Annotated in this window: 115 protein-coding genes (1 of these 115 running past the window's edge); 62 read left to right on the forward strand and 53 right to left on the reverse strand. The window is 57.7% G+C overall.

Annotated elements, in window-relative coordinates; all coding sequences use genetic code 11:
- Positions 1-411: 411 nt before the first annotated feature.
- Positions 412-996: a LytTR family DNA-binding domain-containing protein gene (locus tag AC2FJF_RS14140; protein WP_496725971.1), complete on the forward strand. Its 585-nt coding sequence runs from the start codon at positions 412-414 to the stop codon at positions 994-996.
- A gap of 2 nt (positions 997-998) precedes the next feature.
- Here AC2FJF_RS14140 and pdeM read toward each other — a convergent pair whose 3' ends face one another.
- The 15 genes from pdeM to AC2FJF_RS14215 form a co-directional block, all read right to left on the reverse strand.
- Complete coding sequence (pdeM, locus tag AC2FJF_RS14145) at positions 999-1,661, reverse strand: ligase-associated DNA damage response endonuclease PdeM (RefSeq protein WP_496725972.1); 663 nt, start codon at positions 1,659-1,661, stop codon at positions 999-1,001.
- A gap of 41 nt (positions 1,662-1,702) precedes the next feature.
- Entirely contained in the window at positions 1,703-4,114 is a 2,412-nt protein-coding gene (locus AC2FJF_RS14150) for a ligase-associated DNA damage response DEXH box helicase (protein ID WP_496725973.1), read from the reverse strand.
- A 40-nt stretch (positions 4,115-4,154) separates the two neighbouring features.
- Positions 4,155-5,462, reverse strand: a complete 1,308-nt coding sequence (locus tag AC2FJF_RS14155; protein WP_496725974.1) for a DUF8689 domain-containing protein — start codon at positions 5,460-5,462, stop codon at positions 4,155-4,157.
- Positions 5,463-5,578: 116 nt separating this feature from the next.
- Positions 5,579-6,124 carry a prepilin peptidase gene (locus AC2FJF_RS14160; protein ID WP_496725975.1) on the reverse strand — a complete coding sequence of 182 codons (546 nt, stop codon included), beginning with the start codon at positions 6,122-6,124 and terminating at the stop codon, positions 5,579-5,581.
- 3 nt (positions 6,125-6,127) lie between these two features.
- A complete protein-coding gene (locus tag AC2FJF_RS14165) occupies positions 6,128-6,979 on the reverse strand; it encodes a tetratricopeptide repeat protein (RefSeq protein ID WP_496725976.1) in 852 nt (283 codons plus the stop codon).
- 30 nt (positions 6,980-7,009) lie between these two features.
- Positions 7,010-7,591 (reverse strand): tetratricopeptide repeat protein, encoded by a 582-nt coding sequence (locus tag AC2FJF_RS14170; protein WP_496725977.1) that lies wholly within the window; start codon positions 7,589-7,591, stop codon positions 7,010-7,012.
- Between the two features lie 7 nt (positions 7,592-7,598).
- Positions 7,599-8,588 carry a type II secretion system F family protein gene (locus AC2FJF_RS14175; RefSeq protein ID WP_496725978.1) on the reverse strand — a complete coding sequence of 330 codons (990 nt, stop codon included), beginning with the start codon at positions 8,586-8,588 and terminating at the stop codon, positions 7,599-7,601.
- Between the two features lie 10 nt (positions 8,589-8,598).
- A complete protein-coding gene (locus AC2FJF_RS14180) occupies positions 8,599-9,567 on the reverse strand; it encodes a type II secretion system F family protein (RefSeq protein WP_496725979.1) in 969 nt (322 codons plus the stop codon).
- Between the two features lie 12 nt (positions 9,568-9,579).
- Positions 9,580-11,025: a TadA family conjugal transfer-associated ATPase gene (locus tag AC2FJF_RS14185; RefSeq protein WP_496725980.1), complete on the reverse strand. Its 1,446-nt coding sequence runs from the start codon at positions 11,023-11,025 to the stop codon at positions 9,580-9,582.
- Between the two features lie 24 nt (positions 11,026-11,049).
- Positions 11,050-12,285, reverse strand: a complete 1,236-nt coding sequence (locus tag AC2FJF_RS14190; RefSeq protein ID WP_496725981.1) for a CpaE/TadZ family protein — start codon at positions 12,283-12,285, stop codon at positions 11,050-11,052.
- 199 nt (positions 12,286-12,484) lie between these two features.
- A complete protein-coding gene (locus AC2FJF_RS14195; protein ID WP_496725982.1) occupies positions 12,485-13,108 on the reverse strand; it encodes an OmpA family protein in 624 nt (207 codons plus the stop codon).
- Between the two features lie 17 nt (positions 13,109-13,125).
- The gene (locus AC2FJF_RS14200) at positions 13,126-14,532 is read right to left on the reverse strand and encodes a type II and III secretion system protein family protein (RefSeq protein WP_496725983.1); all 1,407 of its coding nucleotides are present in this window, start codon (positions 14,530-14,532) and stop codon (positions 13,126-13,128) included.
- 191 nt (positions 14,533-14,723) lie between these two features.
- The gene (cpaB, locus tag AC2FJF_RS14205) at positions 14,724-15,599 is read right to left on the reverse strand and encodes a Flp pilus assembly protein CpaB (protein ID WP_496725984.1); all 876 of its coding nucleotides are present in this window, start codon (positions 15,597-15,599) and stop codon (positions 14,724-14,726) included.
- A 156-nt stretch (positions 15,600-15,755) separates the two neighbouring features.
- On the reverse strand, positions 15,756-15,971 hold the full coding sequence (locus AC2FJF_RS14210) for a hypothetical protein (protein WP_496725985.1): 216 nt from the start codon (positions 15,969-15,971) through the stop codon (positions 15,756-15,758).
- 91 nt (positions 15,972-16,062) lie between these two features.
- Positions 16,063-16,281, reverse strand: a complete 219-nt coding sequence (locus tag AC2FJF_RS14215; RefSeq protein ID WP_496725986.1) for a Flp family type IVb pilin — start codon at positions 16,279-16,281, stop codon at positions 16,063-16,065.
- 353 nt (positions 16,282-16,634) lie between these two features.
- On the opposite strand from AC2FJF_RS14215, the gene AC2FJF_RS14220 reads away from it, so the two are divergent.
- Positions 16,635-17,495: a lytic transglycosylase domain-containing protein gene (locus tag AC2FJF_RS14220; protein WP_496725987.1), complete on the forward strand. Its 861-nt coding sequence runs from the start codon at positions 16,635-16,637 to the stop codon at positions 17,493-17,495.
- Between the two features lie 42 nt (positions 17,496-17,537).
- Here the strand turns inward: AC2FJF_RS14220 and AC2FJF_RS14225 are convergent, their stop codons facing one another.
- The 5 genes from AC2FJF_RS14225 to tldD form a co-directional block, all read right to left on the reverse strand.
- On the reverse strand, positions 17,538-18,164 hold the full coding sequence (locus tag AC2FJF_RS14225) for a CoA transferase subunit B (RefSeq protein WP_058276937.1): 627 nt from the start codon (positions 18,162-18,164) through the stop codon (positions 17,538-17,540).
- Positions 18,164-18,868, reverse strand: coding sequence for a CoA transferase subunit A (locus AC2FJF_RS14230; protein WP_108861806.1), 705 nt, complete (start codon positions 18,866-18,868; stop codon positions 18,164-18,166). Before AC2FJF_RS14230 ends, AC2FJF_RS14225 begins: the two co-directional genes overlap by 1 nt.
- A 103-nt stretch (positions 18,869-18,971) precedes the next feature.
- Positions 18,972-21,599, reverse strand: coding sequence for a type I DNA topoisomerase (gene topA, locus AC2FJF_RS14235; protein ID WP_496725988.1), 2,628 nt, complete (start codon positions 21,597-21,599; stop codon positions 18,972-18,974).
- Positions 21,600-21,773: 174 nt separating this feature from the next.
- A complete protein-coding gene (gene dprA / locus AC2FJF_RS14240) occupies positions 21,774-22,907 on the reverse strand; it encodes a DNA-processing protein DprA (protein WP_496725989.1) in 1,134 nt (377 codons plus the stop codon).
- Between the two features lie 240 nt (positions 22,908-23,147).
- A complete protein-coding gene (tldD, locus tag AC2FJF_RS14245) occupies positions 23,148-24,569 on the reverse strand; it encodes a metalloprotease TldD (protein WP_496725990.1) in 1,422 nt (473 codons plus the stop codon).
- A gap of 176 nt (positions 24,570-24,745) precedes the next feature.
- Here tldD and coxB point away from each other — a divergent pair, with 176 nt between their 5' ends.
- The 12 genes from coxB (at position 24,746) to AC2FJF_RS14305 (ending at position 35,325) form a co-directional block, all read left to right on the forward strand.
- A complete protein-coding gene (gene coxB, locus AC2FJF_RS14250; protein ID WP_109313444.1) occupies positions 24,746-25,657 on the forward strand; it encodes a cytochrome c oxidase subunit II in 912 nt (303 codons plus the stop codon).
- Between the two features lie 84 nt (positions 25,658-25,741).
- Complete coding sequence (cyoE, locus tag AC2FJF_RS14255) at positions 25,742-26,698, forward strand: heme o synthase (protein ID WP_058272269.1); 957 nt, start codon at positions 25,742-25,744, stop codon at positions 26,696-26,698.
- Entirely contained in the window at positions 26,695-26,856 is a 162-nt protein-coding gene (locus AC2FJF_RS14260; RefSeq protein WP_170561014.1) for a cytochrome c oxidase system small membrane protein, read from the forward strand. Before cyoE ends, AC2FJF_RS14260 begins: the two co-directional genes overlap by 4 nt.
- The gene (locus AC2FJF_RS14265) at positions 26,856-27,431 is read left to right on the forward strand and encodes a cytochrome c oxidase assembly protein (protein WP_496725991.1); all 576 of its coding nucleotides are present in this window, start codon (positions 26,856-26,858) and stop codon (positions 27,429-27,431) included. Before AC2FJF_RS14260 ends, AC2FJF_RS14265 begins: the two co-directional genes overlap by 1 nt.
- Before the next feature lie 22 nt (positions 27,432-27,453).
- Complete coding sequence (locus AC2FJF_RS14270; protein WP_058272267.1) at positions 27,454-28,269, forward strand: cytochrome c oxidase subunit 3; 816 nt, start codon at positions 27,454-27,456, stop codon at positions 28,267-28,269.
- Between the two features lie 158 nt (positions 28,270-28,427).
- The gene (locus AC2FJF_RS14275) at positions 28,428-29,105 is read left to right on the forward strand and encodes an SURF1 family protein (RefSeq protein ID WP_496725992.1); all 678 of its coding nucleotides are present in this window, start codon (positions 28,428-28,430) and stop codon (positions 29,103-29,105) included.
- Complete coding sequence (gene thrC, locus AC2FJF_RS14280) at positions 29,102-30,490, forward strand: threonine synthase (RefSeq protein WP_496725993.1); 1,389 nt, start codon at positions 29,102-29,104, stop codon at positions 30,488-30,490. The genes AC2FJF_RS14275 and thrC overlap by 4 nt, the downstream gene beginning before the upstream one ends.
- The gene (locus AC2FJF_RS14285) at positions 30,487-31,749 is read left to right on the forward strand and encodes a M16 family metallopeptidase (RefSeq protein WP_496725994.1); all 1,263 of its coding nucleotides are present in this window, start codon (positions 30,487-30,489) and stop codon (positions 31,747-31,749) included. Before thrC ends, AC2FJF_RS14285 begins: the two co-directional genes overlap by 4 nt.
- Positions 31,749-32,333 (forward strand): GNAT family N-acetyltransferase, encoded by a 585-nt coding sequence (locus tag AC2FJF_RS14290; RefSeq protein ID WP_496725995.1) that lies wholly within the window; start codon positions 31,749-31,751, stop codon positions 32,331-32,333. Before AC2FJF_RS14285 ends, AC2FJF_RS14290 begins: the two co-directional genes overlap by 1 nt.
- 25 nt (positions 32,334-32,358) lie before the next feature.
- Complete coding sequence (locus tag AC2FJF_RS14295) at positions 32,359-32,964, forward strand: hypothetical protein (RefSeq protein ID WP_496725996.1); 606 nt, start codon at positions 32,359-32,361, stop codon at positions 32,962-32,964.
- Between the two features lie 88 nt (positions 32,965-33,052).
- Positions 33,053-33,871 (forward strand): MBL fold metallo-hydrolase, encoded by an 819-nt coding sequence (locus tag AC2FJF_RS14300; RefSeq protein WP_496725997.1) that lies wholly within the window; start codon positions 33,053-33,055, stop codon positions 33,869-33,871.
- A gap of 38 nt (positions 33,872-33,909) precedes the next feature.
- Positions 33,910-35,325, forward strand: coding sequence for an FAD-binding oxidoreductase (locus tag AC2FJF_RS14305; protein ID WP_496725998.1), 1,416 nt, complete (start codon positions 33,910-33,912; stop codon positions 35,323-35,325).
- 34 nt (positions 35,326-35,359) lie between these two features.
- Here AC2FJF_RS14305 and AC2FJF_RS14310 read toward each other — a convergent pair whose 3' ends face one another.
- Positions 35,360-35,842 carry a fasciclin domain-containing protein gene (locus AC2FJF_RS14310; RefSeq protein ID WP_496725999.1) on the reverse strand — a complete coding sequence of 161 codons (483 nt, stop codon included), beginning with the start codon at positions 35,840-35,842 and terminating at the stop codon, positions 35,360-35,362.
- 169 nt (positions 35,843-36,011) lie between these two features.
- Complete coding sequence (locus AC2FJF_RS14315) at positions 36,012-36,551, reverse strand: adenine phosphoribosyltransferase (protein ID WP_109313474.1); 540 nt, start codon at positions 36,549-36,551, stop codon at positions 36,012-36,014.
- 276 nt (positions 36,552-36,827) lie between these two features.
- On the opposite strand from AC2FJF_RS14315, the gene AC2FJF_RS14320 reads away from it, so the two are divergent.
- On the forward strand, positions 36,828-37,031 hold the full coding sequence (locus tag AC2FJF_RS14320; RefSeq protein WP_496726000.1) for a hypothetical protein: 204 nt from the start codon (positions 36,828-36,830) through the stop codon (positions 37,029-37,031).
- A 4-nt stretch (positions 37,032-37,035) separates the two neighbouring features.
- Here AC2FJF_RS14320 and AC2FJF_RS14325 read toward each other — a convergent pair whose 3' ends face one another.
- Together AC2FJF_RS14325 and AC2FJF_RS14330 are read right to left on the reverse strand one after the other, a co-directional pair.
- Positions 37,036-37,665, reverse strand: a complete 630-nt coding sequence (locus tag AC2FJF_RS14325; RefSeq protein WP_496726001.1) for a LysE family translocator — start codon at positions 37,663-37,665, stop codon at positions 37,036-37,038.
- Between the two features lie 52 nt (positions 37,666-37,717).
- On the reverse strand, positions 37,718-38,734 hold the full coding sequence (locus tag AC2FJF_RS14330) for a DUF418 domain-containing protein (protein WP_496726002.1): 1,017 nt from the start codon (positions 38,732-38,734) through the stop codon (positions 37,718-37,720).
- 212 nt (positions 38,735-38,946) lie between these two features.
- Between AC2FJF_RS14330 and AC2FJF_RS14335 the strand changes: the two genes are divergently transcribed.
- Positions 38,947-39,813 (forward strand): alpha/beta hydrolase, encoded by an 867-nt coding sequence (locus AC2FJF_RS14335; RefSeq protein WP_496726003.1) that lies wholly within the window; start codon positions 38,947-38,949, stop codon positions 39,811-39,813.
- 9 nt (positions 39,814-39,822) lie between these two features.
- On the opposite strand, the gene AC2FJF_RS14340 is transcribed toward AC2FJF_RS14335, so the two are convergent.
- On the reverse strand, positions 39,823-40,695 hold the full coding sequence (locus AC2FJF_RS14340) for an S-methyl-5'-thioadenosine phosphorylase (RefSeq protein ID WP_496726004.1): 873 nt from the start codon (positions 40,693-40,695) through the stop codon (positions 39,823-39,825).
- A 200-nt stretch (positions 40,696-40,895) separates the two neighbouring features.
- On the opposite strand from AC2FJF_RS14340, the gene AC2FJF_RS14345 reads away from it, so the two are divergent.
- A complete protein-coding gene (locus AC2FJF_RS14345) occupies positions 40,896-42,530 on the forward strand; it encodes a SulP family inorganic anion transporter (RefSeq protein WP_496726005.1) in 1,635 nt (544 codons plus the stop codon).
- A 29-nt stretch (positions 42,531-42,559) separates the two neighbouring features.
- On the opposite strand, the gene AC2FJF_RS14350 is transcribed toward AC2FJF_RS14345, so the two are convergent.
- Entirely contained in the window at positions 42,560-43,201 is a 642-nt protein-coding gene (locus tag AC2FJF_RS14350) for a CatB-related O-acetyltransferase (protein ID WP_496726006.1), read from the reverse strand.
- Positions 43,201-43,806, reverse strand: coding sequence for a flavin reductase family protein (locus AC2FJF_RS14355; RefSeq protein WP_496726007.1), 606 nt, complete (start codon positions 43,804-43,806; stop codon positions 43,201-43,203). The genes AC2FJF_RS14350 and AC2FJF_RS14355 overlap by 1 nt, the downstream gene beginning before the upstream one ends.
- Before the next feature lie 71 nt (positions 43,807-43,877).
- On the opposite strand from AC2FJF_RS14355, the gene AC2FJF_RS14360 reads away from it, so the two are divergent.
- The 5 genes from AC2FJF_RS14360 to AC2FJF_RS14380 all read left to right on the forward strand — a co-directional run bounded on the left by AC2FJF_RS14360 (position 43,878) and on the right by AC2FJF_RS14380 (position 46,914).
- On the forward strand, positions 43,878-44,372 hold the full coding sequence (locus AC2FJF_RS14360; protein WP_496726009.1) for a GNAT family N-acetyltransferase: 495 nt from the start codon (positions 43,878-43,880) through the stop codon (positions 44,370-44,372).
- A gap of 52 nt (positions 44,373-44,424) precedes the next feature.
- A complete protein-coding gene (locus tag AC2FJF_RS14365; RefSeq protein ID WP_496726010.1) occupies positions 44,425-45,168 on the forward strand; it encodes an EcsC family protein in 744 nt (247 codons plus the stop codon).
- A 124-nt stretch (positions 45,169-45,292) separates the two neighbouring features.
- Entirely contained in the window at positions 45,293-45,757 is a 465-nt protein-coding gene (locus tag AC2FJF_RS14370) for an NUDIX hydrolase (protein ID WP_496726011.1), read from the forward strand.
- 71 nt (positions 45,758-45,828) lie between these two features.
- Entirely contained in the window at positions 45,829-46,272 is a 444-nt protein-coding gene (locus AC2FJF_RS14375; protein ID WP_282120015.1) for a DUF1178 family protein, read from the forward strand.
- A gap of 3 nt (positions 46,273-46,275) precedes the next feature.
- Positions 46,276-46,914: an SDR family NAD(P)-dependent oxidoreductase gene (locus tag AC2FJF_RS14380; protein WP_496726012.1), complete on the forward strand. Its 639-nt coding sequence runs from the start codon at positions 46,276-46,278 to the stop codon at positions 46,912-46,914.
- Here the strand turns inward: AC2FJF_RS14380 and AC2FJF_RS14385 are convergent.
- Entirely contained in the window at positions 46,908-47,261 is a 354-nt protein-coding gene (locus AC2FJF_RS14385; protein ID WP_496726013.1) for a hypothetical protein, read from the reverse strand. The genes AC2FJF_RS14380 and AC2FJF_RS14385 overlap by 7 nt on opposite strands.
- A gap of 165 nt (positions 47,262-47,426) precedes the next feature.
- Here AC2FJF_RS14385 and AC2FJF_RS14390 point away from each other — a divergent pair, with 165 nt between their 5' ends.
- The 6 genes from AC2FJF_RS14390 to AC2FJF_RS14415 all read left to right on the forward strand — a co-directional run bounded on the left by AC2FJF_RS14390 (position 47,427) and on the right by AC2FJF_RS14415 (position 56,210).
- Positions 47,427-48,665: an aspartate kinase gene (locus AC2FJF_RS14390; protein WP_496726014.1), complete on the forward strand. Its 1,239-nt coding sequence runs from the start codon at positions 47,427-47,429 to the stop codon at positions 48,663-48,665.
- 46 nt (positions 48,666-48,711) lie between these two features.
- Entirely contained in the window at positions 48,712-50,955 is a 2,244-nt protein-coding gene (ptsP, locus tag AC2FJF_RS14395) for a phosphoenolpyruvate--protein phosphotransferase (RefSeq protein WP_496726015.1), read from the forward strand.
- Positions 50,956-51,072: 117 nt separating this feature from the next.
- A complete protein-coding gene (zwf, locus tag AC2FJF_RS14400; protein ID WP_496726016.1) occupies positions 51,073-52,518 on the forward strand; it encodes a glucose-6-phosphate dehydrogenase in 1,446 nt (481 codons plus the stop codon).
- A 2-nt stretch (positions 52,519-52,520) separates the two neighbouring features.
- Positions 52,521-54,326 (forward strand): phosphogluconate dehydratase, encoded by a 1,806-nt coding sequence (edd, locus tag AC2FJF_RS14405; protein WP_496726017.1) that lies wholly within the window; start codon positions 52,521-52,523, stop codon positions 54,324-54,326.
- Between the two features lie 3 nt (positions 54,327-54,329).
- Entirely contained in the window at positions 54,330-54,962 is a 633-nt protein-coding gene (eda, locus tag AC2FJF_RS14410) for a bifunctional 4-hydroxy-2-oxoglutarate aldolase/2-dehydro-3-deoxy-phosphogluconate aldolase (protein ID WP_496726018.1), read from the forward strand.
- Positions 54,963-55,013: 51 nt separating this feature from the next.
- The gene (locus AC2FJF_RS14415; protein ID WP_496726019.1) at positions 55,014-56,210 is read left to right on the forward strand and encodes a pyridoxal-phosphate-dependent aminotransferase family protein; all 1,197 of its coding nucleotides are present in this window, start codon (positions 55,014-55,016) and stop codon (positions 56,208-56,210) included.
- Here AC2FJF_RS14415 and AC2FJF_RS14420 read toward each other — a convergent pair.
- Complete coding sequence (locus tag AC2FJF_RS14420; RefSeq protein WP_496726020.1) at positions 56,207-57,307, reverse strand: pyridoxal phosphate-dependent aminotransferase; 1,101 nt, start codon at positions 57,305-57,307, stop codon at positions 56,207-56,209. The genes AC2FJF_RS14415 and AC2FJF_RS14420 overlap by 4 nt on opposite strands.
- A gap of 95 nt (positions 57,308-57,402) precedes the next feature.
- On the opposite strand from AC2FJF_RS14420, the gene AC2FJF_RS14425 reads away from it, so the two are divergent.
- The 3 genes from AC2FJF_RS14425 to AC2FJF_RS14435 all read left to right on the forward strand — a co-directional run bounded on the left by AC2FJF_RS14425 (position 57,403) and on the right by AC2FJF_RS14435 (position 59,689).
- The gene (locus AC2FJF_RS14425) at positions 57,403-58,473 is read left to right on the forward strand and encodes an SMP-30/gluconolactonase/LRE family protein (protein ID WP_496726021.1); all 1,071 of its coding nucleotides are present in this window, start codon (positions 57,403-57,405) and stop codon (positions 58,471-58,473) included.
- Positions 58,474-58,538: 65 nt separating this feature from the next.
- Complete coding sequence (locus AC2FJF_RS14430; RefSeq protein ID WP_496726022.1) at positions 58,539-59,321, forward strand: crotonase/enoyl-CoA hydratase family protein; 783 nt, start codon at positions 58,539-58,541, stop codon at positions 59,319-59,321.
- On the forward strand, positions 59,318-59,689 hold the full coding sequence (locus AC2FJF_RS14435) for a VOC family protein (RefSeq protein WP_496726023.1): 372 nt from the start codon (positions 59,318-59,320) through the stop codon (positions 59,687-59,689). Before AC2FJF_RS14430 ends, AC2FJF_RS14435 begins: the two co-directional genes overlap by 4 nt.
- Here the strand turns inward: AC2FJF_RS14435 and AC2FJF_RS14440 are convergent.
- From AC2FJF_RS14440 to AC2FJF_RS14455, 4 genes are all read right to left on the reverse strand, one after another.
- Positions 59,686-60,018 (reverse strand): DnaJ family domain-containing protein, encoded by a 333-nt coding sequence (locus AC2FJF_RS14440; protein ID WP_496726024.1) that lies wholly within the window; start codon positions 60,016-60,018, stop codon positions 59,686-59,688. The genes AC2FJF_RS14435 and AC2FJF_RS14440 overlap by 4 nt on opposite strands.
- A 39-nt stretch (positions 60,019-60,057) precedes the next feature.
- Entirely contained in the window at positions 60,058-61,221 is a 1,164-nt protein-coding gene (locus AC2FJF_RS14445; protein ID WP_496726025.1) for a benzoate/H(+) symporter BenE family transporter, read from the reverse strand.
- 139 nt (positions 61,222-61,360) lie between these two features.
- Positions 61,361-64,471: a valine--tRNA ligase gene (locus AC2FJF_RS14450; RefSeq protein WP_496726026.1), complete on the reverse strand. Its 3,111-nt coding sequence runs from the start codon at positions 64,469-64,471 to the stop codon at positions 61,361-61,363.
- Between the two features lie 77 nt (positions 64,472-64,548).
- Positions 64,549-64,737: a hypothetical protein gene (locus AC2FJF_RS14455; RefSeq protein ID WP_496726027.1), complete on the reverse strand. Its 189-nt coding sequence runs from the start codon at positions 64,735-64,737 to the stop codon at positions 64,549-64,551.
- 236 nt (positions 64,738-64,973) lie between these two features.
- Between AC2FJF_RS14455 and AC2FJF_RS14460 the strand changes: the two genes are divergently transcribed.
- Positions 64,974-67,265 (forward strand): xanthine dehydrogenase family protein molybdopterin-binding subunit, encoded by a 2,292-nt coding sequence (locus AC2FJF_RS14460; protein ID WP_496726028.1) that lies wholly within the window; start codon positions 64,974-64,976, stop codon positions 67,263-67,265.
- Positions 67,243-68,319 (forward strand): T6SS phospholipase effector Tle1-like catalytic domain-containing protein, encoded by a 1,077-nt coding sequence (locus AC2FJF_RS14465; RefSeq protein ID WP_496726029.1) that lies wholly within the window; start codon positions 67,243-67,245, stop codon positions 68,317-68,319. Before AC2FJF_RS14460 ends, AC2FJF_RS14465 begins: the two co-directional genes overlap by 23 nt.
- A gap of 3 nt (positions 68,320-68,322) precedes the next feature.
- Here the strand turns inward: AC2FJF_RS14465 and AC2FJF_RS14470 are convergent, their stop codons facing one another.
- Together AC2FJF_RS14470 and AC2FJF_RS14475 are read right to left on the reverse strand one after the other, a co-directional pair.
- Positions 68,323-69,033, reverse strand: coding sequence for a hypothetical protein (locus AC2FJF_RS14470; RefSeq protein WP_496726030.1), 711 nt, complete (start codon positions 69,031-69,033; stop codon positions 68,323-68,325).
- A gap of 158 nt (positions 69,034-69,191) precedes the next feature.
- On the reverse strand, positions 69,192-69,767 hold the full coding sequence (locus AC2FJF_RS14475; protein WP_058272305.1) for a GcrA family cell cycle regulator: 576 nt from the start codon (positions 69,765-69,767) through the stop codon (positions 69,192-69,194).
- Between the two features lie 126 nt (positions 69,768-69,893).
- Between AC2FJF_RS14475 and AC2FJF_RS14480 the strand changes: the two genes are divergently transcribed.
- On the forward strand, positions 69,894-70,697 hold the full coding sequence (locus AC2FJF_RS14480; protein WP_496726031.1) for an ABC transporter permease: 804 nt from the start codon (positions 69,894-69,896) through the stop codon (positions 70,695-70,697).
- On the opposite strand, the gene AC2FJF_RS14485 is transcribed toward AC2FJF_RS14480, so the two are convergent.
- Both AC2FJF_RS14485 and AC2FJF_RS14490 read right to left on the reverse strand, forming a co-directional pair.
- Positions 70,694-71,929 (reverse strand): MFS transporter, encoded by a 1,236-nt coding sequence (locus AC2FJF_RS14485; RefSeq protein ID WP_496726032.1) that lies wholly within the window; start codon positions 71,927-71,929, stop codon positions 70,694-70,696. The genes AC2FJF_RS14480 and AC2FJF_RS14485 overlap by 4 nt on opposite strands.
- 112 nt (positions 71,930-72,041) lie before the next feature.
- The gene (locus tag AC2FJF_RS14490; RefSeq protein ID WP_496726033.1) at positions 72,042-72,926 is read right to left on the reverse strand and encodes a DMT family transporter; all 885 of its coding nucleotides are present in this window, start codon (positions 72,924-72,926) and stop codon (positions 72,042-72,044) included.
- 292 nt (positions 72,927-73,218) lie between these two features.
- On the opposite strand from AC2FJF_RS14490, the gene AC2FJF_RS14495 reads away from it, so the two are divergent.
- The 3 genes from AC2FJF_RS14495 to AC2FJF_RS14505 are packed head-to-tail and all read left to right on the forward strand — an operon-like array spanning position 73,219 to position 75,721.
- Positions 73,219-74,406 (forward strand): aspartate aminotransferase family protein, encoded by a 1,188-nt coding sequence (locus AC2FJF_RS14495; RefSeq protein ID WP_496726034.1) that lies wholly within the window; start codon positions 73,219-73,221, stop codon positions 74,404-74,406.
- 28 nt (positions 74,407-74,434) lie between these two features.
- Positions 74,435-75,361, forward strand: coding sequence for an ornithine carbamoyltransferase (argF, locus tag AC2FJF_RS14500; RefSeq protein WP_058272227.1), 927 nt, complete (start codon positions 74,435-74,437; stop codon positions 75,359-75,361).
- A 12-nt stretch (positions 75,362-75,373) separates the two neighbouring features.
- A complete protein-coding gene (locus AC2FJF_RS14505) occupies positions 75,374-75,721 on the forward strand; it encodes a 5-carboxymethyl-2-hydroxymuconate Delta-isomerase (RefSeq protein WP_496726035.1) in 348 nt (115 codons plus the stop codon).
- Between the two features lie 31 nt (positions 75,722-75,752).
- On the opposite strand, the gene AC2FJF_RS14510 is transcribed toward AC2FJF_RS14505, so the two are convergent.
- Both AC2FJF_RS14510 and AC2FJF_RS14515 read right to left on the reverse strand, forming a co-directional pair.
- Entirely contained in the window at positions 75,753-76,310 is a 558-nt protein-coding gene (locus tag AC2FJF_RS14510) for a ferric reductase-like transmembrane domain-containing protein (protein ID WP_496726036.1), read from the reverse strand.
- A gap of 47 nt (positions 76,311-76,357) precedes the next feature.
- Positions 76,358-76,846, reverse strand: coding sequence for a twin-arginine translocation pathway signal (locus tag AC2FJF_RS14515; RefSeq protein ID WP_496726037.1), 489 nt, complete (start codon positions 76,844-76,846; stop codon positions 76,358-76,360).
- 187 nt (positions 76,847-77,033) lie between these two features.
- Here AC2FJF_RS14515 and AC2FJF_RS14520 point away from each other — a divergent pair, with 187 nt between their 5' ends.
- The 3 genes from AC2FJF_RS14520 to AC2FJF_RS14530 all read left to right on the forward strand — a co-directional run bounded on the left by AC2FJF_RS14520 (position 77,034) and on the right by AC2FJF_RS14530 (position 79,977).
- Positions 77,034-77,873, forward strand: a complete 840-nt coding sequence (locus AC2FJF_RS14520; protein ID WP_496726038.1) for a phytanoyl-CoA dioxygenase family protein — start codon at positions 77,034-77,036, stop codon at positions 77,871-77,873.
- A gap of 111 nt (positions 77,874-77,984) precedes the next feature.
- A complete protein-coding gene (locus AC2FJF_RS14525) occupies positions 77,985-78,935 on the forward strand; it encodes a pirin family protein (protein WP_496726039.1) in 951 nt (316 codons plus the stop codon).
- A 67-nt stretch (positions 78,936-79,002) separates the two neighbouring features.
- Positions 79,003-79,977: a 2-dehydropantoate 2-reductase gene (locus AC2FJF_RS14530; protein WP_496726040.1), complete on the forward strand. Its 975-nt coding sequence runs from the start codon at positions 79,003-79,005 to the stop codon at positions 79,975-79,977.
- Positions 79,978-79,988: 11 nt separating this feature from the next.
- Here AC2FJF_RS14530 and AC2FJF_RS14535 read toward each other — a convergent pair whose 3' ends face one another.
- The 3 genes from AC2FJF_RS14535 to hrpB all read right to left on the reverse strand — a co-directional run bounded on the left by AC2FJF_RS14535 (position 79,989) and on the right by hrpB (position 84,564).
- Positions 79,989-81,467: an inorganic phosphate transporter gene (locus AC2FJF_RS14535; protein WP_496726041.1), complete on the reverse strand. Its 1,479-nt coding sequence runs from the start codon at positions 81,465-81,467 to the stop codon at positions 79,989-79,991.
- Positions 81,468-81,559: 92 nt separating this feature from the next.
- Complete coding sequence (locus AC2FJF_RS14540) at positions 81,560-82,018, reverse strand: NUDIX hydrolase (RefSeq protein WP_108861772.1); 459 nt, start codon at positions 82,016-82,018, stop codon at positions 81,560-81,562.
- Between the two features lie 110 nt (positions 82,019-82,128).
- Complete coding sequence (gene hrpB / locus AC2FJF_RS14545) at positions 82,129-84,564, reverse strand: ATP-dependent helicase HrpB (protein ID WP_496726042.1); 2,436 nt, start codon at positions 84,562-84,564, stop codon at positions 82,129-82,131.
- A gap of 225 nt (positions 84,565-84,789) precedes the next feature.
- On the opposite strand from hrpB, the gene meaB reads away from it, so the two are divergent.
- The 6 genes from meaB to AC2FJF_RS14575 all read left to right on the forward strand — a co-directional run bounded on the left by meaB (position 84,790) and on the right by AC2FJF_RS14575 (position 89,683).
- The gene (meaB, locus tag AC2FJF_RS14550; RefSeq protein WP_282153571.1) at positions 84,790-85,767 is read left to right on the forward strand and encodes a methylmalonyl Co-A mutase-associated GTPase MeaB; all 978 of its coding nucleotides are present in this window, start codon (positions 84,790-84,792) and stop codon (positions 85,765-85,767) included.
- Between the two features lie 146 nt (positions 85,768-85,913).
- Positions 85,914-87,056, forward strand: coding sequence for a Hint domain-containing protein (locus AC2FJF_RS14555; protein ID WP_496726043.1), 1,143 nt, complete (start codon positions 85,914-85,916; stop codon positions 87,054-87,056).
- Between the two features lie 373 nt (positions 87,057-87,429).
- Complete coding sequence (locus AC2FJF_RS14560; protein WP_496726044.1) at positions 87,430-87,978, forward strand: hypothetical protein; 549 nt, start codon at positions 87,430-87,432, stop codon at positions 87,976-87,978.
- A gap of 139 nt (positions 87,979-88,117) precedes the next feature.
- Positions 88,118-88,405, forward strand: coding sequence for a 50S ribosomal protein L28 (gene rpmB / locus AC2FJF_RS14565; RefSeq protein ID WP_058272217.1), 288 nt, complete (start codon positions 88,118-88,120; stop codon positions 88,403-88,405).
- A gap of 408 nt (positions 88,406-88,813) precedes the next feature.
- Positions 88,814-89,164, forward strand: coding sequence for a hypothetical protein (locus AC2FJF_RS14570; protein WP_496726045.1), 351 nt, complete (start codon positions 88,814-88,816; stop codon positions 89,162-89,164).
- 45 nt (positions 89,165-89,209) lie between these two features.
- Positions 89,210-89,683, forward strand: a complete 474-nt coding sequence (locus AC2FJF_RS14575) for a copper chaperone PCu(A)C (RefSeq protein ID WP_496726046.1) — start codon at positions 89,210-89,212, stop codon at positions 89,681-89,683.
- 87 nt (positions 89,684-89,770) lie between these two features.
- On the opposite strand, the gene AC2FJF_RS14580 is transcribed toward AC2FJF_RS14575, so the two are convergent.
- Both AC2FJF_RS14580 and AC2FJF_RS14585 read right to left on the reverse strand, forming a co-directional pair.
- A complete protein-coding gene (locus AC2FJF_RS14580) occupies positions 89,771-90,379 on the reverse strand; it encodes an HdeD family acid-resistance protein (RefSeq protein WP_496726047.1) in 609 nt (202 codons plus the stop codon).
- A gap of 68 nt (positions 90,380-90,447) precedes the next feature.
- The gene (locus AC2FJF_RS14585) at positions 90,448-91,143 is read right to left on the reverse strand and encodes an NAD-dependent deacylase (protein ID WP_496726048.1); all 696 of its coding nucleotides are present in this window, start codon (positions 91,141-91,143) and stop codon (positions 90,448-90,450) included.
- A 28-nt stretch (positions 91,144-91,171) separates the two neighbouring features.
- On the opposite strand from AC2FJF_RS14585, the gene AC2FJF_RS14590 reads away from it, so the two are divergent.
- Positions 91,172-91,615, forward strand: coding sequence for a low molecular weight protein-tyrosine-phosphatase (locus AC2FJF_RS14590; RefSeq protein ID WP_496726154.1), 444 nt, complete (start codon positions 91,172-91,174; stop codon positions 91,613-91,615).
- Here the strand turns inward: AC2FJF_RS14590 and AC2FJF_RS14595 are convergent.
- Positions 91,612-92,553: a LysR family transcriptional regulator gene (locus AC2FJF_RS14595; protein WP_282119981.1), complete on the reverse strand. Its 942-nt coding sequence runs from the start codon at positions 92,551-92,553 to the stop codon at positions 91,612-91,614. The two genes, AC2FJF_RS14590 and AC2FJF_RS14595, sit on opposite strands and share 4 nt — an antisense overlap.
- 63 nt (positions 92,554-92,616) lie before the next feature.
- Positions 92,617-92,925 carry a hypothetical protein gene (locus tag AC2FJF_RS14600; protein ID WP_496726049.1) on the reverse strand — a complete coding sequence of 103 codons (309 nt, stop codon included), beginning with the start codon at positions 92,923-92,925 and terminating at the stop codon, positions 92,617-92,619.
- Between the two features lie 244 nt (positions 92,926-93,169).
- Here AC2FJF_RS14600 and AC2FJF_RS14605 point away from each other — a divergent pair, with 244 nt between their 5' ends.
- Positions 93,170-93,724 (forward strand): RNA ligase family protein, encoded by a 555-nt coding sequence (locus AC2FJF_RS14605; RefSeq protein ID WP_496726050.1) that lies wholly within the window; start codon positions 93,170-93,172, stop codon positions 93,722-93,724.
- A gap of 86 nt (positions 93,725-93,810) precedes the next feature.
- On the forward strand, positions 93,811-95,610 hold the full coding sequence (gene lepA / locus AC2FJF_RS14610) for a translation elongation factor 4 (protein WP_496726051.1): 1,800 nt from the start codon (positions 93,811-93,813) through the stop codon (positions 95,608-95,610).
- A 100-nt stretch (positions 95,611-95,710) separates the two neighbouring features.
- On the opposite strand, the gene AC2FJF_RS14615 is transcribed toward lepA, so the two are convergent.
- Complete coding sequence (locus AC2FJF_RS14615; protein ID WP_480840553.1) at positions 95,711-95,884, reverse strand: hypothetical protein; 174 nt, start codon at positions 95,882-95,884, stop codon at positions 95,711-95,713.
- A 926-nt stretch (positions 95,885-96,810) separates the two neighbouring features.
- Between AC2FJF_RS14615 and AC2FJF_RS14620 the strand changes: the two genes are divergently transcribed.
- The 3 genes from AC2FJF_RS14620 to AC2FJF_RS14630 all read left to right on the forward strand — a co-directional run bounded on the left by AC2FJF_RS14620 (position 96,811) and on the right by AC2FJF_RS14630 (position 98,131).
- Entirely contained in the window at positions 96,811-97,164 is a 354-nt protein-coding gene (locus AC2FJF_RS14620; RefSeq protein ID WP_496726052.1) for a hypothetical protein, read from the forward strand.
- An 83-nt stretch (positions 97,165-97,247) separates the two neighbouring features.
- Positions 97,248-97,568 carry a hypothetical protein gene (locus tag AC2FJF_RS14625; RefSeq protein ID WP_058272206.1) on the forward strand — a complete coding sequence of 107 codons (321 nt, stop codon included), beginning with the start codon at positions 97,248-97,250 and terminating at the stop codon, positions 97,566-97,568.
- Between the two features lie 110 nt (positions 97,569-97,678).
- Positions 97,679-98,131: a hypothetical protein gene (locus tag AC2FJF_RS14630; protein WP_496726053.1), complete on the forward strand. Its 453-nt coding sequence runs from the start codon at positions 97,679-97,681 to the stop codon at positions 98,129-98,131.
- Positions 98,132-99,223: 1,092 nt separating this feature from the next.
- Here AC2FJF_RS14630 and AC2FJF_RS14635 read toward each other — a convergent pair.
- Positions 99,224-99,445 carry an entericidin A/B family lipoprotein gene (locus tag AC2FJF_RS14635; protein WP_496726055.1) on the reverse strand — a complete coding sequence of 74 codons (222 nt, stop codon included), beginning with the start codon at positions 99,443-99,445 and terminating at the stop codon, positions 99,224-99,226.
- Positions 99,446-99,575: 130 nt separating this feature from the next.
- On the reverse strand, positions 99,576-99,917 hold the full coding sequence (locus AC2FJF_RS14640) for an ArsR/SmtB family transcription factor (RefSeq protein WP_108861784.1): 342 nt from the start codon (positions 99,915-99,917) through the stop codon (positions 99,576-99,578).
- Between the two features lie 328 nt (positions 99,918-100,245).
- Between AC2FJF_RS14640 and AC2FJF_RS14645 the strand changes: the two genes are divergently transcribed.
- From AC2FJF_RS14645 to AC2FJF_RS14670, 6 genes are all read left to right on the forward strand, one after another.
- Positions 100,246-100,878 (forward strand): ATP-dependent Clp protease proteolytic subunit, encoded by a 633-nt coding sequence (locus AC2FJF_RS14645; RefSeq protein ID WP_108861785.1) that lies wholly within the window; start codon positions 100,246-100,248, stop codon positions 100,876-100,878.
- A gap of 134 nt (positions 100,879-101,012) precedes the next feature.
- Positions 101,013-102,278, forward strand: a complete 1,266-nt coding sequence (gene clpX, locus AC2FJF_RS14650) for an ATP-dependent Clp protease ATP-binding subunit ClpX (RefSeq protein ID WP_058272201.1) — start codon at positions 101,013-101,015, stop codon at positions 102,276-102,278.
- Between the two features lie 63 nt (positions 102,279-102,341).
- Positions 102,342-102,716, forward strand: coding sequence for a RidA family protein (locus AC2FJF_RS14655; RefSeq protein WP_496726056.1), 375 nt, complete (start codon positions 102,342-102,344; stop codon positions 102,714-102,716).
- 79 nt (positions 102,717-102,795) lie between these two features.
- Positions 102,796-103,179 (forward strand): NADH:ubiquinone oxidoreductase subunit NDUFA12, encoded by a 384-nt coding sequence (locus AC2FJF_RS14660; RefSeq protein ID WP_058272199.1) that lies wholly within the window; start codon positions 102,796-102,798, stop codon positions 103,177-103,179.
- A 13-nt stretch (positions 103,180-103,192) separates the two neighbouring features.
- Positions 103,193-103,645 (forward strand): outer membrane lipid asymmetry maintenance protein MlaD, encoded by a 453-nt coding sequence (gene mlaD, locus AC2FJF_RS14665; RefSeq protein ID WP_496726057.1) that lies wholly within the window; start codon positions 103,193-103,195, stop codon positions 103,643-103,645.
- Complete coding sequence (locus tag AC2FJF_RS14670; protein ID WP_058277011.1) at positions 103,642-104,010, forward strand: DUF2155 domain-containing protein; 369 nt, start codon at positions 103,642-103,644, stop codon at positions 104,008-104,010. The genes mlaD and AC2FJF_RS14670 overlap by 4 nt, the downstream gene beginning before the upstream one ends.
- On the opposite strand, the gene aat is transcribed toward AC2FJF_RS14670, so the two are convergent.
- The 4 genes from aat to AC2FJF_RS14690 all read right to left on the reverse strand — a co-directional run bounded on the left by aat (position 103,965) and on the right by AC2FJF_RS14690 (position 107,201).
- Positions 103,965-104,597, reverse strand: coding sequence for a leucyl/phenylalanyl-tRNA--protein transferase (aat, locus tag AC2FJF_RS14675; RefSeq protein ID WP_496726058.1), 633 nt, complete (start codon positions 104,595-104,597; stop codon positions 103,965-103,967). The genes AC2FJF_RS14670 and aat overlap by 46 nt on opposite strands.
- A gap of 48 nt (positions 104,598-104,645) precedes the next feature.
- Positions 104,646-105,995 carry an acetyl-CoA carboxylase biotin carboxylase subunit gene (gene accC, locus AC2FJF_RS14680; RefSeq protein WP_282153492.1) on the reverse strand — a complete coding sequence of 450 codons (1,350 nt, stop codon included), beginning with the start codon at positions 105,993-105,995 and terminating at the stop codon, positions 104,646-104,648.
- A 9-nt stretch (positions 105,996-106,004) separates the two neighbouring features.
- Positions 106,005-106,514, reverse strand: a complete 510-nt coding sequence (accB, locus tag AC2FJF_RS14685) for an acetyl-CoA carboxylase biotin carboxyl carrier protein (protein WP_496726060.1) — start codon at positions 106,512-106,514, stop codon at positions 106,005-106,007.
- Positions 106,515-106,664: 150 nt separating this feature from the next.
- Entirely contained in the window at positions 106,665-107,201 is a 537-nt protein-coding gene (locus AC2FJF_RS14690; protein WP_058272193.1) for a LuxR C-terminal-related transcriptional regulator, read from the reverse strand.
- A 195-nt stretch (positions 107,202-107,396) separates the two neighbouring features.
- Here AC2FJF_RS14690 and AC2FJF_RS14695 point away from each other — a divergent pair, with 195 nt between their 5' ends.
- The 4 genes from AC2FJF_RS14695 to AC2FJF_RS14710 all read left to right on the forward strand — a co-directional run.
- The gene (locus tag AC2FJF_RS14695) at positions 107,397-108,692 is read left to right on the forward strand and encodes a helix-turn-helix domain-containing protein (protein ID WP_496726061.1); all 1,296 of its coding nucleotides are present in this window, start codon (positions 107,397-107,399) and stop codon (positions 108,690-108,692) included.
- 76 nt (positions 108,693-108,768) lie between these two features.
- A complete protein-coding gene (locus tag AC2FJF_RS14700; protein WP_496726062.1) occupies positions 108,769-109,149 on the forward strand; it encodes a response regulator transcription factor in 381 nt (126 codons plus the stop codon).
- Entirely contained in the window at positions 109,146-109,448 is a 303-nt protein-coding gene (locus AC2FJF_RS14705; RefSeq protein ID WP_496726063.1) for a hypothetical protein, read from the forward strand. Before AC2FJF_RS14700 ends, AC2FJF_RS14705 begins: the two co-directional genes overlap by 4 nt.
- Positions 109,448-110,588, forward strand: the 5' portion of a protein-coding gene (locus AC2FJF_RS14710) for an ATP-binding protein (protein ID WP_496726064.1). It continues 1,538 nt past the right edge of the window; 1,141 of the gene's 2,679 nt are visible here — the first part of the coding sequence; the start codon lies at positions 109,448-109,450; its stop codon lies off the right edge, out of view. Before AC2FJF_RS14705 ends, AC2FJF_RS14710 begins: the two co-directional genes overlap by 1 nt.

Genomic DNA, 110,588 nt, shown 5'->3' on the forward strand with positions numbered 1-110,588 from the left:
GCGCAAACAAACTCCCAGAACCAGAAGGCCTCACAGCCTGACCTGGTGCGTTAGGGCGCAAATAATGCGCCTTAACGCACCGGTAAATTGTCCAAGCGCCAAATTTGACCATGATGTCAACGGGCTAAATTTCCCCACTTTAAGGTTTGAATGTCTGAATGGCGCGTGGTAGCCGGGATATCCCAGCCGTTTACAGTGTGTGAATGTTAGCTTTCCGGGGCTTTTGGCTGGGCCCCTGAAAGCGGTTTTTGATATGGTATGACTTCAAAGCTAAGACCCATCTTAAGCCTGTGCAGCCCACAACGTGTGGTGGCCGGAGCGTTCTTCCTTCCTATGCTGGCTTACGCTTTTCCGCCATTCCAGATGTCTGATTTGCCATTTGTCATATGCTTCTTATTTTGGTTCGGGGTGATGGGCATCGCTGTGACGTCGACCTGGATGGCCCGAAAACTGATCCGCGAAACCGGGACTGTTCTGAACCTGCCGGTGCGTGACCTGGCAATCGCCCTGTTTGTTCTGCTGTTGTTTATCCCGTCCCTTTGGTTGCTGGGCGTGGTTCTGTTTTCCATTGGGGGCCACTCTGCACCCGGCATCCCGCAGGTTATAGGATACAGCGCCTTGTTTACTGCTGGCCTAATACTGACCAGCCGAGCGGAACGCAAAAGCGCACCACTATCATCCCCGGCACCGCGGCTTGCGCGACGGTTGCCTGCGTCTTTTCAGGGGCAGATTTATCGCCTGAGCTCGCGCAATCACTATGTGGATGTGGTCACATCTGAGGGCACCTTTGCGATCCGGTTACGGCTCTCTGATGCGGTTGGGGAAATGGAGCCCTTGCGCGGGCACTGTGCGCACCGCTCTCACTGGGTCGTGGATGAAGCAGTTGCAGCCACTGAGAAAGTAGCCGACAGAATTTACTTGAAGCTGGTGAATGGTGACCTGATACCAGTCAGCCGGAAGTACAAGCCGAAGCTCGAGGATGATGGGCTGATATGATCTTAGCGCGGCATTGGGATGATTTGCGGATGAGGGCCGGTCAGGATGGCCATTGCCCGGTCGCTCATCAAGTCACTTAGAACCTTCTCGGAACTTCGCAGCCCGCCTGTATAGGTGCCATAGGCCGGTAGGATAAGCCGTGCATTGTCCAGCAAAAACGCCGGGCGTGTGATCGTCCGACCGCGTGCCCTGATGCGGGTTTTGGGATGGTAGTGACCCGAGACTTCACCTTGCGCACCAAGTAGGGCGATATGTCGGAAAACCAGCGGACCCACCGTGTATTCAGCCAGATGTGTTCCGCCCAGATCTATTGGGCCCGGGTCGTGGTTTCCTTCGATCCAAATCCATTGTCGGCCTGCCTGAAGGGCCGTCAACGAAAGCTTCTCGGTGGTGCCCAATGCAGTCAACGCATCCAGATCGTCAAAGCTATCGCCCAGACAGATGACAGTTTGCGCGCCGGTTCTGTCGATGTCTACGGCCAGCCTGGTCAGGGTGTCCTGACTGTCATAAGGCGGAAGTGAGGGACCACCGCGTCGCGCCATACGTTCGGATTTGCCAAGATGCAGATCGCTGACGCATAGCAGGTTCCGGCTTGGCCACCACAACGCACCAGTTCCCAGAGCGCGCAGGTCTTGATCAACAAAGGAAAACGCCAAATCGTTCATGGTACGTTCTTTGCCTGTTTTGACCTCTGGCGCAACCTGATTTACTTCGTGTCCAGTCCCGCAGCCTGTAGCAACCGGGCGCTTTCCTCGGCCAACAGGCGTTCTTCGGCGGCACCTTTGACTGGTACCTTGCCAACCTCCAGAAACAACGGAGCAGCAAGCGGAGAGACCCGATCAAGCCGAACCAGATCGATCCGGTCGCCAATGCGTTCGATCATCGCCTCGATACGCCCAAAATCGACCAGGCCGCGCATTGCTTCCTCGCGGGTGATCTGCATCAGCAGGTGGTCGGGGTCATACTTCAGCAGCGTATCGTAAAGAATATCCGAGGAAAACGTAGCCTGACGCCCGCTTTTGCGTTGCCCGCCTGTATTGCGCTCGATCAGGCCTGCTATTGTGGCCGAAGCGCGAAAGGTGCGTTTCATGACAGCGTTGCCCGCCAGCCATGTCTCAAGCCCGTCACGCAGTTTGTCCAATTGGAGCAATGGGCTTGGGTCGGTCACAGCATCCAAGCCCCAAATCAGCGTCGCATAGTCGGTGGCAACAAAACCAAGCGGCGCCAACCCGGTTTCCTCCATCCGTTTGGTCAATAAAAGCCCAAGGGTCTGTTGCGCATTGCGCCCAGCGAAGCCGTAAACACACAGGTGTTCACGACCGTCATTGGGAAAACTTTCGATCAGCAAGCGATCCCGTTGAGGCAGTCGGGACATATCCCGCTGCAACGCTAACCATTCGGCCGTGTGGGCAGGTAGTTGTGGCCAGTCTGGCTGAGCGAACATGCGCAGGATACGGTCGCTGAGTTGGGTCGAGGTCGCGAACTTGGTGCCCGAAAATGTAGCGATCTTGGGCTTCTTGTCCGCCCGGCGGCTGACCTCGACCACCATTTCTCGCAGCCCCTCGTACCGTACGATCTGTCCGCCGATCAGAAACGTGTCTCCGGGCGTCAGAGAGGCTGCAAATGCCTCCTCGACCTCACCCAGCGGCTTGCCCCCGCGATTGCGCTTTAGGCGGACTTTCAGCGTGTCTGTGTCCTGTATCGTGCCCAGGTTCATACGAATACGCTGTGCTGCCCGTGGGTCTCTTAGCTGCCATTTCCCATCTGGCCGCTGCAACAGCCGCTGCCAGCGATCATAGGCGCGCAGCGCGTAGCCGCCGGTTGCACAGAAATCCAAACAGGCGTCGAACTCAGCGCGGCTGAGATCAGAATATGGCCCTGCTGCCGTCATTTCGGTGAACAGGGCATCTGCATCGAACGGACCTGCCGCAGCGGCGATGAGCATATGCTGGCACAACACGTCCCTTGGGCCCGGTCCGCGCGGTTCGCCATCCAGATCATGGGCCTTTGCCGCCTCCAACGCGGCGACGCACTCGACCACTTCAAACCGGTTCGCTGGCACTAATAGGGCTTTGGACGGGGCGTTGTAACGGTGGTTGGCACGACCAATGCGTTGAACCAGACGTTTGACGTTCTTGGGCGCGCCAATCTGGATCACTAGATCCACATCGCCCCAGTCGATGCCCAGATCCAGACTGCCGGTGCAAACAATGGCGCGTAGGTCACCGCGGATCATTGCAGCCTCGACCCGTTCGCGCTGTTGCCGATCCAGGCTGCCGTGGTGAATTCCAATGGGCAGCCCGTCATCATTGGCAAGCCAAATGTTGTGAAAGAATATTTCGGCCTGCGCGCGGGTGTTGTGAAAGATAAGCGTGGTTTTGTGTTGTTTGATCTGATCCAACGCCGCAGGGATCGAGTAGGCCGCCCCTCCACCGGACCAGGGCGGCATCTCTTGCGTCTCAAGCATTTGGATATCGGGGTCGGGGCCGGGATCAGCCTGAATGATCTTGCAAGGATCGGGGTGGCGGGCCAAAAACTGCGCGATGGCATCGGGGTCTTCGACTGTGGCCGACAGGCCGACGCGTCGCAGGTCAGGGCACAAGCTTTGCAAACGGGCCAGCGCCAACATCAACTGATCGCCACGTTTGCTTTCTGCCAGCGCGTGAATCTCGTCCACGATCACGCGCTGAACGCCTGCAAATATCCGCGGGGCGTCTTCGTACGAAGTTAGCAAGGCCAGGCTTTCAGGCGTGGTCAGCAGGATGTGCGGAGGGTCCACGCGCTGACGTTTCTTTTGCGTGGCCGTGGTATCGCCTGTTCGGTCTTCAATGCGAATGGGCAGACCGATTTCATCCGCCGGGCCGCGCAGGTTGCGGCGAATGTCGGCGGCCAACGCTTTGAGCGGCGAAACATAGAGCGTATGCAGGCCGGGGTGATCATTTTCCGCCAGTTCGGCCAGCGTCGGCAGGAAACCGGCCATCGTCTTGCCACCGCCGGTTGGCGCAATGAGCAAAGTGGCCGGGTCCGCAGCCCGGTCAAACATCTCTTGCTGATGTGGGTGGATGGACCAGCCTTTGGTGTCAAACCAATTCGTGATCCGGGCGGGAATCTGCGTCATGAACGCAGACTACCCGGCCTGTCCCGGAAATGGCACGGCGTTATTTTACGATTGTCTCGTCTTTAACGAACATGTTGGCCCAGGCCCTGTCAATCAGGTCGGGGCTCATCTGATAGGGGATGCCCTCGAACTCGCAGATCGAGATCATCTGGTCGATCAGGAAGATCGGCTGATAGTTGGCGTAGACGTTGTTGATGGTCGGGTATTTGACCTTCAGCAAATGCACCAGAGCGGATTCATCCAGCGGCATGCCGCGTTTTCGCGCCACCATTGCGAAAATTTTCAGGAAGTCTTCTTGAACCGGACCACCGATCTTGATCTTGAAGAAGATCCGGCGCAGGGCCGCTTGGTCGAAGATCTCGTTCGGGTGGAAGTTGGTCGAGAAGATAACCAGTGTGTCAAAGGGAACCTCGAATTTTTCGCCTGATTGGAGGCCAAGAATATCCTTGTTCTCTTCCAGAGGAACAATCCAACGGTTGACCAGCGCTTGTGGCGGTTCCTGCTGACGACCAAGGTCGTCCACGATAAAGATGCCGCCGGTTGATTTCAGTTGAAGCGGCGCCTGATAGGTGCGTGCAGTCGGGTTGTAGACCAAATCCAGCATGGAAAGCGACAGTTCACCGCCCGTTACAACGGTCGGGCGTTCGCATTGAACATAGCGTGTGTCGAACCGTTTGCGGCGGCGCAGACTGTTGGGGTCATCTGCTTCCTGCTCGATCGCGGTGTGGACGATCGGGTCATAAACGGTGATGACCTGACCGGCATACTCGATGGCACGAGGTACATAGACGTTGTCCCCTAACGCGTCGCGAATACCGTTCGAGATCGAGGACTTACCGTTTCCCGGAGGGCCATACATCAGAATGGATCTGCCAGCGCTGACCGCGGGGCCCAGATGGTCCAGCAGGCTGTTGGGCAGAACCAGATGCCCCATGGCGCCCGTTAGCTGATCGCGGGTCACTTGAATATTTCGGATAGACTGACGCTTGACCTGTTCCCGGTAGACGTCCAGCGGAACCGGCATGGCGCCGAAGTACTCAGATTGGCTCAGCGCGTCCAGAGCGCGGGCTTTGCCGGCATCGGTAAGCTGATAGCCCATCTCATTGCCACTGTTGGCGTTCAGTGTGCCGGTCGCTTCGAGCAGCTTTTGTTCGCGGGCAATGTCCACAAGTTCTTGCGTGACCGCACCTGGCAAACAGACCGCTTCCGCGATTTCCGTGACCGTATCCACGTTCTTTCGGAATATCGTCTTAAGCAGAATGTCCCGCATCATCACGATGGGCAGTTTCATTTCGGCCATACCCTTAGGGGCAGGGGGAGCCATAACCGAGGTCGTCTGCATATTCATGAGCGTTGCCCGTCTATCCACTAATCACGCCAAAAGCCCCACACGGGCCACTTGCCTAAAATCTTAACCTGGTTTGTGTCAGCACCAAGGCACTGAAAAGGCGGACTGATGATAGTTTATGAGCCGGAAACAGTACCGAGAATCAGATAGATCGCCAGGCTGGCCCCCAACGGAAAACCCATCGGGAATTTCTTGCCCCGATCCCAGCTTTCCCAGTCCGGGGCAATTGCCCTAAGGCGCGTGTGTTTGGCCAGCCGATGTGTCACATATGCACCAAGCATGGCACAAGTGGCGATCAGCGTCATAAGCAGATAGTCACCGGCCCAGACAAAGGCCGAGGCGGCCGCTAGAAACTTGGCATCACCTGCGCCCATAACCCCAGCCGCGTTGAGCAGGATGCCAAAAAACAGAACGACAAAGATGTGCTGCAATTGCCATAGATAGGGCGGCAGCGTCAGGGCAATCGGACCAACGCCGCCGGTCGTCCACTCGGTGGACCAAGGTGGCAGCACAATCAATCCGACAACAGCAAAAATCGCGACCAAAGCGATCACGGCGTGATTTTTGATCAACATGCTACGCAGATCAGTGAAGGCTACGTACAAGCAGATCGGCAACACAAATGGCAAAAACCATGCGGCTGCCGTCGCAGGGATATTCATGAATCAGGCCTCTTCAAGCGCGCGAAGCGATCGAACGGCTTCCTCATAATGCTGCGGGTGGGTTGCAATGGCTTCGCGGAACAGGTTCTTGGCCGTTGTGATGTCGCCTTGCTTGATTGCAGAAATGCCCATTGTATTCAGTAACATGGCCCGCTCAACCTGCGTCAGAGGAACAACCGGCATGTTATAGTTGCCCTGCGCGGCCCGGGCCAGAACAAGGTTGTTCTTGGCGGTGAACAGCGATTTGTCCTGACGGATAGCTTCGGAAAACAGCCTTTCCGCATCCGCGTAGTCACCGCGCGATAGCTTGGAGTAGCCCCAGTTGTTCATAACGCTGCCAGGGCGCGTGGTCAGACCGACGGCTGTTTCGTAAAAGTGATCTGCGCGTTTCCAGTCTTTGCGAGAGTCCGCAACGACCGCCTCAAGGCGGTAACGTTGGAATGTCTCATAGGTTGGAGGAACAGAATCCAGCGTCGACTTGGCGGTCGACCAGTCACCTGCGCGGACCGATGCCGCGGCGTATTCGACCCGGTCGACGTTGCTCGCGCCTTTCATGGTTGTCACTTTTTTCCACGCCGAAGCGGCCTCGGTCGTGCGTTTGGCGCGCGTAAGAGAAATCGCGAGGCCCCGTTGCAGGTCGATCCGGCCGGGGTTCTTTGCAGCAGCACCTTTGAAATAGGTCACAGCCTCGTTCGGGTCAGCCGCGGTCAGAAGAACCTCGCTCAGGTTGGTTTCGTCAATGACGTCCACCTCCTGATAGGTGCGTTCGACCTTTTCTTCCTCGGTTTCTTTTTCGCAGGCGGACAGGACCATCCCGCAGATTACCATCGTTGGAATCAAGAATTGCTGGCGCATTTTTTGCGTCCCTTACTGCTCTTGCCAATGTTACGGGAGCTTGCGCAGCTTGAATTGCCCGTCGCCTTGCTGCTCCAGTGTATATTCTTGTTTTTCCGGGGTAGTATTAACAGGATTTTCCATTTTTGCGAGTGCTAAGCGCAGATTGTCCAAGATTGCGTCACTTTCGCCATTGTCCAAAGCAAAGGCCCGCCGGAACATCTGTTCTGCCTCGGGGTATTCGGCCTTTTCCATCAGCACAACACCAAGATTGTTCCACGCGATAGGCCAGTCAGGCTCATCCTCAATTGCGCGGCGCAGCAGTTCCTCTGCCTGCCCTAAACGCCTGAGACCCAGGTTCGCAGTCCCCATTGAGGTCAGGAGTTCCGTTGTCATCCCCTGATCCAGCGCGGCACGGGAAAAGGATGTCAGCGCCAGCTCATATTCGCCCGATGCCATCAGCCGGTTTCCGACTGTAACCGGATCAACAGCTTCGGCCTTAGGGTCGATGCCAGGAGCATCCAGATCGTTCGAAAAGCCTGTTTCTGTACAAGAGGCCACCATGGCAAGAACCAAGGTGGCCTGAAACGTGCGGCGTAGCCTGAACCGGATACACCTGAAATTTGAATTCATCGGGACGTTATCCACCGGATCCACTGTTTGCAAAGTCCGCGATGCCTTTTGCCGAGGGGCCGACCAGAATGACCAGCAACGGCGGCACCGTCAGTATCATTGTGGCAAGTGTCATTTTGGTTGGCAACTTATTCGCAGCCTCTTCGGCGCGCATCACTCGTTTGTCACGCATTTCACCGGCATAAACCCGCAGGGCTTCGGCGATTGATGTACCAAATGTGGCCGACTGGATCATAACAGTCACGAACGAGCTGACGTCCTGAACACCGCAACGTGTGCCAAAGTCTCTGAGAACGCTGTCCCTGTCCTTACCTGCCTTCAGTTCGTGCGCGACGACTTCGAACTCTAGGGCGATATCCGGGTAAGAGACTTTCATCTCAGCCGCGACCCGAACGATTGCCTGATCCAGCGACTGACCCGCTTCCACGCAGACCAGCATCAGGTCCAGAGTATCGGGAAACCCTGCGACGATGGCTTCTTCTCGCTCGGCAACGCGTCGCGTGATCCAATAGCGCGGGAGGAAGTAGAACGCACATGCCGGGATCAAGACGCGGGTGGCCGTTTGAGTCGGTGTGAATTCTTGGCCACCGGAGAAAACCGTGACCAACAGAACACCAATCGCGACCCCGACCAAACCAAGGGCAAATTGGGCAAAGTGGAAAAAGCGCACCGCGTCCTTGGATTGATACCCCGCCTGGCGCAGCTTGAGTTCCATCGCGGACAGTTCTTCCTGATTCTGTGGTTCCAGGAAGTTCGCAAATTTCTGAAGCTGCTCGTTGCGACTGGCTTGTCGCAGTTTGTCCTTGTTGCCTTTCTTGCCTTCCTTGGGCGCTGCATTTGAACGTTGCAGTTTCTTGAGAGGGTCCTCTGGTTGGTTCAACATCAGTGGCACGGCCACCAGAATCATAAACAACCCCAGAACACCAACCACAATAAGTGGTCCGAACGGCCCCAAATGCTCGGTCAGGACTTCATTGATTTGGGTCAGAAATTCCATACTCAAGCCCTCAGACTTTGATGTTCGTAAGAATGCGCATGACGATCAGGTTCAGTGTCAGCATGATGCCCACAAAGAAGCACATCGGAATGAACCACTCGTGGTCAACAACCTCGTCATAGTAGCCCGGATCTTTCACCAGAATGAACAACAGGCAGAAAAGGGGGAAGCCAGACAGAAACTTGCCGGACCATTTAGCTTCGGCAGTGATCGCCTTAACGCGCCGGAACAAGCGAAACCGAGCACGGATAACTTGGGCCAAGCCCGCCAAAATTTCCGCCAGGTTACCGCCTGCCTGTTGTTGGATTCCGACAGCAACAGACAAAAAGCGCAAATCTTGCATCCCCAGACGTTCTGCCATGTCCTTTAGGGCTTCACCCACGTCACGGCCATAGGCGCATTCGTCAGCGATGATACCAAATTCCGTTCCAAGCGGATCCTGTACTTCGCTCGCAACAATCTGAATTGTTGAGACAAATGGGTTACCAACGCGAAGAGAACGAACCATTAGTTCAACGGCGTCGGGCAGTTGTTCCTCCATCAGGCCCATACGTTTCGAGGCTTTGTGGTTCACCCAAGCATAGACACCCCCGACACCGATCCCAATCGAAAGCGCAATCCGCAATACGGTATCCGTGGCCGTCCCGATACTTAACCCAACATAAGCAAAGCCTGAAACCAGCACCATGATCATAACCAACTGGCGTGGCGAAAAGGCGATAGCAGCTTTTTGTGCCTTGTCGGCCAAAAGCGAATAGAGCGGGATGCTCTGGGTTTTCATATGCTGCTGCATTTCCTTGCGCAGCTGTTCCAGGACCTGCTCGCGTCCGACGCCTTTCTCAAGCATATCCAGACGCCGGTTCACGCGGCTGTTCAGGCTGATGGACTTGCCAAATGCCACAAGATAGATGCCCTCGACCAGGAGAAGAACTCCGACGAAGATCACAACATAGATAAGAGCCTCTACGGGCAGTTGCATATCCGGATCTCCTTAGACGGTCGTAGGTTCGTAGATGGATGGAGGCAGATCAAAGCCCCACAAGCGGAAGCGTTCGGAATAGTGGCTGCGCACACCGGTCGCGGTGAAATGGCCAATGATTTTGTTGTCCGGCGTTAGACCAACGCGTTGAAACTTGAAAATTTCCTGCATCGAAATCACGTCACCTTCCATCCCTGTAATCTCGGTGATCGAGGTCATCCGACGCGAGCCGTCCTGCAAGCGGCTGGCCTGAACGATCAGGTTCACAGCTGATGAGATTTGGCTGCGGACCGCTTTGAGAGGCATCTCGATTCCGGCCATTGCGATCATGTTTTCGAGACGCGAAATCCCGTCACGGGCCGAGTTGGCGTGGATCGTGGTCATCGAACCGTCGTGGCCGGTGTTCATAGCCTGCAGCATGTCGATCACCTCGGCGCCACGCGTCTCGCCAACGATGATGCGGTCAGGACGCATACGAAGAGCGTTTTTAAGACAGTCGCGCGGGCTGACTTCGCCTTTGCCTTCGACGTTAGGGGGGCGGCTTTCCATCCGTCCCACATGGGTCTGTTGCAGCTGAAGTTCCGCCGTATCCTCGATGGTCAGGATGCGTTCGGCGTCATCAATAAAGCTGGACAAGGCATTCAGCGTCGTCGTTTTGCCCGAGCCTGTACCGCCCGAGACGATGATATTCAGACGCGTTGAAACAGCTGCCTGCAAATAGGCGGCCATTTCTTCGGTAAATGCGCCGAAATTGACCAGATCGTCGATGGCCAGCTTGTCTTTTTTGAACTTACGAATGGAAACAAGCGACCCGTCAACGGCGATAGGTGGCACCATTGCGTTGAAACGCGACCCGTCAGCTAGGCGGGCGTCGACATAAGGGTTGGATTCATCGACCCGACGACCCACGGCGGATACGATCTTGTCGATGATCCGCATCAGGTGCTTTTCGTCCTTGAACGTGACGTCGCTGATTTCTAGCTTGCCGTGCCGCTCGACAAAAATCTGCTGAGGGCCGTTTACCAAGATGTCGTTGACGCTGTCGTCTTGAAGCAGCGTCTCAAGGGGCCCCAGACCAGTGACTTCGTCATACAGTTCCTTGTTTAACTGCGACCGGTCTTCGCGGTTCAGAACGATATCACGAGATTCAAGGATTTCGCTCGAGATTGCGCTGATTTCTGCACGAAGTTCAGATTCTCCGGCCTTTTCAAGTGCCGCAAGATTCAGGTTTTCCAGCAGTTCCCGGTGCATCTCGATCTTGATTTCACCCAGGCGCTCTTTGCGCTTGCGATCCCGGTCCGAAGCGACCGGTTCAGCGGCCTTTTTTTGGATTGGGCGACGGGCGACGGCGTTTTCAGTGGATGCTTTTTTCGGAGCAGGCGTTTGTGCCGCAGCCTCAGGCGTAGGAGCAGCCTCGACCGGCTGCGCTGCTGGCTGCTTCTTGTATCTTGAAAACACGGCGACTACCCCTCTGAAATACGGTTACGCGGCTTCGGCGCTGCTGCTGCCCAAACTGTGAAGCGATTTTGCAAGTTTTGCGATTTCCCGACGCAGCGGGTTTTTGGCGGCGGATTTGGCCAGCGGCAATCCGTGATCACCGCTTTGCATGACGGGTTTGCCACCATCTGGCAATTGCAGGTCAATTGAAATGCCCAGGCTTTCGCCCATTCGCTTGACCCGGCCTTTGCCATTCAAGTCAGTGAATTTCGGGGCTCGGTTCAGAGCGAACCGGAGCTTGTTGAACGGCAGTTCCTCGGCCTGAAGGGCGCGTTTCAACCGCAGCGCGTTCTGAGCGGATCGCATATCCAGCTCGATCATGGCAAAGTACACATGTGCAGCCTGAAGAACCGTTTCCGACCAATGAACAAGGGTTGTCGGCATATCGACAACCACGTAGTCGAATTTCCTGCGGGCTATTTCGATGACGCGCTCGATGTCTTCGGGTGTGATCAGGTCCAACGGAACCATATCGGACGGTGCAGTCAGGACCTCAAGCTTTTCCTCATAGGTTTGTAGGGCCTGCGAGAAGACATCGTCGTCCATCGAGTTTGTGTCCGACAGCATCTCAAATATGGTTTCGCGTCGGGGAAGGTCCAGATAGGTCGACACGCTGCCGTATTGCAGATCCAGATCGATGACGCACACAGAAGGTGCCTCTTTGTCTGACGCAGTTGCCAGCTCCCAGGCGAGATTGACCGCCATAGTCGTTGATCCCACACCGCCTGCCAGCCCATGGACCACAAACAGCGCGCCTTCCTTCGAATCACCGTGAGCGGCAGGAGCTGTCGCAACCGCAGTCGCTGCTACCGGCTCAGGTTTGTTCATGCGCTCGATGGCTTCCTGCAGCTCTCCCTCGGGAAGAGGGTAGGGGACAAACTCGTCCGCGCCCTTGCGAAGTAGTTGGTGCAGAGATGCAGGTGTGACGTCTTCGGCGATCAGTACGATCTTGATCTTTTTCTCTTTGGCCTGCGAGATGATCTCGCCCATCAGAGAAAGGTTGTCCTCATCTTCTCCGTCAATGGCAAGCGCAACGAATTCAAGGCTTTCCGCCTCAGGTTGGCTGAAAAAAGCCAGGGCTTCGGCGAAGCCAAGGTCGCCCCAGCGTTCGCCCAAAATGGTTTCCATGTCCTCGATCAGAAGATCAAAATTTTGGACGTCACGGCTGATCGTGCAGGCCAGAATGGCAGTTCCGTCATCATGCGTTTTGGCGCTTGTCATTCACACAATCCTCGTCGTCTGGGCCTGCTCACTGCCCGAACATGTCTGGTTCGGTTCAGTTCGCTGTTGCCCGGCCGCGGCCAATTCGGGCCGCACTTCACCTAATTGTTGAAAAGATGGCTTGGAACTTAGGCAAGATTTTGGCGCAAAAGAACCAATTGTAGGGAAATGGGCGACGATGCCGCCCATTTCTTATGGATTATTCATCACTGCCGCCAGCATCGTCGCGCTGGATGTAGCTTTCCCTCGTGGCGCTTTCGACGTATTCGCGGTACACGATTTCGGCGTATTTGCCATCCAGAACCAGCGGATTGCGATCCAAAAAGCCCGACACTTCGGTGACCGTGCGCCTGTTGCGGCGATCTCGGTTCGGAGTGTCGATCAGAGGCCGCGTTTTCCCGAAGGAAACTACAGCTTCCAAACGCGACCGCGAGATCCCTTGCTGCGTCAGGAATGCAACGGCTGCGTTTGCACGACGTTGCCCAAGCGACTGGTTATACCCGGTTGAGCCAACGGCATCGGTATGGCCGTAAACGCGGAACCGTGCTTCGGGGAACTGCTTGATCCATGCCGCTTGCCGCAACAAGACCCGCTGCGCCTGAGCGTCCAGCTGAGAACTGTTAAACGCAAAATTGATCTGCGTTGGCACTTCTGCGGCAAACCGCTGGCCCAGGATTTGTGCGTATGTCAGCTCACCGTTCATGACCTGAACGTTGTTTAGAGTTGCGTTGCCAAAGGCGCCTTGGTCAGCTTCGTACCCCGCTTCACGTGTACACGCGGCAACGGCGACCGACAGACCCAGTGTTATGATCCACTTTTGCATTGGTCCTATCCTCTCAATCATTCCAGGATGTAGCCGTATGAGCTGCCAAAGTCCTGTTTGGCGACTTCAGACGCAGCACCCGAACCAACGCGTGTGGTTCGCGCCGTTCTTCCGTTCAAGAACAGGTCAAACTCGCTAGGCGGTTTGACGCGGTCTGTCGGCAGGGCCAGGGCTTCACCACGGGTGGGTGATACCAGATGGGCTGTGACGATGATAACCAGTTCAGATTGCTGACGCTGGTATTCCGCGCTGCGGAACAAAGAACCCAGTACAGGAATGTCGCCGACCCATGGGATTTGGCTGTTCAGGTCTGCGAAGTTGTCCTGAATCAACCCTGCAATCGCAAAGCTCTCTCCGTCTCGCAATTCAACTGTCGTCTTTGTTTGACGCGAGATAAAGGTAGGCACGTTGTTGCCTGCAATTGAGAAGTTGGAGTTCGGGTCAATAGTTGAGACCGATGTTCCCAACTCAAGGTTAATCAGATCACCATCCACCACGCGAGGAGTAAAGAGAACCTGCACACCGAAGTTCCGATATTCGATTGCAATGTTGCCGTCATCCGCAGGAACAGGAATCGGGACTTGGCCACCCGCCAGGAATTCAGCTTCCTGACCTGACAGGGCTGACAGGTTGGGCTCTGCAAGAGTACGGGCGAGCCCTTTGGTTTCGAGCGCCTCCAACAACAAGCGTACCTGCGTTGAACCGGCACCAAAGCCAAACAGGATGGCACCTGTATTTGTCTGCTGGAAGGGAATTCTGTCGGCGAGGGCGTTCGCCAAAGCGCCTGCACTGTTCAGGGTGTTGAAGCCGCCCGTAGCGTCACCGCCGCCAAAGCCCAACGATGCAGTCAGACTTTTCGCAACCGACCGATTCATTTCGGCAAAGCGAACTTTCAGCATAACCTGTTGAACGCCGCCAACGGACATCAGGTTCGAAACCCGCTCGGGCGCGTAACGTTCTGCAAGCTCCAGAGCACGGGCCAATTTGGCCGAGCTGGAAATCGTGCCAGAAAGAACGATGCCGTCGTTGGCAGTGCGCACTTCGATTGGCTCACCCGGTAGAATCTGCCGCAATCTCTCTTTGAATTCAGACACATCCGGCGAAACACGGACCCGAACATTGGCCAGCAGGTTGCCAGCCCCATCGAACAAAGTCAGCGTGGTCAGGCCAGGTGCCTTACCCAAAACATAGATGGTACGATCAGAAAGGGACGAAATGTCAGCGATGCCTGCGTTGGCAATGCTGAGTTCCGCAAAAGGTGTTTCGCTTTCAACGACGATTGCGCGGTTCATCGGAACGTCCAGCGTTTCCGCCGTACCGTTCTTAACCACGCGAAGTGTTTCAGCCTGGACAGCAGTGCTGGCCGAACTGATAACTAACGCCAACCCCAGAAGGGTTGCGTTGAACCAAGATTTTATTTTCATGTGACCTGCCTCTCCGATCACGCCTCGTTTTAGGTCTAATGCCTTATGTGCGGTAACACTGCGCGAATTACGATTTTATTGCAATAATCAATGGTTTCTGGAATTTTCCTTATGTGGGTAATGCGCAACATTCGAAACGAAACAAGCCGCGCTGATGGCGCGGCTTGTGGCGTTAACGTTTTGATTTCGCGCTAGTTTGTGCAGGGCGTTATTATTCCGGTATCGACGATTTCGCCGCCACGACGCGCCTTAACCGTGCAAATCTGTTTCTCGACTTTGACGGGTGCGGGCGCTGCTTCTTCGATTCCCAAGAGTTTTCTTTGGTCCACTTCAATCGCAGTCGCAATAGTCTCATCTTGTGCACCGACCAGCGCCAGTGACAACCGCCCGGTGTTCTGTGCCTGGGCGAGAGCGGCGACCTGTTCCGGGGTAATAGCGACAGTAACCGTCCTGGCAATAGTTGTGCCGGTCACGTCCGATCCTGCGGTCTGATCAATTGCGATAAGTTCGATGTTGGTCTGGATTAGACGTGTGATCTCTCCCTCGCCGCCAGTACCTCTTAGGGATCCGGTCCAGTAAACGTCGACGTTATCGCCTGGGCGTAAAAAGCCAGATACACCAGATGCAACATCTACACTGATTGCGAAGGCGCGCATGCCTTTCTCAAGACGAGACGTAAGGCCGGCCGACTCACCGGGTTGGGTAACTTTGACTTCCAAAAGGGCTTCGTCTTTTTCGATTGTACGAAGGATAAACCGCTCGCCCCTCCCATCCGTGGGAAACAAAACGGCCATATCCGAAAAAGTCCCTTCGGGAATCGCGTCCTCAGGCCACTGCACGATGCGTACATCTTCCGGCGCAAGACGCTCCCCATACTTCATGGCCCGGTTAACGACCGTGACAGGGACTGTTGGAATGGTCTTAACATTTGCGAGCGCGTTTTGAGTCGCCAATCTTTCCCGTTCAAGTTCCGCTTGGGTTTGACTGATGTAGTCCCTTGCCAAGTAGACGGCCCCACCGGCCAAAGCGACCCCAACAATCAGGACAAGTCCAAATACTAGCCGCATTCGCGTCCCCTCTTAGTTATTCGATTTAGTTAGTTCGTCAAAGATTTACGACGAAGATCAACACTGATCTAAAGGGAGATTGTGTCGAAAAGGGGGACAATATTTGAAAATTTTCGCGTCCAATAATTTTTTTTGGACATTTAAGCAATTGCGAGTTCACGAATCCGGTGCGTCGAAACGCACGGAAATTTCGTCAGCGACATCGATCCCACTTAGGGCTGCACCTGATCTGGCATCCAGGTCTCGGACTGGTTGATGAAAAACAACGAAAACACCGGCGGCAATTCCCACGATTGCGGCTGTCAAAACCACCCAGTCAACCGTCACGGCCCCGTCTTCACGTTTGCAGAATAGGATCGTTCTTTTGAACATATCGTTTCCAATGCTGGGCCATGAAAAATTACGGGGCCGAGTCAAACAACCCAGCCCCGAGAAAAATAGTCACAAAGACTAAGCGCTTAGATTAAGGCGTGGTCGGCGGAGTGACAGGGATCGATGAAGCGGTTTTGGTCGCCGCGTCGGACAGAGTCGCACCTACTTTGTTCGAAACAGCCTGAGTGCCGGTACCGATTTGGGTATAGGCGACCGATGCCAGGCCAACGATTGCTGCGGTCAGAACGACCCAGTCTACTGTTACGGCGCCGTCTTCGTCTTTGCGGAAGTTCTTGATGAACTTGATCATGTTACGTCCCTCCTAAAGGATCTAAAAAAGTCTATTAAACCTCGGCGTCTATCAGAGCTTCCTCTCTCAGTCCGCTCCCGATCGTCTCGGTATGGCACTATGATTGACCGCTATGCGTGGCAGGAATTGGGCCAAACACCATTTTTTTTTGATGAAGTTTAACTTTTTGGTAGTTATTTTGGTAAGTAATTGAAAAAAAACAATAAAAAACTTCACTACGCAAAGGTTGTCTAGACGGCCAGATGCAAATTTGCGGCAAATGAGGCGAATTTGCCCCATTTCACGTTGTTTTTCTGGCTTTACGGGCAGATTCGAGGTTCAAATCAACCAAAAGAAAAACATGAGGCAGGCAAATGAATCTCCGGCTCGCAATGACTTGCGCTGGTTTGACGGCGTTGATGCTGTCTGGCCCTGTGCCAGTCGTGGCAAACGAGGTTGAACCAAGAGGTGTCTACAAACGGATCAAGGCCCCCAAGCCCGGCACACGACCGCGCGTCACGGTTCAGATCACGCCCGATGAGCATGCGAAGATCCCGTCTGCCCCTAGTACGGGGGTAGAATTGGTCGAACCTGAAATCATCGCGCGCACGCGTGTCGTACCGCCAACTCTTCCCGGTGCGAGCAAAAAACCGGTTGGTTCGTACAAGGCTTTCTGGGAAAGGGTGTCGCCGTCCTTGGCCGAGGCCGGGTCCGGACGACTGCACGATGCCATGAATGCGCTGGCTGCGATCAATGTCGCGGCACCCCGTTTGCAGACCCTGCAAAACATCGCCCAACAGCGCCGCGTGGATATTCTGCGCTCGACCGTTGGAACAAATGTCTCACCGGCATTGGTTCTGGCGGTCATTTCCGTTGAGTCCGCTGGGCGCACTGACGCTGTAAGCTCGGCCGGGGCACAGGGGTTGATGCAATTGATGCCTGCAACCGCCAAACGGTTTGGAGTTCAGGACAGTACCCAGCCGTCGCAAAACATCGCGGGCGGTGTGAAGTACCTGAACTGGCTGATGGAAGAATTCGGTAACGACCCGATCCTCGTCCTTGCAGGGTATAACGCTGGGGAAGGGGCCGTACGTAAGCACGAGGGCGTCCCACCTTACGCAGAGACCCGTGATTACGTACCCAAGGTTCTTGCAGCGTTTCAGGTGGCGCGGGCGTTGTGTTCGACACCGCCTCAGCTGATAACGGATGGGTGTGTATTCCAAACGTTGAACTGAAAATGGCCCACCCGAAACGGTGGGCCTTTTCATTGGTGTGAATTAGTTGACGATGTTGGCTTCGGTCGCGGCGCGGATTTCGTCTTCGGTCACGCCTTCGGCAATCTCGATGATCTTCAGGCCGCCATCAACCACGTCCAGAACGCCAAGGTTGGTGATAATGCGATTCACCACCTTCTTGCCGGTCAGGGGCAGGGTGCACTTCTTCAGCAGCTTGGACTTGCCGTGCTTGTTGGTGTGATCCATCACGACGATCACGCGACGAACACCTGCAACCAGGTCCATCGCGCCGCCCATGCCTTTAACCAGCACGCCCGGAATCATCCAGTTGGCCAGATCGCCTTCTTCATCGACCTCCATCGCGCCCAGAACGGCGGCCGCGATCTTACCGCCGCGGATCATGGCAAACGATGTGGCACTGTCGAAATAGGCGGTGCGGGACAGCTCCGTGATCGTCTGCTTGCCAGCGTTGATCAGATCCGGGTCTTCTTCGCCTTCAAAGGGGAAGGGGCCCATACCCAGCATTCCGTTCTCGGATTGCAGGGTGATGTCCTTGTCGCCCACGTAGTTTGCCACCAGCGTCGGAATACCGATGCCGAGGTTTACATACATGCCGTCTTCCAGCTCTTGCGCCGCACGTGCGGCCATTTGATTACGATCCCAGGGCATTATGCTTCCTCCTTCTTACGGGTGGTGCGTTGTTCGATGCGCTTTTCGTGCTGACCCTGAATGATGCGATGCACGTAGATGCCGGGCAGGTGGATCATATCGGGGTCCAGCGAACCACGCGGCACGATTTCCTCGACCTCGGCGATGCAGATTTTGCCACAGGTCGCAGCAGGTACGTTAAAGTTGCGCGCGGTCTTGCGGAAGATCAGGTTGCCGGTGTCATCGGCCTTCCAGGCTTTGACAATGGCCAGATCGGCAAAGATGCCTTCTTCCAAGATGTAAGTCTCGCCATTGAAGTCTTTGTGCTCTTTACCATCGGCGATCACGGTGCCCACACCGGTCTTGGTATAGAACCCGGGGATGCCTGCGCCACCGGCGCGCATACGCTCGGCCAGGGTTCCTTGCGGGTTGAATTCCAGCTCCAGTTCTCCGGCCAGATATTGGCGCATGAACTCGGCGTTTTCACCGACGTAAGAGCTGATCATCTTTTTGACCTGCTTGGTCTGCAACAGGATGCCGATGCCGAAATCGTCAACGCCGGCGTTGTTGGAGGCAAACGTCAGATCTTGAGCGCCCGAGTTCTTGATGGCCTCAAGCAGCAATTCGGGAATACCGCACAGGCCGAAACCGCCCGCCGCGATCATCATGCCGTCCGAAATCACTCCATCAAGCGCTTCGGTGGCATTGGCATAGACTTTCTTCATGGAAAACTCCCCCAATGACATGGTGATGGCGCAGGTTGTGCCGCCACGTCACGGGGAAGTCAATGAAACCAAGGGGTGGGTGGTATTTCTACCTAACCCCCTGTCAGGTGGCGGCCTTTTTGGCCGCAGCTTTCTTCTTGGGGGCCGCTTTTTTCTTGGTGCCCTTTTTGGCTGCGCGTTCGTTGACCAGTTCGATGGCCATTTCCTGTGTCACGTCCTCGGGCTTGATGTCTTTGGGAATGGTCGCGTTGACCTTTTCCCATTTCACGTATGGCCCATAGCGCCCATCCAGCACCTGCATCGCGCCGCCATCGGGATGCTCGCCCAATTCCTTCAACGCTTTGGCCGCTGCGCGGCGGCCCCGTCCGGGGTTGGCGCGCTTTTCAGCCAGCAACTCGACCGCTCGGTTCATGCCGATCTCGAACACGTCGTTGGGGTCTTTGAGATTGGCGTAGACCGGTTTGGCCTCATCGGCCAACTGATGCATCAGATAGGGACCAAACCGCCCAAAATTCGAGCTGATCATGCCGCCCTCGGGGTGTTCGCCAATCTGGTGGGGCAGGGACAAAAGCGTCAGCGCCTTGTCCAGATCCATGTCATCCTTGCTCCACCCACGCGGCAGTGAGGCGCGCGGTGGTTTCTTGTTCTCGGGCGTCGGTTCGCCGCGCTGAACATAGGGGCCAAAGCGGCCGGATTTCAGCCAGATATCATCCCCTGCATCTTCGCCCAGAAGACGTTCCTCGCCTTCAGCGCCTTCGCCGGCGATGGGGCGGGTATAGGTGCATTCAGGATAGTTTCCACACCCAACGAACCCGCCGGTGCGCGACGTCTTCAGGTGCAACTGACCCTGTCCGCATTTCGGGCAGATACGCGGGTCCGAGCCGTCTTCACGCGGCGGATAAAGTTGCGGCGCCAGGGCTTCGTCGAGTTTGTCCAGAACCTCGGAGATCCGCAATTCGGACGTTTCGCCAATAGCAGCCGAGAAATCGCGCCAGAACTTGCTCAGCAACTCCTTGTAGTCACGCCCACCGGCGCTGACGTCGTCCAATTGTTCTTCCAGATTGGCGGTGAACTCATACCCCACATACTGCCGGAAGAAGTTCAGCAGGAAGATCGTAACGATCCGGCCCTTCTCCTCTGGGATCAGCCGGTTCTTGTCTTTGCGCACATATTCCCGGTCCTGAATCGTGGTCACGATCGAGGCATAGGTCGACGGTCGCCCGATCCCCAGCTCTTCCATCCGCTTGACCAGCGTAGCCTCGGTGTAGCGCGGCGGCGGTTGAGTGTGGTGCTGCAGGGCCAGTACAGATTCGTTCTCGGATAGAATGGCCTCTTTCGCGGCCTTTTCAGTGCCCTCGCTGGTTGCTTTGGTGAACTGATCGCGCAGGGATGTTTTGGCAAACCGAGCTGGATCGCCCTGCATGATTTGCGGCAGGCGCTTTTCATCATCATCGGCCACGTCGTCGCGGCCTTCTTCATAAACGCGCATGAACCCGTCGAACAGAACAACCTGACCGGTGGCGCGCAGGCCGATCTGGCCGTCATCGCTGCCAATCTCAACCGTAGTGCGCTCCAGTCGCGCAGCAGCCATCTGGCAGGCAATGGTACGCTTCCAGATCAGGTCATACAGCTTGCGCTGATCTTCATCTGTGACCTTCAGGGCCTTGGTATCGCGGGACATATCCGTCGGGCGGATACATTCGTGCGCTTCCTGGGCGTTTTTGGCCTTGTTTTTATAGATACGCGGGCTGTCCGGCACGTATTCTGCACCGTAACGGTCTGTGATGGTATCGCGGGTGGCCGCCACGGCCTCGGGCGCCATGTCGATGCCGTCGGTCCGCATATATGTGATGTAGCCCGCCTCGTAGAGGCGTTGAGCAACCTGCATCGCGTGACGCGCGCCCATTCCGAACTTGCGGCTTGCTTCCTGCTGCAAGGTAGAGGTCATGAAGGGCGCGCTGGGGTTGCGCGCGGCAGGCTTGGCTTCGACCGAAGAAACACTCAGCGCGCGGCTGGTAATGGCCTGCACCGCTAATTCAGCCTGGGTGGCGTTGGCCAAATCATGTTTGTCCAGTTTCTTACCGGCCAGTGTGACCAGGCGTGCCTCATAAGTCTGGCCGCGCGGTGTTTCGAACACTGCCTTCACAGACCAATATTCGACTGGCTTGAACGCCTCGATCTCCATCTCGCGCTCGACGATTAGGCGCAGACAGACTGACTGAACGCGACCGGCGGACTTCGCGCCGGGCAGCTTGCGCCACAGGACCGGCGACAGGTTGAAACCCACCAGATAGTCCAGCGCGCGGCGGGCCAGATAGGCCTCGACCAGCGGCATGTCGACCTGGCGCGGGTTCTGCATCGCCTCGGTCACGGCGTCCTTTGTGATCGCGTTGAAGGTCACGCGGCTGACGGGAGTGTCTTTCTTGATCGAGCGGCGCTTGGTCAGGGCTTCTTGCAGGTGCCAGCTGATAGCCTCACCCTCACGATCAGGGTCAGTCGCGAGAATCAGAGCGTTGTCTTCCTTCAGCGCATCGGCGATGGCTTTGACATGTTTGCGGCTGTCGTTACCGACCTCCCATTTCATCTCAAATTCATGCTCGGTATCGACGGATCCGTCCTTGGGCGGCAGGTCCCGGACATGGCCATATGAGGCCAGCACCGTGTAGTCGGGGCCAAGATATTTGTTGATTGTTTTGGCCTTGGCAGGGGATTCTACAACAACTACAGGCATTTAAGGGAAAACCTCGCTCGACGGAATTGGCGCCTTCTATGATCGTGCAAGATGTGGAGGGCAAGGGCGAATTGTCAATGCGTTCCTTTGAACACAGGAATTATGTTGTTATTTCAATCACGTAGCCTGTGCACAAAAAGGGCTTGGGCAGGAACCGCTCGTCAGAGTTGGTATTTATGCAGACAATGACAGAAGTCCGCCGGGCTGCCGCTGGATCTGTCCTTCGAGTTCCAGATCAATCAGAGCCGGTCCTATTTCTCCGGCTGTTGCAGCAATGTCGCGGATCAACTGATCTTCGGCAATCGGGGAGGGGCCTAACAGTGACAAGATCGCACTATGCAACGCGGCACCTGTGATTGCTGGTTCATCAACTGCGATGGGTGGGGCGGGGGCCTCAACCTGAGGCGCTGTTACCTGTTTCGGAAGCGCTTCAATGATGTCTTCCGCGGTTCGCACCAATATCGCGCCGTCCCGGATCAACATGTTGCACCCCGCGGCCCGCGCATCGAAGGGGTGGCCGGGCACGGCCAGAACCTCGCGCCCTTGGTCCAAGGCATCCCGCGCCGTAATCAGGCTGCCGGACTTTGCTGCCGCTTCAACGACGACAACCGCTTGTGCCAGACCTGAGATAATTCTGTTTCTGCGCGGGAAATGGCGCGCCTGCGGCGTGACGCCCATAGGCTGTTCGGACACGCGCAACCCGGTTTCAGTTATCTTTTCTGCCAGTGCTGTGTTTTCGGCAGGATAGACAACATCCACGCCGCCCGCCATCACCGCGACAGTACCCGTTTCAAGCGCGGCCATGTGGGTCGCGGTATCTATCCCGCGTGCCAGGCCGGACACAACGACATAGCCTTGCTTGCCGAGATCTGTGGCAAGCCCCCGCGCCATCCGCGCCCCCAAGGACGAACAATTCCGCGCGCCGACCAGTGCAAGCGACCGACGCTGCAGCAGAGAGCTATCTCCAATCGCCCAAAGCATTGGCGGGGCGTCGGATAGATGGTTCAAGGCATCTGGATAATCGGCGGAGCCAAGGCACAAAAGGTGCGCGTTCGCGGCTTTTGCGGCCTTGAGTTCCGCCTCAATCACGCCGGGGGGGCAGGTTTCATACCCTTTAATTCCGGCAGCGCGTGCCATTTCCGGCAGCGCGGCCAGCGCGTTCTGCGCCGAGCCATGTTCCCGCAGCAACCGACGAAACGTCACCGGACCAACCTTGCGAGAGCGCAACAGACGAAGCCAGGAAAACCGATCCTCTTCCGTGGTGGGTGGGAGTGTGGGGTGATAGGAAGAATGCTGCTCTTCGGTCATCCGATGCTCCGCCTGATTGCAGAACTGGTTTACGATTGCCGGGGTTAACAGCTTGTGAATCTCTTCAAATTATTCGGATAATTTTCGGCGTTTATTATTGAGAGCTTTCTAGCGCGTTGAAATATAATAAATAAAAATCACTTTCCTCGACACGGTCGCCTGACAGGATGTTAATGCGCAGACGGACAGAAAGCACAGTGTTAACTCTGCGCTCTCGATTGCCCGCCGAGCGATTCCCGGTTACGCAGCCGATCCGCCGACCGTCAGGCCATCCATTAGAACGGTTGGCTGGCCCACGCCGACCGGCACCCACTGGCCGTCTTTGCCACAGGTCCCCATGCCCGGATCCAACGCCATGTCGTTGCCCAGTCCCCGAATGCGTTTAAGGGCCGATGGGCCGTCGCCGATCAGGGTTGCGCCTTTGACGGGCGCCCCGATTTTACCATTTTCAACGCGGTACGCCTCGGTGCACGAGAACACGAATTTGCCATTGGTGATATCCACCTGACCGCCGCCGAAACCAACGGCCCAGAGTCCGTCCTTTATGTCCGCAACCAAAGAGGCCGGATCGGCGTTTCCGCCCAGCATCACGGTATTCGTCATCCGCGGCATGGGTTTGTGTGCATAGCTTTGCCGCCGGCCGTTTCCGGTGGGGGCGACGCCCATCAGGCGCGCGTTCTGGCGATCCTGCATATAGCCGGTCAGGACGCCATCTTCGATCAGAACCGTGCGCGAACTGGGTGTGCCTTCGTCATCCAAGGATATCGAGCCGCGACGATCCGGGATCGTGCCATCATCGACGACGGTCACGCCTTTGGATGCGATCTGCTGCCCCATCAAACCGGCAAAAGCGGAACTTCCCTTGCGGTTGAAATCCCCCTCCAACCCGTGTCCGATTGCTTCGTGCAGCAGGATGCCCGGCCAACCTGGGCCAAGCGCGACCTCCATCACGCCGGCAGGGGCAGGGATCGCGTCAAGATTGACCAAGGCGATCCTCAACGCTTCTCGCGCTTTGTCCTGCCAATCCGACGGATCGATCAGGCCGTCGAGCCCGACGCGCCCGCCACCCCCGGCCGAGCCGCTTTCGCGACGGCCGTTCTGTTCGACGATGACAGAGATATTGAGGCGGGTCATTGGCCGCACGTCTCGCATCAGTACGCCGTCCGGGCGCAAAATCTCGACCTCTTGCACGGCTGCGGCGATTGTCGCACTGACCTGCACGACGCGGGGATCCATGTCACGGGCATAGGCGTCGATCTCGCGCAGCGTTTCGATCTTGACCGGGAAATCAGCGGATTCAATCGGGTCTTCGTCCGTATAAAGGCGGGTATTGGTGGGACGGGGACCGTCGGCGAGCGTGCCGCCGCCGTCGCCAACCGCCAGGCGCGCGGTCTCGGCTGCCCGCTTCAGCGCCGGAATTGAAACGTCGGTGGAATGCGCATACCCGGCAACCTCGCCCTGTACGGCCCGCAGGCCAAACCCCTCGGATGCGTCATAAGATGCTGTCTTCAAGCGCCCGTCATCAAAGACCAAAGCCTCGGATTTCCGCCGCTCGACAAACAGCTCTCCGTCTTCCGCCCCAGCGGTGGCAGATTGCAAAACCGCAAGCGCCTCGTCCTGCGGAACAGCGCTGTCAAATGGGCGAAACGGGTCGTTGGGCATCTGTTGGGACCTTCCGAGTTTGATCCAGATCAAAAATAGCGTCTGTTTGACGCAAGCATTTTGCTTTATCTACCCGACGGAATATGGTTTTTAACGCGGCCAAAGACAACGGGAGAGGTGCGACTGATTCACACCTTTTCGCCAGAGAAGCAAAGATCAGACGATCAGGACAGAAAATGAAGAATGCTTTGATGCTTTCGGGGTTGATGACAGCCCTCTCCAGCCTTCCCGCAATGGCTCAGGAGCTTGAGATTATTGGTAAGCCGGTTGATGGCGGCCTTGGGTTCCAGCCCGCGGCGACCAGCCTGGCCTCGGGGATTCAGCGGCTGGATGATATGATTCTGGTGATCATCACCGCGATCTGCCTGTTTGTTGCGGGTCTGCTGATCTACTGCATCATTCGCTACAATTCGCGCAACAACCCTGAACCGGCGCGATTCTCGCACTACACCCCGGTTGAGATTGCCTGGACCCTTGGCCCGATCCTGATTCTGGTCTTCATCGGTGCCTTCTCGCTACCAGTTCTGTTCAATCAGCAGGAAATCCCCGAAGGCGACATCACCATCAAAGTCGTTGGGAACCAGTGGTACTGGACCTACGAATACGTTGATCACGATTTCGCCTTTGACAGCTATCTGCTGGGCCACCCGGCCACATTGGACGAAGGCGCACGCCCGGCCGATGCGGACGTGACCCCGTTTGTTCTGAACGACGCGATGCGTGCCAAGCTGGCGGATGCGGGCTACAGCGATGACGAATGGCTGCTGGCTACCGATACCGCCGTTGTGGTCCCGGTTGGCAAGATCATTGTGATGCAGGTTACCGCATCAGACGTGATCCATTCGTGGACCATCCCGTCCTTCGGTGTAAAACAGGACGGTGTTCCTGGACGTCTGGCCGAACTGTGGTTCGAGGCCGAAAAGGAAGGCATCTATTTCGGTCAGTGTTCCGAACTGTGCGGCAAGGACCACGCTTACATGCCGATCACCGTCAAAGTGGTCAGCGAAGAGGCGTATGAGCAGTGGCTGCAAGGCGCACTGGAAGAGTATGCAGGTCAGCCCGCAGCCTATCAGGTTGCATCCAAGTGATGACCCGCGCGGGCTGAAAACTCGCGCCAAAGGTAATGCAGGCTGCGCGGTATCCGCGCGGCTTTCGCCCCAGAAGGACCGGAAATGAGCGACGCAAGCATCAATGCCAGCACAGTAAGCGCCCAATCCCACGCGGATGAGGCCAGCTTTGGCGATTTCTTTGCCTTGCTGAAGCCGCGCGTGATGTCGCTGGTCGTGTTCACCGCTTTGGTCGGCCTTCTTGCGGCACCGGTCCCTGTTCATCCATTCGTGGGCTTCTGCGCCATCCTGTTCATCGCCATTGGCGGCGGCGCATCCGGTGCTTTGAACATGTGGTGGGACGCAGATATCGACCGCGTGATGAAGCGGACCAAAGGCCGCCCGATCCCGTCTGGCAAGGTCCAGGAGGGTGAGGCGATGGCAATCGGGCTGGCCCTGTCGGGGCTGTCCGTTATTATGCTGGGTCTGGCAACCAACTGGTTTGCTGGCGCTTTCCTAGCTTTCACGATCTTTTTCTACGTTGTCGTCTATACGATGTGGCTGAAACGCTCGACGCCGCAGAACATCGTGATCGGCGGCGCGGCAGGGGCATTTCCGCCGGTCATCGGCTGGGTAGCCGCAACGGGGTCTATGTCCATCGAGCCGTGGCTGATGTTTGCCCTGACCTTCATGTGGACCCCACCGCATTTCTGGGCGCTGGCGCTGTTCATGCGCTCGGATTACGACGATGCGGGTGTTCCGATGCTGACCGTCACACATGGTCGTCGCGCGACGCGCTGGCACATTCTGGTATATACCGGGCTGCTGGCCATGCTGGCTGTTGGAACCGCATTCTCGGGCATTGGAGGTCCGATCTACCTGACTGTCGCGGTGGTGTTGAACGCGCTGTTCCTGCGCGGTGCCTGGCAGATTTCGCGCCGCAACGAGGATGATTCCGAGGCCGACAATTTCAAGGTCGAACGCGCGTTCTTCAAGCTGTCGTTGCTGTACCTGTTCCTGCATTTCGGTGCTATCTTGGTCGAAGCACTGCTGAAACCCTATGGGCTGGGAGGTTGGTCATGAGCCTGCGCAAGAGCCACGAACTTCACCAACGCCGGTTCAGCCGTAACCTTGGGGTCGGCCTGACGCTGGCCGCCTTTATCGTGATCATATTTGGTCTGACGGTCGTAAAGGTTTCAGGAACAGATTTCAGCTTGGCGACGCAAGAGGTACAGAACTGATGGCTCTGTCAGGGCCGCAGAAAACTGTTGCGCAGACAGTTGGCGTGGTTGTCCTAATGGGCAGTCTGGCGTGGGCATCAGTCCCGTTTTACGATTGGTTCTGCCGCGTCACCGGTTTTGGTGGCACCACCGGTGTGGCCGCGACTGCGCCCGAGGATATTCTGGATCGCAAGGTTACCATCCGCTTTGACGCTTCGAAGGCGAAAGACATGGCATGGGAATTCAAGCCAGTCGTGCGCGAGATGGAAGTGCGTATCGGCGAAACCGGACTGGCCTTCTATGAAGCTTACAACCCGACCGACCGCCCCATCGCGGGACAGGCGTCCTATAACGTGACTCCGTATTCAGCCGGCGGGTATTTCCAGAAAATTGCCTGTTTCTGCTTTGAAGAGCAGGTGCTGCAACCCGGTGAACGTGTTGAGATGCCGGTCACCTTTTTCGTCGACCCTGAAATGGTCGAGGATCTTGAAGCTAAGTATGTTCATACGATCACACTGTCGTATACATTCTACGAAATTGACCTGCCCGAGGGCGTTGCCGCCCTTGAGACGCAGGCTGATATAACAACGAACTAACGCCTGTAGGTGAGGGACGCTGATGGCACACGCAAAAAACCATGATTATCACATTCTGGCCCCGTCGATCTGGCCTCTGATCGGCGCGATCGGCGGCTTTGTGATGCTGTTCGGAGCCGTCCTGTGGATGCACGGGGTTACCTCGTGGATGTTCTGGGCCGGTCTGGTGGCCGTTCTTTACACCATGTTCGCATGGTGGTCCGAGGTTGTGGTCGAAAGCCGCCAGGGCGATCACACACCGGTTGTCCGCATCGGCCTGCGCTATGGCTTCATCCTGTTCGTTATGTCCGAGGTGATGTTCTTCTTTGCCTGGTTCTGGTCGTTCTTCAAACATCGCATGTACCCAATGTACGACTATGCCGGCACCGAGTACATCCAGCCGGACATTCACGCGGTTGACCCGTTCCACCTGCCGCTGATCAATACTCTGGTCCTGCTGCTGTCGGGCTGCGCAATCACCTGGGCGCACCACGCGCTGGTGCACGGCAATGATCGAAAGGCGCTGGTGCAGGGGTTGGCCATCGGTATCGCTCTGGGCGTCGCATTCACAGGTCTGCAGGCCTTTGAATACTATGAGCTGCTGGCGCATGAAGGCTGGAAATTCGGCGGTGATCAGTTCTATTCGAACTTCTTCATGGCAACCGGCTTTCACGGTTTCCACGTTCTTATCGGTACCATCTTCCTGTCAGTGTGCTTAATCCGGGCGCTCAAGGGTGACTTCACGCCTGAGAAACACGTCGGGTTTGAGGCGGCTGCCTGGTACTGGCACTTCGTCGACGTTGTCTGGCTGTTCCTGTTCTTCGCAGTATACATCTGGGGCCAAGCGCCGCTGATGTAACGCCAGACGGGCGAACAAATTGCAAAAGCCGCCCTTTCGGGGCGGCTTTTTCTCTGTTCCGGGCGCAAAAATTGCGCCCCATACAATTGGGCGGTTGCAAATCGCACGGCTCGCCCCTTAACAAGACGCCGGTTCCTGCAATGAGGTTTTGCTCCACCATGCGCCGCACTCTGTTCCTTCTGATCTTCGGCCTCGCCGGTCTGGGCGTGCTGCTGTCGCTGGGTGTGTGGCAGGTTCAGCGTTTGGTTTGGAAAGAAACTCTTCTGGCGGAGATCGGAGCCATGATTGATGGCGACATCACATCGCTCCCTGCAAACCCAACGCGAGGAGAAGACCTGTATCTGACGGTCGCTGTGACTGGTGAAATGCTCCTGGACGAAGTTCACGTTCTAGTCTCGGTCAAGCAAGTCGGGGCTGGGTACCGGATCATACAGCCTTTTGTCACCGAAGGTCGAACGATTATGGTGGATCGTGGCTTTGTTCCGACGACTGCCAAGGAAGCCGAACGTCTGAACGGCCCGATGGAGATAACCGGAAACCTGCATTGGCCGGATGAGATCGACAGTTACACGCCTGAACCTGACCTCAATGCAAACATCTGGTTTGCCCGTGATGTGCCCCATCTGGCAGCGGCTCTGGGTGCGGAACCCGTTCTGCTGATCGCCCGCTCGCAAACCGATCCCGGAATAACGCCTTTGCCCGTCAGCACGACGGGCATCCCGAACGATCACTTGCAATATGCAATAACATGGTTTGGCCTGGCTTTGGTCTGGGCCGCGATGACCGGATATTTTCTGTGGCGCAGCCGCGCCCCTTCTGAGAGTGACGTGACATGAAATACATCTCGACCCGCGGGCAGGCGCCCGAACTGACGTTTGAAGAGGCGATGCTGACCGGGCTGGCCCGTGATGGTGGCCTGTACCTGCCTGCTGAAATCCCGGTGATGACGCAGGATGAGATCGCAGCACTGGCCGGACTGCCCTTTGAGGAAATCGCGTTCCGGGTGATGTGGCCCTATGTCAGCGGATCTTTCGGTGAGAGTGAGTTCAAAGAGATCATCGGCCGCGCCTACGAAGGCTTTGGCCATGATGCCCGCGCGCCATTGAAGCAGTTGAACGAGAACCACTTCCTGTTGGAGCTGTTCCACGGGCCGACATTGGCCTTCAAAGACTTCGCCATGCAGCTGATCGGTCAGCTGTTCCAGGTGGCGCTGAAACGCCGTGGTGACCGTGTAACCATCGTTGGCGCGACCAGTGGCGACACCGGTTCGGCTGCGATTGAAGCGTTCCGGGGGCTCGACGCCGTGGACGTGTTCATCCTGTTCCCGCATGGCCGAGTTTCGGAAGTGCAGCGTCGGCAGATGACGACACCTGCGGACCGCAACGTGCATGCGTTGGCCGTGGACGGCGATTTTGACGATTGTCAGGCCGCGCTAAAGGACATGTTCAACGATTTCGACTTCCGCGACGGCGTGAAGCTGGCTGGCGTGAATTCGATCAACTTTGCCCGTGTTCTGGCGCAAATCGTCTACTACTTCTCCGCTGCTGTCAGCCTCGGCGCGCCACATCGCAAAGTCAGTTTTACGGTGCCGACCGGCAATTTCGGTGACATCTTCGCGGGCTACCTTGCAAAGCGTATGGGCCTGCCAATTGACCGTCTGGTTGTCGCCACCAACCAAAACGACATCCTGCATCGTTGCCTGTCGGGCGAGGGGTACTTCAAGGGCGACACCATCCCCTCGATCAGCCCGTCGATGGATATTCAGGTCAGCTCAAATTTTGAACGCGCGCTGTACTATGCGTATGGCGAAGATGGCGGCGCTGTCGCGCAGTTGATGGATGAATTGAAGACCGGCGGCTTTAACGTCAGCCAGGGCGCAATGGAAGCGCTGCGCGAAAGCTTTGACTCGGGCCGTGTATCTGAGGATGAGACCCTGGCGACAATCAAGTCCACTCTGACCCACAGTGCGGAACTGGTTTGCCCGCATACCGCCGTGGGCATCAAAGTTGCAGAAGCACATCGCGCGGCCGACGTTCCGATGATCACACTGGCCACCGCGCACCCCGCAAAATTTCCGGCAGCGGTCGAGAAGGCAAGCGGCACGCATCCGCCTCTTCCATCCCGCATGTCTGATCTATATGAACGTCCGGAACGGGTGACCCGCATCGCCAACGATCTGGGTGCCCTCGAGGATCATATCAAAAGGCATATCGCTGAGTGACTGTCAGACAAGACCAACTGAAGAACGGATTTCGTATCGTCAGTGAACAAATGCCGGGGCTGCAATCTGCGGCCATCGGCATTTGGGTAACCGCCGGCGGGCGGCACGAACGAATCGAACAGAACGGCATCGCCCATTTCCTTGAGCACATGGCGTTCAAGGGAACTGAGCGTCGTTCGGCATTGCAAATCGCCGAGGCGATCGAGGATGTCGGCGGATACATCAACGCCTACACATCGCGCGAAGTGACGGCCTACTATGCCCGTGTTCTGAAAGACGACGTGGCGCTGGCGATGGATGTGATCGGCGACATCGTTCTGAACCCGGTTTTCGACCCGCGCGAGATTGAGGTCGAGCGCGGCGTGATCCTGCAGGAGATTGGTCAGGCCTGTGACACGCCGGACGACGTGATCTTTGACTGGTTGCAGGAGCAGAGCTATCATGATCAACCTCTGGGCCGGACCATTCTGGGTCCGACCGAACGGGTCAGCGCGTTTTCACGAGAGGACCTGTCAGGGTTTGTCGCCGAGCATTACGGCCCGGAACAGATGATCCTGTCGGCGGCTGGTGCGGTCGACCACGACGCGCTGATGAAAGCGGCGGAAGAGATGTTTGGTCACCTGCAACCATGCAAGGGCCTGATCCCAGAAACCGCCCGCTTTACCGGTGGAGAGGCGCGGCAGGAGAAAGAGCTGGAGCAGGCCCATTTTGCGCTTGCGCTGGAAAGTCCCGGCTATCGGGATGACGCGATCTATACCGCGCAGATCTATTCTACTGCTTTAGGCGGCGGAATGTCTTCGCGCCTGTTCCAGGAGGTGCGCGAAACGCGCGGGCTTTGCTACACCATCTTCGCTCAGACCGGAGCATATGCGGATACCGGCAGCACGACGATCTATGCTGGTACGTCGGCAGACCAAGTTGGTGAACTGGCAACCATCACCATCGACGAGATGAAACGCGCCGCCGAAGACATGAGCGCGGAAGAGGTTGCGCGTGCCCGTGCCCAAATGAAGGCCGGGATGTTGATGGGGCTGGAAAGCCCGTCGAACCGGGCCGAACGTCTGGCGCGCCTCGTTCAGATATGGGACCAAGTTCCCTCGCTAGAAGATACGGTTGCTAAGATCGATGCCGTAAGCACCCAAGATGTTCGTGTATTCGCCGAACAAATGGCCGTGCAGGCACGGGCAGCGCTGGCGCTTTATGGCCCGGTCTCGGGCGCACCTACGCTGGCCGAATTGCAGGAGAGGCGTGCGGCGTGATGCTGTTGGGCAGACGCAAGCTGAAACTCGAAACCGAGCGCCTTAGCTTGCGCCCGCCGGTGCATTCCGACTTTAACGACTGGGCGGCGCTGAGGCGCGCGTCGCAGCAATACCTGACCCCGTGGGAGCCGGTCTGGGCCAAGGATCATCTGAGCCGGAAGTCCTTTACGAACCGCGTCTACTGGGCCCAGCGGTCCGTGGCCGGAGGAACTGCGATCCCACTGTTTCTGTTCCGGCGCACTGACGATGTACTTCTGGGGGCCATCACGCTGGACAATGTCCGTCGCGGCCCGGCGCAGGCAGGAACCTTGGGATATTGGACGGGCCAGTCTTTTGCCCGTCAGGGTTACATGCGCGAGGCCATTGGTGCGATCGTTCATCACGCCTTTACCCGACTGGACCTGAGTAGGATAGAGGCTGCCTGCCTGCCCGAGAACAAACCATCACGTGGGTTGCTGGAAAGTTCGGGGTTCAAATACGAGGGCGTGGCGCAGTCGTACCTACAGATCAACGGGCGTTGGCGGACGCATGTGCTGTATGCCAGCTTGCGCTCGGACCGGCGTGGGAAGACGGACGCGGGGTAGGTCTATGGCGCGGGCAAAACAGCCAGTGATCTGGATCAGCGATGCAATGGTGGGCACTGCGGCGTTGAAAGGATTTCATTCTGATCGTTGGGATAATGATCTGAAGTTCACAGCGGACGCAAACACCCGAAATGTCCTAGGAGAGCCGCTTACAGCGGATTTCTTCCCTTCGGAGGTATTTGCCGATTACAAAGACAAAAAAGAGAAGAAGCAACCAGACTTCTTTATGGCTGCGGGTGCATGGACCGTGTCCGCCGCGTGTGCGACAGTTCTGCGCCAGTTTGATCTCGGGGAAGGCAATCTCTACCCGGTCAAACTTTTTCAGCATGATCGTACCACGCTGGTTGAAGGCGAGTATTTTTGTTTGAACTTCGGTGCGCAAAAGGCAGCCGTGCTGACAGATCAATCTCCGCGTATAGACAAACCATATGAAAACCATGACATTTGGGAGCCGCCGGGAGCAATGCAAGACAAGGATATTGCGGTCAGCGCTTCGGCCCTGGATGGTCCTGACATCTGGATAGACACACAAATGCGCCACGCGTTTTTTGTGAGTGATCCGTTGGCACAAGCGTTACGTGTGGCGAAAGTCTCACGTCCCTTCAATCTGCGGAAGTGCATCGTTCTCTGAACTGCTCCTACAAAATGCCAATTCCGTGATTTCACTCACGCGATATCTGCAGGCGTGACTTACCTGTGTTCTGCGCTACACTCCAAACATGCGCTGGGTTGTTGCGGTATTGATGGTGATCTCGGGTGGGGTTTCGGCACAGGAACGGCGGCCGAGCCATTGCATTGCCATCGCAGATGCCGCACCGGGGATTGAGTATATTCACAAAGCAGCCTGGCAGGACCCGGTGCCGGAGTTCTCGGTTCGGATTAGCTATATTGCTCACGCGTCCTTTCTGATTCAGACGCAGGGCGGGTTGAACGCGGTGACGGATTTCACCGGTTTCATCGGCAGCGCGGATCTGATCCCGGACGTGGTGACGATGAATCATGCCCACGGCACCCATTGGACCGCCCACCCGGACCCAGCCATTCCGAATGTGTTACCGGGGTGGGGCGAGTTCGGGCAGGGGATCGAACACTATCTTGATTTGGGAGAGATGCTGATTCGCAATGTCTCGACCGATATCCGATCCTCTTATGGCGGTGTGGAAGAGCGCGGAAACTCTATCTTTGTTTTTGAGGTTGAAGGGTTGTGCATTGGTCATCTGGGTCACCTGCACCACGTGCCGTCAGATGAACAATTTGCCGCATTGGGCCGTTTGGATGTTGTGATGGCTGCTGTGGATGGCGGTACGACGATGCCGTTGCCGGAAATGATCACGGTTTTGAAGCGACTGAAAAGTTCGATCATCATTCCGATGCATTGGTTTTCAAGCTTTTCACTGGACCGGTTTCTGGTCGATATCCGCGAAGATTTTCCGGTTCAACGCAAAGGGGAGTCTGAGATCACAGTGTCCCTGCGCACGTTGCCCGACCGCCCGACAGTTGTGGTGCTTGAGCCGCAATACCTCATTGAACTGGAATAGGGCTTGTGGGCGCACGGCTGCTTGGGCAAGGAAAGGGTATGAAACTGAACCCTGCCGATGATACTTTTGCCCAGTCGATCCGCGCGGCGATCGGTGACGATGTTCTGCACCCCGTCGAGGCCCGATATCTGGAAGAGCCGCGCCGAAGGTTTGCGGGCCATGTGGGCGTTCTGGCCCTGCCGAGGTCGGTAGAACAGGTTTCGACGCTCGTTCAGTTGGCCTCGGACGCGTCGGTTCCTATCGTGCCTTATGGCGGCGGGACCGGGCTGGTCGGCGGGCAGGTGATGGCTGACGGTCCGGCCCCGTTGCTTATTTCACTGGAGCGGTTGTCTGCCATCCGGGCGGTCTATCCGACCGAGAACATTCTAATCGCCGAGGCCGGTGCCATTCTTGCCGATGTTCAGGCCGCCGCGGAACAGGTGGATCGGCTGTTCCCCCTTGCGTTGGCTGCACAGGGATCGTGCCGGATCGGCGGCAATCTTGCGACGAATGCGGGCGGGGTTAATGTCCTGCGCTACGGCAATGCGCGAGATTTGTGCTTGGGGCTTGAGGCCGTCTTGCCGAACGGTGAGATCTGGCATGGTCTGAGCCGTTTGCGTAAGGATAATACCGGGTACGATCTGCGCAACCTCCTGATCGGAGCGGAAGGTACGCTGGGGATCATCACAGCCGCGTCGTTGAAGCTGTCCCCACGGCCGGCTGAAACTGGCACTGCGATGTTCCGCGTGGCCTCGCCTGAGGCTGCCATTGATTTGCTGGCGCTGGCACGTGATCAGGTGGGCGAGGGGGTCAGCACCTTTGAGCTGATCCATAAGCAAGGCCTGCAGTTCCTGTCCGAGGTTTTGCCCGATATCCGTCAGCCCTTTGACGACCAGCCCGAATGGATGGTGCTGGTGGAGTTGGGACTTTCCGGCGGCGTGTCAGCGTCAGAAGCGCTGATGGCGGTGTTCGAGGCTGCAGAAGCGCGCGGGCTAGTAGATGATGCGGTCATAGCTCAAAGCGAAGCGCAACGAATGGAACTTTGGGCGGTGCGTGAGCAGATCCCTGAGGCCAACCGATTGATCGGTTCGGTCTCAAGCCATGATATCTCGGTCCCGATTTCGGATATCCCCGCGTTTATCCGGCGTGGGTCCGAGGTGGTCAATGCGTTGGGGACATTCCGTATCAATTGCTTTGGACATTTGGGCGACGGCAATCTGCACTACAACGTGTTTCCGCCGCAGGGGCACAACCGCGCGGAATATGATACCCAGCGGTATAGTGTAAAGCGCGCGGTGCATGATCTGGTGCATGAATTCGGTGGGTCGGTTAGCGCTGAGCACGGCATAGGCCGTTTGAAAACGGATGATTTGGAGAATTATGGCGATCCGGTAAAACTGTCTGCAATGCGTGCGATCAAAGCTGCCCTTGACCCAAAGGGGATCATGAATCCAGGCGCCGTACTAAAGGTGTAGGCGCGACCCACTTCGCGTGGGCCGCGCGCTGATATTACGATTCAGGCAGAATAACCTTATCAATCACGTGGATGACGCCGTTCGACGTTTCGATATCGGCCTGCACAACGTTGGCGTCGTTGACCATCACGCCGTTGTCCAGATCAATCTTGACTTCTCCGCCCTGTACGGTTGCAGCTGTCATGTTATCGGACAGATCGCCTGACATCACTTTTCCCGGCACCACGTGATAGGTCAGGATGGCGACCAGCTGATCCTTGTTCTCGGGTTGCAGAAGGGTCTCGACTGTGCCCTCGGGCAAGGCTGCAAAGGCGTCATCGGTCGGAGCAAACACGGTGAAAGGGCCTTCACCTTTCAGGGTATCTACAAGTTCTGCGGCCTGAACGGCGGCGACGAGTGTTTCAAAGCTGCCTGCGCCGCTTGCGGTGTCGACAATATCCTTGGAGTGACCATCAGCATAAGCGGCCGTTCCTACGAAAAAGCTTGCGACACCGGCAATTGCGAGTTTGCGAAACATGGTTTGATATCCCTTGTTGGAATGCCCTTGGTGGCATCAACCGGGATACGGGGCGTCATCGAAGGAAGATCACTGAATATGTCGATAAGTTCGGGTTGGTCCAATGAAAAACCGCGCTAAGCCAGCGGGTTTCAGGTTTCAACTCACGATTTTGTGAATGTGCGGGCTGTCAAAGGCCTTCGAATTCGCACAAGACTTGGACATCCATTCCCATGTCTTCCAATGCCTTGCGCCCGCCCAATTCGGGCAAGTCGATAATGAACGAGCATGAGACGATCTCGCCCCCCAACCGTTCGATCAGTTTGATGCCTGCGGCAGCGGTGCCTCCTGTTGCCAGCAGATCATCGACCACGAGGATTTTTTCGCCCGGCTGGATGGCGTCGTCGTGGATTTCGACAATCGCCTCGCCGTATTCCAACTTGTAATCTTGGCTGATCGTAGTTCCCGGCAGCTTGCCCTTTTTGCGGATGGGCACGAAACCGACGCTGAGCTGGTGCGCGATCGCGCCGCCAAGGATAAAGCCGCGCGCCTCAAGGCCAACGACTTTGTCGATGCGCTCACCGGCATAGGGGTGTAGCATCTGATCAATCGCCATGCGGAAACCGCGCGGATCCGCGAACAGGGTCGTTACGTCCCGGAACATGATCCCCTCATGTGGGAAATCCACGATGGTCCGAATGTAATCTTTGACCGACTTGTTTCTGGACATGGCCCACCTCTCTGGCGTCAAAACACGCTGGGCTGTTTGGCCCATTGGTGTGAGTCATGCAAGGAAAGATTGCCGCCCCCTACTTGGGGCGTTTCGACTGGCCGTTGTCGCGGTTCAGTGTATCGGGCATCCACGTCAGGTAAGGATTGTGCCACTTGCACTGATCTTTCAAAAATCGCCTGAGCGACATGAAGGTTCATTGCCACAACCTTCTTTTGTTGTTAGGTGCTCGTGAATTACAAATTCTATGCGAAGTATATACAAAGACTATCTTGTATGTCTGGGGTTTTGATGGAAATGGGACGCGTGGGAACGAAAGACGGCAAGGTTTCAACCAAGAAAAACAGTCAGTTGGTCCTGCGGCTGGACAAGGATGAACGGGACGAGTTTGTTCAGCTATGCAAAGAGCTGGACACGTCGGCCGCGCGAGAAATCCGGCGGTTCATTCGCGGGTTCATGAAGGAACACGCTGAGGGCTGAGCCCTCAGGCCGGGCGGCGCAGGACAGCCGTGGCCACACCCATCCCGATTAATGCCAGCCCTCCGAACCGGGTCATAGCGGTGATGACGCCTGAACGGCCGATCATCTTGCGCAGGTGGTCCGCCAAAAGGGCGTATGCCAGCGAATTCAGCCATGCCAGCCCCACAAAGGTTACGATCAGGATAGCAAATTGCGGTCCGAGCGGGTCATCTAGGCGCAGAAACTGAGGAACGAAAGCGATAAAAAACGCGATAGATTTCGGGTTCAACGCGGTGACCGCGGCAGCATGGCCAAAAACGCTGTGTGCGGTGACATTGCGCCCGGTGTCCACAGTCTCAAGCCCGCCTGATGGCGCGCTGCGCAACAGTTTGATCCCCAGCCAGACCAAATAGGCGGCACCGACCCATTTGAGGGCTGTGAACAAAGTGGCCGAAGCCAGGACCAGCGCGCCAAGCCCCAAAAGAGAGGCCGTCATAGCCACCAGATCTCCAACAGCTACACCCGTCGCCGAAGCGACAGCCACGCTGCGACCTTTGGACAGGGCATAGCTGAGCACCAGCAAGACCGTTGGGCCTGGGATCAATAGTAGGGCAGTAGATGCAGCGACAAATGCGAGCCAAAGGTCAAGGGACATCGGAAATCCTGTGAATACGTTTCCCGCAGCAAGCCCGGACCAGCGCGCAAGGTCAAGCCCTGCGTGGTTGTGTGGTCAAACGCATCAAAGCCTCTAGCGGGCCGCTTTTGAACTTTCGAGACCACAAAATCGCAAAGCCCGAGGATGCCGCGCAAAACGCAAACGCGCAGCCCACGATTTGAGCGGCGTTCAGTGATCCATTCAGCAAACCCGCCTCTTCTAATATGCCCATGCCGATCAGGATGTGCGCCATATAGAGCGTCAGGCTCTGCCGACCGGGCGCGGTCAGGGCTGGGCCGATGCGCAACTTTTCGATCTTGGGCCAAAGCTTCAACAGCAATCCGATCACCACGCAAGCCGAGCCGGTTCCGGCAATAATGTAGAACGGTCCCGGTGGGATGGACGCGGTTCCCAGATAGATCACCAGATCAGGGTCCGAGGCCAACATTTGCGGAAACAGGGCAAATACGGCAACTCCGAACCCCCACATGATCAGCCTGTGTTGAATGCAGATCGTGTGCAGTTCGGATCGTCCAATAGCCATTCCGATCAACAGGAACGCCGCCCAGGGAAGGACCGGGTGCCAGCCGTTGAAAAACAGGTTACGCAAAAAACCGGGCAGGGTCCAAAGGTCGGTGTATGTCAGCGTTTCCCAGTCCCAGCCAAGGTCGTAGTTGAAAATCATGACGGCGAGGACAGCCAGCGCCACCACCCCAACTGAACCCAACCACAATGCACGGGTTGGTGCCGTCAGGAAAGCAGCGCCAACAACGAAGTACACGGCGTAGAAATGCAGGATATCGGCGTCAAATACGGTCATGTTGATCAGGCCGAGCGCGAACAGAAACACCGCGCGCCGTAGCAGCACCGACGCTGAAACAGAGGATAACCCAATTCCGATGCCGGCCAGGATGACGAACAAAGCGGCGGCGCGGCCTTCCAGCAAATCGATCAGGGTCGAGGCCCAGTCATTGCCAGGGGCGACCTGAGCGGCGATGCGGAAATTCACCAGAACCATTCCACAAAACGCCAGAAACCGGGCTGCGTCCAATGCCTCAAGTCGCTTCATGCTATCCCTCTGTTTTGCCAGCGTTTTGACGGTGCCGTGCGAACCACAGATCGGTGCAGTACAGGAGATATTTCAAGGTGAAGGGCAAAAAAGAGCCGGGGCTGTGCAACGCGGCAACAAGTTTTAAGATTGGATTAAGTGTAACCCGCGCGGCTTGAAACGGTTCCTTGGGCCACCGACCTTGGATCGTACGCAACACTTCGGAGAGGCCGATGGTTCAAACAGATCAAACACGCGCGAACGCGGCACCTAAAACCAGCCACTCACGGCTTACCCACCTAAAGGGCGCGCTGATCCTTTTGGTTCCGGTCCTCGCGGTGATCTATGCGGGCGTCGTGGGGTACATGTATGTGAACCAGCAATCGTTGTTGTTCAAACCGGACGGAGAATTACCAGCGCCCAACACGGTAGGATTGGCTGATGTGGAGTCCGTTTCCTTCACAATGTCCGATGGCGTTACGCTGACCGCGTGGTCCGCCCCGCCCGCGACCGATGATGCGCCGACAGTTTTGTTCTTTCATGGCCAATCGGGCAACCTGGGCGACCGCGCCGATCGGATGAGAGAGATCCTCAACAGTGGCTTCGGCCTGCTGGCCCCCAGCTATCGTGGATATCCGGGCAGCGAGGGCGAACCGTCCGAGATGGCGCTAATTTCCGACGGCATCCAGATGTATGACCAGTTAGATCGCCAAGGTGCGGACGTTGTGTTGCACGGCCAAAGTCTTGGAACAGCCGTTGCGACCGCCGTAGCTGAACAGCGCCCAAATGCACAGCTGCTGGTGCTTGAGGCACCCTTTACGGCCACGGTGGACGTCGCGGCGGAAAGATATCCCTGGCTACCGGTACATGCCCTGATGCGGGATCAGTTCGCGACCCGTGATCTAATCGAGAACGTCACCGTTCCGACTTTGATATTCCACGGGACCGAGGATGAAACGGTTCCACTGCATCACGGCGAAGCTTTGGCCGCGATGGCCGGGGAGACGGCGCAGATCTATGTCATCCCGGACGGCACCCACAACGACCTCTGGTCGCACGGTTTGTGGGATAAGGTTCAACAGTCCTTGCCAGCCAACTAAAGTTGCCGGTCAGAGAATCCGACCAGCAACAGCATCCAATTTTGCCAACACGGTGGGATCACGTTTCTCCGGTGCGGTCAGGATGGCATATTCCAGTGCCCGGTCGCAGCCATGAGGGCAGGGCGCGCGGTCAGCGCCCAGCAGATCGGGCAGACCTTTGACAAGCGCACGGCCTTTCTCGGCATTGCCGGTTAGTGTGGCGATGATGGCGGTGACGTCCACCTCGCCGTGGTCCGGATGCCAGCTGTCGTAATCGGTGACCATCGCGATCGAGGCATAGCAAAGCTCGGCCTCGCGAGCGAGTTTGGCCTCGGGCATGTTGGTCATGCCGATCACGTCGCAGCCCCAGTGTTCGCGGTACATCTTGGATTCCGCCAGTGTTGAGAATTGCGGCCCCTCCATCGCCAGATAGGTGCCGCCGCGATGAATGGTGATCCCGGCAGCCTTTCCAGCAGTTTCACATGCGTCCGACAAGCGTGGACAAGTGGGGTGCGCGACGCTGACATGGGCGACGCATCCGGTGCCGAAAAAGCTCTTGTCCCGCGCAAAAGTTCTGTCAATGAACTGATCGACGATTACGAAATCCCCAGGCGCCATATGCTCGCGGAACGAGCCACAGGCCGAGACAGAGATCACGTCTGTCACACCAAGCCGTTTCAAAGCATCGATATTCGCACGATAAGGCACTTCAGTAGGGGAATGCACGTGGCCGCGCCCGTGACGAGGCAGAAAGGCCATCTCAACGCCATTCAGCGATCCGGTCAGGATCTGATCTGATGGATCACCCCATGGGGTTTCGACCGTAACCCATTCCGCTTTTTCCAAACCGTCGATGTCGTAAATGCCTGATCCGCCGATGATCGCGATTTTGGTCTGGGTCATGGCTGCTCTCCGTGAAAAACTGTTGTAAGAGTTCTGCGTGGCAGCCGCGGGTTTGGCAAGTGGCTTCAAGAGTTTGTGTAACTTGCTTGCTAGCTATGCGGTTTACGCATATCAGGGTCCCGCTGGGTGCAGTATCTAATGTCAGGTATGACAGGTAAAAGGCATCTTTCGCGCGAACAAACAACCCCACAGGACGTCTCATGCCCCGAGCCATGCTGGCAAGCTTTGCCAATCGTATAGCCAAACCCGATCTCCGCTGGATGCCGGATGAGGGGCTGACCGTCTCGCGCCTGCGGATTGAGCTGTTGTCGGGCCTGACGGTTGCGCTGGCGCTGGTCCCCGAAGCGGTGGCGTTTGCCTTTGTCGCAGGTGTGCACCCGTTGGTCGGACTGTATGCCGCGTTCATGGTGGGCTTGATCACGGCGCTGATCGGCGGTCGACCTGGTATGATCTCCGGCGCAACCGGCGCTCTGGCTGTTGTGATGGTGGCGTTGGTGGCTGAACACGGTGTGGAATACCTGTTCGCCACGGTGGTTCTGATGGGTGTTTTGCAGGTCATTGCAGGCGCGATGCATTGGGGCCGGTTCATCCGACTGGTGCCGCATCCGGTGATGCTGGGGTTTGTGAATGGTCTGGCCATCGTGATTTTTCTGGCCCAGATGGGGCAGTTCAAGGTTCCGGGCACCATGGAAAACACCGGCCACGGCCTAAGCGGTGGTGAATGGCTGTCGGGCCTGCAGCTTTACACGATGTTGGGTCTGGTTGCCCTGACGATGGCCGTGATCTGGGTCATGCCGCGTATAACGCGTATCGTGCCCGCACCATTGGCCGGGATCGTTGTCGTGGCTGCGCTGGTGATCGGCTTTGGACTTGATGTGCCGCGCGTCGGTGATCTGGCGTCTATCGAGGGTGGTCTGCCCGCATTCCACATCCCGATGGTGCCGCTGAACTGGGAAACCTTCGAGATCATCCTGCCTTACGCTGTCATTCTGGCAGCCATCGGCTTGATTGAATCCCTGCTGACCCTGAACCTCGTTGGTGAAATCACCGGCAAGCGCGGAGGGGCCTCGCAAGAATGCATTGCGCAGGGTGTGTCCAATGTAGCGACTGGATTCTTCGGCGGCATGGGCGGTTGTGCGATGATCGGTCAGTCGATGATCAATGTAAAATCCGGCGGTCGTACCCGTATCGCCGGGATTGCTGCGGCCCTGTTCCTGCTGGTGTTCATCTTGTTCGCCTCACCGCTGATTGAGCAGATTCCGCTGGCCGCGCTGGTTGGTGTGATGTTCATGGTCGTGATCGGGACCTTTGCCTGGAACTCGTTCAAGATCATGCGCAAGGTGCCCCTGATGGATGCGTTCGTCATTGTTCTGGTGACTGTTGTGACCGTGATGGAAGACCTTGCGGTTGCCGTTGTTGTAGGTGTGATCGTCTCAGCTCTTGCCTATGCCTGGAACAATGCGAAACGCATCCATGCGGTCAGACGGGACTCGGAGACGGAAGAAGGCGCAAAGGTCTATGAGATTCAGGGGCCTTTGTTCTTTGGTTCGTCCGACGGATTCATTGAACTGTTTGATATTCAGAACGACCCTGACACTGTAATCGTGGACTTTGCCGAAAGCCGCGTCGTGGATCAATCCGCGCTGCAAGCCATCGAAAACATCGCTGGCAAATACGAGGCTGCGGGCAAACGCGTCATGCTGCGCCACCTCAGCCGGGATTGCCACAAACTGCTGAACAAGGCCGGCCACCTTGTGGTCGATAGCGACGATGACCCGGACTACGAACTGGCCGTCGATTACTCGGTCCGCACGGGTGTGCTGGGCGGGCATTGATTGCAAAAGGCGGCCACTTCGGCCGCCTTTTACTTTGGAGCAATCCGTTCCAATTCTTCAATATTACCAGACAGAAGCGCCTCTTCGGCTTCGGCGATCTTCTCGGCGGGCCAATCCCACCAGTTCAATGCTAAAAGCCGGTCGATGGTGTCCTTTTCGAACCGGAACCGCCGCACTTCGGCAGGGTTCCCGGTAATGATCGCATATGGCGGTACGTTTCCGCGAACAACAGACCCGGCACCAATAATTGCCCCCGAACCGATCTGCGCACCGGGCAGGATCATCGCGCCATAGCCAATCCAGACATCGTGGCCGATGAGAGTGTCGCGCGTGTCCGGCTGAAACCCGGTCATTCCGTCCGGGTCGAACACTGGAAACGGAAAGCACGTTAATCCATCCATTGAATGATTGGCCGATGATGTGATGAAACGTACGCCATGGGCGATCTGACAGAACTTCCCCAGCACTAGCTTTTCTTGCGAAAACGGAAACAGGTAGGGGGCAAGTCGTTGCGCCCAATCCTCGGGCGCATCAAAATCCGATGCGTAGCTGTATTCTCCGGCCTGAAACTTGGGATGGTCAATCGCTTCAGACAGGAAAACCGTGCCCTTGTGATCAGAGCCATCAGGGAGCGTTATCGGGTATCTGCGTAAGTGGTCAGGAATTGGCATCAGTCATCCGGTCGTGAAAGGCTGAACAGCTCGGTGACCACTGAATAGTCCCGGTACCCAAGCCTTGCCAGCGGTTGAAATGTTGTGACGTCGAACATGCCGTCTTTCAGGCAATCGTCGCGCAGATGTACGCCGGTTACTTCTCCGAACACCACCCGATTGGCCTCGCCCGGAAGGGACACGATCTGGGTTAGCTTGCATTCCAGCGCTGCCGGAGCCCCATCGATCCGGGCGCATGGGATGGTTTCGCATTCCACGGGGGTGAGGCCTGCATGGCCAAATTCGTCGACATGTTTCGGCAGGCCTGCTGAGCTGGCATTCATCGCGTCGCGATGTGCGTGGGCCACGACGTTTACACAAAACACCCCCGTTGCCTTGATATTGGCAAGACTGTCTTTCGTGCCGTCCTGATCGTGTTTGGTTCCGGTTGAAGCAAACATCACCTGCGGCGGGGTGTAAGCAACGCCGTTGAAAAACGAATACGGAGCCAGATTGTTGATCCCATCTGTGTCACGTGTGGAAATCCAGCCGATCGGCCGCGGCGTGATAATGGCGTTGAACGGATTGTGCGGCAGGCCGTGGCCGTCTTCGGGGCGATAGAACATATGGTCTCCAAGCGTTTGCCCAAGGCGTACCGAAGTGCTAGGGCGATTGCCAGCTAGGAAAAGAGGGCAGGGTGCAGCAGTTCGTGATCAGGCCGGAAGAGCCGGATGATTGGTGGGAGGTCGAGGCCCTCTACGACCTGTGCTTTGCACCGGGGCGCGAGGCGCTGTCCTCGTATCGTCTGCGCGATGATGTTCCGTCGGTGTCGGGCCTTTCCCTTGTTGCGCGCGACGGGCAAGGCATTCTGGCCGGTGCGATCCGGTTCTGGCCTGTGCATGTGGGCGATCACGACGCTTTGTTGCTGGGTCCCGTGGCGGTGCACCCGACCCACCAGGGCGAAGGCCTTGGCGGATTCCTGATCCATCAGGGGCTTGAGGCTGGTCGCGAAATTGGCTGGCAAAGGGTGATGCTGGTGGGCGATGCGCCTTATTATGCGCGTTTCGGGTTCACCCGGCTTTCCGGTGTGGAAATGCCGCCCCCAACAAACCCTGACCGGGTCTTAGGCGTGGAATTGAGCCCCGGTGAATGGTTGAATGTGCGTGGCACGGTCACACGCTGGTCGCGCTGAGCTATTGAAACCACGCCATTTAGCCCCGATGTTTAACGGCAGGAGGGCTTAAATGCAGGACGTGCTTCTAGTCGAAAAGCTGGATACCGATGCTGAATTGGATCGGTTGGCCAAATATTGCAGAACAGCCGGAGGTCCGGGCGTTAAACTGTTGAACAGTTTGGGAGGTTCGGCGGAATCGCTACTGGAACAACTTCCTGTATCTGTGCGGGAGGGGCTTACAGGGGCCACGGAACAGGCGCTTTGGCTAGCGATGCATGCAGCCGAGGGGTCTCGCCGGGCTGTTCCTGATCAAAAGCCCTGGGTCAACACCGCTGTCGCAACGGCGATGGGGGCTGCTGGCGGCATGGGTGGCGTGTCGACTGCCCTGATGGAATTGCCTGCAACAACGGCCATGCTGTTGCGTGCCATTCAGGGTGCGGCGTTCCGCGAAGGGTTCGATCCGTCCGAAGAAGGCGTCAAATTTGATTGCGTTCGGGTCCTATCTGCAGCCGGACCTCTGTCTTTTGACGATGGCGCCGATCTAGGTTTCTTTTCGGTCCGCCTGACGTTGACTGGCCCTGCGATGCAAAAGCTGATTGCAGCGGTAGCGCCGCGACTGTCCATTGTACTGGGCCAGAAGCTGGCAGCGCAATCGATACCGGTCCTGGGTGCGATCGCAGGTGGTGGAACAAACTACGTCTACACCCGATATTATCAACAGGTGGCGCGCGTTCACTTCGGGTTGCGGCGACTGGCAATCGATGCCGATATCCCGCATGAAGATCTGGTTCGGAAATTGGCTGCTCGGGTCTGAAGCCTGTCTAAACTCTTGGAAGAAACCGCACCATATGGTATTCTGACCCCAGCCGGCCGCTAAATGTATAAAAACCTCAAAGGTCGGCGATTGAGGATGAAAGCAGTTTGAAAGGTGGTGCGGCGTGATCGGTGCGAGGCAACCGACGTGTCTGCAGGGAAGCGAACAGCACCTGCGACTTAAGCATCAATCGGCAGCCCTATGCTATCGCATCAAACACGGAAAGCTCAGGGTTTTGCTGATCACAACGCGCAAATCCAAGCGCTGGATCATACCGAAGGGCTGGCTGATCGAGGATATGACACCGTCGCAAGCCGCCAGACGAGAAGCTTGGGAAGAGGCTGGGGTTAAAGGCGATTGTGCAAACAAGCCCATGGGCCGTTTCACATACCTGAAATCCCGCTCGGGTATGAGCCCCATGGTTTGTCTGGTGGATGTCTTTCCCCTCTGTGTTACGTCGATTGCGCCTGAATTTCCTGAATGGGCCCAACGAAAGCGAAAGTGGGTTTCGCCTAAAAAAGCGGCCTCTCTGGTGAAATCGCGTGAACTGTCCCTTTTGTTACGCCGTCTTGGCCCAATTCTACACTGACTCGCCTTGCGAAGGGCTTGATCTTGCCATGTCTGTCGGTATCTATTTGCCTACCGGAAAATGGACGGACCATGATTCAATATTCGCTGAAATGCAGCCGCGACCATACATTTGACAGTTGGTTTCAATCGGCAGCCGCTTACGACAAACTCGCCTCCGCAGGTATGGTGACCTGCGTTGTGTGTGGTGACGCGCAAGTAGATAAGGCCATCATGACCCCTCGCGTTCGTCCGGCTCGCAATGCTCAGACAACTGAACCACAAAGCAAACAGGTGGATGTCGCGACCCCGTCGCCAGATATCGAGAAGGTGCTGGCCGATCTGCGCCGCAAGGTCGAGGAAAACTCGGACTATGTCGGTAAGGACTTTGCCAAAGAGGCGCGTAAGATTCATTTGGGCGATGCGCCCGAACGCGCGATTTATGGCGAAGCCAAGCCCGATGAGGCCAAAGCGCTGATTGACGATGGCGTGCCGGTTTCGCCGCTTCCTTTCCTACCCACCCGTAAAACGAACTGACCCATGCATATCGTTATCACCGGGGCTAATCGCGGAATTGGACAAGCTCTGGCGGGTCGTTACCGCGCGCAGGGGCATGACGTTACCGGAACCGCCCGGGACACCAGCGCGCAGGTCGTGCTGGATGTAACCGACCCGGCGCAGCAGGCTGCTATGGCCGAAGGGCTGGCAGATCGCCCGGTTGATCTGTTGATCTGCAACGCCGGGGTTTATCTGGACAAAGGCCACGGCATTGATGGCTATCCTGCCGACATGTGGGCGCAGAGTTTTGCGACGAACGTAACGGGCGTCTTCCTGACCGTGCAGGCGCTTTTGCCCAACCTTCGGGCTGCGCCGGGCAAGGTTGCGATCCTGTCGTCCCAGATGGCGTCGCATACGCGCGCGCCCGGTGGCAGCTATATCTATCGCGCGTCCAAAGCGGCGGCTCTGAATCTGGGGCGCAATCTGGCGACGGATCTGCGCGCGGATGGAGTCGCAGTTGGCATCTACCATCCGGGTTGGGTGCAGACGGATATGGGGGGCACTCAGGCTGAGATCACAGTTGATCAGGCTGCCGACGGGCTGCTTGACCGCTTTGGGGCATTGTCACTTGCCACAACCGGGTGTTTTGAAACCTGGGACGGTCAGCCGCACGCTTATTGACGTTTCAAAGCCGCCGTGGGGATTTCGTAAACTTCATCGGGGTCGATGAAGACCACTGTCAGGTCACCCCGTGTTTCGTGACTGATCCGGGCAGGTGAGCTGCTGGAGGTCGGTACGCCATCGGTGAAATAGATGCTGCGTACTTCGGCGCCGCCCAGCCCCACTGCCAAGGTCGTGGTACCGTCGTCATGGTGGCGCAGTTCGGCGTGGCAGCTGCTTAGCGCTGCACCGGCTTTGGCACAGGGCACCGTGCCCAGTGCATTCTTGCCGTCGGTTGCAGCCAGCGTTGAGACCTGTGCAAAGGCGGATGAGGATAAAAGGACGAGGGCTGCGGCAGCGCGGATCATGGAGAACCTCTGGGAATAAATGCGAGTTGCAGGCTGACAGCCTCTTGGTCGGTTGTAAAGCGATCAGGTGCGGCCATCCGATTGGTTTTGAACTCTTGCCCTTGCGGCCCCCCTCGCATAAGACGCACGGGACCAGAAATCCAAGGCGCGGAGACACTTGCCCCCATGCCCTTACTCGTGATGAAATTTGGCGGCACTTCGGTTGCCAACCTTGACCGTATCCGCCGCGCAGCCAAGCGCATCGGCGTCGAAGTGGCGAAGGGCTATGACGTGATCGTCATCGTCTCGGCGATGTCCGGCAAGACAAACGAGCTTGTGGGCTGGGTCGATGAAACATCACCGTTGTACGATGCGCGGGAATATGATGCCGTCGTTTCCTCGGGTGAGAATATCACCGCTGGCCTGATGGCGTTGACGTTGCAGGAAATGGATGTCCCGGCCCGCAGCTGGCAGGGCTGGCAGGTTCCGCTGTTGACCACGAGTGCCCACAGCCAGGCCCGGATCGAGGAAATCCCGACCGATAACCTGAACCAGAAATTTGGCGAGGGCATGAAAGTTGCTGTTGTCGCAGGCTTTCAGGGCATCAGCCCGGAAGGCCGTATCACGACCCTGGGCCGAGGTGGGTCGGACACCACCGCCGTGGCATTTGCCGCCGCCTTCGGTGCCGAGCGGTGCGACATCTACACGGATGTTGACGGTGTCTATACCACCGACCCGCGCATCTGCGAGAAGGCACGCAAGCTGGACCGTATTTCGTTCGAGGAAATGCTGGAATTGGCCTCGTTGGGGGCAAAGGTGCTGCAAACCCGCTCGGTCGAATTGGCGATGCGGTATAAGGTGAAACTGCGCGTTCTCTCAAGTTTTGAGGAACAATCCGACGAGGCTGGTACGCTGGTCTGCGATGAGGAGGATATCATGGAATCCAATGTTGTGGCCGGTGTGGCCTATTCCCGCGACGAAGCCAAGATGACCGTTGTCTCGGTGGCTGACCGCCCGGGCATCGCGTCGATCATTTTTACCGCGCTTAGCGATGCGGGCGTGAATGTCGATATGATCGTGCAGAACATCTCGGACGAAGGGCGCACGGACATGACCTTTTCCTGCCCCACCGATCAGGTGGCCCGCGCCGAACAGGCATTGCTGGCGATCAAGGATGCGGGTGAGTTGAATTATGCCGAACTGGTCGCGGATCAGGATGTCTGCAAGGTCTCGGTCGTGGGTATCGGTATGCGCTCGCAGTCGGGCGTGGCGGCCAAGATGTTCAAGATACTCTCGGATGAGGGGATCAATATCAAGGTCATTACAACCTCCGAGATAAAAATTTCCGTCCTAGTCGACAGGAAATACATGGAACTTGCTGTTCAGGCACTGCATGATGCCTTTGAATTGGACAAGGCGGCCTGAGCATTTCAGCCAAAGGTCTCGCCTGATTCCGTAATTTGGGTGGGATATGGCGGAAGGCACCGAAACTGAATCCCGCAAGCTGCTGGGGCGGCTGCGCGAAGAGATGGCGAGTGAAGCCGCCGGTCAGGAACGTCTTGACCGGATCACGCATCTGATTGCCGACAGTATTCGGGCCGAGGTGTGCTCGATCTACCTGTTCCGGGATGCCGACACCCTTGAGCTTTGCGCGACTGAAGGGTTGTCGCCAGAGGCGGTTCACAAAACACGTATGCGGTTGGGTGAAGGGCTTGTGGGTCATGTTGCGCAATCCGGCAAGGTCGTGAACACCGCCGACGCGCCTTCGACCAAAGGGTTTCGGTACATGCCGGAAACCGGCGAAGAGAGGTTCTCGTCCTTCATTGGGGTGCCGATCCAGCGTTTGGGTGAAAAGCTGGGCGTACTGGTCGTTCAATCCCGTGATGCGCGCGTGTACTCTGCTGACGAGGTCTATGCGTTGGAAGTGGTCGCCATGGTTCTGGCCGAGATGACCGAGCTTGGTGCCTTTGTGGGCGAGGGCGCAGCGCTTTCACCCCGGCACCAGCAATCGGTGCAATTTGAGGGGGGACCAGCACAGGAAGGATCTGCCGAAGGGCATGTCTGGTTGCATGAACCCCGTGTTGTCGTCACCAACCCGATTGCCGACGATCCCCATCGCGAACGCGAACGTCTGAACGAAGCCGTGGATGAGCTGCGCGTGGGTGTCGACAAGATGCTTGAGATTTCGCAGGGCGGTGACACGGAACAATTGCAGGTTCTGGAAGCCTATCGCATGTTCGCCAATTCCAAAGGCTGGATGCGCCGGATGGAGGAGGATATTGCCCTCGGCCTTAGCGCCGAAGCGGCGGTTGAGAAAGAACAATCGCAAGCCCGCGCCCGCATGGGGCAGGTTACCGACCCCTATCTGCGGGAACGGCTGGCAGATCTGGATGACCTCAGCAACCGGCTGCTGCGGATTCTGACCGGGCAGGGGGGCACTAACGGGGCCGACTTGCCACCGGATCCGATTCTGGTTGCCCGAAATATCGGGCCTGGGGATCTGTTGGAATATGGTCGCTCGTTGAAAGGGATCGTTCTTGAGGAAGGCTCGGTCGGTAGCCACGCCACGATTGTGGCCCGCGCCCTTGCAATTCCACTAGTGGTTCACGTTGGGCACATCACGACCGAGGCGTTGAACGGAGATCATATTCTGGTCGATGGCGATCAGGGCATGGTCCAACTGCGTCCGGAAGATACGGTTGTTTCCGCGTTTCGCGATAAAATCGCTATGCAGGCCAAAGCGCAGGAACGCTATGCCTCGATCCGCGATACTCCGACAGTGACGCGCGATGGTGAGCGGATCAATCTGGTTATGAACGCGGGCCTGATGGCCGATCTGCCGTCGCTGGGAAATTCCGGGGCCGAGGGTGTGGGCCTGTTCCGCACCGAGCTTCAGTTCCTGATCCGCAATCAGATGCCCAAGCGGTCCGAGCTTGTGACACAGTATCAACGCGTAATGGATGCTGCTGGCGACATGCGCGTTGTGTTCCGCACACTGGATATCGGGTCGGATAAAGTTCTGCCCTATATGAAGCACGTCGAAGAGCCGAACCCGGCTTTGGGCTGGCGCGCTATTCGCGTTGGTCTGGACAAACGCGGCGTGATGCGGATGCAGTTGCAGGCGTTGATGCGTGCAGCCAATGGGCGGCCTTTGACAATCATGTTCCCGTTTGTGGCGCAGGCCGAAGAATACCGTGAGGCACGTTGGGAAGTGAACAAGACCATCGAACGCGAAAAGCGTCTTGGTCATGTGCTGCCAGAATCGATCGAAGTTGGCGCAATGCTGGAAACGCCATCTCTCGCCTTTGCCCCGCAGAAGTTCTTTGACGAGGTGGATTTCGTCTCGATCGGGGGCAACGACCTGAAACAGTTCTTTTTTGCCGCTGACCGCGAAAACGAGCTGGTGCGCCGACGTTATGACACGCTGAACGTCAGCTTCCTGACCTTCATCGAACGGATTGTCGAGCGCTGCAATATCTCGAACACGCCGTTGTCTTTCTGTGGCGAGGATGCCGGGCGACCGGTTGAGGCACTGTGTCTGGCAGCCATGGGTATTCGGACCTTGTCAATGCGCCCGGCGTCGATTGGCCCGGTCAAAAGCGTGTTGTTGCGTGCCGACCTGCAGTCACTGCGTAATATCATTGCCGACGCCCGTCATCGCGGAGACCAATCGGTTCGATCCTCGGTAATGGAGTGGTTGCGGAATCAGGGTTGATTTTCCAGTTGTGCTTCCCTATTCAGTGCCTGAATGTTAGCGGTAACAATGCTTGCATCACAAGGACCAGTGATAACTGCGCCTAAGTGATGCCAGCAGATTTGAAGGAGCCCATAGATGGTTTCACGCGTAATCCCGGTAGACCCGTTCGATCTGGTGCTATTCGGCGCGACCGGTGATCTGGCGCAGCGCAAGATCTTACCCGGGCTCTATCATCGGTTCGAAGTCGGTCAGATGCCCGAAGACGCAAAGATTATCGGCACAGCGCGGTCCGACATGGACAGCGACGGGTTCCGGGACCAAATACGCGCCTCGATGAAAGAATTTGCGCCTGCATTCAAAAAGGACGTTCTGGATCAGTTTCTAAGCCATGTTGAATATGTTCCCGTTGACGCAATGGGAGATTCTGGCTGGAAAGATCTTGCCAACACCTTGCGTCCTGACGTGGTACGCGCCTTCTACCTGTCAGTTGGTCCCAGCCTTTTCTCGGGCATCGCAAAACGGCTGAGCGATCATGGTTTGGCGACCCCTGACAGCCGTATCGTGGTCGAAAAACCCTTTGGCCACGACCTCGCGTCAGCCCGGGCGCTGAACTCCGGGCTGCGAGCCTGCTTTGAAGAGCACCAGATATATCGGATCGACCACTATTTGGGAAAGGAAACGGTGCAGAACCTGATGGCGCTGCGCTTTGCAAATTCCCTGTTCGAACCTCTCTGGAACGCGACACATGTCGATCACGTTCAAATTACCGTGGCCGAGACTGTTGGCGTCGAAGGGCGCGGGGCCTATTACGATCAGTCCGGTGCGATGCGGGATATGGTGCAGAACCACCTTGTTCAGCTTCTGTGTCTGACTGCGATGGAACCTCCGTCCAAATTTTCGCCCAACGCCGTGCGGGACGAGAAGGTCAAGGTGATCGAGGCGCTGGAGCCTGTTGCGCCGTCTGACATCGCACGCGGTCAATATCGTTCGAGCAAGGGCGGCGACGGTTACTTGGATCATGTTGGTAACCCCGCAAGCCGCACCGAAAGCTACATCGCTCTTAAGGCCCATATCGGCAACTGGCGCTGGGCGGGCGTACCATTCTATCTGCGAACCGGAAAACGCCTGCGTGCCCGCGAATCCGAAATCGCGGTGTTTTTCCGGGATCCGCCGCATACGATCTTTCCCAATGTCGGCCCGCTGCACGGCAATGTGCTGGTGATCCGCCTGCAACCGGACGAGGGCATCACACTGCGCACCACGATCAAAGAACCGGGGCAAGGCGGCTTCCGCTTGTCCGACGTGGCGCTGGACATGAGCTTTGCCGATGCACTGGGTGATGAGGCCCAGTCGCCGGACGCTTATGAACGACTGATCATGGATGTCATTCGTGGCGACCAAACACTGTTCATGCGCGGGGACGAGGCAGAGGCCGCCTGGGCCTGGGTTGATCCCATTATTCACAGTTGGGAAGAGCGTGGAGATCGCCCCGCGAAATATGATCAGGGCAGTTCCGGCCCAGAAGAAGCGCTGATGCTGATGCATCGCGATGGGCGCCGCTGGCGTCAGATCGGAGGGTAATCATGGTACAATCAGTCATCACCGACGTCACACAACGCATCATCGACCGCAGCGCCGAACTGCGCGGCCCGCATATTGAGCGTATGGAACATGCCCGATCCAAGGGACCGGCGCGCGCGCATTTGTCTTGCAGCGGCCAAGCCCACGCCTATGCCGGCGCGGGTGAAGATCAGCAATCCATGGTCACCGGTACGGCCGGGAACCTGGGCATTGTGACCGCCTATAATGACATGCTTTCCGCGCACCAGCCGTTCGAGCGTTATCCCGGATTGATCCGAGACGCGATCCGCAAAGCGGGCGGCACCGCACAGGTCGCGGGCGGTGTACCAGCCATGTGTGATGGGGTCACCCAAGGCGAGGCGGGAATGGAGTTGTCTCTGTTTTCCCGCGACGTGATTGCCCTGGCGACTGGAGTAGCGCTGAGCCACAATACCTACGATGCGGCCGTTTTCTTAGGCGTCTGTGACAAGATCGTGCCCGGTCTGGTCATTGGTGCACAGGCGTTCGGCCATCTGCCCGCTGTTTTCCTGCCAGCAGGACCGATGACCAGCGGTTTGCCCAACGATGAAAAAGCCAAGATTCGCCAGAAATTCGCCGCCGGAGAAATCGGCCGCGACGAGCTCATGGCTGCGGAAATGGCCGCGTATCACGGACCGGGCACTTGTACTTTTTATGGCACCGCGAACACCAATCAGATGCTGATGGAATTCATGGGCCTGCACCTGCCGGGCTCCAGCTTTGTGAACCCCAACACGCCTCTGCGGGACGCACTGACCGAGGAAGGCGCGCGCCGCGCGCTGTCACTGAGTGCGCTGGGCAACCACTATACACCGGTCTATCAGGTGCTGGATGAGCGGGCGTTTGTGAACGGCATCGTGGGTCTGATGGCCACGGGTGGGTCGACCAACCTGCTGATCCATCTGATCGCAATGGCGCGCGCAGGTGGTATCGTGCTGGATTGGCAGGATTTTTCGGACATTTCCGCCGTGGTGCCTCTGGTTGCGCGGGTTTATCCGAACGGTCTGGCAGACGTGAACCACTTCCACGCAGCTGGTGGTCTTGGATACTGCATTGGAACGCTACTGGAAGACGGGCTGTTGCACCCTGACACTCTGACCGTCGCGGGGCAGGGTCTGCAGAATTACACTAAAGAACCGAAGCTGAAGAACGGTGAGCTGGTTTGGGAAGACGGGGCTGGCCACAGCCTGAACGAAAAAATCGTCCGCCCGGCGAAAGACCCGTTCCAACCTACTGGTGGGTTGTCGCGCCTAACCGGCAATTTGGGCACCGGCGTGATGAAGGTTTCGGCCGTCGCCCCGGAACATCAGGTTGTCGAAGCGCCTGTACGCGTTTTCCATGATCAGGACGAAGCAAAAGCTGCGTTCAAGGCCGGAGAGTTCACCGGCGACGTCATCGTTGTTGTCCGGTTCCAGGGACCCAAGGCAAATGGCATGCCCGAGCTACACTCGCTGACGCCGATCCTGTCGATCTTGCAGGGTCGCGGCCAAAAGGTGGCGCTTGTAACCGATGGTCGTATGTCCGGCGCGTCCGGCAAAGTCCCTGCGGCGATCCATGTCTGCCCCGAGGCGCTGGATGGTGGGCCGATCGCTTACCTGCAGGATGGCGACATCTTGCGCGTCGATGCGGTGAAGGGTGAGTTGGAGATTCTGACCCCCGGGGTTCTGGACCGTGCCCCTGCCACTGCTGATTTGTCGGCCAACCAACACGGCGTGGGGCGTGACCTTTTCGCTACCTTCCGCCAAAATGTCGGATCAGCAGACACCGGCGCCAGTATTTTCGGAGTTTGACCCATGTCCAAAACCCAACGCACGCGTGAAATCTGCGCACTTGCGCCCATTGTTCCTGTTCTTGTCGTCGATGACGTGGCTCAGGCGCGCCCATTGGCCGAGGCGCTTGTCGCAGGTGGCCTGCCCGCGCTTGAGGTTACTCTGCGCACACCTGCTGCACTAGACGCGATCCGCGCGATGGCGGATGTGCCGGGCGGCGTCGTCGGCGCAGGAACTTTGGTAACGCCCGAAGATGTGTGCGCCGCGAAAGAGGCAGGCGCGCAATTCGGGGTCTCGCCCGGTGCCACCGACATTTTGATCGCGGCCTGCGAGGCCGAAGGCCTGCCCTTGTTGCCCGGCGCCGCCACAGCCAGTGAGGCGATGCGTCTGTTGGAAAAGGGCTATGACATGCTCAAGTTCTTCCCGGCCGAAGCATCGGGTGGTGCACCGGCGTTGAAGGCGATCGGCGCACCGTTGCCGCAAATCAAGTTTTGCCCGACCGGTGGTGTGTCGCCCGAAAATGCAAAGAATTACCTGTCCTTGTCCAATGTGGTTTGCGCGGGCGGAAGCTGGGTTGCGCCGAAAAAGATGGTCATTGATGGGGATTGGGCCGGTATCGAAAACCTTGCGCGCGCGGCCTCCAAGCTGATGGATTGACGCCGCTTAAAGCTGCGCTAGGGTGGGCGTCAATTCATACAGGTTGATCCCATGACAAACTCCATTTCCCTGGCGCAAGGGCGCGAATATCTGGCGATTCCAGGACCTTCGGTCATTCCAGACGCGGTGTTGCAAGCCATGCACCGCCCGTCACCGAATATCTACGAGGGCGAGCTGATCGAGATGATGCCGTCGCTGACCCGCGATCTGTGTCGCGTGGCGCGGACCGAGCATAATGTTGCTATCTATATCTCTAACGGCCACGGAACGTGGGAGGCCGCGCTGTCCAACGTCATCGCACCCGGTGAAACGGTTCTAGCCCCCGCATCTGGCCGATTTACCCATGGCTGGGCCGAGATGGCCGAGGGTATCGGCGCCAAGGTTCAATTGATCGACTTCGGCTCGTCCTCGGCATGGGACTTCGACCGTATTGCCGAGGCATTGCGTGACGACAAAGCCCACATGATCAAGGCGGTACTGGCCGTTCATGTGGACACGTCAAGCTCAATCCGGAACGACATTCCAGCACTACGCGCCTTGTTGGACGATCTGGACCACCCGGCACTTTTGATGGCGGATTGCATTGCCTCGCTGGGGTGTGACCGGTTCGAAATGGATGCCTGGGGCGTCGATGTTACGGTTACGGCTTGCCAGAAGGGGCTGATGACACCCGCTGGCACCGGCTTTGTCTTCTTCAATGACAAGGCACAGGCCAAACGGGCCGCTATGCCACGAGTTTCGCAGTATTGGGACTGGCAGCCGCGGGCGAACCCTGAGCTGTTCTATCAGTATTTCAACGGCACCGCGCCAACCCATCACCTCTACGGTTTGCGCGCGGCCTTGGACATGATCCATGCCGAGGGGATGGAACAGGTTTGGGCGCGGCACGAGAGGCTAGCCACGGCGATCTGGGAAGCGTGTGAAATTTGGGCGCAAGGTGGCGCACTGCATCTGAATGTCGCTGATCGTCTACATCGCAGCCACGCAGTCACCGCCTTGCGACTGACCGAGGGGCGCGGCACGCCGTTGCGCAAGTTCACTGAAAACCAACTGGGGTTGACCCTTGGCATTGGTCTGGGGATGGACGACTGGGACGGATGCTTCCGCCTTGGCCATATGGGTCACGTCAACGGCCAGATGGTTATGGCTACGTTGGGCGGTGTGGAAACAGCGATGGCCGCGCTGGATATCCCTCGCGGCAAAGGCGCGTTAGAAGCTGCAGCTGCGGTGCTTGCGTCGACGGCCTAACGCCGCGCCTCGGCAAGCGCTTTTGGTAATGCTGTCGCAAAGGCATCCAGATCGGCTGCCTCGCCACAGCTGACGCGGATGCAGCGATTTTGCGGGGCGGCAAAGGGCATACGCACGAAAATGCCCTGCGCAACCAGCGAGTCCAGAACCGCCTTGGCAAAGGCCCCATCCTTCCCGCAATCAATGGCAACGAAGTTGGTGGCCGAGGGCAAGGGCGCCAAACCATTTTCTCGTGCAATATGGCCAATCCGGTCACGCGCTTCGGTAATCTTGGTCTGAACATGATTTAGCCACTCGGCATCATTCAGTGCGGCCAGCGCACCGGCCTGCGCGGCTCGGTTCATTCCGAAATGGTTGCGCACCTTATTGAAGGCTGAAATCAGGCCGGGTGCGCCGATGGCATAGCCAACACGCGCGCCCGCCATGCCGTACACCTTGGAAAAAGTTCGCATCCGGATCACCCGCGGATCGTCTGCTGCCACTGGGGCGGCGGTGCCTTCAGGCGCACATTCCACATAGGCCTCGTCCAATACAAGCAAGCACCCGTCAGGCAGATCGTCCAGCGCCGCCACGATATCCGCTCCGGAATGCCAGCTACCCATCGGGTTGTCAGGATTAGCCAGATACACCAGCTTGGCATCCACTTCACCCGCCTTGGCAAACAGCGCCGCCGGGTCCTCGTGGTCGTCGCGATATGGCACCTTGTGGAGTGTCCCCCCGAAACCAGCCACATGGTAGTTGAAGGTCGGGTATGCCCCATCTGAGGTGACAACCGCGTCTCCGGATCCGACCAGTAGCCGCACCAGGTAACACAACAGTCCGTCAATGCCTTCGCCAACCACGATGTTTTCCGACCCGACTCCATGGTGATCCGCCAATGCTACGCGCAGATCGTGGTTTTCCGGATCGCCATACATCCAGATCCCCGTTTCTGCCATTGCCGCTATGGCGCGCGGTGAAGGTCCAAACACGCTTTCATTTGCGCCCAGCCGCGCCACAAATGGCGCGCCACGCTGGCGTTCCTGCGTTTCGGGGCCAACAAACGGCACAGTTGCAGGCAGGGATTGGGCAAGCGGGGTATAGCGTGGCTCTGTCATGGGGGCAGATAAACGTAAGGTCATACGACAGGCAAGCTTGCGTTGCAGGATGCTGCTCCGCATTGTTCGCGTAACGATTAAAGGGAGGAGCGCGCATGCGCATTGTTTTGGGCTTGTTGATTGTCGGCCTCGCCTATCTGGTTTTCTGGCCGGTCCCGGTTCAACCGGTGGCATGGACCCCACCCGAAGCACCGGGTTTCACTGGTGACTTTGCGGAGAACAATGCGTTGGACCAGCTGGAGCTGATCTCGTTGCCTGACGGTGAGAAAGGCCCCGAAGACATTGCCATCATGCCCGACGGGTCCGTCTACACGACCAGCCTGTCCGGGGCTCTATACCGGTTAGACGGCGAGGCCCCGGTGAAAGTTGACGACCTCGGTGGTCGTCCCTTGGGCCTGACGGTCGGTCCAGATGGGGTGCTTTACATCGCCGACAGCTTCCGCGGCATCATGCGATGGACCGGCCCCGGAACGCTGCAGCCAGTGGTGTCCGAGATAAACGGCGCGCCGGTGATCTATGCAAATCAATTGGACGTGGCGAAGGACGGGACGATCTATTTCTCAAACTCGTCCGATCGGTTCGATCCCGAAACGATGGGCGGGACCAAATCGACTTCGGTACTGACCATCTGGGAGCAATCGGACACAGGTTACGTTGCCCGCCACGCGCCCGATGGCACGACCGAGAAACTGGCCGAAGGCTTTGTCTATACGAACGGCGTCGCGTTGTCGCCGGGTGAGGATTTTCTGCTGATCGCCGAAACCGGGCGCGCCCGGGTGCACAAGCTTTGGCTGACAGGCCCAAAGGCCGGGCAGCAAGAGGTCCTGATGGACAATCTCCCAGGCTATCCCGACAACATCGAGGCACAGGGCGATGGTACGTATTGGATGGCCTTTGCCAGCCCGCGCGTGGCGAGCGAGGCACTGATGCCGTACCCATTCCTGCGCAAGGTGATCTGGCGACTGGGGCCGACGGTGCGGCCTGCGCCGATCCATCGCGGGATGATGGTGCAGTTTGACGGCGACGGGAACATCTTGCAGACCTTGCAAGACCCCGGGGGTCGGCTGGGCATCACCACGGGTGGCAAGTTGGCCGGGGGACATTTCTACGTCATGACATTGGATTCGCCCTGGTTCGGGCGCATGCCTGCGTCAAATCTGCCCTAACGTTGAGGTGGAACTGCCTGATCCATCGGGGCATTGTACCCCTAACCGGAATTGAGAGGCCTGAGATGTCACGAGTATCCGTCGAATACAAAAATCACATCGCGCACGTAACTCTGACGCGCGGCGACAAGATGAATGCGCTGGATGATGCGATGATAAAGGCCATCATTTCTGCGGGGCAGGAGGTCGCTGCCTCGGATGCCCGTGCGGTGGTGCTATCGGGTGAAGGCAAAAGCTTTTGCGCGGGTCTGGACATGGCCAGCTTTGCGAGCATGGCGCAAACGGACCCGACCGAATGGTTGATGACCCGCAGCCACAAGGACGCCAATGAAGTGCAGGAAGTTGCCTTGGTTTGGCAACGCGTGCCCGTTCCCGTCATTTGTGCCATTCAGGGTGTTGCTTATGGCGGCGGTTTGCAACTTGCGCTGGGCGCTGACATCCGGATAGCACATCCCGAGGCTAAATTCGCCGTGATGGAGATGAAGTGGGGTCTGATCCCCGACATGGGCGGGATGGTTCTGCTGCCCAAGCTGGTCCGGTCGGATGTTTTACGCCTGTTGACCTATTCGGCCCGCCCCATCGGTGCCGCGCAGGCGGCGGACTGGGGGCTGGTTACCAAACTGTCGGATGACCCACTGACCGAGGCATTGGCCTTGGCCGAAGACATCGCTGGTCAAAGCCCTTCGGCCATCCGCGCGGCCAAGCGCCTGATAGAGGTTGCGGAAGCCAAGCCTCGCACAGAGGTGCTGCTGGAGGAGTCATCAGAGCAGGCGGAGCTGATCGGCAAACCGGATCAGATGGAGGTCATTGCGGCGAATTTGCAAGGTCGCAAGCCAGAGTTCAAATGATCTCGGCGCCTGTCACACGATTGATCCTGTACACCAAGGATATCGACAAGATGGTGCATTTCTATGAGACGCATTTTGGTTATGCTGCCCGCCAACTCGAAGGGGACCGGATTGTAGAGCTTGTGCCGGACGAAAACGGCTTGCGCTTGTTGTTGCATCCGGCCAGCAAGGCCGCCCGGCAGGGGCAAGCAGCGGTCAAAATTGTTTTTGATGTCGTGGACGTTGCTGGGTTTTGCAGACAAGCCGCGCAGCACGGGCTGAAATTTGGTTCGATCCACACGGCGGACGGCTACAGTTTCGCGAATGCCAAGGATCCGTCGGGAAACTCGATTTCCGTGTCAAGCAAGGCATTTACGCCCGGCAATTAACGCATAAAAGCCCGTCGTGCATCGCGGGCCATATTGTATCTCATCTCAAGCTCGGCGATCTTAGCCATAGTCACCTTACGCTCGTCAGCGTCGGACTGCGACGCATAGGTTTTGCGCGCGGCATCCAACTCTTTCTTGATGCTGAACTCTTCGGGAAGAACGCCTGCTTGCGCCATGATCCGATGACCGGCGGCGACGGCCGGATCGGTCTGTGCCTCGGACGAACGGTCAGGCAGCGGCTGGCCTTCGCCCTCCAGCCCCTCTAACTGACCTTCGGCTCGCGCCTTTTTGATCTGGCGTTCGACCAGTTTTCCGAGCGATCCAAACATAGGTTCATACTACTCGACCAGCACAGCGGGGGAAAGCTGTCATCTGGATCGGTTGGTAACCAGATAGGCGATACCACCTGCGGCCAAACCCCAGACTGCAGCGCCCAGGCCGAAGACGGTGATTCCTGATGCGGTTATGGCGAATGTCAGAATCGCCGCTTCGCGTTCGGCGGGAACTTCTAATGCAGCAAAGGTCGCATTTGCCATCACACCAATCAGGGCAATGCCGGTCAGAGTGCCCATGAGCAATGGGTCGGCGTGGGCCGCGAACCCGGTGATCGCCACGGCAAAGACGCCAAAGACGCAGTAAAATAGGCCTGCCATAACCGCTGACCAGTAACGCTGGTTCGGGTCCGGGTAGCTGTCTTCGTTTGAACACATCGCAGCGGTAATCGCGGCAAGGCACGTGGCCGGAGCGCCAAAGGGGGCAGACAGAATACTGGCTCCTCCGACGGCTGAGAACAACTTGCCAGCAATTGGCGCATACCCAAAGCTGCGCATGACGGCGATGCCGGGTATGTTTTGCGTAGCCATGGTGACGATGAACAGCGGGATGCTGATCCCGATCGCCGATGCGACCGAGAATGTTGGAATGGTCCAGACAGGGGCGGCGACCAGATGTTCGGGCTGGACCGAACCGTCACCGGCGTTCAATACAACGACGATTGCCGCGGTAACCACTGCGGCAGGAACTGCGATCAACCGATTGATCCGCCCGGCGATAAACCACGTCAGAATGACCGGCAGCGCTTGCCAGGGCAGCTCAACTGCCGCCTTGAAGGGAATGATGCACAAGGGCAGCAAAACCCCGCCCAGCATGGCCTGCGCAAGTGTTGTCGGGATAGCGGCCGCAAGCCGTCCAAGCGGACGCCACATTCCGGCAACAACAGTCAGGGCTCCGGCGCAAAGAAATGCACCAACTGCGTCAGAAAACCCGACCAATGGGGTCGCTGAGACCGCCAGTAGAGCCGCGCCGGGTGTTGACCATGCCACGCTGATCGGCTGCCGGTACCAAAGGCTGACCACAATCGCCGTCACCCCCATTGCAACCGCGGCCATCATCAAACCCGAGGCTGCCTCAGCCTCCGAGGCACCCATTGCAATAAGGCCCTGCAGCACAATCGGGAAAGAGCTGAAAAACCCTACGACCGCCACCACAAGCCCGGTCGAAATTGTCTGCACAGGAGGGAAAGGGCGCGCCATGAAGTCCTCGGAGCTGTCTGCAGAACTTGCTAACAATTGGAAGCGGATGAAAACAAGTTGAAATGCGTCACCGCATAACAAAAACCCGCCGAGCAAACGGCGGGTTTGGGGAATTCGAGAACCTACAAAAAGAGGAAAATCAGGCGATCTCGGCCAGACGGGCCAGCGCCTCGTCCAGTTTCGCCTCTTCCTCTTCGCGGGCGGCAAGGTTGGCTTTGGCTTCCGCGACAACCTCTTCCGGGGCCGACGCCACGAATTTGGGGTTATTCAGACGTCCGCGCAGACCGCCCAATTCCTTGGCCAGTTTGCCCTTGGCTTTCTCCAGCCGTTCCTTTTCCGCTCCGATATCGATGATATCCGCAAGCGGCAGGCCGAAAGAGGCGCCGGGGGCGGCAATCGAGATGGTGCCTTTGGGCAGTTCATCCGCCTTGGTCAGGCTGTCGATCCGTGCCAGGCGTTTGATCAGCGCTTCGTTGCGGTCCCATGCGGCTTGCCCATTCGCGTCGACCTCGGTCACCAGCATCGGCACATAGAGGCCGGCTGGAACTCGCATCTGCGCACGGGCCGAGCGTGTGTTTTCGATCACCGAGATCACCCAGTTCATCTCACGATCCGCTTCAGCGTCAATCAGGTCGGCGGCAGAATAGGTTGGCCAATCGGCGTGGACGGCCATTTTGGCGCGGTCGCCGGTCAAGCCCCACAGCTCTTCGGTGATGAACGGCATGATCGGGTGCAGCAGGACCATGCACTGATCCAGAACCCAACGCATCGTGGCGCGGGTCTCGGCCTGCGCCTCGGCATCGTCCCCTTGCAGCAGTGGCTTGGACAGCTCCACGTACCAGTCGCAAACCTTACCCCAGACAAAGGCATAAAGCCCGTTGGCCGCGTCGTTGAAGCGATAGCTTTCCAGCGCCGCGTCGACCTCTTCCCGCACCCGTGCGGTTTCGCCGATAATCCAGCGGTTCACAGCTGCCTTGGGCTTTAGGTCGGCCACATCCAGTTGCGGGACGGCGTCAGTGAAGACCTCGTTCATCTCGGCAAAGCGGACGGCGTTCCACAGCTTGGTGCCGAAGTTGCGATAGCCGGTGATGCGTTCACGGGACAGCTTCAGCACACCGCCAATCGCCGCCATCGAAGCGTTGGTAAACCGCAGCGCGTCGGCACCGAATTCGTCCACGATTTCCAGCGGGTCGATGACGTTGCCGGTGGTCTTAGACATCTTCTTGCCCTTCTCGTCGCGAACGAGCTGGTGCAGGTAGACCGTGTGGAACGGAATCTCGTTCATCACGGCCAGTTGCATCATCATCATCCGGGCGACCCAGAAGAACAGGATGTCCGCGCCAGTGATCAGAACGTCCGTAGGGAAGTAGCGTTCCAGCTCATCGGTCTGCTCGGGCCAGCCCAGTGTGCCGATTGGCCAGAGGCCGGAGGAGAACCATGTGTCGAGGACGTCCGGGTCTCTTTTAAGCAAAACGAAGTCACGACCCCCTTCAACTGCCGTTGCAAACGCTTCATCTTGCCAAGCGTTGCTGTTGACGTTCGGGTCCACCTCAGACGGATCAAGTGAAATCGTTTGATCTTCGAAGAACTCCCGCGCACTGGAAACACCGTAGTATTCCCGAGCGACGCTTGCTGCCTCTTCGAAAGTCGCTCCACAGAAAGGAACCAGTTCACCAGACGCATAGTCAACGCCTAGAGAGTTCGAAGCATCTTTCTTTGGCCCATACCAAACCGGAATCTGATGGCCCCACCACAGCTGGCGCGAGATGCACCAGGGCTCGATGTTTTCCAGCCAGTGGTAATAGGTCTTCTCACCCGACTCGGGCAGGATTTTGACCGTACCGTCCTTAACCGCATCCAGCGCGGGGCCGACGATCTTTTCGGCATCCACGAACCACTGATCGGTGAACATTGGCTCGATCACAACTTTCGAGCGGTCGCCGAAGGGCTGCATGATCGGTTTGCTCTCGACCAGCGGCACCAGTGCGGCAGGAACTTCATCCTCGCCCAGCTTGGTGCCCAGAACCGGGTCATCTGCACGGGTCATCACAGCCAGACCGTCGGCGTTGATCTCTTCGACCACTTTCGCGCGCGCCTCGAACCGGTCGAGACCCCGCAGATGGTCGGGAACGAGGTTAATCGCGTCGATCTCGTTCTCGGTGAACGCGCGACCACGTGCGTATTCCTGCGCTTTACCAGCCTCTTCGGCGTAGGGCGCACCATCAGCCCGCATCGCGCCTTTGGTATCCATCAGGCGGTACATCGGAATGCCGCCGCGCTTGGCGACCATGTTGTCGTTGAAGTCATGTGCACCAGTGATCTTCACCGCACCCGAGCCGAAATCAGGATCGGGGTAGTCATCGGTGATGATCGGGATCTGGCGACGATGCTCTTTCGGGCCAACCGGGATTTCGCAGAGTTTCCCAACGATTGGCGCATACCGTTCATCCGACGGATGAACCGCAACCGCGCCGTCACCCAGCATGGTTTCGGGGCGGGTCGTGGCAATCGAAATGTAATCGCGTTCTTCTTCGAAAACGACGTTCCCGTCCTCATCCTTCTCGATATAGGTGTAGGTTTCACCACCAGCCAGCGGGTATTTGAAGTTCCACATGTGGCCGGCGACTTCGATATTCTCGACTTCCAGATCCGAAATCGCGGTCTCAAAATGCGGGTCCCAATTGACCAACCGCTTGCCGCGATAGATCAGGCCCTTTTCATACATGTCGACGAAGACCTTAATGACCGCGTCGTGGAAGTTGGCCGAGTTTTCATGCCCAGTGCGCGGATCGCGTGGTGCGCCCGCCATGGTGAAGGCGTTGCGCGACCAGTCACAGGAGGAGCCAAGGCGTTTCAGCTGCTCGATGATCGTGCCGCCGTATTCGCCCTTCCATTCCCAGACCTTGTCCAGAAACGCCTCGCGCCCCAGCTCGTTTCGGCTGGGCTGTTGGGTGGTGGCCAGCATCTTTTCGACCTGCATCTGGGTGGCGATACCGGCATGGTCCTGACCGGGCTGCCAAAGCGTGTCGAAGCCGCGCATCCGGTGCCAGCGGGTCAGGATGTCCTGCAGCGTGTTGTTGAAGGCGTGGCCCACGTGCAACGCACCCGTCACGTTGGGCGGCGGGATCATGATGGTAAAGCTTTCGTCGCGCGATCTGTTCGCGCCTGCCTTGAAGGCTCCGGCCTGTTCCCAGGCCTCATAAATGCGGGCCTCGGCCTCGGCCGCGTTGAATGTCTTTTCCATCGCCATAGGATGCGTCCTGCGTCAACAAATTTGGGTCAGCGCCTGCAATAGCGAATGCGTAAGGGAAGGGGAAGGGTTGTATGCTATCCGGCCTGGGCAAAGCGCGCGCGAAAGTAGACCTGAACACGCTGGTAGGCCGGTTCATGGAAATCCAGCGTCAGCAATGAGTGGTCGTTGCCGTCAAATTCCACCGTCTCAAGATGATTACCGACAGCATCCTTCAGGGCGCCTATATGCCTTTTTGAGGCAAGTTTGTCATCGGCGTAGCGCATGACTAGGCCGTGGCCCTTCCGTGCCATGCCCGCGCGGGCGTCGCCACCGACATATACGTCGTGGGTGGCTTCGCTGCCTCTAGTCAGCAGTGCGGTGAACGGAATACGCTGTCATGTGCCCATGTCATGACCTGTAGGTTAACCAAAAAATGACTGGCAAGACGCGGGGAAGCTGTCTGTTCGACTGGACATCGCCTTGGGCTGGGCTACGGTCGCCATCGCAGGAGGATCATCGCATGGAAAAGTTCGGCAAAAGCCAGCCCGTCAGACGGACAGAAGATCAGCGGTTTCTGACCGGGCACGGACGATACATGGACGATGATGTACCCGAAGGCGCTCTGTTCGCGGCCTTTTTTCGCAGCCCGGTTGCCCATGGTCGGATCACGGCGCTGGATCTGGATGCCGCGCGTGAGGCGGAAGGGGTGCGCCTTGTCATGACGCTGGATGATCTCATGGCGGCGGGGATCGACACTGTGATGAATGCAGCAACTGTGCAGAACCGCGATGGCTCTCAGGCCCTTGCGCCTGATAGGCATATGCTGGCCCAAGACCGCGTCCGATTTGTCGGCGAACCTGTGGCTGTCGTGATCGCAGACACGCTATTGCAGGCGCGAGATGCGGTTGAGATGATCTGGATGGACACAGATGATCTGCCGGCAAAACTGGATGTCGAAGCCGGTGGCGAACCACTGCATGATCAGGTCGCCGACAATCGTGCTTTTGATTGGGGGTTGGGCGATGAAGCAGCGACCGATGCCGCCTTTCAGGCTGCCGCGCATACCGTTTCGCTGGATGTGGCCGACAACCGCGTGATCATCACCTCAATCGAGCCGCGGGGATGTCAGGCCAATTGGGTCGATGGACGTTTGCACTTTGCCTATGGTGGGCAAGGCGTCTGGGCGATGCGGGGGCAGTTGGCGCAAAAGCTAAAACTGGAACCCGAGGCGATCCGTGTTACCACCCCCGATGTGGGCGGCGGGTTCGGCATGAAAGTCATGCCATATCCTGAGTATTTTTGCGTCTCAGTTGCTGCGATGAAACTCGGGCAGCCTGTTCATTGGATGTCTGACCGATCCGAGGCGATGCTGTCGGATCATCACGGTCGCGACCTGACCTCTTTGGCTGAGCTTGCCTTTGACGAGGACCTGAAAATCACGGCCTACCGTGTGCACAGCAAGGTAAACCTGGGTGCGTATAGCAGTCATTTCGGGCAAGCGATCCAGACCAGTCTTTTCAGCAAGGTGTTGATGGGGGTTTACGACGTTCAAACGACGTATCTGCGGGTTGAGGGCTTCTATACCAACACCACGCAAGTCGACGCCTATCGGGGGGCAGGGCGCCCCGAGGCGATCTATGTTCTGGAACGTGTCATGGATCGCGCCGCGCGCCAACTGGGCGTCGATCCTTGGGAGTTGCGCCGCAGGAATTTCATCCTGCCGGAAAACTTCCCCTACAAAACCGCGACCGGCGAAATCTATGACGTAGGTGATTTCGATATGGTCCTGTCCCGTGCTTATGCCCAGACCCATGGATTCGCGACGCGAAAAACTGCAGATGCGGAACGTGGCCTGATCCGGGGGCGGGGCTTGTGTTACTATATCGAAAGCATTTTGGGTGACCCTTCGGAAAACGCGAAAGTCGAGTTCTGCGAGGATGGCACGGTGAACCTTTATGTCGGCACCCAATCGAACGGGCAGGGGCATGAGACGGTCTATGCGCAATTCCTGTCAGACCAGACCGGAGTTCCGATGGATCAGATCAATGTGGTCCAGGGTGACAGCGATCAGTTGCCACATGGTGGCGGGACTGGCGGGTCACGTTCAGTCACGGTGCAAAGTACGGCCACGCTGGCGACAATTGACGTCATGATCGCCGCATTCACGCCGTATCTGGCGGATAAGATGGGGGTGGAGGAAAGTGATGTGCGTTTCGACCATGAAACCTTCCGCGCACCGGGATCAAACCTGACGCCGACGCTCACCGAGGCTGCGGAGATGGCCCGCGCGGATGGGCGCGCCGACCTGCTGAGTCACGAGGCCCGCGCCAATCTGGATGCGCGGAGTTATCCCAATGGCGCGCATGTTGCCGAAGTCGTGATCGATTCTTACACCGGTGAAACCTGGGTGGATCGTTATACTATCGTTGATGATTTCGGTAACCTTATCAACCCGATGCTGGCCGAGGGGCAAGTGCATGGCGGGGTGGTGCAGGGCATTGGTCAGGCGCTGACGGAACACGTTGTGCATGATGCGCAGGGGCAACTGCTCACGGCTTCGTTGATGGATTACGCCTTGCCCCGCGCGGCCGAGATACCCATGATTAAGTTTACCTCGGCGCCGGTTCCGTCAACTTCCAACCCGATGGGGATGAAAGGATGCGGAGAGGCCGGCACCGTCGGCGCGCTGGCCGCGGTGGCAAACGCGGTTCAGGATGCGCTCTGGGATTACGGGGTGCGGCAGGCGGACATGCCTTTCACACCTCATAAAGTATGGGAATTGTTGACGCATGGTTCTGTCGCGGCTGAGTAGAAAGGTACTGGGATGGCTCGGACGGCCCTTACGGTCCGAGCATTCCGCCGAGGCGCTTCACCGCGAGCCCGTCAGCCACGTGATTATCTTGGACGGCACCATGTCGACGTTGGAGCCGGGCTATGAAACCCATGCGGGCCAGACCCTGCGACTGTGCCGCGAAATGGGCAGTAAAGTGTCCGTCTTTTACGAATCTGGTGTGCAATGGGAAAACTGGAAGTCCTCGCTAGACGTGATGATGGGGCGGGGCATCAACCGCCAGATCCGCCGCGCATATGGCTATCTCGCTTCACGCTACAAACCCGGCGACCGTATCTATTTCATCGGCTATTCACGCGGCGCTTACGGTGTGCGCAGCTTGGCTGGTGTGATTGACATGATCGGTCTGCTCAAGGCCGAACATGCCACTGTGCGCAACATCAAACAGGCCTATCGGCACTATGAATGCAATGCCAGCGGGTCGGCTGCGGCCGAGTTCCGGAGGCAATTCTGTCACGAAGATGTGGCGATTGAGATGGTTGGCGTCTGGGATACGGTCAAAGCGCTGGGCATGCGTCTGCCGCTGCTGTGGCGCTGGGCCGAAGAGCGTCACGCCTTTCACACCCACCAGCTTGGACCGGCGACGCGCCACGGGTACCATGCAATGGCACTGGACGAGACTCGCGAAGTGTTTGAGCCGGTCTTGTGGAAATGTACCCCCGAATTCAAAGGCCATGTCGAACAAGTTTGGTTCCGCGGCACTCACGGCGATGTGGGTGGCCAGTTGAACGGCTTTGAAGAGGCCCGTCCCCTCAGCAACATTTCTCTGGTCTGGATGCTGGATAAGGCAGAACTTCATGGTCTGCCGCTACCCGAAGGCTGGCGTGAGCGGTTCCCGACGGATACCTCCGCCCGTTCCGTTGGAACTTGGCGTGGCTGGGGCAAGATTTTCCTGCTGCGGAAGCATCGGAAGGTGGGCCGCGACCGGTCAGAGAAGCTCCATGTCTCGGTCTCGCCGGATGAATTGCCACGTTGGGTGCCGATGCCGGATTTGCCGTCACATCCTGCGCAGTAGAACTTACTTAGCAACGCAGGCGTTTCTGACCGGTTCGATCAGTGCGTCCGGGCGTTCTACAAGATCGAAACGCCAATGCCTTGGAGACCAATTGTAAACCCTTTGATCGTCCGGATGATCTACGATCATCAAACCGTGAAAGTACCATTCAGACGTCAATTTGTACCCGGTTTTTGTTGTGTAGAATGAGAATCCACGTAGCACGTGCAGGGTTTCGATCGGAGAATTCTCTGAATGCTCGGCGATGCAATAGGGTGAACCGTCCGCGATCAACCGTGCTTGAAACAAGAGCATCGGAATCGTCAGCAGGGACCAGAGCGCGATCAGAGTCGAGATCGATATCCCGATTTTTGCAGTCCGTGATGGATTTGGTTTCCCATCACGACCCGACCAAATGAGAAAGCTCGATGCAATCGCGATCGTTAAGCTGATCCCATGTAATAGCTGAGTGTCCGAAAATAAGGCGAGCACGCCGGATCCCAGTGTCAGCAGTAGTCCAATCACAACTGACGAGATCGCCAGGAATTCTGCTAGAAGACGCGGGATTGGACACATCCCCAGCAAGGCAAGCCCGCCAATGCACATGGGTGCGGCTGGGATGAGCCAAACGAGCAGAAACAAGCCTTGAATGAACAATAAGAGGGCTTTTCTGTCCGTGTTTGGTTCGAACAATTGCGGATCTAACGGCTGCATGTAGGCAATAAAGATCAGCACAGCATAGGCGAAGAACAGGACTTTGTAACTCAATCTTGGTGGAATAGCAGAATCTCTCTGGTCAAAAAATGACTGACCACCCGCCTTTCGATGGGTGGTCAGTTAAGAAAACAAGTCGCCCGTGTCACACCAAGAGACCAGCGCGCACGCCTAAGAGTTTACCGCCGGCGGTCGCGACGCGAGCTCATTGGTTGGAAGGCTACGCCAACATGCGCTTCGCAATAAGGTTTACCCGCTTCAACCGGCAGGCCGCAGAACCAGAAATCCTCGGTCGCGGGGTCGCCAACGGGCCATTTGCAGGTCTTCTCGGTCAGTTCCATCAGCGTCAGCTTCTTGGCCTTCTTCTCGATCTCGTTGACCTTGGCCAGCGCCTCGGGGCTGATTTCGTTGGCCGAAGGCTGCGGCGGCAGTGGCTGACCCGCCGGTATGATCTGGCGGCGCGCAGGAACGGCCGGTTTTGTCTCGGCTGCAGGTGCCGGCGTTGGGCGCGCCGGTTCGGTCTTAGGCGCGGGCCTTGGCTTGGCCTCGGCCTTGGGCGCGGGTGCCGGTTTGTCTTTAGGTTCGGATTTGGCCGGAGAGGCACCGGTTGCGCGGTTCGACAGGCCCAGACGGTGCACCTTGCCGATCACCGCATTGCGGGTTACGCCGCCCAGTTCCTTGGCGATCTGGCTGGCCGACTGGCCCTCGCCCCACATTTTTTTCAGCAGTTCTACACGCTCGTCAGTCCAGGACATCATTTGCCTTTCAAAAGCGGAAAGCGGCCCCGGATTCGGGCCGCCTTGGGAATTCGTCTCAGCCCCCTATTTTAATCACTGCGAGCCGAGTTACAAGCGGTTCTCGAATCAGGATGAGGGCAGGTGATGCAGATTTCCGCAGATCAGCGCGAACGGCGTTTCGGAACAGTAAACTGGATGGGGCTTTACACGTTGGCCCAGCGTGAAACACTGCGGTTTCTGGCGGTCTGGACTCAAACCCTGTTGGCGCCGCTTGTGACGGCCGGGCTGTTCCTGCTGATCTTCAATATCGCCATCGGTCCGGGGCGTCCGGATGTGATGGGGGTGCCGTTCCTGACCTTTCTGGCGTCCGGCATTATGATGATGACCGTGATCCAGAATGCGTTCGCCAACACTTCTTCGTCGATGGTGATCGCCAAAGTGCAGGGAAACATCGTCGATACGTTGATGCCACCTTTGTCCCCGCTTGAGATACTGCTGGGCTATCTGGCAGGTGGGGTCGCGCGTGGTGTTCTGATCGCATGTGTGGTTGCGGTGGCACTTGCGCTGGTTTTGGGAATTTACCCGCAGAATCTGTTGTTTGCCCTGATCTTCGTTGTTCTGGGCGGCGCTTTCATGGGGGCTTTGGGCCTGTTCGCCGGGATTTTTGCCAACAAGTTCGATCAGATGGCGGCCATCACGAACTTCATCGTGACACCATTGGCATTCCTGTCGGGTACGTTTTATTCGGTCCAGGCGCTGCCTCCGATCCTGAACCGCCTGAGTCATGTGAACCCGGTTTTCTATCTGATCGACGGCCTGCGCTATGGGATGATCGGCGTGTCCGACAGCTCACCCTGGTTGGGAATTGCCGTTTGCACCGGCGCCACGCTGCTGGTCGGCGCGTTGACCTGGCAGATGTTGCGGACGGGGTATCGCCTAAAGGCTTAACCTGTCTCGGCTAAGGAGCCGGGCTGAAAGGTCATTCTGGGCTTTCCCAGTCGCGGGTGCAGATTTGCGGCCACGGCCCAGGCCCCGAACAGCGCCAAACCTCCGACTGCAAAAACCCCGGCGACGGGTGAGATCAGAAGGACCAGTGATGCAACTCCGGGTGTCAGAATGCCGGAGACGTCGCGGTAGCTTGAATAAATCGCTGACATTTCGGTGCGCTCGGACGGTTTCACGGCCATGAGGAAAGGCAGCCCTGCGCAAATGTCCAGAACGATCAGCCAGATGGACCCAAGAACCAACGCCGCAACCGCCGCGACCGGCCAACCTGCGATTGCCCCAGCGGTGACAAAGCATGTTCCGCAGGCAGCAAAACCCACGCGGACAGCCGTCCGAATCGAACGCCCCTGCACCCAGCGCAGAATAAGCGGAGCTGCGAACAGCATCGCGTTGGTGGTGGACAGAAGGATGCCGCCCAGTTGCTCACCCAGCCCGTTTTGAATGGCGAAAATGGGTAGGTACACCACGTAGATCCACCATCCGCAGGATCGGATCATGGCGAAGAGATATCCCGCGACCAGACGGGGCTGGGCAAAGAAGCGCGGCAAAAAGGCCAGCGGGTTTTTTGCGGTGCCTCGCGCCTTGGTGATCAACTTGCCATTGCCCAACCGCATGCGCCAGAACTGGATCAGCATGACCGCACCTGCCAAGGCGCTGATGACAAAGGGCGCAGGGGCCCAGACCTCCAGCAGTAAGACGCCGGCCATCGGTCCGCCTGCCCAGCCCAGCGCGCTATAAAACATGCGGCTGGTCTCACATTTGCCCAGCTCGATTTTGCTGATGTAATCCAGAACGTAGGCGTTGAAACAAATGAATGTTACAACTGTCGCGATTGTGTTCAGGGCCAAGGCGCCAACCACCGCCACAGGGCTGCCCTCAATTGCAAGTAGGGCGCTGCCGATGAACATGAGGCAACCCACTGTATATGCCCATCTGCGCGGTATGAAGCGGATCAGGAACGGCACCATCAGCCCCGCAATCAACGAGATAACGCCGACCAGAAAATACAGGAACGATACCGAAGACGCATCACCCAGCGCCCGATACATGGCCAGTGGAAAGACCGATATCAGAATGCCGCGGACAATCGCCTCGAACCCGGCAAGGATACCAAAGTCGCGGACTGACGGTGCTGGGGCATGGCGCACCCATTCGGGGATACGGCGTTCGTGCATGGGTAAACTCTCAAATCAACTGAGACCACATTGCGCCGGATAAATCCGCATTCTTCGGGGTTTGCGACATGCAGGTCGCCCCCGGGCCATGTCAGGAAAACTTTTTAGAGTTTCAGGCCTGCCGCGCCCGCGCTTCACGCCAGACAAGAATAAGTCCGCCAGTCAGAATTATGGCCGAGCCGATCATGCTGATCCCGTCCGGAATCACGCCGAATATCGCGAAATCGTAGAAAGCGGCAAAAATCAGCGTCGCATAGCTGATTGGGGCAACAAATGAGGCGTCTGCCCGGGCCATGCCGTTCACAAAACACGCCTGCGCGCAGGCCATCAGCGCGCCGATACCCGCCAGCGCTGCCCATTGTTCTAGAGTTGGCATCTGAAAAACAAAGCTCACCGCGACAGAGGCAATCGTCAGGCCCATTGCGTTGTTGATCAGCAAAATCTGGATCGGGATTTCTCGACCCGAGAGTTTCTTGATGAATATCAGCTCCATCCCGATGACTGCGGCTGCGGTCAGTGCCAACAGAGCTGCTGGCTGAAAGCTATCGGGTGTCGGGCGCAACAGTATCAGCGCCCCAGCCAGCGCCACCGCTGCCGCCAGCCAGCGCCAAGGGCCGACGCCTTCTTTCAGCAGCGGGATTGCCAACACCATTGCAAAGACCGGGTTCAGAAAGGAAATCGCCGTCGCATCCGCGATCGGGATGAATGCCACCGAGGCGAACATCAGCGTAATACCGACCCAGCCGAAACTTGTACGCCCAATATGCAGCCCCCAATGCGGACGTTGCCAGCGGGGCCGCATCACGCCTACGGCGGTGACGATCACGATAAAGGCAAACAGAAACCGCCCATGGCTGATCTGCATTGGATGCAGCGCGGGACCCAACGTGTCCGTCCCCAAGGCTTTGGCCAGCAGGGTGGTCCCGGCCAGCAATGCACTGGCGGCGGTGATCAGCACGGCCGCAAGAGGCGGATTGTGGGCTTTGGCGACAAACATATGTCAGCGGTGCGTCAGCGCATGTCAAATGGCAAGCGGCAAATGCGTCGCGCCAAGTATTTTCGCTGGTTGCCAATTTCAGGGTTTTCAGATGCTTCGGGCAGCGCTATACGGCGGCTTATGATCAAAAACGCACATATCCTGCGACTCCGACGCCGACGCTTCGCCGCGTAACCGGCCTCTTTGATCTATTTGCGCTGTTCAAATCGGCGCAATTTCCACCAAATCAGTTGACGAACACAGCCCGAGTGTATCACTCACAAGGCTCAAACTACCTGAAAAGGATGATCCCATGATCCCGTCCGTTCTGCCGACCTATAACCGCGCGCCCCTGACTTTCGTGAAGGGTGAAGGCGCCTGGCTGACCGAGGCAGATGGCCGACGTTTTCTGGACCTTGGCGCTGGGATCGCCGTGAATGCGCTGGGCCATGCCCATCCCGCACTGATCAATGCCCTGACCGAGCAGGCGCACGCGCTGTGGCATGTTTCAAACCTCTACCACATCCCGCAGCAGCAGGCGCTGGCCGACAAACTGGTCGAGCACACCTTTGCTGATACAGTTTTCTTCACAAATTCGGGCACAGAATCTTGCGAACTGGCGGTCAAGATGGCCCGCAAGTATTTCTATGACAAGGATCAGCCTGAACGGGTCGAGATCATCACCTTTGATGGCTCGTTCCACGGCCGGTCGTCGGCTGGTATTGCCGCTGCTGGGTCTGAGAAGATGACCAAGGGCTTCGGTCCACTGCTGCCGGGCTTTGTTCATGTCACGTTTGGCGACCTCGATGGTGTCACCAATGCGATCACCGATAAAACCGCCGCGATCATGATCGAACCCGTGCAGGGCGAGGGCGGCATCCGTCCCGTCCCAGACGCGGAACTCAAAGCCTTGCGCCAGATTTGCGATGACAACGGCCTGCTTTTGATCCTCGATGAGGTGCAATGTGGAGTAGGTCGTACCGGCAAGCTGTTCGCCCATGAATGGGCTGGAATTACACCGGACATCATGATGGTCGCCAAAGGCATCGGCGGTGGCTTCCCTCTAGGGGCGGTTCTCGCCACGGAAGACGCCGCCAGCGGTATGACGGCAGGCACGCATGGCTCTACCTATGGCGGCAACCCGCTGGGCTGTGCCGTGGGCTGCGCCGTTATTGATCAGGTGGCAACGCCTGCATTCCTAGAGGGCGTCAACCGCAAGGCCGGGATGCTGCGCCAGAAGCTCGAAGGGCTAATCGCCGAGCACCCGGAGGTTTTCGAAGAAGTGCGCGGAACAGGACTGATGCTAGGCCTGAAGTGCAAAGCGCCCAATATCGACATGGTCAACGCCGGCTATGATAATGAGGTCATTACCGTCCCCGCAGCCGATAACGTGATCCGCCTGCTTCCGCCGCTGACATTGACAGAGGATGACATCGCCCAAGCCGTGATCCGCCTCGACAAAGCCGCTGCGCAGGTCGAAGAGTCAATGACCTCGGCCTAAGACACACCCGAATGAAAAGTGAACTGAAATGAACCATTTCCTCGATATCCATAAAACCGACGCGGGCGATCTGCGGACCATGATTGATCAGGCGGGCGCTATGAAACAGGCGCGCCTGGGCCGCCCAAAGGCAGCACTTGATGACGAACAGCCTCTGAAAGACCGCATGGTCGCGCTGATCTTCGAAAAACCATCCACCAGAACGCGGGTGTCATTTGACGTGGGCGTGCGCCAGATGGGCGGGCAGACCATGGTGCTGTCGGGCAAAGACATGCAGTTGGGCCACGGCGAAACCATCGCTGACACCGCCCGCGTCCTGTCGCGCTATGTCGACATGATCATGATCCGGACCTTCGATGAGACCATTCTGACCGAGATGTCTGAATACTCGGACGTGCCAGTCATTAACGGCCTGACTGACCGCACCCATCCCTGCCAGATCATGGCGGATGTGCTGACGTTTGAGGAACACCGCGGTCCGATTGCGGGCAAGAAAGTAGTCTGGACCGGCGACGGCAACAATGTTTGCGCCTCGTTCCTACATGCTGCGGGTCAGTTCGGGTTTGATTTCACCTTCACCGGCCCGGCCCAGCTTGATCCGGAAGAAGAGTTCATGGGGCTTGCCCGTCAAAAGGGCTCGAAAATCGTGGTCGAACGAGACCCGTATAAAGCGGTTGAGGGTGCCGATCTGGTGGTCGCTGATACCTGGGTTTCAATGCACGATTCCCAGTCCGCCAAGGAACGTCGCCACAACATGCTGCGCCCTTATCAGGTCAACGCCGAGCTGATGTCACATGCAAAACCGGACGCGCTGTTCATGCACTGCTTGCCTGCCCACCGCGAAGAAGAAGCGACATCCGAAGTGATGGACGGCCCCAACTCGGTCATCTTCGATGAGGCCGAAAACCGCCTGCACGCGCAAAAGGCCGTGATGCGCTGGTGTCTGGGCGTCTGAACGGAGCCCACCATGCCTCATGTCACACTGGAGTTTTCGAAAGGCATAGAGCAGGTCCATGATGTTCAGGCAATTTGCGATCAGCTATTTGCCTTGCTGGCTGAACATCGTGAACTCGACGCTGAAACGATAAAAATCCGCGCCATTCCGGTAGAATACTACCGTATCGGCACTGATCCCCAGAGCTTTGTCCACGCCACGCTTCTGCTGATGCAGGGTCGTGACGAGGCGACGCGCTCTGAGCTTACCGTAGCCATATTAGAGGTTCTGTCGGCGGCCTTGCCCGAGGTTGGCAGCATCACAGTGCAAGACGTTCAGATGAACCGCGCTTCCTACGCGAAACGGTTGGCCGGGCCATAGCCAGTGTCCGGTTGTCATCGATCCTGTGTTTTCAGGTGGGTCGCCTGATATCCCAAATCCGCAATTTGGCGAGCGTCGCGACGCTCGCCAACACGACCAGACCGCACAATACCCACTTGGTCATGACCTCCATGGTACCTTCAATCATCAGGGCATGTACGACGCTGCCAATAATGGTGATGATCGCAAGGCTCGCATGCCCCAACCTCCAGACGCGAAACCTTAAGCCAAGGCGCTTGCGAAAAAGACCCAGAAACGCGGCTCCGAACGCGACCCACATCGCAATCACACCCCAAGCCGAAAACGGTGTCGGTGAAACAAATAACAGAGCGTCAATAACGTCGGGCGGGCTGGTGACCCACAAACCACCGACATGGATCAGAATGGCTGTAACTAATGCCAGCCCACACCACCTATGCCAATGGCGGCTGGCAACCGGGGTCAGCCCTGGCAACAAACGGCCCGCAAGTAGCGGCTGCATCAACAGCAGGCACATTGAAATAACACCGGCAAATCCGGCCGTGATGTAGATCGGTTCACGCCATGCCAGCTGAGGGCTCGCCGCAGCCGCGATAATCGGCACGGTCATGGCAAGGATCACAAAAGTCCAGATTACTAGGCTTCGACGCACTGTCGTTAGGCAGGCTGCAGAACGAAATGAGCGGCCAAGGTTTTGTCCTTGGAGCTGCCCATAATTGGGCGTAGGAAAACCGTTTCGAATTCACCACTGTCATAAGCTAGATGGCCGTGTGGCTGGCCAAAGGCGGGTACGATCTGCGGCATCTCCAGTCGGAACTCGCCATTGGCATCGGTCAGAGTTGCGCCGTGGCTCTGCGGATCGCGTTCATGGCCTTCTGTCGTATGCGCCCAGATCTGGATGCGCTGACCGGGCAGGGGGGCACCGTCCCCGGCGCGTCGCACTGTTCCGGTCATCCAGAACCCGCCGCCGCCAATCCGGTCAACGATGGGCGCGCCGGGACGGTAATTGTTGGACCCTCCGCGCATGGATGCGGTGGGGGCCACGCCACTTGCGCGCGCGGGCACCAAAAAGCCTGTCGCACCCGTTGCCAGAACAGCCCAAGACGCCAAAACCAAAGAACGACGAGAGAACGTAAGACCAGGCATGCAAACCTCTCTTTTCAAGTGTTTCACCACGCCTCGACAATGCCGGGCATCCTTTCAGCCGAAAGATAGCACGATTGTTTCAGTTTCCGAGGGGTCGCGCGGCGGGGGTGACAAATTGTGAATTCCTTTGACCGTGCCCCCGCGCAGGTGCCATCCTGAAATCCGTCAGTTCGGGGAGTCCTGCACTATGATTGTCGAAGACGGTGTCTCAGACGAAGAAATCAAGGCGTTCAAGCGCGACGGTGCGGTTGTGCTGCGCTCCAGGTTCTCAGAGGATTGGCTGGCACTTTTGCGAGACGGTATCAACGCGGATTTGGCCCGCCCAACCGATAATTTCACCCGCCATACCAAGGACCCTCGCGCACCTGCCTATTTCGAGGACTACTGGGCTTGGAATAAAATCCCGCAATTCACGCAATTCGTTCACAACTCACCTTGTGCCCCGCTTGCCGCACAGTTGCTGGGTGCACCATCGATCAATCTTGTCATGGACAACTGGTTCCTGCGCGAGGCTGGATCAACTTCGCGTCCACCGTTTCATCAGGACCTGTCCTATTTCGACTTCGAAGGCACGATGTGCGTCCTGTGGTTGCCGCTTGAGCCGGTTACCAAAGAAAACGGTATCGCCTTCGTCAAAGGCTCGCATCTGTGGGACAAACTGTTCATGCGGGTCAGGTTCGCCGACGGGCATCCCAGCTACGAACCCACCGAGGTTGCAGGGTTGACCTATCACCCGCCGCCTGACGTCAATGCCGATCCGGGTGCATTCGATCTTTTACAATGGGATATGAATCTGGGCGACTGCATCTTCTTCGACATGCGCACCTTGCACGGTGGGCTGTCATCAGTCACCCCAACGGAAACGGTACGCCGGTTTACGCTGCGGATGACCGCTCCGGATGGCAGGATCCGGTATCGGGGGGATTGGGCCAAAGATGAACGGGCGCAGTTCGAAGCCGAAGGATATCGCGAAGGTGATCGAATTGATGGGGCGTTTTTCCCGCAGCTTTGGCCGCGCCGTGCCTGATGTATGGTCCGGGTCCGCACCCGTTCTGTGCGTTTCTGCAAATTGAAAGGCGAGTATGCCAAGCATAACCTACATCAGTGAACCAAATGAACTGATCGCGGGAGAGCAGGCATGAGTTGGAATCCTACCCAAAACCCCGAGAATTCGCCTCTGGAGACACTGATCATCCCTCGTGCCCGCGATCTGGGCGGTTTCGAAGTGCGGCGCGCGTTGCCCTCGCTCAAACGGCAACTGGTCGGCCCGTTCATCTTTTTCGATCAGGTGGGCCCCGCCGAGTTCATCACCGACGGTGGCATCGACGTGCGGCCGCACCCTCATATCGGTTTGGGTACAGTGACCTACCTGTATCAGGGCGAGTTTGAGCATCGCGACAGCCTTGGCACCCATCAGATGATCTATCCAGGTGAAGTGAACTGGATGGTGGCTGGCCGCGGCGTGACCCATTCGGAACGTACCAGTGAAGAAACGCGGGCTAAGCGGCACAGCCTGTTCGGTGTTCAGACCTGGATTGCACTGCCTGAGGTGTACGAGGACATGGCCCCGGATTTTGAGCACCACAAGCAGGGCGCGCTGCCGCATATCAAGGACAATGGCGTCAGTGCCCGGCTAATCCTTGGTTCGGCTTATGGCGAAACCAGCCCGGTGACGATGCTGTCGGAAACCTTCTATCTGGACGTGCAACTTGAACCCGGCGCCGCCTTTCCATTGCCCGACGACCACGAAGATCGCGGGGTTTATGTCATTCAGGGATCGGTTGAGATTGCGGGCGACACGTTCGAGGAAGGTCGCATGATGGTGTTCCGCCCGGGCGATCGCCTTTCGGTCAAGGCGGGTCCGTTTGGCGCGCGGTTGATGCTGCTGGGCGGAGCCACATTGAATGAGGATCGCTATATCTGGTGGAATTTCGTGTCCTCTTCGAAGGAAAAAATCGAAAACGCCACCCGCGAATGGAAAGCCGCCGATTGGGCCAACGGTGCCTTCCACCTGCCCCCCGGCGATGATCAGGAGTTCATTCCGATTTCAGACGAGTTGGAGCGCACCAGCCCAAGACGGGCGCGTTAACCAGACGTCAGGGGGCCTTGTCCGAACTTGCGATACCGGCAATCCTCGCCTCAACGGGAGGGTCGCCATGAAGATCATAATCGCAGGCGCGGGCAGCATTGGATGTTATTGCGGAGCCTTTTTGGCTGATGCCGGTCACTCGGTCACGCTGTTGGGTCGCCCACGCATTCTGGACCCAATCCGTGAGGAGGGCCTGACCGTCACTGATTTTTCCGGCCTGCACCTTCATGTGGCGGCCGAGACGCTGACGATGTCCGAAACCCCCGATTGCCTGAAAGACGCAGAGTTGGTGATCGTGGCCGTCAAGGCCGCGGCCATGGCGGATATGGCAGAACAGATCGCGCGGTTCGCCCCGGTCTCTGCGCCGGTGTTGTCCTGGCAGAACGGGATGGAAAACGCCCGGGTGCTGCGGGCGGCGCTTCCGGATCATGACGTTCGCGCGGGAATGGTGCCCTTCAACGTCGTGCCGCCCCAGCCCGCGAGCTTTCACCGCGCGACTTCCGGCGATATCGTGATCCAGTCCGGCCCCGGCAATCTGGGGAAAGTGCTCAGCTCGCCCAACCTGCCGGTGATCGAAAGCGACGACATCGAATCTGTGCAATGGGGTAAGCTGATCATCAACCTGAACAACGCACTGAACGCGTTGTCGGGGCTGACGTTGAAGGATCAATTGCTGGATCGCAGGTGGCGTCGCCTGATGGCCGACCAGATGGCCGAGGCTTTGAGGGTAATTCAGGCCGCAGGCCACCCTGTCGCATCAACCACGCCTTTGCCCGCTTGGATGACGCCGCATATCCTACGCCTTCCTACGCCATTGTTCACTCGGATCGCCGCGCGCATGCTGACCATCGACCCAAGCGCGCGCACGTCGATGGCCTATGATCTCATGGCGGGGCGCGTGACGGAAATCGACAGTCTGCAAGGTGAGATTGTCCGACTGGGCAAGCAACATAGGCGGCCTGCGCCGATTTGCGCTAGGGTACAGGCTCTGATCGAACAGAAGCCGGATGTAAGTCTATCACCGGATCAGATCTTCCCGTGACCTGACCACATTCAGGTGAACGCAGTCAAAATCCAGAAGATAACGGCTGACATTGTAGCCGCCGCTGGGACGGTAATCACCCAGGCGGCAATAATGGTCATGAAATGCGACCGCCGCACCAGCTTGCGCCGCCGCTGCTCTTCACGGGCCAGCCGCAACTCGGGCGGACGGCTATCATTACTTTTCTTCCGCCGGCGATCTTGATTCCATTCACGATAGAACCCAACGCCGAACACCGCACCCACCGCGATGTGGGTCGAACTGACCGGCAAACCCAGCCAGCTTGCGACAATCACTGTGATCGCTGCCGAGAGGGCGACGCAGAATGCCCGCATCGGGTTCAGCTTGGTGATCTGGCTGCCCACCATTCGGATCAGCTTGGGGCCAAACAGGAACAGACCGAACGAAATCCCAAAGGCCCCGATCACCATCACCCATGTCGGGATCGTGACCTTCGAGGCAAAATCGCCAAATTCAGCGGCGTGCACAATCGCGGCCAACGGGCCGACCGCGTTGGCCACGTCGTTGGCACCATGTGCAAAGCTCAGAAACCCGGCCGAGATGACCAGAGGCAACCCAAACAGAACTTTCAGAGATTTGGTGCGGTTTTCCAGCCCTTCGGATTTACGTCGAACCCAAGGCACAGTCACGGCCCAAGCCAGAATGCCCGAGGTCAGACCGATCAGTAGCGCGATTTCCAGATCGATCTTCACGATCCGCTTCAGGCCTTTGACAGAGAGATAGGTGGCAAATGCACCGGCCATCACGGCCACCAGAATAGGAACCCAGCGACGGGCCGCCGCGATCTTGTCGTCCTGATACTGGATTTTCGCCTTGATCAGCGCCAGAAATCCGGCAGCAATCGCGCCGCCCAGAACCGGAGAGATCACCCAACTGGCGGCAATCGCGCTCATCGTGCCCCAGCTGACCGCGCTAAGGCCTGCTGCAGCGATACCAGCCCCCATCACCCCGCCCACGACCGAATGCGTTGTGGAAACGGGTGCGCCGACCCATGTTGCCAGGTTGACCCACATCGCCGATGATATCAGCGCCGCCATCATCGCCCAGATAAAGACCGAGCTATTTTGGACTGAGGCAGGGTCGATGATGCCCTTGGAGATGGTCGAGACCACGTCTCCGCCCGCCAGCAGGGCCCCCGCGCTTTCCGCGACTGCGGCGATGGCAATTGCCCCACCCATGGTCAGGGCGTTAGCACCGACCGCAGGGCCCATGTTGTTGGCAACGTCGTTGGCGCCGATGTTGATTGCCATATAGGCACCAAAACCGGCAGCCGCGATGACGATCAGCCCGCCGTCTGCCCGACCGAATAGTATCGCAGCAATCAATCCGGCAATGACTATGAAGGCCAGCGCGATGCCCGGCGCAAGCAGCGGCCGCGCCACGTGCACGTTCGCATGCTCAAGGCGGGAAATTCGGTGCAGATCGCTGTCCAGGGCTTGCCAGCGGTTTTTATTGTTCGTGTTCGACATCGGTTTTCTGTGGGTGATACGGTTTAACCGGCGCGGTTAACGGTTACCCGGTCTTGTGGCAACCGGCCTCACAGAAGTTTGTTGCGAAAGCGTTACATTTGCCGCAGCATTTCGCGCAGTTCCGGCTCTTGCACCAGCTCTGCGGCCTCTTTCGGCGAGAACCAGCGCCGTTCACGCTCGCTGACCTCGGGGAATTCCTCGGCCAGATCTTTGACATCTATGCGATACACATTGGTGCGCACGGGTTGGGCCGTTCCGTCATCCAGGATCTTGTCATAGGTGAAATGGCCCACCGCCTTGCGGCCCAGGTGTTTCACTTTCACACCGGCTTCTTCCCAAGCTTCTTCTTTGGCAGTCTCGGCCCCGTCCATGCCGTCAATTGGCCATCCCTTTGGGATGACCCATCGGCCTGTGCCACGGCTGGTGATCAACAGAACTTTTTTGTCGTCGCCGGTTCCGCGCACGCACAAGGCTGCAAACTGTACCCTGTGTGGGCGTTGAAAGAAGGGTTTGCCAACTTCTTCCCAGATATTGTTCAGCCAAGATGCCATCGATTAAGTGCCAGTACTTTTCTTAGGTTCAAGGAAAAGTGACATAACAACTATAAACCGGGGCTTCAATGCATCTATTGAACGAACGCATTTTCTGAAGCAAACGAACGTCAGGTCCGCCGCTTGGCCCGCAAGGTTGGATCGGCCTGCGTCGGATCCTCGGGCCAGGGGTGTTTGGGATATTGCGCGCGCATGTCCTTGCGCACATCCGCGTAAGATCCGGCCCAAAATCCTGGCAGATCGCGCGTGATCTGGATTGGTCGCCGCGCAGGGGACAGCAGAGTGATCTTGAGCGCCTCGCCCCCGATAGCCGGATGCCGGGTGACACCGAACAGTTCCTGCAGGCGGACTGATATCTCGGGCACCGCGCCGCCATAATCAATTGGCACCTTGCGGCCCAGTGGTGTTTCAAACGATCCCGGCGCGCGACGGTCCAATTCCTGCGTTTGGGCCCAGTCCAGCCGGGCACGCAGGGCAGGCAGCAGGTCAAACTTTTTCCAGTCGTCTGCACTGCGCTGACCTGACAGCATGGGTAGCAGCCAGTCGTCCAGAGCGGCCATCAACCCGTCCATTGAAAAGTCCGGCAGGTCGATCCCTTCGGCGCGCACCAATTCCACCCGCGCGGCCAATCGCGCAGAGGCGCCTTCCAGTCGTAACCCCAGATCACGCACACCATCCAGCATGGCGCGGGCGATGGCCTCATCCGGCGCGTCCTTCCAAATACGGTCATCCAGAGTGATCGCGCCAAGGCGTTCCTGCGTGCGCGCAATGACCCGGCGTTCCCGTTTCGACCACGCGCAGTTGTCGACCCATTCGATCTGATCCGCGAACAGATCCCGGATTTCACGCTCTGAGATTTGTGCGGCCATGCGCACCTTGGCCTCGCGCGGGTTTCCGTCCGTATCTGTCACCACAAGATAAGGCGCGGCCGCCAATGTGTCACCGCTGTCCAGCACGACGCCCTTGCCGCCGGACAGAACGTAACGCGGCACATCGCCTTTGCGGCGTTGCCCAATGCGATCGGGATAGGCCAAGGCGGCCATCGCGGCTGGGCTTAGGTCTGTCTTGCTGCTTCGTGTTTTCAGCCGCTTGCTCTCGGCTTTGATCCGTTCCAACGCGCCCATGTTGATCTGCCACACCCGGTTGCGTTGAAAGGCGCGGGCATCGCGCAACGCATCAAGCCGCAGCAGCAGATCTACCGGAGCGCCCTTTAGCGGATCACGTTCCGCCATCAGCGCAGCCAACGAAGCGGCGTTGGTCCCGGCCGTCACCAGCATGTGCCCCAGCCGAGGATGCAGGGGTAGCGCAGCCAGGGCCCGTCCGTGGTCGGTGATCCGCCCTTTGACATCCAACGCACCCAGCATGTTCAGCAATGTACGGGCCTCGGCCATCGTTCCTTCGGGTGGTGGTGTCAAAAAGGCGAGGTCATCCGGTTCGGCCCCCCAAAGCGCCAGTTCCAGCGCAAGGCCCGTCAGGTCGGCGGCTTCGATTTCGGCAGGGGGGTAGGCGGCCAGCGCACCTTCTTCACCTTTGGACCAAATCCGGTAACACACGCCCTCGGCCACGCGCCCTGCACGACCTGCGCGTTGGGTTGCTTCGGCCCGCGTCACCCGTTCCGTGACCAGCCGCGACATGCCAGAACCCGGATCGAACCGCGCCCGGCGCGCCTGACCCATATCCACAACCACGCGGATGTCGGGAATGGTCAGCGAGGTCTCGGCGATTGAAGTGGCAAGCACGACCTTGCGCTCTTTCGCGGCTGGCGAGATCGCTGCGCGCTGGGCGGCAAAGGGCATTGCTCCGAACAGTGGTTTAACTGCGCAATTGCCGGGCAACCGTTTGGATAGCGCGGCCTCGGCTCTGCGGATTTCGCCCTCGCCGGGCAGAAACACGAGCATGCCGCCTTCGGTTTCACGCTCGGCCTTGGCGACCAGATCTATCAGTGCATCCAGTCGTCGTGCTTGCGCACCCAGTGGCTGGTCCAGCCACTGGGTTTCAACCGGATAACTGCGCCCTTCGGACGTCACAAGCGGTGCGTCCATCAATTGGCCGACCGGTTCGGCGTCGAGTGTGGCAGACATCGCCAGCAGGATCAGGTCGTCGCGTAGTGCGCCCGTAACCTCAAGGCACAGGGCAAGCCCGAGGTCCGCGTTCAAAGATCGTTCGTGAAACTCGTCAAAAATCACCGCGCCTACGCCTGGCAGATCCGGTTCAGATTGTAGCATTCGGGTCAGAATGCCTTCGGTCACCACTTCGATGCGGGTTGTTTTTGAGGTTTTCGCATCGCCCCGCACGCGGTAACCGACGGTTTCACCCGCACGTTGCCCCAAAGTTTCCGCCATCCGCTCTGCCGCGGCACGCGCGGCAAGCCTGCGGGGTTCGAGCATGATGATCTTGCCATTGCACAACCCGGCCTCGAGCATCGCCAGAGGTACCCGCGTTGTCTTGCCCGCGCCCGGAGGGGCTTGCAAAACGGCCCGGCCATTGGCCTTTAGGGCGTTAAGCAATTCGGGGATGGCGTCATCGATGGGCAGGCGTGTTGTCATTGGCGCTTTATCAGCCAACCACGGCGCAACGTCCAGTTCCGCTGTTTCCCAATGACGATGATCGCGCCGCTGCGGCCTAGAGCCAGCGGCGGTCCGGTCAAAGAGGATCAACAGCAACACATAGGTGCGAAATGCAGGTATCGGGCAGGTTTCCTGCGCGGTCCGGTCTGGACAAACCACCCGTCGGGGCGGCAAGTAGTCGTGCCGCAAAAGATCGGGGTCGGAATGGATATGGACAGCCTAGGTGATAAGATTTTGAACGGAGACCGGCGTGCGCTGGCCCGGGCAATCACTCTGGTCGAAAGTGGTCGCGCCGATCATCGGGCACAGGCGTCTGAATTGCTGGCGCATTTGGCCAAAGCCGGGCGGCAATCCCTGCGCGTTGGGTTGTCCGGTACTCCGGGGGTGGGCAAATCCACCTTTATCGAAAGCTTTGGCATGATGCTGATCGAGCAGGGCCTGCGCGTTGCGGTCTTGGCTGTCGACCCCAGCTCGACCCGTTCAGGTGGTTCTATTCTGGGCGACAAAACCCGGATGGAGCGGCTGAGTCGTGAGAAGAACGCCTTTATCCGTCCGTCTCCCAGCCAATCCCATTTGGGCGGCGTGGCCCGCCGCACCCGCGAGGCGATTGCCCTGTGCGAGGCGGCAGGGTTCGACGTGGTGCTGATTGAAACTGTAGGAGTCGGGCAGTCCGAGACCGTCGTTTCCGAAATGTCGGATCTGTTCCTTCTGTTGCTTGCGCCTGCGGGCGGGGATGAGTTGCAGGGGGTTAAACGCGGAATCATGGAAATGGCCGACATGATCCTTGTGAACAAGGCGGATGGAGATCTGAAAGCCACGGCCACCCGCACCTGTGCTGACTACGCGGGGGCTTTGCGCCTGCTGCGAAAACGCCCGCAGGACCCCGAGGGTTTTCCCAAGGCGATGACTGTTTCCGCGGTCGAGGAACATGGGCTTGACCAAGCCTGGGACGAAATGACCACTCTGTCAGGCTGGCGGCGTGAAAACGGCCATTGGGATGGCAACCGCGCGGCGCAGGCGCGGTTCTGGTTCGATCAAGAAGTGCGATACGCGCTGCTATCTCGGTTGGATACGCCGACCGCCCGCGCAGAAATGGATCGCCTTGGATCCGATGTTGGCGCAGGCAATCTTAGCCCGACGGCGGCTGCGGAACGAATGCTTAGTGTCCTAGCAACACACTAGACGCCTTTTAGCGTCAGAGGTGGAGGGTGCGCCAAAATCATGTATTATGGGCAAAGATACAATTTCTGATTGTGCTGCTTCGAGGGGAAGTCGATAGTCTCGATGGTGCGCAAGTCAACAAATGAACGCGTCGGAGATAGCCGTGCATGCCCAATATTCGTGGGACAAATGGTGACGACGATATCGAAGTCACCGGCGACGAAGGTACGCTGAACGGTTCGCCCCAGGGCACGCCCATTGATGATATTCGCGCCCGTGGCGGTGACGATGAGATTACGATTGTAAGCAGTACTATTTCCGGGAGTGTACGCGGCAACGCCGGAAACGATGAAATCACCGTGTTCAACGCCCAGATCGATGGGCAGATCAATGCGGGTCGCGATGCGGATACCGTCACGGTTTTTGACGTAGGCGTCGGCAATATCCGTTTGGGGCAGGGCAATGACACCCTGAACTTTATCCGAACCCAAGTCACCGGGGATGTTCAGGGCGGCGGCGGGCAGGACGCGCTGAACCTTCCGGTGGGCACAGTTGTAACCGACGCAAATTTCGGAACGTTCACCGTTGTTGTCGGGCAATCCTATTCGCTTTCCAGCGGCAGCTTCGAATTGCCCTCAGGGATCGTGGTCAACTATAGCGGGTTTGAATCCGGCACAGGGTTTTTGTGCTTTACCCGCGATACAGTAATTCAGGCACAACGTGGTCCGGTTCTTATTCAGGATCTCCGACAGGGGGATATGATCCCAACGCAGGGCAACGGGATGCAACCGATCCGCTGGATCGGGCGCCGTAAATTTGACTCGGTGGCATTGGCGGGCGACGCGAAACGTCGCCCCGTCCGAATATTGGCAGGCGCGATGGGCAATGGGTTGCCCAAACGGGATCTGTTGGTGTCACGGCAGCACAGAATGCTGGTGCAGTCGAAAATCGCAGAACGGATGTTTGGCGAGCCCGAAGTTCTGATTCCGGCGATAAAACTGACCGCGCTGCCAGGGATATTCGTTGATGCTACGGTGGACAGTGTCGAATATTACCACCTGCTTTTTGACCGGCACGAGGTTATCTTTGCCGAAAACGCCCCAAGCGAAAGCCTGTTTACCGGGCCTGAGGCGCTTAAGACCCTTAGCCCGGAAGCGCGGCGTGAGATATTCGATATCTTTCCGGAATTGGCGGATGTGAACCACAATCCCAACCCGGCCCGGTACATCCCCAAAGGCCCCCAACAAGCGCGCCTCGTGGCTCGGCACCTGAAGAATGAAAAGCCACCGCTGCAGGGCTATGACGTATAGGGGAACGCCACTCGGATGTTTTAATCCCCAAAAAGCAGTCATGTTGAACCCCGCACTGAATGCATGACTGAATGAAATAACCCGGTCAGGCAGGCGATTCTGGTCAAAAAAGGGCAGTTGAAGATTGCAGCAATGTCGGATTTTTGATGGAAATCGACTGCGTGCCACGCTTTTCAATCCAGGTCAGGCTCGCTTGTATGTCACCTTTCGCCACCGGGTGTCTGATCCGGGACAGTTTTCGGATCCGCGACCGGCGGCAACTTTAATACAGGCGGGATATGCGCATTTGCATGTGCAGGCTCGGCTGAATGATTGGTATATAAACTCTGAAACACCCGAACTTGAGGCCTGCCTGTCGCGGCTGACCCAGGGAATGGAACATGTCGCGGCGATGGGCTTTTCAATGGGTGGTTACGCCGGTCTTCGCTTGGCGCGAGCGCTAAACTTGAAATCTCTTCTTGCTGTTTCACCGCAGTTCTCAATTTCTGAAGAACACGTGCCATTTGACCCGCGTTTCAAAAAATGGGCGACAGACTTCGATCCTGATCTTGGGGCGCTGCCGAGTCGCTTTTATCCTGTACGCGGCCTCATTCTGGTTGATCCGTTCAACCGCGCCGATTTTCTGAATGCCCGCATGACCCAGGAGGCCTTTCCCGCAATGAAAATCGTAAGGCTTTGCTTCACTGGTCATCCTGCGACCAAAGTTATAAGGCAAACCGGTGGATATGGCAGGCTACAGAATATGTTGCTTCGTCAGCGGTTGTCACCGGAAAGAATGGTCCGTGTGCATCGTACTGCGCGACTAAAAAGCCGCCGGTACTGGGCGCGTCTGGCGGCCGCAGCGGCAAAAACAGGTCGCCCAGAGTTGGAAAATCGCGCCCTGAAACGGCCGGGAGAATTAAATGAAAACTTGGTGCTGTGAATCATTGGCATATGGCTTGACCCCGTCTGTGATTCCCACTACACGCATCCAACCAGTTTTCGGGCGCGACTTCGGGTTGTGCCCCTTGTGATTTGGCCGAGGGTGTAATGCCTGGCCTCCAGAAACAAAGGAAGAAACCATGTCGCGCCGTTGCGAACTGACCGGAAAAGGCCCGATGACTGGCAACAATGTCAGCCATGCCAAAAACAGAACTCGTCGTCGTTTTCTGCCCAACCTGAACGACGTTACGCTGCAGTCGGAAACGCTGGGCCGTGGCGTCAAGCTGCGCATCTCGGCGGCTGCCCTGCGTTCGGTGGACCACCGTGGTGGTCTGGACGCGTTCCTGGCGAAAGCCAAGGACGATGAGCTGTCCAACAACGCATTGAAAGTGAAAAAGGAAATCGCCAAGGCGCAAGCTTCGGCCTAAGACCTTTTTCCTGCGAGAATTCAGGCCCTGTACCTTTTGGTGCAGGGTTTTTTCGTTTTGTGCAGAGTGCTGTTCTCAATTTGGAATTAAATTTCCGCGTTGGGTGAAATTGTTCACATACCGTTTGCTCTACCCGTATTATGTTTAGGCATATTCATCTGGCGGAGTTCAACCTCATGTCGTTCAAATCATTACCTTCTTTCTCCCTACTGGCCGACTTTTTCGGCAAAACGTTTGGGGCATGTCTGCGGATGCAGCGTCGGGTGAATCGGCTGCATACGAGCCTGACAAAAGGGTCCGTCAAGCGCCCGGAACCGGATCGCTGACATTGTCCTCCCGGCCCTGGGCTTTAAGCGTGTCTGATTGCGCTTGAAGCCCGTTTTGTCTCTGGCCTATATCGGGGACAGGATGAAACCCGTTCTGAACAAAGTTCTGCCGTTTGTGCTGTCGCTGCTGGTCGTTTTGACCGGGCAGGGCGTTGCTGCATCGCGCGGTGTGGACCGGGCGGTGGGGCATATGGTGCTGTGTACCGGATCTGGTCCGGTCGTGGTCTATATGGATGCCGAAGGGCAGCCGACAAAGGCCCCGCACTTCTGTCCGGATTATGCGTTGAACCTGTTGGGCGCGGTGAGCATTGACGAACCGTCCTTGCCGGTTGCGCCGGACACCGATCGACCCATGCCATCGCGTATCGCGGAGAATCTGATCGCTCTGCCTATACCGTCACAGCCAGCCCGGGCACCTCCTGCAAGTGTTTGATTCATTATCAATTCTTATCAAACACCAAACTACAGGAGAGGCGCTATGTCACTCACATCCAGACTGCTGACCACCCTTGCCGCCGCAACTATTGCTACGGCTGCTTTTGCGCAGGACACGATCACCGTCGATGACGCTTATGCCCGATCATCGGGTAAAACAGCCAAAGCTGGCGCAGCCTTCATGATGATCCAGAACACCGGCGCGACCGATGATCGTTTGATCGGCGTGGAATCCGACGCTGCGGCTCGGGTCGAGTTGCACACCCATATTGTCGACGAAAACGGCGTTGCCAAGATGACCCATGTCGAAGAAGGCTTTGTCATACCCGCCGGTGAAATGCACATGCTGAAGCGTGGTGGCGATCACGTGATGTTCATGGGCCTGACAGCCCCGTTTGAACAGGATGCAATGGTTCCCGTTACGTTGATCTTCGAGACAGCAGGCGAGGTCGAGATCAAGATTCCGGTGGATTTGGTGCGTAAGGACACCGGCGGTCACGGTTCGCATTCGAACTAGGGCTACGCCTGAACTCGGGCCGCGCTGCGGCCGTCATCCATGCGTCAGGCCGGGAAATTCCCGGCCTTTTGTCGTTGTAGAAAAGGTTCAGCGGTTGACCACCCGCATCGCTACGCGGTCATGGGCGCGTTTGAAGCGCATGGCCAGCCAGAGCATTACTGCGGCAAAGGCCAGCGCCGAGAAAGCAATCGCCCAGCCGAGCGCCACCATGCCGCTGCCCGGCCAGAACATCAAAACAAGGCCGATCAACAGCGCGACAATGCCGGAGTTGCGCATGGTGGATGCGTCCGGATGTGCATCGGGCAATTGCCGCCACACCATCAGCGAGCCTATCCCGACAATCAAAGCCCAGGCTCCCAGCAGGAAGAACGCGAGGCGCGCGACGCCTTCCGGCCAGATCAGCAGGATCAGTCCGATCAGAAGCGCCCCGATGCCGAAACCGCCAATCAGGCCACGTCGACCAAACCCCAGCAGCGTCAGGCCACCATCGAGGACCAGCAGCAGGCCCACCAGACGGATCAGCAAAGAGATGCTGCCCGTCGGCCAGAATAACGCTGCGATCCCGAGCGCACCGGCCAGGATTCCGCGCAGCAAGAATGTCCACCACAGGTCCGTTAGCTGATCACCGAGGGCGCCACGCGTGTCGAGGCTGTCATCATCAAGGATTTCACCTTGTTGGTTTTTTGGGTCTGTCATGGGGACCTCTCGGGTTGTTAGGGCACTAGTATAGCAAGGAAATTCGCCTCTTGTCTGCGGGTTTCGCCCTATTGCGATTTTAGGATCTGATCGACCCAGCGCGGAATGGTTTCTGTTGCGGGGCCAAGTATGACTTCGTCGAAACTGGATGCGCCGGTCGACGGCTCGAGGTTCAGTTCGACAGTTCTTGCACCGGACATCATGGCCTCGTGCACGAAAGCCGCGGCGGGATAGACCTGACCCGAAGTGCCAATGGCGGCAAAGATGCTTGTGCCTGCCAGATGATCATAGATGGCGTCCATGTGATAAGGCATCTCACCAAACCACACCACATCCGGACGCGCAGTGGGGGCTACGCAGGCAGGGCAGGGCTCGCCCACGGCCATCTCGGGCGGCGCCGTCCAGCGGTGGCCGCAGGCCGCGCAAAGCGCGCCCGCCAGCGTTCCATGCATGTGGATCACGTTTTGCGCGCCACCGGCCTCGTGCAGGCTGTCGACGTTTTGTGTGACGATCACAACCTCGCCGGGCCAGTCCTGCTGTAGTCGGGCAAGTGCATCGTGGGCCGCGTTAGGTTGCGCCTCGGCGGCCTGTACGCGGCGGGCATTGTAAAACCCGTGCACCAGCGCGGGATCACGCGCGAACCCTTCGGGCGTGGCAACGTCTTCGATCCGGTGTTGGGCCCACAAACCGCCCTCGTCGCGGAACGTGCCCAACCCGCTTTCGGCGGAAATCCCGGCCCCTGTCAGAATGACGATCTTTTCCATCTTGGCCCTTCGCGTTACACCGTGGTTCATGACCCACCGTATCTTGTTCGTCTGTCTGGGCAATATCTGCCGTTCTCCCGCCGCCGAGGGCGCCTTTCGCGCCCGTGCGCCGCATCACGCTACCGATAGTGCCGGGACTTCTGGCTGGCACATTGGTGACCCACCTTATGGGCCGATGCAAATGGCAGCTCTGTCGCGTGGCATAAAACTGGATGATTTGCGGGCGCGCCAATTTGTGCCCGCGGATTTCGACAGGTTCGATTTGATTATCGGGATGGATGCCGACAACCTCGCGGATATTGAGGCATTGAGGCCAGCTGGGAACGAAACCCCAGTGCGTCTGCTGACGGATTTTGCGCCTCATATCGGCACAGACCACGTCCCGGACCCATACTATACCCGTGACTTCGATGGAGCATTGGATCTAATCGAGGCAGCGGTCGAAGGTCTCGACACGCATCTACGCGGCTAGTTCATCAACTTTAGGCGGTTGTTCAGCCATGGCAATTGCGCAAGGGCCGGGTCAACAATCTGGCTGCCCATTAGGCGGCGCATCATGCCTGCGACTTCTTGCGGAACCTGACCTGACCAGTCGGTGCGGGTGAACAAGGAAATCGTCCGCGACACATCTCCGATCGGGGCAGGGTGCGCCTCAAGCCCGTCATGGAATCGCGCCGCCCGCATGTAGCCCAGCGGCGTCGTGATCGCCCAGCCGAGGCCGCGCGCGACCATTGCCATCAACGCCAGATGAGAACCGATTTCGAACCGTTCTTCAAATTCCAGCTGCTGGCGCGCCAGATGGGCCTCAATCTGGCGGCTGATCAACTGCTCGCGGGCATAGCGTAGGAAGGGCAGATCCTGCATGGCGTTTTCGGCCCCTTTGGGCGTCACCAGAATGAAGGGATCGCGCACCAGCGGGTACTCGACCACGCCTTCCAGCACCTCGCCGCTATGGGCTGACACCACAAGCTGAAGGCGCTGCGCCTCAAGTTCTTCGAACAGGTCAAGACTGGGCAGTGTGATCAGTTTGAACTTTGACCGCGTCAGACTTTCGGCCAACAGAGTGGCCAGTCGCGGGGTCAGGTCATTGTCGAAATCGTCAATCAGGCCGACAGACAGGGTTGCAAGGTGCCCCAGGTCCATCACAGTCAGCTCGCTTTGGGCCATCTGCAGTTCGGCCAGAACAGCCTGCGCGCGGGCCAGAAAGCTGCGCCCAGCCTGGGTCAGGCGCATCGGGCGCCGTGCGTGATCCACCAAATCGGTGCCCACTGCCTTTTCCAGATTGCGTAACTGCTGGGACACTGACGGCTGGCTAAGCCCTGTGATCTCGGCGGCTTGCGCTACCGATCCGGTCCGCGCCAACGCCTCGAACACTTCGAGGCCGCGCAGGGTCAGCCCTTTCATAACCATCAGATATCCCTTTCGCTGCGCCTTTCTGGGGCGCAGTTCGGGTCAGGTCAAGGATTGATCAGCCTAGTTGCAGATCGCCTGCGCCATCTGACCAAAGTTCCGATACCGGTCCCACAGCGCATCGTCGCGCGCCGTCTGTGACATCTTGAGCTCTTGGGCCTGATGCGGGTCGCGGAACCACTTGGCAACGGTCTTCTGATCACTGCGGGTCAACGCCTGATTGGCCACCCGCTGAATGCAACTACACCGATCCCGCGTCGCCGCCGACCGGTCAGACGCCAGACACGCCCGTTTGATCTGCGCCGCCTCTGCGACCGGAGCCACCGCCGTCAGCGACGTGGCACAGAATGCGATTAAGAGGAACTTTTTCATGCTCATGCCTCATGTTTGCCTGCCCGGAGGGGTCTTATGCCCCTCTCGGTCTTCGCAGGAGTATGAATCAAACGGGGAAAGGGATCAATCAAACGTTGAGAAAAAGTGATTGCACGGTTTGCGAATGTCGCGTTGTCTAACCCGACTTTGCTTAGAAACCCCTCATGAGACCACTATGCTTAAGAAATACGGACGCACATTTCACTTGCCGCAATCTCCTGGCGCCACGAGTGATGACAAAATCATGTCTAGCGTTGCCGTGTTAGAGATGGCTGACGAAGTGGTGTTCACTGAAAAGATGGACGGTGAGAATACCACGATCCACAGCCTAGGCTGTCACCCCCGCAGCCTCGACGCGAGATATCATCCGTCGCGAGATTGGATGAAGGCATTTGCAGCCGGTATAGCGCCTCTACTTGCCGAGGATGAACGAATTGTGGGCGAGTATTTGTTCGCGCGTCATTCCATCACTTATTCAGAGCTGCCGACATATTTTCTGGGATTTGCTTGGATCAAGGCTGAGGAAGTTCAACCTTGGGACGCGACGCTTTCGCGCTTTGTCGAACTTGGGGTCACAGCGGTTCCTGAACTTTATCGCGGGCGGTTTTCGGCACAGATCGCAAAGGATGTAATTGCGGGTCTCGATCTCGAAAAACAAGAGGGGTTTGTCGTTCGCACCACTGGGGCCTTCAAGGAAGAAGACATGCCCATACACCTTGCTAAATACGTACGTGAGGGCCATGTGCAAAGCGAGACGCATTGGATGAATGCAGCGCTGGTCAAAAACGGTTTGGTCTGACTGGGCCGAGAGCTTGGGAACAAAGGGTTTCGCAGCATGTTGACCCACCTTGACCACAGCCCAATTCCGACGCATATCCCCAACCCATGACAGACCTCGCTCATATCCGCAATTTCTCCATCGTCGCGCATATCGACCATGGCAAATCCACCCTTGCTGACCGGCTCATCCAAGAGACCGGAACGGTCAAGGATCGCGACATGAAGGAACAGCTGCTCGACAGCATGGATATCGAGCGCGAGCGCGGCATCACAATCAAGGCCAACACGGTCCGCATCGACTATACCGCCGACAATGGCGAGCAATACGTGCTAAACCTGATCGACACACCCGGCCACGTGGACTTTGCCTATGAGGTCTCGCGCTCCATGCGCGCGGTCGAAGGCTCACTGCTGGTTGTGGACTCGACCCAAGGTGTCGAGGCGCAGACTCTGGCGAACGTCTATCAGGCCATTGATGCGGATCATGAGATCGTGCCGGTACTCAACAAGATCGACCTGCCGGCGTCCGACTGTGACCGCGTGGCCGAACAGATCGAGGATGTGATCGGCATCGACGCGTCTGAGGCCATTCAGGTCAGCGCCAAAACCGGGCAGGGCATCCACGAAACGCTGGAATCTATCGTCACCCACTTGCCTGCGCCGCAGGGCAATCTCGACGCGCCGCTCAAAGCGATGCTGGTCGACAGTTGGTACGACGCCTATCTCGGCGTCATCGTTCTGGTCCGCATTATGGACGGCACGCTGAAAAAGGGCATGCGGGTCAAGTTCATGTCGAACAACACCCTGCACCATGTGGACCGCGTTGGCGTGTTCCGCCCTGAGATGGAGATGGTCGACAGCCTCGGCCCCGGTGAGATCGGCTTTCTCACTGCCTCGATCAAACAGGTCCGCGACACGCGTGTCGGCGACACCATCACCAATGACCGCAACGGCACCGAAATCGCACTGGACGGCTTCAAACCCGCGCAGCCGGTGGTGTTTTGTGGCCTCTTCCCCGTCGACAGTTCCGAATTCGAAGACCTGCGCGATGCGATCGACAAACTGGCACTGAATGACGCCAGCTTCAGCTTTGAAATGGAAACCTCGGCGGCACTTGGCTTTGGCTTCCGCTGCGGCTTCCTTGGCCTGCTACACCTTGAGGTCATCCGCGACCGCATCGAACGCGAATATGATATCGAACTCATCACTACCGCGCCGTCGGTGATCTATCACGTCTACATGAAAGACGGCGAGATGATCGAGCTGCACAACCCCGCCGACATGCCCGACCCGTCCAAGGTCGACCATATCGAGGAGCCGCGCATCAAGGCGACCATCTTGGTTCCCGATGAATTCCTCGGCGACGTGCTGAAACTCTGCCAGGACCGTCGCGGCATCCAGATGGACCTGACCTATGCGGGCAGCCGCGCCATGGTCGTCTATGACCTGCCGCTGAACGAGGTCGTCTTTGACTTTTACGACCGCCTGAAATCGGTGACCAAAGGCTATGCCTCGTTCGATTATCAGATGACCGGCTATACCGAGGACAATCTGGTCAAGATGTCGGTGCTGGTGAATGACGAGCCGGTTGATGCGTTGTCAACCATGGTTCACCGCGACCGGGCTGAGATGCGGGGCCGTGCGATGTGCGAAAAGCTCAAAGACCTGATCCCGCGCCACATGTTCAAAATCCCGATCCAGGCCGCCATCGGAGGTAAGGTCATCGCGCGCGAGACCCTCTCGGCCCTGCGCAAGGACGTGACCGCCAAATGCTACGGCGGCGACGCCACGCGGAAACGCAAACTGCTGGACAAGCAGAAAGCGGGTAAGAAGAAGATGCGTCAGTTCGGGAAGGTCGATATCCCGCAGGAGGCGTTTATTAGCGCCTTAAAAATGGACAGCTAAAAGCTGGCCATTTTTACGGCGGGTGGGCGAAAGCGGTTGGCGTAGCCAACCGCGTGCCCACACCTTGAGGTAGGGAGAGCGACCTTGGCCGCTCACCCCATTACTTTTCCTTCCGAACGCCTTTGAAGGGCTTCTTGCTGGAAGTCTTGACGTCCATGAAGCGTCCGGTTTCGGTGTCACGCTTCACATAGTGACCGGATGGCGTTTTAGTTTGCGAACGGCCTTTGACCATTCCGTTGCGACGTCCATCACCTGATGGTGGGTTAGTAGCCATATTATCCTCGTTATCGAGTGTGACAGTATGGTACGCAATAAGCACAACCATCCGACAGGAAGTACCGTTGCCGCGCAGCCGCCACCGCGCTTTGGCAAGTCGAATGCCACCCAAGCGGTATGCGATTTGCTAGAAGCGGGGGGTGAGTGCATGTTCCATCATCAACATGCACTTCGTGATAGCCATCAGGCTGTGGGTTTTGGTTAACGTAATAGTTTGGCATAACGCTGCCTCGTTCAAAGTTTCAACGAGGGGCGCCTTGACTGTTTTTTGTGAATCCGTCAGGATTCACGCGTTGCAAACTGACCGCGGCAACCCCCCAAGGTTGGTGCGGTACTACAACGAAGCGCCGTCTTGGTCTGACCACCTTGGCGGCGCGATTCGTTTGTAGCTCATACCTCAGCATGGCTCGACCAAATACAATATGCAAGAGAACAAACGCAGAAACATCACCATTGGCGGTATAATCGCCCTAGATGTGCCGTTTGGAACATGTTGTGCCCCAATATAGGGGGGTTGTCAACAGATTCCTCCACAGGAAACTCCCAATTTTTCTGTATGTCGAAAAAATATGATGTTCTGCCACTATATGTAGAATCGATGGCCGGGCTAGTTGAGGAAGTATAGAGTTGACGCCGTTTCACATTTCACTTTGATCAACCCTCCCGCCCGGCGGCACCGCCGGACCGCGCCGACCCGCCCCCGTCAAACCGAAGGTTTGCCCCCGGCAAAACGGGCGGCGCGTTTGCGCCCCGGGGCTCCGCCCGTTCGGTCCTGAAACGGTCCACTGGACCGTTTCCGAGACGGGCCTCACCCCCTCGGGCCAGCGCTGCCCTCAGTCCAGCCCAGCCCCCAAATTTCTGATATCCCGCAAAAAGTGATACACTCCCTTCATTCCAAACAAGTTTTTCATAGGGGGAAGAGTTATGGACCCACAGCTGCGTTCTCAGATTTCGATGAGCCGTCTCGACCACTATTACGACATCATGCGCACCTCGATCTTTGCCTATGTCGCTATCGCCGCGATCATCGGGTTTGGGCCCGTAGGGCTTGCTCTGCCGTTGATTGTGTTGGTGATTGCGGTGACAGCCTATGGCGTTCTAGCGGGCAAGACCGCGTTGGAAGACGTTGAAAACCTTCGGGACGACATGACCGAGGAGTTTGCGCAGACCAGTTTCGCCCGCGGGCTAAAGGCGCGGAATTTGAAAGGGTTGGTCCTGACGTCGAATGCACTGCTCTGCCTGATCGGACTGGCTGAACTCATCGCGATTGTGTTCTAGCCGAGGGTTGTGACCCACCTCACAGCCTCAACCTTCCCCACCTGCTACACTTGACCCAACGGCAACCTCGGCAGGAGGCGCAGATGTCCACATCCATGATCCCCCTTATCGCCCTCGGGTCGGCGGGTCTCTATTCCGTGGCCATGATCGCGATGAAGTTCTGGTGGAAACTCCCCGGTGTGGGTCTCGGCCTGCTGATCGTCGCGACCCTGCTGGCAGGGGCGACGCTGGAACTCGCCGCGCTGCGCGAGGAACGGCTGGGCATCATCTATACTGGCATTCTGGGGGCCGAGGTTGTTCTGATCGCCATCGCCTCGTTCTTTCTGTTCGGCGAAAATTTTTCATATCGCGAGGCGGCAGGCATTGGTCTGGTCATCCTCGGCACCGCGCTGGCCTGGGCATAAGGCAATCATTACCGGTTTATGAAGTTTCCCTTAGGTAAGTTGCAACCTGCGCACTCCCTTCCAATCTGTTCAACAGGCCAGCAACGGCCCTGAACTTTGGAGGAGAGCCCATGACCAGATATATGACTGCCGGAGCAGCCGCTCTGGCCACGAGCCTTACCCTTGCCACGGCCTCGATGGCCGAGACCACACCCGATCTGCGCGGTGCCTGGAGCGGCACCTATACCAAGGTTTCACCGTCTCGGGTGGCAACCGGCGATGCGCCACGCTTTCATCAGGGAGAGTGGCTTCTGGATATTCAGCAGCAGCAGGACAACTTGTTCTGGGGGCCCAGCATGTGGCGACCGGATGCTGGCACAGATTGGCGTGTGTTTGACGCCACCGGGACCATCAGTCTGGATGGTTCGAACACTATCGGCATCGTCGAAAGCTCGGCCGATCCGCAGGTAGGCGTGAATGCGCTGGTGGATGCGCGCTATCAGGACGGCAAGATTTACGCGGATTTCCGTAGCCTGCGTCGCGGGACAACGTACAGCGTTGTGCTCGAACGTCAGGTGAACTGAAGCGTCTCCGGCCCGGCCGGCCGTAGGGGGTACTGGCTGCACCGTGTTGCAGCGCGTAGTAGGTAATCTCGGTCGGGTCGGAACGCTTCTCATAAACGGACACAGCGTCTCCTCAGGGGGGGCGGGTCGGGCGGCATCTTGGTTGCAAGCGACAGGGTCCTGAACACACGGTGCCGGATTGCGGCGTTCCCCGGCATATGTGGTTTAGGGTCTCGCGAACCTTCAGCGCGGCTTAGCTTGTGGTCTGAGAGCCGTCCGGCCCCAGTTTCTCTGAACATCTCTGGCCAGGCAATGGTAAGCGCGGATCCGTCTGATTCGATGCTTTGAGGCTGTGAATACCCGCAATCGGCAACGAAATGGCCTTTGCGGGTGCAGAAAGTCAGGAAAATCGAGTCATTTCGTCGAATTCAGCGTTTTCCATTGCCAAGACCGCACGGCGTTTCGATTTCCGGAGTTATCCACAATTTTCTCCCGGCGGATATCAACACTTTATCCCCGTCTAATTCTCATGCTGCAGTGCTATTTTCTTGTCGGAACATGACCCGGATGTAACAGTTCTATTACCGCAACGGTTCTTAGGAACCAGGGTGGGACGCAAAGACCAAAGGGGGTCGAGGCAATAAGGGCAAGTCTTAGGATTAGCTTTTATATGCAGAGGCTTACCGGTGGATGGTCAGTTGAATTGGGTGTCAGACCCGGGTCAGATGATCAGACTCTCAGAAGGTCGATGCGTGCTGCAAAGCATCTTAGGATGCCGAGCAGCGGCCGTGGCCTGTAACAGGGTCTGGGCAACTGGATCGTGGCGTCCCTCGGATGCATCGACCCGGCAAGGCGTCAGGAGTATCCGCAAGGGTACATGCATGGACCGCGTCTGCGCACCTGACGCCTTTTCTTTTTCTCTGGTTTTTCCAGGCTGCCACTCTGCCCCTGCAAAACGGGAACGGGGTTCTTGTGGATGCACAAGAACCCCGAAGTGTCAGATATGCAATGCCGCGTCTATGCACCTGTGCCAAGGAGTGTAACTTGGTTGGCTGCAATCTTCAACCATATCTTGTATGTAGAAGTTGTGCTTTCACAATATCCTGAACCGCGTCAGATATTTTGCTGAACGTCAGTTGCCGCGCCTTGAATGGCATCACCTGCTTTTTCGATATCTTTGCCAGCACCTTTGGCAGTCTCGCACGCGGCGAGAGAAAACAGTGCCAACCCTACCAGAATTGCTCGGATCATCAGTACCTCCATTTGATGTTCTAAGCATGGCCTAGCAGTTTTTATTTGCTGGAACCAGTATTTTACCGCGCTGACACGGGGCATAGAAACACGAAGCTGCAGACCAAATAGACCGCATGGATTGCGAAGGCAGGGTGTGGCCGCACCAACGTTAGAATGTTCGGGTCGGAAAGACTGGAACAACGCGTCTGGTGCGGTGGAAAGATAAACGAAATCAGTCCTTTTGGTCGCCGCAGAACAACTCGTACACCACTTCAAGCATACGGCGCGGTCTGTCGTCAGCAAGTCGGTAGTAAATAGCCTTGCCTTCGCGTCGCGGAATCACAAGGCCTTCCAGACGAAGGCGGGACAGCTGCTGCGAGACAGCCGCCTGCCGCGCGGAAAGTAGGTCCTCAAGCTCGGTCACGGATTTTTCGCCAGAGACCAGATGGCACAAGATCATCAATCGGCCTTCGTGACTGATCGCCTTGAGGAAATTCGATGCGCGGGTCGCATTTCCCGCCATCCGATCGAAATCGTCAGACGTCATATTCTGTGAAATCTGAGGCAATGCCATTGGTGTTTTCCTTTTGAGCCCTGGTGTCGGGGAACTTTTGTGAGTGTTTCGCTAAAGCGGTTCGCATTGCTACACGTTCTGCGCATGAATTTCCATATGCATGGATCAAAATGACGTGATGCGAAAAGGGGAACTTACAAACAAGCGCGTCAAACCAGGCCTTGACCGCTGTTGTTTCTGTGCGTTCGACATCAGACTATCCCCCTATTGTGGGCGGTTGGAGCGCGATCTGTTGTGCCCCCCTTGCAGCCCCCCCGTGGCGACACTAAGACTCGGGTAACGTTTCTTCGGGTAATGTCCCGATCCATAGCAAAACAGGCAGGTTCTCATGTTCGATCCCGTTGACACCTATATGAATACGCTCGTTCCCATGGTCGTCGAGCAGACCAGCCGGGGTGAACGCGCGTATGATATTTTCTCGCGCCTTCTGAAAGAGCGGATCATTTTCATCAACGGTCCGATCCACGACGGGATGAGCCACCTGATCGTCGCGCAATTGCTGCATCTTGAGGCGGAAAATCCGAACAAAGAAATCTCGATCTATATCAACTCGCCCGGTGGCGTCGTCACCAGCGGTTTGTCGATTTACGATACAATGCAGTATATCAAGCCGAAATGTTCCACATTGGTGATCGGTCAGGCGGCCTCGATGGGGTCGGTTTTGTTGGCCGGGGGCGAGAAGGGAATGCGTTTCTCGCTGCCCAACAGCCGGATCATGGTGCACCAGCCCAGCGGCGGCTATCAGGGTCAGGCCAGCGACATCATGATTCACGCGGCCGAGACGCAAAAACTGAAGGATCGCCTTTATGACATATACGTGCGTCATACCGGCCAGACCAAAAAGGCGGTTGAAAAAGCGCTGGATCGTGACAATTTCATGAGCCCGGAAGAGGCGAAGGACTGGGGTCACATCGACGAAATCGTCGAAAATCGCGCCAAAATGGATGGTGACGAGGCCTAAGAATATCTCCCCACGTCTTGGGCGTGGGGACCATTTTTGAGATTGTAGCCGCCCCGGTGGTGGCCTAAGCTGCACCAACATGTGGCATGCGCGGTTCCACACAGACCGCAGGGACGAAGCCCGAAAGGTAGAACATGGCGACGAATTCAGGCGGTGACGGCAAAAACACGCTCTACTGCAGCTTCTGCGGCAAGAGCCAGCATGAGGTGCGCAAGCTGATTGCCGGCCCGACCGTTTTCATCTGCGATGAATGCGTCGAGCTGTGTATGGACATCATCCGCGAAGAGACGAAGGCCAGCGGCCTGAAATCCAGCGATGGCGTTCCAACACCCAAAGACATTTGTGAAGTGCTGGACGATTACGTAATCGGTCAGGCCACCGCCAAACGGGTTCTGTCGGTTGCGGTGCACAACCACTACAAACGTCTGAACCATGCCCAAAAGGCAGGCAGCGATATTGAGCTGGCCAAGTCCAACATTCTGCTGATCGGTCCGACCGGCTGCGGTAAGACGCTGCTGGCGCAGACGCTGGCGCGTATTCTGGATGTGCCGTTCACCATGGCAGACGCAACCACACTGACCGAAGCCGGGTATGTGGGTGAGGATGTTGAAAACATCATCCTCAAGCTGCTGCAGTCCAGCGAATACAATGTCGAACGCGCGCAGCGCGGCATCGTCTATATCGACGAGGTCGACAAGATCACCCGCAAATCCGAAAACCCGTCCATTACGCGTGACGTGTCGGGCGAGGGTGTACAGCAGGCGCTGCTGAAGCTGATGGAAGGCACCGTGGCCAGTGTACCGCCGCAGGGCGGGCGCAAGCATCCGCAGCAGGAATTCCTGCAAGTGGATACCACGAACATCCTTTTCATCTGCGGTGGTGCTTTTGCAGGTCTGGATAAGATCATCGCGCAACGCGGCAAAGGCTCGGCCATGGGCTTTGGTGCCGACGTGCGGGACAATGATGAACGTGGCGTGGGTGAGATTTTCAAGGATCTCGAGCCCGAGGATCTGCTGCGGTTCGGCCTGATTCCGGAATTCGTTGGTCGTCTGCCGGTTCTGGCAACGCTGGAGGATCTGGACGAAGATGCACTGGTCACAATCCTGACCAAACCCAAGAACGCTCTGGTCAAGCAGTACCAGCGCCTGTTCGAATTAGAAGACGCCGAGCTGGCATTTACTGATGATGCGCTGAAGTCGATCGCCAAGAAGGCCATCGAACGCAAAACCGGCGCGCGCGGGCTGCGCTCGATCCTCGAGGATATCCTTCTGGACACCATGTTCGAACTTCCGGGCATGAAGAACGTAACCGAAGTGGTGGTGAACGAAGAAGCGGTGTCGTCTGACAAGCAACCACTGATCATCTATGCGGATGCCGCGGAATCAGCTTCGGCAGGGTAAGGCACAACAAGAATTACCAAGACGGCGCGGGATTGACCGCGCCGTTTTCTTTTGGAGGGAAGCATGAAAATCAGGCGCATTTCATCTGGCGGAGAATTCGAGGCCAAAATCGGCTATTGTCGTGCTGTGGTTGCAAATGGTTTCGTCTTTGTCGCCGGGACTTGCGCCCAAGGTGACAACGTGCCGGAGGACATTGTAGGGCAGTGCAAGTCGTCCTTGGAGGCGATTGGAAAAGCGCTGGCCGAGGCTGGAGTCGGTTTTGCGGACGTAGTTCGGGTCAATTACTATTTGCCGGACATGAATGAGTTCGAACTTTGCTGGCCGTTGTTGGTAGAATCTTTTGGTGACAACCCACCGGCAGCGACGGTGATCGAATGCAATCTCATAACACCCGAGGACCGCATCGAAATCGAAGTGACCGCGGCTCTGCCGCAATAGAGGGTGCGGTTTTTGTGACACTGGACCTTAGCCCGCCTTTGGTCCATATCTGCGGGTACAGAAATGCCGGAGGCAGCTGATGGGAATCCTAAACAGTCTTTTGCGGGCCGTGACCTGGTGGAACGGATCCACATTGAACACGCAGATTTACACATCGCGTAAGGGTATCAAGGTCGGTGAAGACGACGAAGGCAACGTGTTCTATCACAATGCAGACGACAGCAGACGCTGGGTTATTTTCAATGGTGAGGCCGAGGCAAGCCGAGTTGACCCCGATTGGCATGGCTGGCTGCACCGCACCTGGGATGAGCCGCCGACGGACAAACCGCTGAAACACAAATCCTGGGAAAAACCGCATCAGGAAAACCTGACAGGCTCTGCTTTGGCTTATGCGCCGGCAGGTTCTTTGCGCCGCCCGGACCCGGTCGAGCGTAAGGACTACGAAGCCTGGAGCCCGGAATAACACGAGGCGAGCAATGTCGAGTTATAACGCAACCGAAGTTCTGGTCGGTGGGGCCGTTTTGGCCTGTGCCGTCGCCTTTGGCGTATATGCCAGTCAGTCCACCGGTCTGTCGCAAAGCAGTGGCGGCTATGAACTAGGCGCCTCTTTTCGTTCCTTAGAAGGGGTAGGCGTCGGCACCGACGTACGCCTTGCGGGTGTCAAGATCGGCACTGTAACCGGTGTGGACCTTAATCCCGAAACCTATCGCGCCGATACCACCTTCTCGATCTCTGACGGGATTCTGGTGCCGGACGACAGCGCGATTGTCATCTCATCCGAAGGGCTGCTGGGCGGCAACTTTGTCGAGGTCATGCCGGGTGGTTCGCCGTTCTACCTTGAAGCGGGCGATCAAGTCGAAGATACGCAAGGTGCCGTCAGTCTGATTTCCCTGCTGGTCAAGTTTGTGGCCGGGGACGGAAGCGAATGAAGCGATTTGCCCTGATTGCAGCGTTGCTGGCCGCGACGGGGGCCACGGCCCAGCAAAAAGCCCAATCCGGTCCTGGCGCAATGCTGCGTGGTCTGGACAAGGTCAGCGGTCAGACCGTCGATGTTGAAATGCGGAATGGTCAGACACTGCCGGTTTTTGGGTTGGATGTGGCCTTGGGCGATTGCCGCTATCCAGCGGACAACCCGACCGGTGATGCGTTTGCCTACCTGACGATCTGGGAAAAAGGCAGGACAGATCAACTGTTTGACGGCTGGATGATTGCCACGTCTCCCGCGCTGAACGCGCTGGACCATGCGCGTTATGACGTCTGGGTGATGCGCTGTATCACTGCGTCGGGTGACTGAGGCACTGCTGCCTCGAAATCCGCACTGGCATTGATCGCCTCTTCAAGCGCGTTCCGATATTGCGTGCGCGGAATTTCGATCGCCCCCAGAGACGCCAGATGAGCGGTCAGAAATTGCGTATCAAACAGCCGAAATCCGGTTTGGCGCAAGCGGTCCACAAGATAGGCCAGCGCTATTTTCGAGGCATCCTTTCGACGGGAAAACATGCTTTCGCCGAAAAACGCCGCACCCAGCGTAACGCCATAAACGCCGCCGACCAGTGCGTCCTCATCCCAGACCTCCAGCGAATGGGCCCGGCCCGCGAGGTGGAGTTGCTGATAAAGGTGGCGCAATTCTGCATTGATCCAGGTGTCTGCCCGATCAGCGCAGCCATCGACCACTCCGGCAAAATCGCGGTTGATGCTGATGGAAAAGCCGGACTTTCGAATGCGGCGTGCGAGGCTGCGCGAGATATGAAAGCCATCTAACGGAAAAACGCCACGAAATTTGGGATCGACCCAAAACAGTTCCGGGTCATCGCGGTGTTCGGCCATCGGGAAAATTCCAATGGAATAGCCGTGTAGCAAAAGTTCAGGGGTCAGGCTCATGCGCGATACCCGGGGACCAGAGCGCAAGTGCCCTCTGGTCCCTTGGTTTTATTGGGCCATATTCGCCGCAAGCCAGTGTTCCAGCCAGTGAATGTTGTAATCACCGTTGTGGATTTCCGGCTCTTGCAGCAACGCATGGAACAGCGGCACGGTTGTATCGATACCGTCCACGATCAGTTCGCCCAATGCGCGATCTAGTCGTGCCAGCGCCTCGGCTCGGTCGCGGCCATGTACGATCAACTTGGCAATCAGCGAGTCGTAATATGGTGGAATCGAATACCCATCGTACAGCGCCGAATCCATCCGCACACCCAGACCGCCGGGGGCATGAAAGGCCGAGATCCTGCCCGGGCAGGGTGAGAAGTTCGGCAGCTTTTCTGCATTGATCCGGACCTCAATGGCGTGGCCGTTGATCACAAGATCGTCCTGACCAAACGACATCGGTTCGCCAGCTGCGACGAGAATTTGTTCGCGCACCAGATCGACGCCAAAGATGCCCTCGGTCACCGGGTGTTCCACCTGCAGGCGGGTGTTCATCTCGATGAAGTAGAACTCACCGTTCTCATACAAGAACTCGATGGTTCCGGCGCCAATATAATTGATCTTGGCCACGGCGTCCGCGCAGACTTTACCGATCTTGGCGCGCTCTTCCGGGCTGATGCTGGGGCCGGGTGCCTCTTCAAACACCTTCTGGTGGCGGCGCTGCAGCGAGCAGTCGCGTTCGCCCAGATGCACAGCCTTGCCCTTGCCGTCTCCAAAGACCTGGATCTCGATATGGCGGGGCGTGGTCAGGTATTTCTCGATATAGACCTCGTCATTGCCAAAGGCGGCTTTGCCCTCGGCACGTGCGGTCATAAATGCGCTTTCCATCTCATCCGCGCTCATCGCGACTTTCATACCGCGACCGCCGCCGCCAGCGGTGGCTTTGATGATGACGGGATAACCAAATTCCTCGCCGATTTTCTTGGCGGTCTCCAGATCTGGCACGCCGCCGTCCGAGCCGGGGACGCAAGGCACACCCAGCGCCTTCATCGTGTCCTTGGCGGTGATCTTGTCGCCCATGACGCGGATGTGCTCGGCGGTGGGGCCGATAAAGGTGATGCCGTGATCTTCGACGATCTGCACGAACTCGGCATTCTCGGACAGAAAGCCATAGCCGGGGTGGATTGCCTGTGCGCCAGTGATTTCACACGCCGAGATGATCGCAGGCACCGACAAGTAGCTTTGCGGGCTGGGCGGAGGGCCGATGCAGACCGATTCGTCCGCCATGCGCACATGCATCGCGTCGCTATCGGCGGTGGAGTGGACGGCGACCGTCTTAATCCCCATCTCGCGGGCAGCGCGGATGACCCGCAGGGCGATCTCGCCTCGGTTGGCAATCAGGATCTTGTCGAACATGGGACCGCCTTACTCAACGATGACCAGAGGGGTGCCGAATTCCACCGCATCACCGTCACCGACCAGAATGCGTTTGATGGTTCCGGATTTGGGAGCGTGAATGTGGTTCATGGTTTTCATCGCTTCGACAATCAGCAGAGTGTCGCCTTCGGACACCGATGCACCGACGCTGATGAAGGAAGGTGCGCCCGGTTCGGGCTGCATATACACGGTTCCAACCATGGGCGAAGTGACGGCACCCGGGTGGTTGGCCGGATCTTCCTGAGCAGCGGCGGCCTCGACAGGTGCAGCGGCTGCTGCGGGTGCAGCGGCTGCTGCGGGTGCAGCCGCAGGGGCAGATGGTACGGCCACCTGAACAGGGGCGGGCGCGACCTGCGACATGCGGCTGACGCGGACATTCAAACTGTCGTCGTCACCATATTCGCGCATGACTTCCAGTTCGGTCAGGTCATTTTCGCGCAGCAGTTCGGCCAGTGCCTTGATGAATGCCACATCCGCTTCGTGTTTGGTATCTGTCATGAGTGTCCTCGACGGTTCCCCTTTGGCCCGTCTGTTCTCGCGGGCTTTGGTCTGATTACGCAGCGTTATAAGCTATGCGCACGGCCATGAAAAGCGCAGTCTCGGCATGTCAGATGGGGGTTTTGCCCAATATTTCGAGGGGGAAACCGATTAAAGGGGCATGCCTGAGAGTTTTGCCACAAGCTCCGGCAGTTTGCGCGCGCCGAACTTCTCTAGCAAACGGGCGCGGTAAGCCTCGATCGTGCGATAACTCAGCCCCAGCTCGACGCCGATTTCCTTGGCGGACAGGCCACGGCAGGACATGATCGCAACTTCGCGTTCGCGGGTGGTCAGTTCGACCAGCGGGCGGTCTTCTGAGATGTCGGAAAAGCTCCAGATGCCATGGCGAAACGGGTCGTCCGGTGTCAGGGATCGCCCGCGTGCACGGCACCAGAACAAGTCCCCGTCGCGTCGGCGCATGACCCGTTCGTCAGTATAATATCCTGTGTCCTGCATCGCTTTCAGGCCGCGCTGTCCGATCCGCTCCCAATCCGCAACCGACGGGTAAAGGTGCAGCAGAGGCATATTGCGATACTCTGCCTCTTCGCCGCCAAAGGTGCGAGCGAATTGCAGATTGCAGCGTCGGATGATGCGGTTTTCCAACTCGACCAATCCGATGGGGGCATATTCGAAAGCTGGATCGCTCATCCGGCTATCGTGCAAGGAATTCGGGAAAATTAGAAGAGGGTGGATGCAGATTTGGCACCGATTGCCGGGGTGGAAGGTAAGGGCCATCCGTAATCACAGCTGTGAATGCTGTAAACGGACTATGAAAATTGGCCTTTAAGCTGTAGAAATTTAATGGGAGTTTTGAAAAAGCTGGAGCAAACTGGGTGATGGAACATGCGCGACACGCTGACAGGTAGCCGCATTCGCGAGCGACGCCAAATCTCAGGTTTGCGGCAGGCCGAGCTTGCGCGGCAGGTTGGGATCTCGGCGTCTTACTTGAATCTGATCGAACACAATCGCCGTCGGATCGGGGGCAAGCTGCTGGTGGATATCGCCAATGCGCTGTCTGTTGAGCCTTCGCTGCTCACCCAAGGGATTGAGGCTACGCTGATTTCGGCGCTGCGCGAGGCTGGTGCAGATGCGGTTGGACAGCAGGCCGAAGTGGATGCGCTGGAAGAGTTCGCAGGCCGGTTTCCCGGATGGGCCGGAGTTCTGGCGCAGATGCATCGCCGGGTCGTCTCGCTTGAGCGCACGGTCGAAACCCTGTCCGATCGGCTGACACATGACCCACATCTTGCCGCGTCGATGCACGAGGTGCTGTCCACGGCCGCCGCGATCCGATCAACGGCCGCGATTCTGGCCGACACGCAGGAAATCGAGCCCGAGTGGCGTGATCGGTTCCACCGTAACCTGCACCAGGACGCCGAACGGCTGGCCGACAGTTCCAAGTCTCTGGTGGCGTATCTGGATGATTCTGACGCGGCCGACGACCGTCGTGGTGTGCCCTCGGAGGATGCTGAAGCGTTTTTTCAGGCCAACAGCCACCATTTCCCGCAAATCGAAGCAGGTGGAAGCGGTGCGGACATTGACCTGAGCGCGATTGAATCGGCAGCAGCGCGAACTGTGACCAAGGGATATCTGGATACCTACGCCGCAGATGTCAGAGCCATGCCCCTGGACGACGTGCAGCAGGCTCTGACCGAGGCTGAACCGGACCCGCTGGCTCTGGCCGCACGGTTTTCAGTAGATATCCCGACAGTCCTGCGGCGGCTGGCGACATTGCCCGAAGGATATCTGGGGCGGCCCACCGGGCTGGTGGTCTGTGACGCGTCGGGCAGTATCCTGTTCAGCAAATCCGTGCCTGGCTTCGCCATGCCCCGCTTTGGCGAAGCCTGCCCGTTCTGGCCCATCTTTCAGGCTCTGAACAGACCATTGGTTCCGATCCGCAAACGCGTTGTGCAATTGGGGCGAACGGCGGCCGAGTTCGACTGCTATGCCTACGCGTGGCCGCAGGCGGTTTCAGGATATGACGATGCGCCCGCCTATCATTCAGTCATGCTTGTCCGAGCGGTGGAAGAGGGGGCTCCGAGCGCGCAATCCGTGACCCGGGTCGGCCCAAGCTGCCGGGTTTGCCCGAATGACGCCTGTGCATCGCGCCGCGAGCCGTCGATTTTAAGCGAAGGTTTTTGACAGTTTCCTGACAGAGGGCTTAAGCTGATGCCGACAGGTTCACAGACGGAATCTGTCACGGGGAGGGATGAAACATATGAGCCGTAAGGTTCTGTTAATTGAGGATGAGCCTAACATCGCTGAGGCCATTCGATTTTTGCTGACCCGCGAGGGATGGCATGTTGAAACGCACGCAGAAGGGGCGGATGCGATAGAAGTCATCCAGGGCGCAAATCCTGATCTGGTCATACTGGACGTTATGCTGCCCGGCAAAAGCGGGATGGAGATTTTGCGCAACCTGCGCCAGCTTGAGGGCATGCAGCATTTGCCCGTTTTGATGCTGACCGCGCGCGGGCAATCGCGCGACCGGGAAATGGCCGAAAATGCCGGGGTCAGCCGCTTTATGACCAAGCCGTTTTCCAACGCCGAAGTGCTGACAGCGGTGCGAGACCTGCACGCGCAGGCAACACGGTCATGAACTCGGGCGAAGATCGTACGCCCAAAGGGGTCCGGCCTTCGCTATTTCTCGAGCGTCAGAGCTATCGCCGCCGCAGGTTGATGGATGCCGCGCGCTTACTGCCTATTCTGGGGGCCGCTCTTGTTGCCATTCCCCTGCTGTGGCCAAGCCAAGGCTCATCTGAAGACGGTGTGCCGCTGTCTTCAGCAATTCTGTATATCTTCACGTGCTGGGCATTGCTGCTCCTAATCAGTCTGATCTTTGGATTTGCAGCCAGACGAATGATTGTAAGTGACGATGCCGAGGCAGAGTCGGATTGATGGCCACACTAAACGTTCTGATCCTGGTTTGCCTCGGCTATGTCGTGCTGTTGTTCGGGGTGGCTTTTGTCGCTGACCGGATGGCGGCCGCCGGCCGAGGGGCGTGGTTGCGGTCTCCGCTGATCTATACATTGTCACTGTCGATCTATTGCACGGCGTGGACCTTTTATGGCGCGGTCGGAAACGCTGCGCGGTCCGGGTTAGAGTTCGTCACGATTTACCTTGGGCCGACGCTGGTGATGCTCAGCTGGTGGTGGGGGTTGCGCAAGCTCGTGCGGGTAGGCCGCACCCAGCGGGTAACATCCATCGCAGACTTGATTTCCTCGCGATACGGAAAATCTAACACGCTGGCCATTTGCGTGACCATTCTGGCCGTTTTGGGTGGAACGCCGTACATCGCGTTGCAGCTGCAATCCATTACACTGTCTTTTTCCATCTTTGCCGAGGCTGATCCCTCGGGCCTCTACCGAGAAGGTTCCAGTGTGTTTTGGGTAGCTGCGGGCCTGGCGGTATTTGCTATCCTATTTGGCACCCGAAATCTGGACGCGAATGAGCGTCATCACGGCGTGGTCACCGCCATTGCGTTGGAATCGGTCGTCAAACTGTTCGCCTTGCTTGCGGTCGGCGTCTTCGTTGTTTGGGGCGTTGCGGGTGGGATTGGCCCGATGATGGATCGCATCGATGCCTCGGAGATTGGGCAATGGAATGTGGATGCCGGACGTTGGACGACCTTCATCTTCCTCTCGGCCGCCGCTTTCATCTGTTTACCGCGGATGTTTCAGGTGATGGTTGTTGAGAACGCGGATGAGGGACACCTGAGAACCGCTGCCTGGGCTTTCCCGTTATATCTGCTGTTGATGAGCCTGTTTGTGGTGCCCATCGCCGTCGTGGGTCTGGATTTGATGCCCGAAGGCTCGAATCCCGACCTGTTCGTGCTGACGGTGCCCTTGTCGCAGGGGAACGACTGGCTAGCGATGCTGTCGTTTATCGGCGGGTTTTCCTCGGCTACGTCCATGGTCATCGTGACGGCAATGGCGCTGTCGACCATGGTGTCGAACCATCTGGTCATGCCGATCTGGCTAAGCACGCAAGGGGGGGCGGGTTCGGTCTCGGGTGATGTTCGCAACGTGGTGCTGATGG

It is taken from the genome of Ruegeria sp. CDSB013 (genome assembly GCF_059611165.1).

What these genes read in the sequence shown, in the direction of transcription:
- AC2FJF_RS14140 (WP_496725971.1), top strand. Translation starts at nt 412, where the DNA reads ATGGGCATCGCTGTGACGTCGACCTGGATGGCCCGAAAACTGATCCGC.
- pdeM (WP_496725972.1), bottom strand. Translation starts at nt 1,661, where the DNA reads ATGAACGATTTGGCGTTTTCCTTTGTTGATCAAGACCTGCGCGCTCTG.
- AC2FJF_RS14150 (WP_496725973.1), bottom strand. Translation starts at nt 4,114, where the DNA reads ATGACGCAGATTCCCGCCCGGATCACGAATTGGTTTGACACCAAAGGC.
- AC2FJF_RS14155 (WP_496725974.1), bottom strand. Translation starts at nt 5,462, where the DNA reads ATGAATATGCAGACGACCTCGGTTATGGCTCCCCCTGCCCCTAAGGGT.
- AC2FJF_RS14160 (WP_496725975.1), bottom strand. Translation starts at nt 6,124, where the DNA reads ATGAATATCCCTGCGACGGCAGCCGCATGGTTTTTGCCATTTGTGTTG.
- AC2FJF_RS14165 (WP_496725976.1), bottom strand. Translation starts at nt 6,979, where the DNA reads ATGCGCCAGCAATTCTTGATTCCAACGATGGTAATCTGCGGGATGGTC.
- AC2FJF_RS14170 (WP_496725977.1), bottom strand. Translation starts at nt 7,591, where the DNA reads ATGAATTCAAATTTCAGGTGTATCCGGTTCAGGCTACGCCGCACGTTT.
- AC2FJF_RS14175 (WP_496725978.1), bottom strand. Translation starts at nt 8,588, where the DNA reads ATGGAATTTCTGACCCAAATCAATGAAGTCCTGACCGAGCATTTGGGG.
- AC2FJF_RS14180 (WP_496725979.1), bottom strand. Translation starts at nt 9,567, where the DNA reads ATGCAACTGCCCGTAGAGGCTCTTATCTATGTTGTGATCTTCGTCGGA.
- AC2FJF_RS14190 (WP_496725981.1), bottom strand. Translation starts at nt 12,285, where the DNA reads ATGACAAGCGCCAAAACGCATGATGACGGAACTGCCATTCTGGCCTGC.
- AC2FJF_RS14195 (WP_496725982.1), bottom strand. Translation starts at nt 13,108, where the DNA reads ATGCAAAAGTGGATCATAACACTGGGTCTGTCGGTCGCCGTTGCCGCG.
- AC2FJF_RS14200 (WP_496725983.1), bottom strand. Translation starts at nt 14,532, where the DNA reads ATGAAAATAAAATCTTGGTTCAACGCAACCCTTCTGGGGTTGGCGTTA.
- cpaB (WP_496725984.1), bottom strand. Translation starts at nt 15,599, where the DNA reads ATGCGGCTAGTATTTGGACTTGTCCTGATTGTTGGGGTCGCTTTGGCC.
- AC2FJF_RS14210 (WP_496725985.1), bottom strand. Translation starts at nt 15,971, where the DNA reads ATGTTCAAAAGAACGATCCTATTCTGCAAACGTGAAGACGGGGCCGTG.
- AC2FJF_RS14215 (WP_496725986.1), bottom strand. Translation starts at nt 16,281, where the DNA reads ATGATCAAGTTCATCAAGAACTTCCGCAAAGACGAAGACGGCGCCGTA.
- AC2FJF_RS14220 (WP_496725987.1), top strand. Translation starts at nt 16,635, where the DNA reads ATGAATCTCCGGCTCGCAATGACTTGCGCTGGTTTGACGGCGTTGATG.
- AC2FJF_RS14225 (WP_058276937.1), bottom strand. Translation starts at nt 18,164, where the DNA reads ATGCCCTGGGATCGTAATCAAATGGCCGCACGTGCGGCGCAAGAGCTG.
- AC2FJF_RS14230 (WP_108861806.1), bottom strand. Translation starts at nt 18,868, where the DNA reads ATGAAGAAAGTCTATGCCAATGCCACCGAAGCGCTTGATGGAGTGATT.
- topA (WP_496725988.1), bottom strand. Translation starts at nt 21,599, where the DNA reads ATGCCTGTAGTTGTTGTAGAATCCCCTGCCAAGGCCAAAACAATCAAC.
- dprA (WP_496725989.1), bottom strand. Translation starts at nt 22,907, where the DNA reads ATGACCGAAGAGCAGCATTCTTCCTATCACCCCACACTCCCACCCACC.
- tldD (WP_496725990.1), bottom strand. Translation starts at nt 24,569, where the DNA reads ATGCCCAACGACCCGTTTCGCCCATTTGACAGCGCTGTTCCGCAGGAC.
- coxB (WP_109313444.1), top strand. Translation starts at nt 24,746, where the DNA reads ATGAAGAATGCTTTGATGCTTTCGGGGTTGATGACAGCCCTCTCCAGC.
- cyoE (WP_058272269.1), top strand. Translation starts at nt 25,742, where the DNA reads ATGAGCGACGCAAGCATCAATGCCAGCACAGTAAGCGCCCAATCCCAC.
- AC2FJF_RS14260 (WP_170561014.1), top strand. Translation starts at nt 26,695, where the DNA reads ATGAGCCTGCGCAAGAGCCACGAACTTCACCAACGCCGGTTCAGCCGT.
- AC2FJF_RS14265 (WP_496725991.1), top strand. Translation starts at nt 26,856, where the DNA reads ATGGCTCTGTCAGGGCCGCAGAAAACTGTTGCGCAGACAGTTGGCGTG.
- AC2FJF_RS14270 (WP_058272267.1), top strand. Translation starts at nt 27,454, where the DNA reads ATGGCACACGCAAAAAACCATGATTATCACATTCTGGCCCCGTCGATC.
- AC2FJF_RS14275 (WP_496725992.1), top strand. Translation starts at nt 28,428, where the DNA reads ATGCGCCGCACTCTGTTCCTTCTGATCTTCGGCCTCGCCGGTCTGGGC.
- thrC (WP_496725993.1), top strand. Translation starts at nt 29,102, where the DNA reads ATGAAATACATCTCGACCCGCGGGCAGGCGCCCGAACTGACGTTTGAA.
- AC2FJF_RS14290 (WP_496725995.1), top strand. Translation starts at nt 31,749, where the DNA reads ATGCTGTTGGGCAGACGCAAGCTGAAACTCGAAACCGAGCGCCTTAGC.
- AC2FJF_RS14300 (WP_496725997.1), top strand. Translation starts at nt 33,053, where the DNA reads ATGCGCTGGGTTGTTGCGGTATTGATGGTGATCTCGGGTGGGGTTTCG.
- AC2FJF_RS14305 (WP_496725998.1), top strand. Translation starts at nt 33,910, where the DNA reads ATGAAACTGAACCCTGCCGATGATACTTTTGCCCAGTCGATCCGCGCG.
- AC2FJF_RS14310 (WP_496725999.1), bottom strand. Translation starts at nt 35,842, where the DNA reads ATGTTTCGCAAACTCGCAATTGCCGGTGTCGCAAGCTTTTTCGTAGGA.
- AC2FJF_RS14315 (WP_109313474.1), bottom strand. Translation starts at nt 36,551, where the DNA reads ATGTCCAGAAACAAGTCGGTCAAAGATTACATTCGGACCATCGTGGAT.
- AC2FJF_RS14320 (WP_496726000.1), top strand. Translation starts at nt 36,828, where the DNA reads ATGTCTGGGGTTTTGATGGAAATGGGACGCGTGGGAACGAAAGACGGC.
- AC2FJF_RS14325 (WP_496726001.1), bottom strand. Translation starts at nt 37,665, where the DNA reads ATGTCCCTTGACCTTTGGCTCGCATTTGTCGCTGCATCTACTGCCCTA.
- AC2FJF_RS14330 (WP_496726002.1), bottom strand. Translation starts at nt 38,734, where the DNA reads ATGAAGCGACTTGAGGCATTGGACGCAGCCCGGTTTCTGGCGTTTTGT.
- AC2FJF_RS14335 (WP_496726003.1), top strand. Translation starts at nt 38,947, where the DNA reads ATGGTTCAAACAGATCAAACACGCGCGAACGCGGCACCTAAAACCAGC.
- AC2FJF_RS14340 (WP_496726004.1), bottom strand. Translation starts at nt 40,695, where the DNA reads ATGACCCAGACCAAAATCGCGATCATCGGCGGATCAGGCATTTACGAC.
- AC2FJF_RS14345 (WP_496726005.1), top strand. Translation starts at nt 40,896, where the DNA reads ATGCCCCGAGCCATGCTGGCAAGCTTTGCCAATCGTATAGCCAAACCC.
- AC2FJF_RS14350 (WP_496726006.1), bottom strand. Translation starts at nt 43,201, where the DNA reads ATGCCAATTCCTGACCACTTACGCAGATACCCGATAACGCTCCCTGAT.
- AC2FJF_RS14355 (WP_496726007.1), bottom strand. Translation starts at nt 43,806, where the DNA reads ATGTTCTATCGCCCCGAAGACGGCCACGGCCTGCCGCACAATCCGTTC.
- AC2FJF_RS14365 (WP_496726010.1), top strand. Translation starts at nt 44,425, where the DNA reads ATGCAGGACGTGCTTCTAGTCGAAAAGCTGGATACCGATGCTGAATTG.
- AC2FJF_RS14375 (WP_282120015.1), top strand. Translation starts at nt 45,829, where the DNA reads ATGATTCAATATTCGCTGAAATGCAGCCGCGACCATACATTTGACAGT.
- AC2FJF_RS14380 (WP_496726012.1), top strand. Translation starts at nt 46,276, where the DNA reads ATGCATATCGTTATCACCGGGGCTAATCGCGGAATTGGACAAGCTCTG.
- AC2FJF_RS14385 (WP_496726013.1), bottom strand. Translation starts at nt 47,261, where the DNA reads ATGATCCGCGCTGCCGCAGCCCTCGTCCTTTTATCCTCATCCGCCTTT.
- AC2FJF_RS14390 (WP_496726014.1), top strand. Translation starts at nt 47,427, where the DNA reads ATGCCCTTACTCGTGATGAAATTTGGCGGCACTTCGGTTGCCAACCTT.
- ptsP (WP_496726015.1), top strand. Translation starts at nt 48,712, where the DNA reads ATGGCGGAAGGCACCGAAACTGAATCCCGCAAGCTGCTGGGGCGGCTG.
- zwf (WP_496726016.1), top strand. Translation starts at nt 51,073, where the DNA reads ATGGTTTCACGCGTAATCCCGGTAGACCCGTTCGATCTGGTGCTATTC.
- edd (WP_496726017.1), top strand. Translation starts at nt 52,521, where the DNA reads ATGGTACAATCAGTCATCACCGACGTCACACAACGCATCATCGACCGC.
- eda (WP_496726018.1), top strand. Translation starts at nt 54,330, where the DNA reads ATGTCCAAAACCCAACGCACGCGTGAAATCTGCGCACTTGCGCCCATT.
- AC2FJF_RS14415 (WP_496726019.1), top strand. Translation starts at nt 55,014, where the DNA reads ATGACAAACTCCATTTCCCTGGCGCAAGGGCGCGAATATCTGGCGATT.
- AC2FJF_RS14420 (WP_496726020.1), bottom strand. Translation starts at nt 57,307, where the DNA reads ATGACAGAGCCACGCTATACCCCGCTTGCCCAATCCCTGCCTGCAACT.
- AC2FJF_RS14425 (WP_496726021.1), top strand. Translation starts at nt 57,403, where the DNA reads ATGCGCATTGTTTTGGGCTTGTTGATTGTCGGCCTCGCCTATCTGGTT.
- AC2FJF_RS14430 (WP_496726022.1), top strand. Translation starts at nt 58,539, where the DNA reads ATGTCACGAGTATCCGTCGAATACAAAAATCACATCGCGCACGTAACT.
- AC2FJF_RS14435 (WP_496726023.1), top strand. Translation starts at nt 59,318, where the DNA reads ATGATCTCGGCGCCTGTCACACGATTGATCCTGTACACCAAGGATATC.
- AC2FJF_RS14440 (WP_496726024.1), bottom strand. Translation starts at nt 60,018, where the DNA reads ATGTTTGGATCGCTCGGAAAACTGGTCGAACGCCAGATCAAAAAGGCG.
- AC2FJF_RS14445 (WP_496726025.1), bottom strand. Translation starts at nt 61,221, where the DNA reads ATGGCGCGCCCTTTCCCTCCTGTGCAGACAATTTCGACCGGGCTTGTG.
- AC2FJF_RS14450 (WP_496726026.1), bottom strand. Translation starts at nt 64,471, where the DNA reads ATGGCGATGGAAAAGACATTCAACGCGGCCGAGGCCGAGGCCCGCATT.
- AC2FJF_RS14455 (WP_496726027.1), bottom strand. Translation starts at nt 64,737, where the DNA reads ATGCGCTACGCCGATGACAAACTTGCCTCAAAAAGGCATATAGGCGCC.
- AC2FJF_RS14460 (WP_496726028.1), top strand. Translation starts at nt 64,974, where the DNA reads ATGGAAAAGTTCGGCAAAAGCCAGCCCGTCAGACGGACAGAAGATCAG.
- AC2FJF_RS14465 (WP_496726029.1), top strand. Translation starts at nt 67,243, where the DNA reads ATGGTTCTGTCGCGGCTGAGTAGAAAGGTACTGGGATGGCTCGGACGG.
- AC2FJF_RS14475 (WP_058272305.1), bottom strand. Translation starts at nt 69,767, where the DNA reads ATGTCCTGGACTGACGAGCGTGTAGAACTGCTGAAAAAAATGTGGGGC.
- AC2FJF_RS14480 (WP_496726031.1), top strand. Translation starts at nt 69,894, where the DNA reads ATGCAGATTTCCGCAGATCAGCGCGAACGGCGTTTCGGAACAGTAAAC.
- AC2FJF_RS14485 (WP_496726032.1), bottom strand. Translation starts at nt 71,929, where the DNA reads ATGCACGAACGCCGTATCCCCGAATGGGTGCGCCATGCCCCAGCACCG.
- AC2FJF_RS14490 (WP_496726033.1), bottom strand. Translation starts at nt 72,926, where the DNA reads ATGTTTGTCGCCAAAGCCCACAATCCGCCTCTTGCGGCCGTGCTGATC.
- AC2FJF_RS14495 (WP_496726034.1), top strand. Translation starts at nt 73,219, where the DNA reads ATGATCCCGTCCGTTCTGCCGACCTATAACCGCGCGCCCCTGACTTTC.
- argF (WP_058272227.1), top strand. Translation starts at nt 74,435, where the DNA reads ATGAACCATTTCCTCGATATCCATAAAACCGACGCGGGCGATCTGCGG.
- AC2FJF_RS14505 (WP_496726035.1), top strand. Translation starts at nt 75,374, where the DNA reads ATGCCTCATGTCACACTGGAGTTTTCGAAAGGCATAGAGCAGGTCCAT.
- AC2FJF_RS14510 (WP_496726036.1), bottom strand. Translation starts at nt 76,310, where the DNA reads ATGACCGTGCCGATTATCGCGGCTGCGGCGAGCCCTCAGCTGGCATGG.
- AC2FJF_RS14515 (WP_496726037.1), bottom strand. Translation starts at nt 76,846, where the DNA reads ATGCCTGGTCTTACGTTCTCTCGTCGTTCTTTGGTTTTGGCGTCTTGG.
- AC2FJF_RS14520 (WP_496726038.1), top strand. Translation starts at nt 77,034, where the DNA reads ATGATTGTCGAAGACGGTGTCTCAGACGAAGAAATCAAGGCGTTCAAG.
- AC2FJF_RS14525 (WP_496726039.1), top strand. Translation starts at nt 77,985, where the DNA reads ATGAGTTGGAATCCTACCCAAAACCCCGAGAATTCGCCTCTGGAGACA.
- AC2FJF_RS14530 (WP_496726040.1), top strand. Translation starts at nt 79,003, where the DNA reads ATGAAGATCATAATCGCAGGCGCGGGCAGCATTGGATGTTATTGCGGA.
- AC2FJF_RS14535 (WP_496726041.1), bottom strand. Translation starts at nt 81,467, where the DNA reads ATGTCGAACACGAACAATAAAAACCGCTGGCAAGCCCTGGACAGCGAT.
- AC2FJF_RS14540 (WP_108861772.1), bottom strand. Translation starts at nt 82,018, where the DNA reads ATGGCATCTTGGCTGAACAATATCTGGGAAGAAGTTGGCAAACCCTTC.
- hrpB (WP_496726042.1), bottom strand. Translation starts at nt 84,564, where the DNA reads ATGACAACACGCCTGCCCATCGATGACGCCATCCCCGAATTGCTTAAC.
- meaB (WP_282153571.1), top strand. Translation starts at nt 84,790, where the DNA reads ATGGATATGGACAGCCTAGGTGATAAGATTTTGAACGGAGACCGGCGT.
- AC2FJF_RS14555 (WP_496726043.1), top strand. Translation starts at nt 85,914, where the DNA reads ATGCCCAATATTCGTGGGACAAATGGTGACGACGATATCGAAGTCACC.
- AC2FJF_RS14560 (WP_496726044.1), top strand. Translation starts at nt 87,430, where the DNA reads ATGGAACATGTCGCGGCGATGGGCTTTTCAATGGGTGGTTACGCCGGT.
- rpmB (WP_058272217.1), top strand. Translation starts at nt 88,118, where the DNA reads ATGTCGCGCCGTTGCGAACTGACCGGAAAAGGCCCGATGACTGGCAAC.
- AC2FJF_RS14570 (WP_496726045.1), top strand. Translation starts at nt 88,814, where the DNA reads ATGAAACCCGTTCTGAACAAAGTTCTGCCGTTTGTGCTGTCGCTGCTG.
- AC2FJF_RS14575 (WP_496726046.1), top strand. Translation starts at nt 89,210, where the DNA reads ATGTCACTCACATCCAGACTGCTGACCACCCTTGCCGCCGCAACTATT.
- AC2FJF_RS14580 (WP_496726047.1), bottom strand. Translation starts at nt 90,379, where the DNA reads ATGACAGACCCAAAAAACCAACAAGGTGAAATCCTTGATGATGACAGC.
- AC2FJF_RS14585 (WP_496726048.1), bottom strand. Translation starts at nt 91,143, where the DNA reads ATGGAAAAGATCGTCATTCTGACAGGGGCCGGGATTTCCGCCGAAAGC.
- AC2FJF_RS14590 (WP_496726154.1), top strand. Translation starts at nt 91,172, where the DNA reads ATGACCCACCGTATCTTGTTCGTCTGTCTGGGCAATATCTGCCGTTCT.
- AC2FJF_RS14595 (WP_282119981.1), bottom strand. Translation starts at nt 92,553, where the DNA reads ATGGTTATGAAAGGGCTGACCCTGCGCGGCCTCGAAGTGTTCGAGGCG.
- AC2FJF_RS14600 (WP_496726049.1), bottom strand. Translation starts at nt 92,925, where the DNA reads ATGAAAAAGTTCCTCTTAATCGCATTCTGTGCCACGTCGCTGACGGCG.
- AC2FJF_RS14605 (WP_496726050.1), top strand. Translation starts at nt 93,170, where the DNA reads ATGTCTAGCGTTGCCGTGTTAGAGATGGCTGACGAAGTGGTGTTCACT.
- lepA (WP_496726051.1), top strand. Translation starts at nt 93,811, where the DNA reads ATGACAGACCTCGCTCATATCCGCAATTTCTCCATCGTCGCGCATATC.
- AC2FJF_RS14615 (WP_480840553.1), bottom strand. Translation starts at nt 95,884, where the DNA reads ATGGCTACTAACCCACCATCAGGTGATGGACGTCGCAACGGAATGGTC.
- AC2FJF_RS14620 (WP_496726052.1), top strand. Translation starts at nt 96,811, where the DNA reads ATGGACCCACAGCTGCGTTCTCAGATTTCGATGAGCCGTCTCGACCAC.
- AC2FJF_RS14625 (WP_058272206.1), top strand. Translation starts at nt 97,248, where the DNA reads ATGTCCACATCCATGATCCCCCTTATCGCCCTCGGGTCGGCGGGTCTC.
- AC2FJF_RS14630 (WP_496726053.1), top strand. Translation starts at nt 97,679, where the DNA reads ATGACCAGATATATGACTGCCGGAGCAGCCGCTCTGGCCACGAGCCTT.
- AC2FJF_RS14635 (WP_496726055.1), bottom strand. Translation starts at nt 99,445, where the DNA reads ATGCCCCGTGTCAGCGCGGTAAAATACTGGTTCCAGCAAATAAAAACT.
- AC2FJF_RS14640 (WP_108861784.1), bottom strand. Translation starts at nt 99,917, where the DNA reads ATGGCATTGCCTCAGATTTCACAGAATATGACGTCTGACGATTTCGAT.
- AC2FJF_RS14645 (WP_108861785.1), top strand. Translation starts at nt 100,246, where the DNA reads ATGTTCGATCCCGTTGACACCTATATGAATACGCTCGTTCCCATGGTC.
- clpX (WP_058272201.1), top strand. Translation starts at nt 101,013, where the DNA reads ATGGCGACGAATTCAGGCGGTGACGGCAAAAACACGCTCTACTGCAGC.
- AC2FJF_RS14655 (WP_496726056.1), top strand. Translation starts at nt 102,342, where the DNA reads ATGAAAATCAGGCGCATTTCATCTGGCGGAGAATTCGAGGCCAAAATC.
- AC2FJF_RS14660 (WP_058272199.1), top strand. Translation starts at nt 102,796, where the DNA reads ATGGGAATCCTAAACAGTCTTTTGCGGGCCGTGACCTGGTGGAACGGA.
- mlaD (WP_496726057.1), top strand. Translation starts at nt 103,193, where the DNA reads ATGTCGAGTTATAACGCAACCGAAGTTCTGGTCGGTGGGGCCGTTTTG.
- AC2FJF_RS14670 (WP_058277011.1), top strand. Translation starts at nt 103,642, where the DNA reads ATGAAGCGATTTGCCCTGATTGCAGCGTTGCTGGCCGCGACGGGGGCC.
- aat (WP_496726058.1), bottom strand. Translation starts at nt 104,597, where the DNA reads ATGAGCCTGACCCCTGAACTTTTGCTACACGGCTATTCCATTGGAATT.
- accC (WP_282153492.1), bottom strand. Translation starts at nt 105,995, where the DNA reads ATGTTCGACAAGATCCTGATTGCCAACCGAGGCGAGATCGCCCTGCGG.
- accB (WP_496726060.1), bottom strand. Translation starts at nt 106,514, where the DNA reads ATGACAGATACCAAACACGAAGCGGATGTGGCATTCATCAAGGCACTG.
- AC2FJF_RS14690 (WP_058272193.1), bottom strand. Translation starts at nt 107,201, where the DNA reads ATGAGCGATCCAGCTTTCGAATATGCCCCCATCGGATTGGTCGAGTTG.
- AC2FJF_RS14695 (WP_496726061.1), top strand. Translation starts at nt 107,397, where the DNA reads ATGCGCGACACGCTGACAGGTAGCCGCATTCGCGAGCGACGCCAAATC.
- AC2FJF_RS14700 (WP_496726062.1), top strand. Translation starts at nt 108,769, where the DNA reads ATGAGCCGTAAGGTTCTGTTAATTGAGGATGAGCCTAACATCGCTGAG.
- AC2FJF_RS14705 (WP_496726063.1), top strand. Translation starts at nt 109,146, where the DNA reads ATGAACTCGGGCGAAGATCGTACGCCCAAAGGGGTCCGGCCTTCGCTA.